106 protein-coding genes and 6 pseudogenes (2 of these 112 only partly in view) are annotated in these 114,498 nt (G+C 56.0%); 52 read left to right on the top strand and 60 right to left on the bottom strand.

The genetic code is table 11. The features are described from left to right. The 4 genes from H7698_RS22935 to H7698_RS22920 form a co-directional block, all read left to right on the top strand. Positions 1-164, top strand: partial view of a DUF4391 domain-containing protein gene (locus H7698_RS22935; RefSeq protein ID WP_038443681.1) — the 3' end only. The gene continues 517 nt to the left of window position 1, outside the view; the window shows 164 of its 681 coding nt (coding positions 518-681); its start codon lies beyond the left edge, outside the window; the stop codon is at positions 162-164. 43 nt (positions 165-207) lie between these two features. After that, positions 208-2,103 carry a site-specific DNA-methyltransferase gene (locus H7698_RS22930; protein ID WP_038443679.1) on the top strand — a complete coding sequence of 632 codons (1,896 nt, stop codon included), beginning with the start codon at positions 208-210 and terminating at the stop codon, positions 2,101-2,103. A 9-nt stretch (positions 2,104-2,112) separates the two neighbouring features. Beyond that, a complete protein-coding gene (locus tag H7698_RS22925; RefSeq protein WP_038443677.1) occupies positions 2,113-3,771 on the top strand; it encodes an RNA-binding domain-containing protein in 1,659 nt (552 codons plus the stop codon). Between the two features lie 126 nt (positions 3,772-3,897). Next, a complete protein-coding gene (locus tag H7698_RS22920) occupies positions 3,898-6,951 on the top strand; it encodes a type III restriction-modification system endonuclease (RefSeq protein ID WP_038443675.1) in 3,054 nt (1,017 codons plus the stop codon). 565 nt (positions 6,952-7,516) lie between these two features. Here H7698_RS22920 and H7698_RS22915 read toward each other — a convergent pair. From H7698_RS22915 to H7698_RS22900, 4 genes are read right to left on the bottom strand one after another with little or no spacing between them, the layout of a single operon-like run. Then, on the bottom strand, positions 7,517-8,578 hold the full coding sequence (locus tag H7698_RS22915) for a methyltransferase (RefSeq protein ID WP_038443673.1): 1,062 nt from the start codon (positions 8,576-8,578) through the stop codon (positions 7,517-7,519). Continuing rightward, entirely contained in the window at positions 8,568-9,506 is a 939-nt protein-coding gene (locus H7698_RS22910; protein WP_051903158.1) for a hypothetical protein, read from the bottom strand. The genes H7698_RS22915 and H7698_RS22910 overlap by 11 nt, the downstream gene beginning before the upstream one ends. Beyond that, complete coding sequence (locus H7698_RS22905; RefSeq protein WP_038443670.1) at positions 9,503-11,374, bottom strand: ORC-CDC6 family AAA ATPase; 1,872 nt, start codon at positions 11,372-11,374, stop codon at positions 9,503-9,505. The genes H7698_RS22910 and H7698_RS22905 overlap by 4 nt, the downstream gene beginning before the upstream one ends. Next, a complete protein-coding gene (locus H7698_RS22900; RefSeq protein WP_038443667.1) occupies positions 11,361-12,257 on the bottom strand; it encodes a phosphoribosyltransferase-like protein in 897 nt (298 codons plus the stop codon). The genes H7698_RS22905 and H7698_RS22900 overlap by 14 nt, the downstream gene beginning before the upstream one ends. A gap of 546 nt (positions 12,258-12,803) precedes the next feature. Here H7698_RS22900 and H7698_RS22895 point away from each other — a divergent pair. Then, positions 12,804-12,995, top strand: a pseudogene (locus tag H7698_RS22895) (hypothetical protein); the annotation flags it as partial. A 425-nt stretch (positions 12,996-13,420) separates the two neighbouring features. Next, on the top strand, positions 13,421-13,876 hold the full coding sequence (locus H7698_RS31400) for a hypothetical protein (RefSeq protein ID WP_235205525.1): 456 nt from the start codon (positions 13,421-13,423) through the stop codon (positions 13,874-13,876). 323 nt (positions 13,877-14,199) lie between these two features. On the opposite strand, the gene H7698_RS22885 is transcribed toward H7698_RS31400, so the two are convergent. Beyond that, positions 14,200-15,075: a WYL domain-containing protein gene (locus H7698_RS22885; protein WP_038443663.1), complete on the bottom strand. Its 876-nt coding sequence runs from the start codon at positions 15,073-15,075 to the stop codon at positions 14,200-14,202. A 118-nt stretch (positions 15,076-15,193) separates the two neighbouring features. On the opposite strand from H7698_RS22885, the gene H7698_RS22880 reads away from it, so the two are divergent. Continuing rightward, positions 15,194-15,463 (top strand): hypothetical protein, encoded by a 270-nt coding sequence (locus H7698_RS22880; protein ID WP_038443661.1) that lies wholly within the window; start codon positions 15,194-15,196, stop codon positions 15,461-15,463. After that, positions 15,460-16,512 carry an ADP-ribosylglycohydrolase family protein gene (locus tag H7698_RS22875; RefSeq protein ID WP_038443659.1) on the top strand — a complete coding sequence of 351 codons (1,053 nt, stop codon included), beginning with the start codon at positions 15,460-15,462 and terminating at the stop codon, positions 16,510-16,512. Before H7698_RS22880 ends, H7698_RS22875 begins: the two co-directional genes overlap by 4 nt. Before the next feature lie 475 nt (positions 16,513-16,987). On the opposite strand, the gene H7698_RS22870 is transcribed toward H7698_RS22875, so the two are convergent. Together H7698_RS22870 and H7698_RS22865 are read right to left on the bottom strand one after the other, a co-directional pair. Next, positions 16,988-17,170, bottom strand: a complete 183-nt coding sequence (locus tag H7698_RS22870; RefSeq protein ID WP_038443656.1) for a hypothetical protein — start codon at positions 17,168-17,170, stop codon at positions 16,988-16,990. A gap of 102 nt (positions 17,171-17,272) precedes the next feature. Then, positions 17,273-17,899: an EcsC family protein gene (locus H7698_RS22865; RefSeq protein ID WP_038443654.1), complete on the bottom strand. Its 627-nt coding sequence runs from the start codon at positions 17,897-17,899 to the stop codon at positions 17,273-17,275. A gap of 405 nt (positions 17,900-18,304) precedes the next feature. On the opposite strand from H7698_RS22865, the gene H7698_RS22860 reads away from it, so the two are divergent. The 4 genes and pseudogenes from H7698_RS22860 to H7698_RS31395 form a co-directional block, all read left to right on the top strand. Next, entirely contained in the window at positions 18,305-18,739 is a 435-nt protein-coding gene (locus H7698_RS22860) for a hypothetical protein (RefSeq protein WP_144243179.1), read from the top strand. A gap of 535 nt (positions 18,740-19,274) precedes the next feature. Next, complete coding sequence (locus H7698_RS22855) at positions 19,275-20,783, top strand: Hsp70 family protein (RefSeq protein WP_038443649.1); 1,509 nt, start codon at positions 19,275-19,277, stop codon at positions 20,781-20,783. Positions 20,784-20,816: 33 nt separating this feature from the next. Continuing rightward, the gene (locus H7698_RS22850; protein WP_038443648.1) at positions 20,817-21,479 is read left to right on the top strand and encodes a hypothetical protein; all 663 of its coding nucleotides are present in this window, start codon (positions 20,817-20,819) and stop codon (positions 21,477-21,479) included. A gap of 151 nt (positions 21,480-21,630) precedes the next feature. After that, positions 21,631-21,866: pseudogene (locus H7698_RS31395) on the top strand (type I restriction enzyme subunit R domain-containing protein); the annotation flags it as partial. A 241-nt stretch (positions 21,867-22,107) separates the two neighbouring features. Here H7698_RS31395 and radC read toward each other — a convergent pair. From radC to H7698_RS22820, 5 genes are all read right to left on the bottom strand, one after another. Beyond that, the gene (radC, locus tag H7698_RS22840; protein ID WP_038443646.1) at positions 22,108-22,605 is read right to left on the bottom strand and encodes a RadC family protein; all 498 of its coding nucleotides are present in this window, start codon (positions 22,603-22,605) and stop codon (positions 22,108-22,110) included. A gap of 51 nt (positions 22,606-22,656) precedes the next feature. Continuing rightward, positions 22,657-23,577: a recombination directionality factor gene (locus H7698_RS22835; RefSeq protein ID WP_038443645.1), complete on the bottom strand. Its 921-nt coding sequence runs from the start codon at positions 23,575-23,577 to the stop codon at positions 22,657-22,659. 77 nt (positions 23,578-23,654) lie between these two features. Next, a complete protein-coding gene (locus H7698_RS22830) occupies positions 23,655-24,659 on the bottom strand; it encodes a YqaJ viral recombinase family nuclease (protein WP_032902034.1) in 1,005 nt (334 codons plus the stop codon). A gap of 81 nt (positions 24,660-24,740) precedes the next feature. Then, positions 24,741-25,709, bottom strand: coding sequence for a DUF932 domain-containing protein (locus H7698_RS22825; RefSeq protein WP_032902033.1), 969 nt, complete (start codon positions 25,707-25,709; stop codon positions 24,741-24,743). 71 nt (positions 25,710-25,780) lie between these two features. Then, a complete protein-coding gene (locus H7698_RS22820) occupies positions 25,781-26,110 on the bottom strand; it encodes a hypothetical protein (RefSeq protein WP_038443644.1) in 330 nt (109 codons plus the stop codon). A 355-nt stretch (positions 26,111-26,465) separates the two neighbouring features. On the opposite strand from H7698_RS22820, the gene H7698_RS22815 reads away from it, so the two are divergent. Both H7698_RS22815 and H7698_RS22810 read left to right on the top strand, forming a co-directional pair. Continuing rightward, positions 26,466-27,518 (top strand): HlyD family secretion protein, encoded by a 1,053-nt coding sequence (locus tag H7698_RS22815; protein ID WP_051903157.1) that lies wholly within the window; start codon positions 26,466-26,468, stop codon positions 27,516-27,518. Beyond that, entirely contained in the window at positions 27,515-29,155 is a 1,641-nt protein-coding gene (locus H7698_RS22810; protein ID WP_144243178.1) for an MFS transporter, read from the top strand. The genes H7698_RS22815 and H7698_RS22810 overlap by 4 nt, the downstream gene beginning before the upstream one ends. A 415-nt stretch (positions 29,156-29,570) precedes the next feature. Here H7698_RS22810 and H7698_RS22805 read toward each other — a convergent pair whose 3' ends face one another. Then, positions 29,571-30,434: a TetR/AcrR family transcriptional regulator gene (locus H7698_RS22805; protein WP_233098363.1), complete on the bottom strand. Its 864-nt coding sequence runs from the start codon at positions 30,432-30,434 to the stop codon at positions 29,571-29,573. Between the two features lie 50 nt (positions 30,435-30,484). Between H7698_RS22805 and H7698_RS22800 the strand changes: the two genes are divergently transcribed. After that, a complete protein-coding gene (locus H7698_RS22800) occupies positions 30,485-30,892 on the top strand; it encodes a carboxymuconolactone decarboxylase family protein (RefSeq protein WP_010562376.1) in 408 nt (135 codons plus the stop codon). A 222-nt stretch (positions 30,893-31,114) separates the two neighbouring features. Here the strand turns inward: H7698_RS22800 and H7698_RS31385 are convergent. Both H7698_RS31385 and H7698_RS22795 read right to left on the bottom strand, forming a co-directional pair. Continuing rightward, a pseudogene (locus tag H7698_RS31385) lies at positions 31,115-31,270 on the bottom strand (IS5/IS1182 family transposase); the annotation flags it as partial. Positions 31,271-31,709: 439 nt separating this feature from the next. Then, positions 31,710-32,333 (bottom strand): glutathione S-transferase family protein, encoded by a 624-nt coding sequence (locus tag H7698_RS22795; protein WP_169878815.1) that lies wholly within the window; start codon positions 32,331-32,333, stop codon positions 31,710-31,712. Between the two features lie 403 nt (positions 32,334-32,736). Here H7698_RS22795 and H7698_RS22790 point away from each other — a divergent pair, with 403 nt between their 5' ends. The 8 genes from H7698_RS22790 to H7698_RS22750 all read left to right on the top strand — a co-directional run bounded on the left by H7698_RS22790 (position 32,737) and on the right by H7698_RS22750 (position 41,384). Continuing rightward, complete coding sequence (locus H7698_RS22790; RefSeq protein WP_038443639.1) at positions 32,737-33,330, top strand: TetR/AcrR family transcriptional regulator; 594 nt, start codon at positions 32,737-32,739, stop codon at positions 33,328-33,330. Between the two features lie 119 nt (positions 33,331-33,449). Next, positions 33,450-34,484, top strand: coding sequence for an NADP-dependent oxidoreductase (locus H7698_RS22785; RefSeq protein ID WP_010562380.1), 1,035 nt, complete (start codon positions 33,450-33,452; stop codon positions 34,482-34,484). Between the two features lie 462 nt (positions 34,485-34,946). Continuing rightward, a complete protein-coding gene (locus tag H7698_RS22775; protein WP_010562382.1) occupies positions 34,947-35,408 on the top strand; it encodes a (2Fe-2S)-binding protein in 462 nt (153 codons plus the stop codon). 1 nt (position 35,409) lies between these two features. Then, a complete protein-coding gene (locus H7698_RS22770; RefSeq protein WP_010562383.1) occupies positions 35,410-37,602 on the top strand; it encodes a xanthine dehydrogenase family protein molybdopterin-binding subunit in 2,193 nt (730 codons plus the stop codon). 10 nt (positions 37,603-37,612) lie between these two features. Next, the gene (locus H7698_RS22765) at positions 37,613-38,833 is read left to right on the top strand and encodes a cytochrome c (protein WP_038443637.1); all 1,221 of its coding nucleotides are present in this window, start codon (positions 37,613-37,615) and stop codon (positions 38,831-38,833) included. A gap of 13 nt (positions 38,834-38,846) precedes the next feature. Beyond that, a complete protein-coding gene (locus H7698_RS22760; RefSeq protein ID WP_038443635.1) occupies positions 38,847-40,052 on the top strand; it encodes an XdhC family protein in 1,206 nt (401 codons plus the stop codon). A gap of 28 nt (positions 40,053-40,080) precedes the next feature. Continuing rightward, positions 40,081-40,419 carry a putative quinol monooxygenase gene (locus tag H7698_RS22755; RefSeq protein ID WP_038443633.1) on the top strand — a complete coding sequence of 113 codons (339 nt, stop codon included), beginning with the start codon at positions 40,081-40,083 and terminating at the stop codon, positions 40,417-40,419. Continuing rightward, a complete protein-coding gene (locus H7698_RS22750; RefSeq protein ID WP_194692877.1) occupies positions 40,416-41,384 on the top strand; it encodes a GTP 3',8-cyclase MoaA in 969 nt (322 codons plus the stop codon). Before H7698_RS22755 ends, H7698_RS22750 begins: the two co-directional genes overlap by 4 nt. Here H7698_RS22750 and H7698_RS22745 read toward each other — a convergent pair. From H7698_RS22745 to H7698_RS22690, 12 genes and pseudogenes are all read right to left on the bottom strand, one after another. Then, entirely contained in the window at positions 41,362-41,961 is a 600-nt protein-coding gene (locus tag H7698_RS22745; RefSeq protein ID WP_038443632.1) for a nucleotidyltransferase family protein, read from the bottom strand. The two genes, H7698_RS22750 and H7698_RS22745, sit on opposite strands and share 23 nt — an antisense overlap. A 412-nt stretch (positions 41,962-42,373) precedes the next feature. Then, a complete protein-coding gene (locus H7698_RS22740) occupies positions 42,374-42,679 on the bottom strand; it encodes an ArsR/SmtB family transcription factor (protein ID WP_010562390.1) in 306 nt (101 codons plus the stop codon). A gap of 138 nt (positions 42,680-42,817) precedes the next feature. Then, on the bottom strand, positions 42,818-43,801 hold the full coding sequence (locus tag H7698_RS22735) for an LLM class oxidoreductase (RefSeq protein WP_038443629.1): 984 nt from the start codon (positions 43,799-43,801) through the stop codon (positions 42,818-42,820). 66 nt (positions 43,802-43,867) lie between these two features. Beyond that, complete coding sequence (locus tag H7698_RS22730) at positions 43,868-44,992, bottom strand: alkene reductase (protein WP_038448068.1); 1,125 nt, start codon at positions 44,990-44,992, stop codon at positions 43,868-43,870. A 63-nt stretch (positions 44,993-45,055) separates the two neighbouring features. Beyond that, a complete protein-coding gene (locus H7698_RS22725) occupies positions 45,056-46,555 on the bottom strand; it encodes an aldehyde dehydrogenase family protein (RefSeq protein ID WP_010562393.1) in 1,500 nt (499 codons plus the stop codon). Positions 46,556-46,818: 263 nt separating this feature from the next. Next, positions 46,819-48,209 (bottom strand): annotated as a pseudogene (locus H7698_RS22720) (NAD-dependent succinate-semialdehyde dehydrogenase). A 93-nt stretch (positions 48,210-48,302) separates the two neighbouring features. Beyond that, a complete protein-coding gene (locus H7698_RS22715; RefSeq protein ID WP_010562395.1) occupies positions 48,303-48,596 on the bottom strand; it encodes a DUF1330 domain-containing protein in 294 nt (97 codons plus the stop codon). Positions 48,597-48,606: 10 nt separating this feature from the next. Further along, positions 48,607-49,284, bottom strand: a complete 678-nt coding sequence (locus H7698_RS22710; protein WP_038443625.1) for a type 1 glutamine amidotransferase domain-containing protein — start codon at positions 49,282-49,284, stop codon at positions 48,607-48,609. A gap of 81 nt (positions 49,285-49,365) precedes the next feature. Beyond that, complete coding sequence (locus H7698_RS22705) at positions 49,366-50,523, bottom strand: iron-containing alcohol dehydrogenase (protein ID WP_038443623.1); 1,158 nt, start codon at positions 50,521-50,523, stop codon at positions 49,366-49,368. A 65-nt stretch (positions 50,524-50,588) separates the two neighbouring features. Further along, on the bottom strand, positions 50,589-51,194 hold the full coding sequence (locus H7698_RS22700) for a TetR/AcrR family transcriptional regulator (RefSeq protein ID WP_032902016.1): 606 nt from the start codon (positions 51,192-51,194) through the stop codon (positions 50,589-50,591). A 795-nt stretch (positions 51,195-51,989) separates the two neighbouring features. Next, positions 51,990-53,000, bottom strand: a complete 1,011-nt coding sequence (locus H7698_RS22695) for a zinc-dependent alcohol dehydrogenase family protein (RefSeq protein WP_038443620.1) — start codon at positions 52,998-53,000, stop codon at positions 51,990-51,992. A gap of 55 nt (positions 53,001-53,055) precedes the next feature. After that, positions 53,056-53,352: an ArsR/SmtB family transcription factor gene (locus H7698_RS22690; RefSeq protein WP_038443618.1), complete on the bottom strand. Its 297-nt coding sequence runs from the start codon at positions 53,350-53,352 to the stop codon at positions 53,056-53,058. Positions 53,353-53,446: 94 nt separating this feature from the next. Between H7698_RS22690 and H7698_RS22685 the strand changes: the two are divergent. Beyond that, positions 53,447-53,629, top strand: a pseudogene (locus H7698_RS22685) (transposase); the annotation flags it as partial. Between the two features lie 187 nt (positions 53,630-53,816). Here the strand turns inward: H7698_RS22685 and H7698_RS22680 are convergent. Beyond that, a complete protein-coding gene (locus H7698_RS22680; protein ID WP_127882195.1) occupies positions 53,817-54,476 on the bottom strand; it encodes a hypothetical protein in 660 nt (219 codons plus the stop codon). Between the two features lie 303 nt (positions 54,477-54,779). Here H7698_RS22680 and H7698_RS22675 point away from each other — a divergent pair, with 303 nt between their 5' ends. Then, entirely contained in the window at positions 54,780-55,046 is a 267-nt protein-coding gene (locus H7698_RS22675; protein ID WP_032902013.1) for a helix-turn-helix domain-containing protein, read from the top strand. Positions 55,047-55,075: 29 nt separating this feature from the next. On the opposite strand, the pseudogene H7698_RS22670 reads toward H7698_RS22675, so the two are convergent. Both H7698_RS22670 and H7698_RS22665 read right to left on the bottom strand, forming a co-directional pair. Further along, positions 55,076-56,043 (bottom strand): annotated as a pseudogene (locus H7698_RS22670) (DUF932 domain-containing protein). 71 nt (positions 56,044-56,114) lie between these two features. After that, complete coding sequence (locus tag H7698_RS22665; protein WP_038443616.1) at positions 56,115-56,444, bottom strand: hypothetical protein; 330 nt, start codon at positions 56,442-56,444, stop codon at positions 56,115-56,117. Between the two features lie 703 nt (positions 56,445-57,147). Between H7698_RS22665 and H7698_RS22660 the strand changes: the two genes are divergently transcribed. The 4 genes from H7698_RS22660 (at position 57,148) to H7698_RS22645 (ending at position 60,338) form a co-directional block, all read left to right on the top strand. After that, positions 57,148-57,840: a YagK/YfjJ domain-containing protein gene (locus H7698_RS22660; protein ID WP_038443614.1), complete on the top strand. Its 693-nt coding sequence runs from the start codon at positions 57,148-57,150 to the stop codon at positions 57,838-57,840. Positions 57,841-57,862: 22 nt separating this feature from the next. Beyond that, positions 57,863-58,333, top strand: coding sequence for a helix-turn-helix domain-containing protein (locus tag H7698_RS22655; protein ID WP_327154186.1), 471 nt, complete (start codon positions 57,863-57,865; stop codon positions 58,331-58,333). 178 nt (positions 58,334-58,511) lie between these two features. Continuing rightward, positions 58,512-58,847, top strand: coding sequence for a helix-turn-helix transcriptional regulator (locus H7698_RS31745; protein ID WP_327154184.1), 336 nt, complete (start codon positions 58,512-58,514; stop codon positions 58,845-58,847). A 12-nt stretch (positions 58,848-58,859) separates the two neighbouring features. Then, the gene (locus H7698_RS22645) at positions 58,860-60,338 is read left to right on the top strand and encodes a YfjI family protein (protein WP_038443611.1); all 1,479 of its coding nucleotides are present in this window, start codon (positions 58,860-58,862) and stop codon (positions 60,336-60,338) included. 202 nt (positions 60,339-60,540) lie between these two features. Here H7698_RS22645 and H7698_RS22640 read toward each other — a convergent pair whose 3' ends face one another. The 11 genes from H7698_RS22640 to exaC form a co-directional block, all read right to left on the bottom strand. After that, complete coding sequence (locus H7698_RS22640; protein ID WP_194692876.1) at positions 60,541-61,488, bottom strand: hypothetical protein; 948 nt, start codon at positions 61,486-61,488, stop codon at positions 60,541-60,543. A 229-nt stretch (positions 61,489-61,717) separates the two neighbouring features. Next, entirely contained in the window at positions 61,718-62,959 is a 1,242-nt protein-coding gene (locus H7698_RS22635) for a tyrosine-type recombinase/integrase (protein ID WP_038448067.1), read from the bottom strand. A gap of 481 nt (positions 62,960-63,440) precedes the next feature. Further along, positions 63,441-64,193 carry a S24 family peptidase gene (locus tag H7698_RS22630; RefSeq protein WP_194692875.1) on the bottom strand — a complete coding sequence of 251 codons (753 nt, stop codon included), beginning with the start codon at positions 64,191-64,193 and terminating at the stop codon, positions 63,441-63,443. 227 nt (positions 64,194-64,420) lie between these two features. Then, the gene (gene ppa / locus H7698_RS22625) at positions 64,421-64,948 is read right to left on the bottom strand and encodes an inorganic diphosphatase (RefSeq protein WP_162439598.1); all 528 of its coding nucleotides are present in this window, start codon (positions 64,946-64,948) and stop codon (positions 64,421-64,423) included. Positions 64,949-65,062: 114 nt separating this feature from the next. Then, a complete protein-coding gene (locus tag H7698_RS22620; protein ID WP_194692874.1) occupies positions 65,063-65,875 on the bottom strand; it encodes a zinc-dependent peptidase in 813 nt (270 codons plus the stop codon). A gap of 6 nt (positions 65,876-65,881) precedes the next feature. Continuing rightward, complete coding sequence (locus H7698_RS22615) at positions 65,882-66,538, bottom strand: DedA family protein (protein WP_162439596.1); 657 nt, start codon at positions 66,536-66,538, stop codon at positions 65,882-65,884. A 292-nt stretch (positions 66,539-66,830) separates the two neighbouring features. Then, positions 66,831-67,292, bottom strand: coding sequence for a GNAT family N-acetyltransferase (locus H7698_RS22610; protein WP_162439595.1), 462 nt, complete (start codon positions 67,290-67,292; stop codon positions 66,831-66,833). Between the two features lie 119 nt (positions 67,293-67,411). After that, positions 67,412-68,248, bottom strand: a complete 837-nt coding sequence (gene eutC, locus H7698_RS22605) for an ethanolamine ammonia-lyase subunit EutC (RefSeq protein WP_442966319.1) — start codon at positions 68,246-68,248, stop codon at positions 67,412-67,414. Next, complete coding sequence (locus H7698_RS22600; protein WP_194692872.1) at positions 68,245-69,639, bottom strand: ethanolamine ammonia-lyase subunit EutB; 1,395 nt, start codon at positions 69,637-69,639, stop codon at positions 68,245-68,247. The genes eutC and H7698_RS22600 overlap by 4 nt, the downstream gene beginning before the upstream one ends. Positions 69,640-69,690: 51 nt before the next feature. Next, complete coding sequence (gene eat, locus H7698_RS22595; RefSeq protein ID WP_194692871.1) at positions 69,691-71,139, bottom strand: ethanolamine permease; 1,449 nt, start codon at positions 71,137-71,139, stop codon at positions 69,691-69,693. A 196-nt stretch (positions 71,140-71,335) separates the two neighbouring features. After that, positions 71,336-72,856, bottom strand: a complete 1,521-nt coding sequence (gene exaC, locus H7698_RS22590; protein WP_194692870.1) for an acetaldehyde dehydrogenase ExaC — start codon at positions 72,854-72,856, stop codon at positions 71,336-71,338. A gap of 423 nt (positions 72,857-73,279) precedes the next feature. Here exaC and H7698_RS22585 point away from each other — a divergent pair, with 423 nt between their 5' ends. The 4 genes from H7698_RS22585 (at position 73,280) to H7698_RS22570 (ending at position 77,662) form a co-directional block, all read left to right on the top strand. Further along, positions 73,280-75,199: a sigma-54-dependent Fis family transcriptional regulator gene (locus tag H7698_RS22585; protein ID WP_194692869.1), complete on the top strand. Its 1,920-nt coding sequence runs from the start codon at positions 73,280-73,282 to the stop codon at positions 75,197-75,199. Positions 75,200-75,406: 207 nt separating this feature from the next. Next, positions 75,407-76,756: a UDP-N-acetylmuramate:L-alanyl-gamma-D-glutamyl-meso-diaminopimelate ligase gene (mpl, locus tag H7698_RS22580; RefSeq protein WP_194692868.1), complete on the top strand. Its 1,350-nt coding sequence runs from the start codon at positions 75,407-75,409 to the stop codon at positions 76,754-76,756. Further along, complete coding sequence (gene ubiX / locus H7698_RS22575; protein WP_194692867.1) at positions 76,753-77,385, top strand: flavin prenyltransferase UbiX; 633 nt, start codon at positions 76,753-76,755, stop codon at positions 77,383-77,385. The genes mpl and ubiX overlap by 4 nt, the downstream gene beginning before the upstream one ends. Further along, positions 77,378-77,662, top strand: coding sequence for a YceK/YidQ family lipoprotein (locus tag H7698_RS22570; RefSeq protein ID WP_162439588.1), 285 nt, complete (start codon positions 77,378-77,380; stop codon positions 77,660-77,662). Before ubiX ends, H7698_RS22570 begins: the two co-directional genes overlap by 8 nt. A gap of 116 nt (positions 77,663-77,778) precedes the next feature. Here H7698_RS22570 and H7698_RS22565 read toward each other — a convergent pair whose 3' ends face one another. From H7698_RS22565 to H7698_RS22555, 3 genes are all read right to left on the bottom strand, one after another. Beyond that, positions 77,779-78,420 (bottom strand): oxidoreductase, encoded by a 642-nt coding sequence (locus H7698_RS22565; RefSeq protein ID WP_162439587.1) that lies wholly within the window; start codon positions 78,418-78,420, stop codon positions 77,779-77,781. A gap of 27 nt (positions 78,421-78,447) precedes the next feature. Further along, a complete protein-coding gene (locus H7698_RS22560) occupies positions 78,448-80,166 on the bottom strand; it encodes a C13 family peptidase (protein WP_194692866.1) in 1,719 nt (572 codons plus the stop codon). A gap of 103 nt (positions 80,167-80,269) precedes the next feature. Next, the gene (locus tag H7698_RS22555) at positions 80,270-80,725 is read right to left on the bottom strand and encodes a MaoC family dehydratase (protein WP_162439585.1); all 456 of its coding nucleotides are present in this window, start codon (positions 80,723-80,725) and stop codon (positions 80,270-80,272) included. 197 nt (positions 80,726-80,922) lie between these two features. Here H7698_RS22555 and H7698_RS22550 point away from each other — a divergent pair, with 197 nt between their 5' ends. From H7698_RS22550 to H7698_RS22540, 3 genes are read left to right on the top strand one after another with little or no spacing between them, the layout of a single operon-like run. Further along, the gene (locus tag H7698_RS22550; protein WP_162439584.1) at positions 80,923-81,285 is read left to right on the top strand and encodes a CidA/LrgA family protein; all 363 of its coding nucleotides are present in this window, start codon (positions 80,923-80,925) and stop codon (positions 81,283-81,285) included. Continuing rightward, positions 81,282-81,998 carry an LrgB family protein gene (locus H7698_RS22545; protein WP_194692865.1) on the top strand — a complete coding sequence of 239 codons (717 nt, stop codon included), beginning with the start codon at positions 81,282-81,284 and terminating at the stop codon, positions 81,996-81,998. Before H7698_RS22550 ends, H7698_RS22545 begins: the two co-directional genes overlap by 4 nt. Before the next feature lie 10 nt (positions 81,999-82,008). Beyond that, a complete protein-coding gene (locus H7698_RS22540) occupies positions 82,009-82,599 on the top strand; it encodes an LON peptidase substrate-binding domain-containing protein (protein WP_162441208.1) in 591 nt (196 codons plus the stop codon). Between the two features lie 159 nt (positions 82,600-82,758). Here H7698_RS22540 and H7698_RS22535 read toward each other — a convergent pair whose 3' ends face one another. Together H7698_RS22535 and H7698_RS22530 are read right to left on the bottom strand one after the other, a co-directional pair. Beyond that, entirely contained in the window at positions 82,759-84,075 is a 1,317-nt protein-coding gene (locus H7698_RS22535) for a bifunctional DedA family/phosphatase PAP2 family protein (RefSeq protein ID WP_162441209.1), read from the bottom strand. A gap of 147 nt (positions 84,076-84,222) precedes the next feature. Continuing rightward, entirely contained in the window at positions 84,223-84,921 is a 699-nt protein-coding gene (locus tag H7698_RS22530) for a DNA-3-methyladenine glycosylase (RefSeq protein WP_194692864.1), read from the bottom strand. Positions 84,922-85,110: 189 nt separating this feature from the next. On the opposite strand from H7698_RS22530, the gene H7698_RS22525 reads away from it, so the two are divergent. The 13 genes from H7698_RS22525 (at position 85,111) to H7698_RS22465 (ending at position 97,701) form a co-directional block, all read left to right on the top strand. Beyond that, a complete protein-coding gene (locus tag H7698_RS22525; protein WP_162439925.1) occupies positions 85,111-86,382 on the top strand; it encodes a glutamate-5-semialdehyde dehydrogenase in 1,272 nt (423 codons plus the stop codon). Between the two features lies 1 nt (position 86,383). Next, positions 86,384-87,073 carry a nicotinate-nucleotide adenylyltransferase gene (gene nadD / locus H7698_RS22520; RefSeq protein ID WP_268932914.1) on the top strand — a complete coding sequence of 230 codons (690 nt, stop codon included), beginning with the start codon at positions 86,384-86,386 and terminating at the stop codon, positions 87,071-87,073. Between the two features lie 72 nt (positions 87,074-87,145). Then, the gene (gene rsfS / locus H7698_RS22515; protein ID WP_162439926.1) at positions 87,146-87,640 is read left to right on the top strand and encodes a ribosome silencing factor; all 495 of its coding nucleotides are present in this window, start codon (positions 87,146-87,148) and stop codon (positions 87,638-87,640) included. A gap of 9 nt (positions 87,641-87,649) precedes the next feature. After that, complete coding sequence (gene rlmH, locus H7698_RS22510) at positions 87,650-88,117, top strand: 23S rRNA (pseudouridine(1915)-N(3))-methyltransferase RlmH (protein ID WP_003185785.1); 468 nt, start codon at positions 87,650-87,652, stop codon at positions 88,115-88,117. Between the two features lie 10 nt (positions 88,118-88,127). Next, positions 88,128-90,023: a penicillin-binding protein 2 gene (gene mrdA / locus H7698_RS22505; protein ID WP_162439927.1), complete on the top strand. Its 1,896-nt coding sequence runs from the start codon at positions 88,128-88,130 to the stop codon at positions 90,021-90,023. 31 nt (positions 90,024-90,054) lie between these two features. Next, a complete protein-coding gene (rodA, locus tag H7698_RS22500) occupies positions 90,055-91,158 on the top strand; it encodes a rod shape-determining protein RodA (protein WP_162439957.1) in 1,104 nt (367 codons plus the stop codon). Between the two features lie 17 nt (positions 91,159-91,175). Next, positions 91,176-92,186: a lytic murein transglycosylase B gene (gene mltB / locus H7698_RS22495; RefSeq protein WP_162439928.1), complete on the top strand. Its 1,011-nt coding sequence runs from the start codon at positions 91,176-91,178 to the stop codon at positions 92,184-92,186. After that, the gene (locus H7698_RS22490; protein WP_194692863.1) at positions 92,186-93,199 is read left to right on the top strand and encodes a septal ring lytic transglycosylase RlpA family protein; all 1,014 of its coding nucleotides are present in this window, start codon (positions 92,186-92,188) and stop codon (positions 93,197-93,199) included. The genes mltB and H7698_RS22490 overlap by 1 nt, the downstream gene beginning before the upstream one ends. A 180-nt stretch (positions 93,200-93,379) precedes the next feature. Beyond that, on the top strand, positions 93,380-94,537 hold the full coding sequence (locus H7698_RS22485; protein WP_162439930.1) for a D-alanyl-D-alanine carboxypeptidase family protein: 1,158 nt from the start codon (positions 93,380-93,382) through the stop codon (positions 94,535-94,537). 86 nt (positions 94,538-94,623) lie between these two features. Continuing rightward, positions 94,624-94,899 carry a DUF493 domain-containing protein gene (locus tag H7698_RS22480; protein ID WP_162439931.1) on the top strand — a complete coding sequence of 92 codons (276 nt, stop codon included), beginning with the start codon at positions 94,624-94,626 and terminating at the stop codon, positions 94,897-94,899. Continuing rightward, positions 94,899-95,546 (top strand): lipoyl(octanoyl) transferase LipB, encoded by a 648-nt coding sequence (lipB, locus tag H7698_RS22475; RefSeq protein WP_194692862.1) that lies wholly within the window; start codon positions 94,899-94,901, stop codon positions 95,544-95,546. Before H7698_RS22480 ends, lipB begins: the two co-directional genes overlap by 1 nt. 1 nt (position 95,547) lies before the next feature. Continuing rightward, positions 95,548-96,573, top strand: coding sequence for a lipoyl synthase (gene lipA, locus H7698_RS22470; RefSeq protein ID WP_442966318.1), 1,026 nt, complete (start codon positions 95,548-95,550; stop codon positions 96,571-96,573). A gap of 177 nt (positions 96,574-96,750) precedes the next feature. Beyond that, entirely contained in the window at positions 96,751-97,701 is a 951-nt protein-coding gene (locus H7698_RS22465) for a S66 peptidase family protein (protein ID WP_194692861.1), read from the top strand. Between the two features lie 121 nt (positions 97,702-97,822). Here H7698_RS22465 and H7698_RS22460 read toward each other — a convergent pair whose 3' ends face one another. From H7698_RS22460 to leuS, 5 genes are all read right to left on the bottom strand, one after another. Further along, complete coding sequence (locus H7698_RS22460; protein WP_194692860.1) at positions 97,823-99,145, bottom strand: lytic murein transglycosylase; 1,323 nt, start codon at positions 99,143-99,145, stop codon at positions 97,823-97,825. Positions 99,146-99,207: 62 nt separating this feature from the next. Further along, the gene (gene arfA, locus H7698_RS22455; protein ID WP_094470475.1) at positions 99,208-99,372 is read right to left on the bottom strand and encodes an alternative ribosome rescue factor ArfA; all 165 of its coding nucleotides are present in this window, start codon (positions 99,370-99,372) and stop codon (positions 99,208-99,210) included. Positions 99,373-99,568: 196 nt separating this feature from the next. Continuing rightward, positions 99,569-100,606, bottom strand: coding sequence for a DNA polymerase III subunit delta (gene holA / locus H7698_RS22450; protein WP_162439935.1), 1,038 nt, complete (start codon positions 100,604-100,606; stop codon positions 99,569-99,571). Between the two features lie 38 nt (positions 100,607-100,644). Next, entirely contained in the window at positions 100,645-101,250 is a 606-nt protein-coding gene (locus tag H7698_RS22445) for an LPS-assembly lipoprotein LptE (protein WP_194692859.1), read from the bottom strand. 88 nt (positions 101,251-101,338) lie between these two features. Continuing rightward, positions 101,339-103,945 (bottom strand): leucine--tRNA ligase, encoded by a 2,607-nt coding sequence (gene leuS / locus H7698_RS22440; protein ID WP_194692858.1) that lies wholly within the window; start codon positions 103,943-103,945, stop codon positions 101,339-101,341. 279 nt (positions 103,946-104,224) lie between these two features. On the opposite strand from leuS, the gene H7698_RS22435 reads away from it, so the two are divergent. Together H7698_RS22435 and H7698_RS22430 are read left to right on the top strand one after the other, a co-directional pair. Then, on the top strand, positions 104,225-104,545 hold the full coding sequence (locus H7698_RS22435) for a hypothetical protein (RefSeq protein ID WP_194692857.1): 321 nt from the start codon (positions 104,225-104,227) through the stop codon (positions 104,543-104,545). 119 nt (positions 104,546-104,664) lie between these two features. Further along, a complete protein-coding gene (locus tag H7698_RS22430) occupies positions 104,665-105,426 on the top strand; it encodes a YdcF family protein (protein WP_194692856.1) in 762 nt (253 codons plus the stop codon). A 74-nt stretch (positions 105,427-105,500) separates the two neighbouring features. Here H7698_RS22430 and lnt read toward each other — a convergent pair whose 3' ends face one another. From lnt to miaB, 5 genes are all read right to left on the bottom strand, one after another. Next, a complete protein-coding gene (lnt, locus tag H7698_RS22425) occupies positions 105,501-107,024 on the bottom strand; it encodes an apolipoprotein N-acyltransferase (RefSeq protein WP_194692855.1) in 1,524 nt (507 codons plus the stop codon). An 8-nt stretch (positions 107,025-107,032) separates the two neighbouring features. After that, positions 107,033-107,872, bottom strand: coding sequence for an HlyC/CorC family transporter (locus H7698_RS22420; protein ID WP_045062079.1), 840 nt, complete (start codon positions 107,870-107,872; stop codon positions 107,033-107,035). A 5-nt stretch (positions 107,873-107,877) separates the two neighbouring features. Continuing rightward, positions 107,878-108,372: an rRNA maturation RNase YbeY gene (gene ybeY, locus H7698_RS22415; RefSeq protein WP_194692854.1), complete on the bottom strand. Its 495-nt coding sequence runs from the start codon at positions 108,370-108,372 to the stop codon at positions 107,878-107,880. Then, the gene (locus tag H7698_RS22410) at positions 108,365-109,369 is read right to left on the bottom strand and encodes a PhoH family protein (protein ID WP_162439942.1); all 1,005 of its coding nucleotides are present in this window, start codon (positions 109,367-109,369) and stop codon (positions 108,365-108,367) included. Before H7698_RS22410 ends, ybeY begins: the two co-directional genes overlap by 8 nt. Positions 109,370-109,596: 227 nt before the next feature. Then, positions 109,597-110,925 carry a tRNA (N6-isopentenyl adenosine(37)-C2)-methylthiotransferase MiaB gene (gene miaB, locus H7698_RS22405; protein ID WP_194692853.1) on the bottom strand — a complete coding sequence of 443 codons (1,329 nt, stop codon included), beginning with the start codon at positions 110,923-110,925 and terminating at the stop codon, positions 109,597-109,599. 135 nt (positions 110,926-111,060) lie between these two features. On the opposite strand from miaB, the gene H7698_RS22400 reads away from it, so the two are divergent. Then, positions 111,061-111,390 (top strand): DUF1820 family protein, encoded by a 330-nt coding sequence (locus H7698_RS22400; protein ID WP_007894425.1) that lies wholly within the window; start codon positions 111,061-111,063, stop codon positions 111,388-111,390. A 63-nt stretch (positions 111,391-111,453) separates the two neighbouring features. Here H7698_RS22400 and H7698_RS22395 read toward each other — a convergent pair whose 3' ends face one another. The 4 genes from H7698_RS22395 to H7698_RS22380 all read right to left on the bottom strand — a co-directional run. After that, positions 111,454-112,002, bottom strand: coding sequence for a tetratricopeptide repeat protein (locus H7698_RS22395; protein WP_194692852.1), 549 nt, complete (start codon positions 112,000-112,002; stop codon positions 111,454-111,456). Positions 112,003-112,227: 225 nt separating this feature from the next. Then, the gene (hemL, locus tag H7698_RS22390) at positions 112,228-113,511 is read right to left on the bottom strand and encodes a glutamate-1-semialdehyde 2,1-aminomutase (protein ID WP_194692851.1); all 1,284 of its coding nucleotides are present in this window, start codon (positions 113,509-113,511) and stop codon (positions 112,228-112,230) included. A 17-nt stretch (positions 113,512-113,528) separates the two neighbouring features. Further along, positions 113,529-114,152 (bottom strand): thiamine phosphate synthase, encoded by a 624-nt coding sequence (gene thiE, locus H7698_RS22385; protein ID WP_194692850.1) that lies wholly within the window; start codon positions 114,150-114,152, stop codon positions 113,529-113,531. A 36-nt stretch (positions 114,153-114,188) separates the two neighbouring features. Next, a protein-coding gene (locus H7698_RS22380) for a hydroxymethylpyrimidine/phosphomethylpyrimidine kinase (RefSeq protein WP_194692849.1) crosses the window boundary here: on the bottom strand, positions 114,189-114,498 show its 3' portion. The gene runs 488 nt beyond the window's last position; the window shows 310 of its 798 coding nt (coding positions 489-798); the start codon falls outside the window, past its right edge; its stop codon occupies positions 114,189-114,191.

Genomic DNA, 114,498 nt, shown 5'->3' with positions numbered 1-114,498 from the left:
GCCTGCCAGAACAGCTGCAGCGATTGACCCAGCTGCGCAGACTGCATGGCGAGCAGCGCAAGCTGGAGGCCCGCTTGCACAAAGAAATACAGTTCAACCGCAAAGTAGAGCTCAACGCTCAATTGCGGGAGCTGAATGCCCAAATTGATCAGTTGAGCGCGTAAGCGCCAGTTCGTACCCAAGAATTCAAGAATTACAGGACGTCCCATGGACACGCTGAAGATGCACTCTAAAAACCTGACCGAAGCCAATATCGACAAGCTGGCTGAGCTGTTCCCCAATTGCATCACCGAAGCGTTGGATGCCCAGGGCGATTTGAAGAAGGCCGTCGACTTCGACCTGCTGCGTCAGGAGCTGTCTTCTTCCATTGTTGAGGGACCGCAGGAGCGCTATCAGCTGAATTGGCCGGGGAAGCGTGAGGCGCTGCTGGCAGCGAATGCACCGATTGCCAAGACATTGCGCCCGTGTAGAGAAGAGAGCGTTGACTTTGATACCACGCAAAATCTCTTTGTCGAGGGGGATAATCTCGATGCGCTAAAATTACTCCAAGAGGTTTATCTCAATAAAGTCAAGATGATTTATATAGATCCTCCTTACAATACTGGAAATGACTTCATTTATGACGATGATTTTTCTGAGGACGCGGAATCATATCTCAGGAAGTCAAATCAGAAAGACGAAAGACGGAGTCCGTTAGTTGCGAACTCTGAGTCCAATGGACGATTTCACTCTGCCTGGGTGAGTATGATTTACTCTCGGCTAAAGCTAGCGAGAAATTTATTGCGACATGATGGGGTTATATTTATATCTTTAGATGATGGTGAAATTGCTAACCTTAGAAAGGTTTGCGATGAGATTTTTGGTGAGGCTAATTTCGTAGCGCATATTGTGTGGCAGAAGAAATTTTCTCGCTCTAATGATGCGGCTTACTTTTCTACGATGCATGATAATATTCTCTGTTATGCGAAGAACTCAATTTCAAATGACTTATCTGGTTGGAGGTTAAACCTGCTGCCAAGAACAGATGCCGATAATGACGGTTATACGAATCCAGATAGTGATCCGCGTGGCCCATGGACTTCCGTTGTGTTGTCGGCCAAGTCGGGAAGTGACAAACTCAATTATGTAATTAAAACGCCGAGCGGTCGTGAGTGTAGTCCGCCAGATGGTAGGTATTGGAGTGTTAATAAAGAAAAATTCAATGATTTAGTACTGGATAATCGGATATGGTTTGGTAAAGGGGGGGAGGGGGTGCCTCGGCTTAAGACTTTTTTGTCCGAGGTTCAAGCGGGTTTGCGCCCAAATACAATTTGGTTTCATGAAGAGGTTAGTCATAACCAAGAAGCAAGGCAGAGTTTGAAAAAGCTGTTTGATGGTAAAGCGTTTTTTGATAGCCCAAAACCAATATCTATTTTGAAGCGAATGATATCTATTTCATCGGCCAATAAAGATGAAGTTTACCTTGATTTCTTTTCTGGATCCTCTACGACAGCGCACGCGGTAATGGAGTTAAATGCGGAGGATCAAGGCACTAGACGGCATATTTCAGTTCAAATTCCTGAGGCGTGCGATGCGGGTAGCGAGGCCTTTAAAGCCGGTTATGGAACTATTGCTCAAATAAGTAAGGAAAGAATTCGGCGAGCAGGCAAAAAGATCAAGGTTGAGTGCTCTGGCATGGAAGGTATTGAGCAGCTCGACATTGGCTTTCGGGTGCTGAAAATCGACACCTCCAATATGAAAGAGGTGTACTACACGCCGGATGCAGTGAGCCAGGATCTGCTCTCCGATCAAATCGACAATGTCCGCGAAGACCGCACCTCCGAAGATTTGCTGTTTCAGGTGCTGCTAGACTGGGGCGTGGATCTGGCCCTGCCGATCAACCAGCAAGTTATCGCCGGCAAGACCGTGTTCTTCGTTGACGGTAATGCACTGGCCGCCTGCTTCGATATAGGTATCGACGAAGAGTTCGTCAAACAGCTCGCAGGACATAAGCCGCTACGTGTGGTGTTTCGCGACGCCGGCTTCGCCAGTGATAGCGTGAAAATCAACGTCGAGCAGGTGTTCAAGCTGCTTTCGCCAGCTACCGAAATTAAGACGCTTTAAGGGGCTGATATGGATGCTCAAGCCATGCAGGCACTACTGGACTCCTTGATTGAGTGTTGGGAAAACGAGGTAGTGGAGTTCAAGCGCGCCGGGAACGATTACTCGACCGACGCCATAGGCAAGTACTTCTCTGCCCTGGCCAACGAAGCCAATTTGCGTAATCAAGAACGTGCCTGGCTGGTATTCGGTGTGGATAACCACAGTCGTAAGGCTGTGGGCAGCGATTACCGGCCTAAGGCGGAGAATCTGCACAGCCTGAAAATGCAGATTTCTGCTGCCACCGAGCCGAGCATCACCCTGCGTAATATTCACGAACTGCTACTTACCGAAGGGCGCGTATTGCTGTTCGAGATTCCGGCTGCTCCGTTGGGGATGCCGATTGCGTGGAAGGGGCATTACTACGCACGTGCTGGTGAAAGCCTGACCCATCTGGGTTTAGACAAGCTTGATGAGATTCGCCGCCAGGTAGGCGCGGCCGACTGGTCGGCGCAAGTAGTCGCTGGTGCTACCTTGGCGCATCTAGACGTTGCCGCGCTGTCTAGGGCGCGAGAGTCTTTCGCGAAAAAGTATGCCAACCGCTTTGCGGCGGATGACGTCATGAACTGGTCAGTTGCCACTTTTCTCGACCGCGCCAAACTGACCCGCGACGGCCAGATCACCCGTACAACGCTTCTATTGCTTGGCAAATTGGAGTCGGCGCACTTGTTGTCGCCGCATCCCGCCCAGATGACCTGGAAGCTGGAAGGCTCAGAGCGTGCTTATGAGCACTTCGGGTTACCGTTTCTGCTCAATAGCAGCGGCCTGTATCAGAAAATTCGTAACATCCAGATTCGCATCCTGCCGGAAGACCAGTTGCTGGCTATTGAACTGGCCAAGTACGATCAGAAAATTGTGCTGGAAGCGCTGCACAACTGCATTGCGCACCAGGACTACAGTCGTAATGGCCGAATCATTGTGACGGAGTTTCCTGATCGGCTGGTGCTGGAAAACGACGGATCGTTCTTTGAGGGACAGCCAGCGGACTACATTGCCGGAACCAAAACCCCAAGACGTTACCGTAACCCGTTCTTAGCTCAAGCCATGGCCGAACTGAACATGATCGACACCATGGGTTATGGCATTTATGAGATGCACCTTGGTCAGGCCCGGCGTTTCTTCCCCATGCCGGACTATGACTTATCCGAGCCACAGGCGGTGAGGATGACTATCCATGGCCGCGTTGTAGATCCCGCTTACAGTCGGCTGCTGATCCAGAAGACCGACCTTGCCCTTGTCGACATCCTGGCGTTAGACCGTGTGCAGAAAAGACTGCCGCTGGATGCCGCGATGGTGAAACACTTGCGCAAGGCTGGGCTTATCGAGGGCAAACGGCCCAATCTGTACGTTTCTGCTACGGTCGCCAAAGCAACAGCCAGTAAAGCCGACTACATCCGTACCCGTGGACAGGATGACGCTTTCTACAAGCAGATGATTCTCGATTTGTTGACCAAATTTGGTTCTGCTACCCGCAAGGATATCGACCAGTTGCTCAGCAACAAGCTCAGCGATGCTCTAGATGATGCGCAGAAGGAAACCAAGATCGGTGGTTTACTCACCAGCTTGCGACGTGCCGAGCGCATTAAAAATTACGGCTCGCGCAAGGCGCCAGTCTGGGTGCTTGCAGAATAAATGCAGAATAAATCATCCTGAGTTGCAGGATAAATGCAGAATAAATTAACGGTAAGTAGCTGATCCTAAAGGGCTAGACGCCTTGATTCTTACTTGCAATACCCTTGGGTCAGTCAGGAATTACGCATGAAACTGAAGTTTAAAGTCCAGCCCTACCAGACCCATGCGGTAGACGCCTTTGCCGACTGCTTTGCCGGCCAGCCAAAATCCTCGGGCGTGAGTTATCGCGTCGACCCTGGAGCTAAGCCTTTCGCACCGGCGGCACCGCAACAGATCGACCTGCTCGGTGCGAAGACGATTGAGCCTACTGAGGCTGGCTTCAAGAATGCAGAGCTAGCGTTGAACGTGGCGCAGTTGCTGGGAAACATTCAAGGCGTACAACGCCGGCAGAACCTACCGTTATCGGCGTCGCTGGCTAGCGACAAACATACGGGTTGCACCATCAACCTCGATGTTGAGATGGAGACGGGCACTGGTAAGACCTATTGCTACATCAAGAGCATGTTCGAGCTGAACAAACGCTTTGGCTGGAGCAAGTTTATCGTCGTGGTGCCGAGTATTGCCATCCGCGAGGGTGTGTACAAGTCGCTGCAAATCACTGCTGAGCACTTTCTGGAGAGCTACGGTAAGAAGGCGCGTTTCTTCATTTACAACTCCAAGCAATTGCACAACTTGGAGAGCTTTTCTTCGGATGCCGGCATCAACGTAATGGTCATCAACGTGCAGGCGTTCGCCGCCCGTGGTGCCGATCAGCGCCGTATCTATGAGGAGCTGGATGACTTTCAGTCGCGCCGTCCTATCGATGTGATCAAGGCTAACCGACCAATTCTCCTTCTCGATGAGCCGCAGAAGATGGAAGGGGCCAAAACGCTGGCGTCCTTTAGCGAGTTCAATCCGCTGATGATTGTGCGCTACTCGGCTACGCACAAAACCGAGTACAACAAAATCCACCGCCTTGACGCGCTGGATGCTTACAACCAGAAACTGGTTAAAAAGATCAGCGTGCGCGGTATTACGGTCAAAGGCCTGACCGGGACCAATGCTTATTTGTTCCTGCAGGACATCGAAGTCTCGACCAAATCGCCTGTGGCGCGGGTGGAGATCGAGATCAAGCAGAGCAGTGGTATCAAGCGCGTGATGCGCAAACTCGGCCGCAACGACAATCTGTACGACCTGTCCGGTGGGCTGGATCAGTACAAAGATTACGTGGTTGCCGATATCGACGCCCGTATCGACACGCTGAGCTTTACCAACGGTGTGGAGCTAGTTGCCGGGGAGGTCGTGGGCAACGTGGATGAGGCCGCCATGCGCCGCATCCAAATCCGCGAGGCGGTGAAGGCACATTTTCAGAAAGAGATGATGCTGTTCAGCAAGGGCATCAAGGTGCTGTCGCTGTTCTTCATCGATGAGGTAGCTAAATACCGCCAGTACGACGCAACCGGCGAATTGCCCGGCGAGTACGCTCAGATCTTTGAGGAGGAGTACAACGCCTACCTCACCGACGTGATGACGCTGGAAGACACACCCTACAACCGCTACCTCAAGGGTATTCAGGCTCGCCAGACCCATAATGGCTACTTCTCTATCGACAAGAAAAGCAAGCGACTAGTCGATCCCTCAGTGGGGAAAAAAGCTACTGAGACCGACGACGTGGATGCCTACGACCTGATCCTCAAGGACAAAGAACGCCTGCTGTCGCTCGACGAGCCGGTGCGATTTATCTTCTCCCACTCGGCTTTGCGCGAAGGCTGGGATAACCCCAACGTCTTCGTTATTTGCACCTTAAAGCACAGCGATAACAGCATTTCCCGGCGCCAAGAGGTGGGTCGTGGCATGCGCCTGGCCGTCAACCAGCTGGGTGACCGTATGGATGACCCGGCCACCGTGCACCAAATCAATGAGCTGACGGTGGTGGCCAGCGAAAGCTACAAGGACTTCGTTGGCGCACTGCAGAGGGATATCAGCGAATCGTTGTCGGCCCGGCCACGTGAGGCCAACGAGAATTATTTCAAAGGTAAAGTTTTACAAACTCTAACTGGCGACGTTGAGGTCTCTGCGCAACTGGCCAAGCAGATTTACAAATACCTGCTGAAAAACGACTACACCGACGACAACGATCAGATCACCTTGACCTACCACGAGGCCAAAAAACAAGAGCAGTTGGCAGAGCTACCGGCCGAACTGCAGCCCTATGCAGCCCAGGTGTTCCAGCTGATCGATAGCGTCTTCAGTGCGGCGCAAATGCCTGAGATTGGCGATGACCGCAAGGCCAAGATCAACCCCCTGAACTCGAACTTCGAGAAGAAGGAATTTCAGGCACTGTGGAACAAGATCAATCGCAAGGCTGCTTACACGGTTCACTTTGAAACCGATGAGCTGGTGGGCAAGTGCGTGGCGGCCCTGGATACTGAGCTGCGGGTTAAACCGATGCAGTACATCATCGAGCGCGGCAGCCAGCTGGAGAATGCCAGCTTCGACGATATGAAGAGCGGCACAGCCTTTAAGATCGCCGAAAGCTCGACCGAAAAGTACAACCACTCCGTTCATTCGGCGGTGAAATACGATCTGATCGGCAATCTGGCCGAGGACACCCAGCTAACACGCAGCACCATTGCCAGCATTCTCAAAGACATCAACGTGGCGGTGTTCAGCCAGTACAAAACCAACCCGGAAGACTTCATCGCCAAGGCCGCTATGCTGATCAACGAGCAGAAGGCCACGGCCATCGTCGAGCACATTGCCTACGATCCGGTGGGTGAAACCCATAGTTCGGACATCTTTACTGCCGAGAAGCCCAAGGATGATTTCAGCAAGGCTTTCGAAGCCAAGCACCACGTCTACGACTATGTGTTCACCGACTCCAGCATCGAGCGTAAATTCGTCGAAGAGCTGGACGCAAGCACAGAGGTGGTGGTCTACGCCAAACTGCCGAAGAGCTTCTTCATCCCGACCCCGGTCGGCAATTACAACCCCGACTGGGCCATCGCCTTTCAGGAAGGCAACGTGAAGCACATCTACTTCATCGCCGAGACCAAGGGCTCCATGTCCACGCTGGACCTACGTGCTATCGAAGCTTCAAAAATCGCCTGTGCACGCAAGTTTTTCGCCAAGATCACCTCAGAGCAGGTGAGGTACGACGTGGTGGATGGGTATGGGAAGTTGATGGAGTTGGTGAAATAATGAAAGCAACTGAAGCCAATCTGCTTAAGTTCCTTCGTAAATCGCCACAGCCTGCCCGGCAACATCCTGCAGTATTTTGACGTTAGTGCCCTAACGCGAGAGCGCCAAGGCGACTACCTATATGCCCCAAAAGTTGGGGCATAAGGCTCACACTGTGTGTGACCTCTGGGGCTATCGGGTGTGCGAAAAGTCGATTGATAATATGCGGCGATTGGACGAAAGAGCAGGCCGAGGAAGCCCCGGCCTGCTGGTATTGCGGGTTCAGGCGGAATGGACAATTAGAGGTGATGCCGAGATAAGGTAGAATTAGGACATTTGCGTCGCAAGCGGATGATCTATAAAAGTTTTATAGTAAACCACTCTAGGTTTCACTGATGGATGGGCGCAAACCTCGACCTTTCCTTGCACGCCTGTCGCGTGGTCTCTGGAATTTTCAATTCCGATAAGTAGATGCAGCGGCAGACCAAATGAGTGAATTTTCCCCTTATCTCGGCATACCCCGCTAGACAGGGCACGCCTGGGCTGGGCATCGATACGAAATGCACTGCATGTAAGCGGAGCTAGTCTATGTAGCTGCAGCTATAGCAAGTGAGGGCAACCACATACTTAATCTTGAGATGGTCACATAGCGTGCGCCTGTTCCTCGGTAAATATTTCTGAAATCCATCCACCGCGAGTGGATTCGACGCTCTGCTTTCATAGCATTCGCCTTAGTTTGAAACTCCAGAGCAATAACACAATCAGAAAGCTGGACAGTTGTTTCGAGGTTGATTGCTTTTACGAACTGCATGTCGGGAAGCCCGACTCTAGGAATCAAAATCACCCAACCTTTCGTTCTGCCTTTAGCGACAGTCGAGGTCTTAGAAATATCTACCGTTGAGCCAGCAATTACTACCTTTCGTATATCTGTGGAATGTAGAAAGGGTACTCCAGCCGGATCACTAACGTTCAAATGAACTGGAAGACTTCCGCGTAAGAGCGTCGCGGGGACGACGACGCTGCTAGGCTTCATCTCTTGCAGTGAAGAACGATGACGGCCTGGAGAAATTTGAACGACTGAAGCCTGTACCCTTGCGCCGTGAAATGTACATCGCTTCAGCTCAGCAATTTTTTGAAACTGATAATTCTCCTCCAATGTCTGGCGAGCAAAATGGTCTGTTTCGGAATAGAGCAGAGACTCCGGCGCTATCACAATTGCGCCCAGACTCGGCTGAAACAGCTCAAAGCTTCTTAGCAAATGAGCCATGGCGATGCTTCCCTTCATCTCTTTGCCGGCGAAGCAGATGTCGACAGACTTCTTTTTTCCGTGGCTGAATGGAGGGTTGAGTACTAGCAGGTCGACGGCATTTCGCTTCGATAGGACATCAACGGGGTCATTATGGAGCAAGTCGCCTACCGACAAATGCCATTCAGGCCTTCTTAAGCGCAGCTGGGATATAGCATCGACGTCTCGGTCTATTCCGAAGGATTGGACTGGTCCGAAAACGGCATTCGCGGCATCGAGTAGCCGACCTGACCCACAGGTCGAGTCCGCGCATGTTTTGGGTAAAAAGGGAAAATTCGCCCGCTCCAAAGCGCTCATCGCGACGTTCTCTGGGGTGTAGTACCTATCCATATCAATAGGCATGGAAGTCCTCAAAATCATAAATATGGACGATCCCCACGCCGGAGGTTCGTCCGCTTTTCTTAACCGGGTAGTCGAACATGATTTCCGTCGTCTCAGCGTATTTTATAGCGAAAAGTATGGAGCCGATTGCGTGTGGTTTGGTGCCGACGAGGGCCAAGTATATATAGTGGTCAGGGTAATCTCTACGGATCTTGTTCAATGCATTAAATGCCTCAAAAGGGCAGCTTGCACGAGCGTATCTGACCTCCGAATGAGCTCGATACTCGTCCAGAAACATTCGATTGCAGCCGACCGTGAACGCCGGATATTCGAGCTGAAAGCCGGGGACCCCCACAATTGGGATCACTTTTGGGGTCGGATCCAACTGGGATGCAAGATGTTCGGGTCGATTGCCCTCAAAGCCTAGCATCGCGATGAACAAGCATTTTTCTTCGTCTTCCGGCCCCGCTAACTGCACGAAACCGGGCAAAGGCGACAACCCTTCAAATGTAACGCTTAAATCGAAAATGGCGGATGAGGCTGGGCTCGGGTGAGGCGTGTAGGATTCGGGCTCGGCGTATAAAATGCGTGTCCGAATCTTCTGCGAGTATGCACTCTTCAGAAGCGGAGCCCAGATGTTGTGCGACAGCCCGGTAACGTCTATCAATATCTGCTTCGCGATAAAGATATCATTGATCGCATCTTCGTCCCTGAGGGATACGGTTTTTTCCGTTCCGTCATGAGTAACTAGGATGCTTTCTTTGTCGATGTTTTTGATAAAAATAATGCGCTTTGGATCGGAGGTGTGGATATGTTCCCACAAAGGAAGTCTGTCTCTGTACTCAGCTGAGTCAGCAGCCGATATTATTACTTCGTCAGCATTTATATCTGCTATGGTTATGTTCTGGAAGCGCTTGGTATTTAGCGACGGCGTAGGCATCGTAATCATTTCAATTCCTCGTCGTCATAGAACGCGGAGAATAGTGCGAGCTGCTCGGGAAGCTCCTCCTCAGATGTTTGCGGCCTATCATCTAGGAGTGTAGAGATGGCCCGAGAAGGTCGATTTTCTAACACGCTTATGAGAGTAGATGCCTCAATTGTCATTCGCCTTTTCTTACGATGGGATATCTCGAAAAACGCGCTGAAGATCCGGTGCAGACGATATTCATCATCTCGAAGCTCTGAGCTGCTGGTGGACTTAGTCCTAGGGTCGGACTCGAAAGCTAAGTGGCCAACGCCTTCTTGGAGTAACTCATGAACTCTGCTAGCTTCCGCTGGGCTTCCAGAAAGCACAAATGATGTAACTTCTGGGGTCTTTCCACTTGGTGCTCGAGCTAGTTCAAAAAAGACTTTACCAATTGCGAGAACAAGTCGTTTCAGCTGGACGCCGTGGTCTGCAAGTCCCTCCAGTTGATTGAGTCGTCTCTTTCCGACCTCTCTTGCCGCGAGCGTCTGAGATTTCGGGGATATTGTTAAAGGCGACTGTTTCGACGATTCTTCGTCCAGTTGATAACTGATGGCTGTATCGATCAGCTCCAGAAAATATCTAATATTTCCGGCTGCTAGCGAAAGAAGGGTTCGTTCTCCGCAGTAGTACTTTCTGATTCTTGCTCCTTTACGACCTTTCGACAACCAGAAAAGGCTAGCATAACCATGGTTGCCAAGCCTGGTCTTCCATTCAGTCTCGTTGTTGTACCAGTCTTGAGCGAGATCTTTTAACGACCCCCCCTCGCTTTCCTGCCAATATTTCAAAAAGTAAAGTTCGCCCTTCGACTTTTGTTGAAAGAACTCTATGTTTTTACTACCGTCTAACTCGGACAGAATGGCTGCGGCCACGCGGTCAGCGCCTAGAACTACGGCCTCTTCAGATAGAGATAGTTCTTGCAAGAACTCGCGGAGGTTGCTAGGGACTACAGCTCCGACGCTTTGAGCGTACCTTAATCTTAATTCCGCAACGGCCTTCGCGAAAAACTCGAAGCCCTCATCCGCAATCTCAATCTCGAGACAGTCGTCGGGTACTCTGAGTAAATCTTGGCCATCAAGCGTCTGTCTATTTCGTAGTCCATTTTTCCGGACGCCCATTTTGTAGGAAAGGGGCGGCTCCGCATGTTTTATATATGTATTAAGTATAGCCTGTTGATAATCAAGTAGATTTTCATACTCGTCGATACAGCAAAAAATTACTCTATCACCTAGCAAACCTTCTGCTCTTAATACCTCCGCAAAGGTTCGCAGTGGGGCCTCTGCCATGGATAGCGTTATCCCCATGTCTTTGAGCGGGTTGTTCACTTGCAACTGGAGAGACGATATGGATTTTTTTATTGTGCTCTTGAGTCGGACCAGTGTTTCACAGTCCTCCAAGCCAAGTTCATTAGATATTGTGCTGAGATGTTCTTCAGATAATTTTGAGCCCAGTCTAACTTCTAGCCAGGAGGTGAGAGTAACGAGTTCGCTGCAAACGATGAGATTAAAATAGTGGGCAAAAAGCTTTGACCATCGCTCCTCGTTGATACCACTTCCTGTGAACGCTCGGACACGATTCTTATTCATACGAACAAGAACGCCAAGATATTCTTGATCAGCGAAGGTCTGACCTTCTCCTTCAATTCTTTCCAGCATTGAGTCGTACCGCAGCGACTGGAGTGCAGTGGTTTTTCCTGTTCCGCGACCACCAACGAGAAAACATGGACGCATGACTTCAAGTTTGCCAAGATAGGTCGGTGTTACAAACAAATCCTTGAAATTAGCAGAAGGCCACTCAGCTCGGTTGTCGCCGAATAGCTGCCGTAAGACAGCATTTGGATTAAGCTCGCTCAATTAGTGGCTCCCAGTTGTTCGACCCCGGCGACCAGAATATCGGTAGTGTAGCGTCGGGTATCGAATGTTCAAAACCAAACATCAGTCCCCGCTGTTTATACCCGAACATCAAATAGTTCTGGTTCGTAGCTATATAATGTTCAGCGGGCGTTAAGCGTGTGCAGTATTTAGACAAAAACCTTAGAATTGGCGATCTCATGCTCGTGTTAGAGTCAAAAACACCCTGAAGGGTTGATTTTTGCTCAAGCACATGAGTGGCATATACTGCAACTGTTGGAGCTTGATTGTTTATATTTTTCAAGCCGAAGTCAGTTGTTACCAATGTCACATAAATTGCCGTGAAACCACTGATAGCGTTTGCTTTTTCAAATGACTTACTTGATTTGTCAACAGTCTTCCATGTGGATAAAAACTGATCGCCTGAGCCAACGAAATCATCGATGAAAACAACAGTCTTTCCATCGTAGGCGTGCTGAAGTGCGTCATCTGTATCCAAGATGAAGCTGTCATTCAAGTGAAGCAGCTGACGTGCCTTACGGCAAAGCAAATAGCCTGAATCGGTAGGGTTTGGATGCTCTCCCTTCACGGGCGTAAGGATTGCCGAGCCCAGGGCCGCTACGAGATCGTTTCCCCTTGGTGCTGAAGGGCCCTTAGGCATGCCGTCTCCAATCGAGTTGTAAGAGGCGACTAACAAAGCATCTGTCAATGTTCTGTTATAGAAAGTGAATTTATCCAAGAGAAATGCGGCCACGTGCGCATCTTGCTCATCGAAATTCATCAGCCAGGCGCGCGGGCGCAGCGTAGGCTCCGACGGCCATAGCCCTGCACGCTTGAGGATATCGCACTTAGCTAAAATCTCTTGGACTTGGGTATCTGCACGCAAGGGTGATCTCCATTTATCCTCGCTGCAGTTCGAGGTGCGCCGCTACCAATTCTGACGACTGCATCCATGTCCAGAAACGACGAAATAACACTTGGCGGATTCAGCGCGCGTATGGAAATTCTTAGCTGGAACAACGCTCGCATTTCCAATGCCGCTGGACATTTTAGGCTAGCAAAATGCTATCTAGCCGTCTACAGGCGCCTATGGCTGGTAGGCTGCAATCAACGCATGCTCGGGAATCCGAAGCTAAACAACAGCAAATCATGGGCGCGTTAGCCAGGTGCAGCCCCAACCCATTAGCTGGCGAATACCGACGAACGGTCATAGCCGTTTCTTGTTACGGTCAGGAAAACATTTTTGTAAAGTTTTGACCCCAAAAGCTCAGCTTTGACGAAGAAATTTTACGGAGAATCGTAAATTTCAACTTCATAAATGAGTACGCCAAAGCGCAGGTACGGGCCAAGGTTGAACAACCGATGGGGTCGCGGTGTTGGCGCTGACCGAAAACTGACCCGGTGGGTCAGTTTTCAATCAGCGCCAACAGCCGCCATGCGCCGCATCCAAATCCGCGAGGCGGTGAAGGCACATTTTCAGAAAGAGATGATGCTGTTCAGCAAGGGCATCAAGGTGCTGTCGCTGTTCTTCATCGATGAGGTAGCTAAATACCGCCAGTACGACGCAACCGGCGAATTGCCCGGCGAGTACGCTCAGATCTTTGAGGAGGAGTACAACGCCTACCCGCCTTATTGATCCCAACGCTTCCCTGATTGCTGGTCGTGGCTAATGGCTCATTGATATGCCTGCGGGCCTGCTTCATGCTGGTTGGTGATTTTCGACACCGATGTAGCTGACATGAGCGATGCGCGGCGGTGGGCTTTGTAATTATTCAATGGATGAGAGTCATGATCAAGAAATCGGTAACGGACCTCGCTTTTGTAAGCAGTAAGACGCCTCTGCCTACCGTTGAGGTAAACGTGGACAGTCTCGAGGCGTCAGGGCGCGGTCTCCATTCTACGGTTATGGGTGTGCTGTCCAGGTTGGCCAGGGAAGACCACTCGCTTAGAACAACCGTTTACCTATACGGTTCGGTAAGCGTTAATTTTCATGAACCTTGCTGGTCAGAATTTCTAATTGTGGCGGGGCCGAAAAGAGCTCTCACGGCCATGAGCGACGGCTTTCGATTGCCAGGCGTGAGATCGCGTAACAGCGATTATTTAATGCCTTCGTCAGGCAAGCGTACTTTTCATGTCGAAGATGGCCTGGTGTGGGAACAGGAGGACGGTGCTACCTGGTATACCCATGGTTTGGCAGAAGACGATGGCGCTGATGTCGACGACGGAGATCTTGAACCGTTCGAGGAGGAAGGCGGGCCTTCGTTGATAGCCTCGGACGATGAGGCGCTTGAGGATGACGACGCGGATGAAGATATCGTCGCTACGGGGAGGAAGGCTGCTCGGTTTCGTGCTGCACGATCGGACGCTAAAGTCAGCAGCATTCGGTCGACTATCGAGGAGGTGTTCGGCCTGCCATCGGGTTCGGTTGCGCTGTGTGGGCCTGACGGAAGTCCACTTCGAGGCAATGCATTGATCAAGACGTTGCGTAAGCGGTGGGATGAGTAGTGAATACCGAGAAGCCCGAAATGAACAAGGCGCAACGATGAGAGCGTCAGGACTCAGACCGGCCTTTTACTTTTTCGTCTGAAGTGATAATACATCTGGGATCGCCGCTTTGCCTTGTTCTGTCCTTCGTGCAAAAGCTTCAAGGTGTCTAGGAACCTGCGGGTACGGAAGTAGCAAGCACCTCATTTCCGAGGTGCTCTCATACTCTGAAGTAGAAGGGTGACTGATTGGGGGGAGTATCCCTCGCCCTTGAAGTTTTAGCCTCTGCTGGGGTCAAAGATCCAGCAGGTCTGATCAAAAGTATCCCGCATGGAATACTTCCCTCAGTCATATAACCAAGGCTTCAGCTCTTTCAGGTTCGCCACCACGATCTGCTGCGCCTCCGGCTTAGGATCCAAGTGTTTAGGATCGATCTGGTATCGCTGCAACACATATTTCACCAACGCCCCGCAGCTCGGGATCTCCAGCTGCCCGTCGATCATCCCGAAGTCGATCTGGATGATCAACTTCTGCGCCGGAGTCAGGCCTTCATCTGGCTTGATGATTACGGTAACCGGGGTGTTCCAGGCTTCATCGGCATCTATGCCGTTTTCTGTTTCACCATCCTGAATATCCGGAATCCCCCGTAACCGGCTTAGTACAAAGTCACGGTACTTACGGTTCTTCTCGCAATACGCCCGAACGTGCCAGCGCATACCACTATAGATCAGCGTGTGCGGCGCAATCATGCGGCCCTCCGGGGCCGGACTGTTTAGCGACACATAGTCAACGTCCAGACTCAGATGTTCACGGCAGGCCTTAAGCAAGGGTCGAAGTATCTCCGCTTTGATCGAGCGATCCGGCACCTCCAATACCCTGGTGTGTGCATAGGCTAGGGCCAGACCCTCGATATACGGCGCCCGAGAATTATTCTGATAAAGCAGGTGCAGGTACGCGCTGGCACTGTCGTCAATGAATAGCGGCTTGAACGTCTTGCTGGGCACGTAGCCCTTTATTTTTTTGTCATATGTAAGGTTTTTAGGCGCATGTTCGTTGATGTAGGTGTTGATGTCCTTGGACGCCTGCTGACGACTGATGCCGAAGCTCTGGATCAAGTGCCCCGTGGTCAGGCGGCCTTCCCACCAGGCAACGGTTTCAATCAAACGATAGCGAAGTGCCAGGTCCCAGCGAACCTGTTCAATGGATTGCGTACGTTTCATGTCCCCTCCATGTGCGTGAATACTTTACCTGTATAAGTCTACATTCTAGACCTGTCGTTTAACACTACATATCGTGTCGCTGTCTTCGGGATTTCCCGAACTCACCAAGGAAGCAGACATGAACGCGTTGGACATGGTTTCTACAGGTGCATTGATGTTGCTGGGCATCATCCTGTTGACGCTGGTGCTACAGACCCTGAGGTTGCGTGAAATATGGCAAATGATGCTGGATGGCCATAGGGCGGCACGCAGGACGGACATTGGCAATCTGGAAAATAAAGAACTGCGTTCGGCTCTGCGGGCGGAAAAAGCGCATGTCGATCAGCTACGGCGCAAGTTGGAGCTGCTTCAGCTGCTGATTCCGGCAGTCTCGGGGGAGCAGGCATGAACAGACTTGAACGGATCAAAGGCTGTCTGCTGGGCGGTGCTGTTGGCGATGCGTTGGGCGCCCCGGTGGAGTTTCTCGAGTGGCCTGCAATCGAAGCTAAGTTCGGTCCACAGGGAATCATCTATTTTGCCCCGGCTTACGGTATCACTGGTGCCATCACCGACGACACGCAGATGATGCTCTTCACGGCCGAAGGCTTGCTGCGGGCTTATGTGCGCGGCAGTTCGCGAGGGATTTGCCACGTTCCCAGCATTATCCATCATGCGTTGCTGCGCTGGCTGATGACCCAGGATTACCCTATGGCGATGCCTGTCAGCAGGGACGGGTGGCTGATCAAACAACCGGAACTCTGGTCTCGCCGCGCCCCTGGTACTACCTGCCTAGCTGCACTCAAGGCCAGTTCGCGGCTGGGCGCTGTTGCCGAGAACAACAGCAAAGGTTGTGGCGCCTTGATGCGCGTTGCGCCCTGTGCATTCTTTGCTAATGCCTTTGACTACGCTGCCCAGTCAGGGCGCCTGACCCACGGGCACCCTACGGGCTACCTGGCGGCTGGGCTGTTCGCCGATATTCTCCAGCGCATTGTCGATCGGCAAGACAGCCTGGAGCACGCAGTCACTCAAAGCTTGGCCAATTACGGACAAATGCCCGGTATGGAAGAAACACGGAGTCTCATCGAGCGCGTGCTGTTCTTCTTTTACGAGGGCTACCAACCCACCCCGCAACGCATAGGCGAATTCGGTGGCGGTTGGGTCGCCGAAGAGGCGTTGGCTATTGGGTTGTGGTGCGCCCTGGCCGCGCGCTCGTTCGAGGAGGGCGTGATCACGGCGGTGAATCACGGTGGCGACAGTGACAGCACCGGGTTGATCGCCGGGCACCTGTTGGGTGTTCAGTATGGTGCTACGGCGATTCCTGCTCGATGGTACGGGCAATTGGAGCTGCGCGAAGTGATCGAGCAGATTGCCGAGGATATTGAACGCATTCCGCGTGAGTACTGTGGGGATGGCGGAGAGTTTGATCAGCAGATTGAGCAGATGTATCCCGGCAGGTGAGGGAGCTGATGGGGTCGACTATGGGTAAGTTTTCAGGAGAGCTGCAATGCCAATAAAGCCCAGACCACTTACGTTTGTGTGCCGCGATTGCCAATGGAAAAAAACAGTAGCGCCGCGTAGCGATGCATTGGGGGTGGGTGAGTATTTCACCCAGTGTCCACGTTGCACCAGTAACGCAATCAAAGTTTTCGCGGCGGGATTTCTCGACGGGCTGCTGGCGGAATTAATGGCCAGAAGACGCAGATTCTGACCCGCACTGGGTCGGTTACAAAGGAGAAATGCGAACGTTGATTTTTATCGCAATATTGGTGGCTCTGATTGGCTTCTCAGGCATATCGCGGCCGCTCAAGATCGGTTTTGTGTTGTGCATGGGCTTGTTGATGTATTACATCTTTCTGTATGGAGGTAAGGCCGATCGATGTACTAGGGGGGGGGCTCGCGGAATTCGGAAAAAATCGTAAACTAAACTGAGGGGCTAGCGGCCGGCCTTGTCGAAGGCAGCCATGATGGTCTTGGTCAGCGACTCCATGGCTGACATGCGCTCTTCAACGCGGCCGTCTAGTAGGTCAACAATCTCGTAGGAGAAATGACTACCGCCCTGCGGGTTTTCATTCCTACTGACCACTGTTTGCAGTTGATAGGTGTCGGCAGATATCACTCATAGGAAAGTTCGTTGGCCAAGTATTGAAGAGCAGAAGCCGCCAAAAAGTAGCCATTCGCTAGCGCTCTTGCAAGCGAAGCGAACGACGTAAATAGTTTGTCAGGCTGGTATAAAAGTGTCGCGTGCGATGTTTCCAATCACATTGGTGGCTACAGCATCTACGGTTCCACCGATGATTCCTCCAAGTATTGGAACGGCTTTGCCAAGGTTAACAACACCCTTTTCACCAAACTTGGTTAAAAGCTTGAATCCGACGCTTTTGTTGATGGCGGTTATTGTTTTTCCTGAGATGCTTTTAATTGCGTTAGTTGCTATTTTTGTACCAACCACAATTCCTACATCTTTAAGTATGTCTTTCGCCGCGTCGCCAGCGAGACAGGCATAAACAAGAGTCTTTACCTTGTCATCCTTTAAGTCGTAACCACCCATCTTTGCTATTGCAGCAATCATCCTGATTTGAACATACATTACGGATGCGATATTTGCGGGGATTGTTACAGGCATTGCAATTATTCCGCCTAGGCCGGTTAAAAAGCCGGATGTTCCTGCTTTTGTATTTTGCCAGCGAATAAGAGAGTTTGCATTGTCGATTAGAGTGCCACTGTCTGACGTGTAACTGCTTGCCATTTCAGCCGCCGAATCTAAACCTGGCACGCCGTTAATTGCTTTGTCGTAGGCCCAGTCAAGGGCTTGCATAATCTTATTGTGCGTCAACTCATTTGCCATATGTAGACTCCATTCATGATTCAGCTTAACTAGATATAGGTATTCCAAGTTAATATTAACTTGGGTAGATGGTATTTTGGGTGAGTCAGTGCCTCAGGCCTAAATGACATGAGTGCCAAGGGGGGCGGGTGTAGGTCGATTATAATCCATGGCGGCAAGTCGCTTTGCGTGTGGTTCACTAAGCTCAGAGGGTAGCTCGCGACACAGAGGGAAATCAACCGGCGCATCGACCGCATGCCACTGAATCCTATCGGGGGCGATGATTTGCCTATGGCAACTTGCTCAATAAACGAATCCGGCTAGCGTTTTTTTGTGTTTTGATCGAGTTGGTCTTAAAAATTATTAAAGCTTCCTGGTTTTCGGCCGATATGCTTGAGAGTTATTGATCATCAAATAGGGATGTGTATGGGGTTCTTTGACAAGATTAAAGAGTTGGCTTTGAAAGCCAAGTGCGCTACAGGATTTCATGCTGGCAATTTCGTAAAGGTTGCAAATGGTCCAGCTTGTCACTTTGAAAAAACGTGCCCAGATTGCTATGAACACGTAACAAAGAAAGAACACCGCTATGGAAACGGGGTATATACAGAGTTCAGCTCTTGCGAGAAATCATGGGCTTGCGAGTATTGCGATCACGTGAAGAAAAAAATCGAGCACGAGGGTTATCGCGATGCAGGCATGGATGATAACTGCCGAGTCAAAGAAGAGTGCACTCGTTGCCGCCATACAAAAGTAGAGAAAGAAAACCACAGCTGGCATGAGGCCTCTAGGACGGAGGACACTATTGTTCTGTGGTGCGTGCGCTGCAAAAAAGAGAAGACGCGTCCGAAGAACAGTTTCTAATATTCCTCCCCCTTACTCGTTAAGCGCGTGATAAGAAAGCCCGGCTATCGTGTCGCAATGCTGTTCAGTTAAGGAAAAACGCTGCTTATCCCTCACCGGGAAAGCGGCGTTTTTTCTGGCTCTCACACCATGGCTGGTTGCTGAAAACTGCGTACCTATGGCTTAAGTGATAAGTATTGCGGCCATCGTGTCGACCTTGATTGATTCACAAAAGCCATCCCCGCAGACAGGGCGGCGCTTGGGAAGGCTAGGATTATCGGCGTACTTGGCATCAGCGCCAGGGGCGGGGATTGGTGGGGGTGAACAGACAGGTTTACTGTTCCCTTACGCTGTGCCTTCTGGGCCTATGCACGCAGCGATCTTGATCTCAAGGTCTATGTAGGCGTGTCGTGCGAGATGGCGAGCTGGGGCGTCCATCACATTGCTTACCATTGAACGCCAGAAAAATGGCTACATTTTGCCACTACTCCACTGACAACTTCTTCATTCTTCTATAGATTCCTGTCGTATTGCACCTCCAAGGCAGAAACCGCGCATGAAAATCGGTATTGATTTCGGCACCAGTTACTCCAGCGCTGCAGCTTTCCGCAACGGCCGCATCGAACACATCATGTTCGATGGGCAGCCGCAATTCAGGACGTCGGTATTCTTTCCAGACCGTGCCGTCGATATTTCCGGGTTTGAACTCACGTCGCTTAACGAGCACGAAATCAGCGAGGGAATTCGCTCTGCCAAAGCGTCTTTCGCCAAGCGACGTTCCGAGTACAACAAGGATATCGCCGCGATAGAGATGCGCGCTCGAGCCGCAGCTCGTAACAAAGCACCGATGTCCGAGGAGGAAAAAGCAGAACGCCGCGCCATGATAGCGAAGCCTTTTCTGAGCAGCGATCAGGACCTTCGCGAGTCGGCCATCAATGCAATCAAACGTCGCTGGCTGAGCGATGAGATCGCGAAGGCCAAAGAGGCTGACATTCACTTAGATACCGCGATCTTTGGCGAGGAAGCCATAGATGCCCTGTTCATCTACGAGTCCGGTCGGCTGGTCCAGTCGCCAAAGTCGATGCTAGGCTTTCGCCTGGAGGGGCCCCAGCGTGGCTATATCACCGGGATCGTGACACGCATCCTAAAGCACATCCGGGAACAAGCCAGCTCGCAACTTGAGCAAGAGGTGACGCAAGCGACTTTGGGTAGGCCGGTGCAGTTTCGCAGTTCGATAGGTCCGGACGGAGGTTTGCAGGCCATCGCCATACTGACCGAAGCTGCCGCTGCTGCTGGCTTCGATAAAGTCGATTTTCTGCATGAGCCTTCCGCGGCTGCCGTGGGTTATCACAGGAGTTCAACGACTGTTCACCATGCGTTGATCGTCGATATCGGTGGTGGGACCACCGACATCGCATTGGCTAAAGTCGGCACAGGGGACACGCAGCCTCATATTCTGAACACTTGGGGTGAGCCCAAGGGCGGCACTGATGTTGACCTCGGTCTTTCGCTCCGCTCAGTGATGCCGTTGTTCGGCAAGGGGGAGTGCCCCGAGTTGTTGGCGCCCGTATTTATGGATGCTGCGTCTGTGAGTGACCTTAATCGTCAGAAGTCCTTCCGGGATCGCCGTTTTGCTCATACCCCACTTCCATACGCGTCCCGATTGGCGGAGTTGCAGAAGCCGGGCATCCCCGTGCGCCTGAACCGTGACGTGGAGAAGCTGAAGATCGAACTCAGCGAAACCGCACAGAGCGAACGTTCGCTGGATTACATTGAGCAGAGCCTAGTGGCGCAAGCGACCGATAGCCACTTGGCATTGGCCGCCGAGAGTTTCATGCGCACCTTTCAAGCGCTTCTTGCGCAAGTCGCCAGCGAGATCCAGGACTATACCCCGGTGCTGTTCTTGACCGGCGGCATGTCCCGAGCGCCCTACGTGATTGAAGCGGTAAAGCAGGCCTTCCCGCAATGCGATATAGCACCCAGTGGAGCCTCACTGGGAGTCGTCGATGGACTGTCGGTGCACGCATCATTGACCCAGGATGTTCGGGTTCCCGAGCCCACCTGAACATCCCTTAACTCTAAATGACCAAGGACCGTCATGATTGACTCAGTTGTTTCAATATCCGAACAAGCGTTTTTCAGTATCGTCACTTCAGCACTGGAGGCCTACAAACTGGAGCATGTTTTAACCTGCGGCGACTCTGCGGCGGGCGTAGAAACGTTCGGGCACCTGTGGGGGTACTGCCAGCCACTCATTGGCAGAAACATGATGCACAGGGTGGTATGGGCAGACACATCCACAGCCGTTGAAAGAGACCAGGGCTCAGTCTCCTATACCGATGAAGCGCAAGAGCTGAAACAAGGCTTTATCGACACTTTTTTTCCTGAGGTCTGCTACCTGGGTGACTATCACAGTCACCCATATAGCCACGAAGATGACGAAATCAAAACCGAACTCGAGCTTGAGCGAGGTCACCTTTACCGATTCTCCGAAGGGGATTTCCGCTCGGTTAAATCTTTGCAGGATAAGGCACTGGACTACCGGGTTGGCCTTGTGGCCACCGTGTTCGAGCGTGAGCGGAAAGTGAAGCGATCACTGAAGAAACTGGACGGCGAAAGTTGCATCAGATTTCAGTACCTGAACATGACGATCTGGCTGAAGGCCTATGTCTGGACCTCGGACGACAACGATAACTATCGGCGCAAGGCGGACAAGATGGTACGTCTGGTGTGTCCGAGTTTGAATTTGTTGGCTGAGTGACGCGGTATGGGACGCGTTGGGATCGACAGGTTGGCAGCGTCGAAGTTTAGGGGGCAAAGCCTGGGCGGGGGCTTGAAGGTGCATGGGCTGACGTACTGATTGCGCTAGTGTCCAGTCTCAAAAAAACGTTCCCTTTAGGCAATGATGCCATCGTTTCTCGTGCACGCTGGATCCGCTCAAGCGGGTGATCGTCCGTGATAGAAAGGATTCGATGCGCCCTGCGTGCACACCCTGTACGTGGACAAACCGGTGAAGGCCACAACCTGATACAGGCCATTGCCCCGGGTCAACCGCGTATTCAAGGACAAGCAGGGCGGCCTGGTGGTGGGCTACATCGGTATATCCAATGAACTGAAGTCGGCGCTCAAGGAGTACACCGCGAGCAAGAGCAATCCGTACTATCACCTGCATCGTGACGACCTGGCTCGACAGGCTGATTTCTTTTATAGAGCCAGGTACCTCTGCAAGTCGGCTACCAAGATCTTTGGCAATGGTAGCCATAGCTTTGGCTGCAGCCGAAGCTAAGTACAACCGCAGGATCACGACAAAAAATAAGTGATTGGGTACCGTGCCGATGACCACCCCGGCATCAGCCAAGGGCGGTCATCGGCCGGTGTGAGCCTAAGAGTTACAGGCAACCTCGTTCAGCCAACGATACGCAGCCTTCATGGCCCACGACGACATGATCCAATATTCGGGTGCCGACCATGTTCAGGGCGTTCTTGAGCGTTGTGGTCAGGGTACGATCGGCTTGGCTGGGCTCCGGGTCGCCAGAGGGATGATTGTGAACCATAATTACGGCCGCGGCGTTGTGCTCCAGCGCGATCTTGACCACTTCCCGTGGGTACACGCTCGCACCATCCAGCGTGCCTCTAAACAGCTCTCTGAAGCCTATTACCCGGTGCTTGCTGTCGAGCAGCAGTAGTGCAAAGACTTCGTGCTCGTGGTACTGCAGCAGTGTTTGCAGGTGGCTGAAGACCTGCTTCGGCTCTGTCAGTGCCCGGCCTTTAGACAGGCGACTCATTGCCAGTTGTTGCGCCATACGTAGGATGTCAGCTTCGGTGACAGGGGAGTCCATGACATAGGTGCCGGTCGTTTCACCGGCTTGGAGTTTGTGATATTTCATTTGGGTCTTCCTATACGAGTGCGTGAGAACGAAGGGTTCTGAGAAACCCTGTTACTGGACGGTGGGCTTGCCGTTGTGTCGCGTGGCTTGCGACTCCAATTTTTGGGCGAGTGAGGGTTTGGCAGGCGCTGCCGGTTGGGCTTTTGGCTCTAAAGGGCTGGGCTGATCTTCAATGCTGGGGAAGAACTCCTCGACGATGGCCCCGGTGTCCTCCTCACTGTCTTCAAAGGCCCCATTGTTAAAGCCCTGCCGGGCCGCGTGATCCAAGGCGCTCTGGTCAAAACCCGCGGCTTGTCGGGTTTCCTCCAGCTGCTGGGCTTCCAGTAAGGCGTCTTCTAAGCTCAGGCCGCTGCGCACCGTGATATCGACGTAGAAGATCGGTGTGCCGTGGCTCTGCCGAGTGGACTTACCCCGCAGACGCAGCTCCAGCGGCAGACAGGCCAGGCGATTGCCGGAGATTGCGCTGAAGTACTGCAGGCGTGCCGCCAGGGTACGTATGCTGTTGAACCCAGTGGTACGGAAGACGAAACTGCCCAGCGGATCGTCATCGCCAATTACCACGTTCAGCCGGCCGTAAGGCTTGCAGGCATTGCCTTGAGCCAGTGAACAGCCATCCGGTGAAGGACAGGGCAACGACTGGATGCCGTCCTTGGTCAAACGCTTGCAAGTCTCGCCGTTGCCTACACACAGCGGCCGGCCGCTGTTACGGTCAAATAGGCTGTAGTCCGCCCGAAAGTTCAGGTCAGGCTCGTTGAACAGCAGCCGGATCGGAATACTGCGTAGCTTGCCGTCCTGGCCATTGCGCAGCTCCTCATTGAGTGGATGCAGCAGCCAGCCGTCGCGGCTCTGTACTTGGGAGGTAAGGGTGAATTGATCGTCCTTTTCCGGTAGACGCTTGCCGTTTTTCTCGACGACCTTGCCGATGGAAATGCGCCCGAGTACCGGAGGGGTAATGGCTAAACCTTTGAGCATGGCGGTTCTCCTTAATCCGGAAATAAAAAAGCCACCGGGACCTAAACGGTCCGGGTGGCGTGGGTGAGTGGGATGATTCAGCCGATCAGGAAGCGGCGACTGCCTGTTTTGATCTTGGGGTAGCGGGCCTGCAGGTAGGGTTTGTCCTTGAGCATCTGTTCGACATCCAGACCAAGGCTGTCTTTGGACTTCTTCCAGCTGATGTAGCCTTCCGCAAACTCTGCACGGGTGGCTTCACCCATGGCCTGCTGCAGGACCTGCTTGAGCTGCGCCTCACGCGTCTCTTGCTGAGCAATGCGCTGGCGAACAGCCTTGAGCTCTAGGTAGGTGCTGGCCAACTCCGTTTGTTGGCTGAAGTCCAGGGTCTGCCCGTTATCCTCGGGGTAGAGGCAGCGCAATGCCGCGTCTGCTGAGGCCGTGCCATCGGCCTGTGGTGGGGTGTCACTGACCACGTAATCCCAGAACAACCGCTCCAGGTCGATCAGCCGAGCAATCATCGATTCGTCCCGTTCGATGCGATGGACCTCCAGGTGCTGGCCACCGAGCAGTACCGCCACATCCGCCGCCTGCTTGCCGGTGACGGCGAGCTGATGCATGACCTGCAACTGCACATACTCCGGTACACCTTCTTTCCAGAGGCGAGCCCCGTTGATACCGGCCGTTTTACATTCGAGGATCTGCACCTCTGGCGCGCCGATCACCTCTCGGTCGATGTTGGCCAGCATCCAGGCCAGTTTTGGATCAGGATGCTGCAGCACCGCATTGATGCGGCGGACCCGATGACCGCTGCGCCGGCTGTAATGCGTCGCCACGATAGGCTCCAAAATGTTGCCCCAGTAAGCTGGGCTGTCTTCATCCTGTGGATCGAGTTTGGGCAGTGAGGTGTCACGCCCAGTTTTCTCCAGCCACAGCTCCAACTGGGATTTATATGGGTTAAGTCCGACGGCTGCTGCGGCATCCGAACTGCCGATACCTTGTTTGCGAACTGCCAACCAGTCCTCACGCGGCAGTTGTTTGGTCCCCACCAGGCGTAAGGCGGGACGGGGTTTGTTACTGGGGTGTTGCAGAGTTTGTGTGTGCATGATGTTTTCCTGTGCGGCATAAAAAACGCCCAGCCAGCAGAAGCTGACCAGGCGCTTTAATAGTTGATTAAGTGAGTGGAGCTAGGCGGCGAGTTGCAATGCGGCTTGCAGGGCGCGTTGTTTGATGAGAGCCCCTTGGCCAAACCAAGCCGAGTCCATGCGGTATTCAGTACTTCGGGCACGTCGCTCGTGATCAACGTACTCGGTCACCGCATTGAGCAAGCCCCACGCAGTTCCTTGGGCCGATTCCAGCGTGGCGCCGCGACCTCCGCCTTCGTATAGGCTTTGAACCTTGCGCAATGCGCGCTCGTTCGGCAGGACTTCGGGCAGTTTGCTATTGGGGGGGACGTCACACACAACGCTCATGAAAAAGCCCATCGCTTCATGCCACTGCACCTTGCGTTCAGACAGAGTGCGCATTCGATGCATGAAGGTGTCCCACTGTGAAACGGCGATGCCTAACTGCTTTTTCACCGCCTGCGGATCGAAGCGGGTGTTGTGCGGTACCTTGATCGCGCGGGTGGTGCCATCCAGAGCGATGGTCAGGGTGTTGTTGCAGACCACGCGCACGGTGGTCGGGGTCGCTGTGGTGGCCAGAGTGCCATCACAGGAGGTGGCCAGCAGTAGGTAGCCATTCACCTGGTCGTTACCACGGAGCGTCGTGCCTTGCCCAGTACGGGCCAGCGCCCAGAACTTGCGACCGCCTTTGAGCACTCCAGCGGTTTCCAGCTCGTAGCCCGAGACTTCGGTGAGATCGCGATAAAACTCCAAGACCTCACGCGGCTGCACGACCTGGTAGCGCTGAGAAACCACCGACAGAGGGGCCTTGGTGTCGGAGCGATACAGCACCTTCTGCTCAGGGAAGGTATGAATTGAGCCCAGGTGCCCGATGGCGTCAGACTTAAAATGGACCGGGCTTTCCTGAATCTGCCAGTCCATACCCGCTTCACGCTGCCAGACTTCGAGCGGTTGTTTGGGGGAGAGGCGACTGCCCAGACCATGCCAGGGCGTGGCACCAACGTAAGCCATTTGTTCAACGAGATGAGCCATGGGAATGATTCCTTGCGAATGAAGGGAAAAGCGCGTCGTTTCATTAACCAACGACGCCTGTTCACAACGACTTAACGGTTGACGCTGAAGCTGTAACCGCACGCCAGGCACTGATAGTTGTGAAGGATTTTTTCATCGATCTGCTCGCCCAGCGTGGCCCCGGCAATGCCACCTGCGACCCCACCGAACAGACCACCCAAAATCGCCCCGGCGATGCTGCCGATAGCGATTCCCACCGGCCCGCCGACTACTCCCAGCACCGCGCCGGCTTCTGCGCCTGAAAGGGCGCCGGCGGCACCGCTGGCCACACCGCCTGCCGCACCAATTAATCCACCCGTTTGTTTACCGATATTTTTCGTGACGACGCGTCCAGAGTTACAGCTTGGGCACGGGTTATACATACGCAGATCCTCTCCAGTGATGAGCGTGCTGAGCCAAAAGTGAGCACGCCAAATCCCCGACAGCAGTCGATACCGTGGGGCGTTCACGTAGGTGATATAGATCTGAAATATTTTCGGATGTGATTTCGATCGGTAACAGCTGGTGCTTGCGGTAACTGAACTCGGGTTGACTTGCCGATCTCAAGACCTATAATTACCAAATGGTAATTAATGGTGGTTGTAGATGCTCCGACAATCTGCGGCAAAAAGTGGGGATGCGACGTGCAGATCTCGTCGCAGAATAAAAAGTAGATGGGCGTTAATAGTGGGTTGGCCGCTTGTTACAACCAGAGTGCGAATGTCAAGGCGCTTCGCTATGGCATCGTCCGTGCTGTTCGCTTCTGCGGTGGCAGTCTGGTACCCGATTCCGTACAGGGATAGTGTGACTACTGATGATGCCTACGTCCGGGCCGATCTGACCCCGCTAGTATCACACGTTGAAGGATATCTCGTGGATGTGCCGATCCGCGACAATCAGAGAGTGCGTTCTGGCGATTTGTTGGCATTAGTGCAGGATGCTGATTATCGAGAAAAGGTCGCCGAAGCTCAGGCTAAGTCTGATTTAGCCGCTGCCGCGCTGGTCGAATCTCTCAGCCAAAAGCAATATCAACAGATTCAAGTAGAAGCGGCTGCGGCATCCTTACGGGCTTTACACGCTGAGTTGGATCGCGCAGTTGCTGATCACAGTCGCTATCATGCTTTACTGCCAAGTGGATCGGTGTCTCGCCAGCAGGTTGATGGTATTGATGCAGACGTTAAGCGTTTGAGCGCTAATCTTGCCCAGAGGCGCGCCGAGTGGATGGCGGCGCAACAGCGGGAGAAAATGAGCAATGCGAGTATAAACAAGGCGAGAGCCAATCTTCAGGCTGCACAGTCGAGTCTGAATCTGCGCAATATAGATCTTGGCTGGACACGTATCACGTCTCCGGTTGATGGCGTCATTGGCGAGCGTCATGTGCGTCCTGGTATGTATGTGCGCACCGGAACGCTGATCGCCGATGTAGTTCCGCTGCCACATGTTTGGGTGGTCGCAAATTTTAGGGAAAGCGAGATAACGCATATACGCCCAGGACAGCGCGTTACTATTTTGGTTGACAGTCTGCCTGGTCAAGCATTCGACGGTAAGGTTGACAGTCTTCAGCCTGCCAGCGGGGCGCAGTTTGCTTTGCTTCCAGCCGACAATGCGACAGGTAATTTCACTAAGGTAGTTCAGCGTTTTCCGGTGAAGATCACACTTGACCCGAGTCAGGATTCGCAGTCCTCTCTGCTCCCGGGTATGTCTGTTACTACGACCATTCACACATCAACCGGACTGAGTTCAGGAAATTTTATTGATTGGTTAACCGGCTGGCTGCGAGGGCGGGTGTGAGTGACTCTTTAGGCCCTGCCGTATCAGAAGTGAATAGTCGGCTGAAGTCGCGACTTTTTCCCGGATCTTTGATTCGATGGGATCGTCGGCGTTTTTCGGCCTGCGTGGCCGCTATTGCTGCAGCCTGGATGACCGTGCTCGGTGCCCGATACGTTGTGCTGGGATTTGCCGATGTACGGGGTGGTTTAGGCCTGGGGGTTGACGAAGGTACTTTGCTTTCTTCAGCTTATGCCGCTGGAGATGTAGTCGGCGTGGTGATTGGCTGCTGGTTGGCAACTGCGTTATCACTTCGACGGGTGTTGTTAGGGGCAACGTTGCTCTTTATGGCTACCTCGGTATTAATGGCGTTCAGCCCTCCTTATGCTGCTCAGGTCATCGTTCGCTTTGCACAGGGTATGGCCGGCGGGGTCCTATTACCGATGGCGATAGTTGCGCTATTGCGAACTCTACCGGCTAGGCATCGTGCTCTTGCTTTGGCACTATATACCTCCGCCTCGACTCTGGCCCCGCAGTTGGCCGCTGCAATCACAGGCTGGCTGCTCGACCACTGGGGATGGCGCGCACTGTTTCTCGCAAACCTTCTGCCTGGCATATTCGCATTGATCGCGGGTTTCTATGGTCTGCCGCGCGAAAGACTGCGTTTGCGGCCTTTGCTTCATATGGATCGGTTTGGAATGCTCCTGTTCGTTGGCGGGCTTGGCATGCTCGCCTGTGCTTTCGATCAGGGTAATCGGCTTGATTGGTTACAGGCAACCCCAATTAGAGTGTTGCTATTCGCCGGTACGGTTGCCATATGCGGATTTATATATCACGTGGTCAGAGTGAGGCATGATCGCCTGCTTAATGTAGAACTGCTGTCGAGACGCAATATAGTACTGGGCATTTTGGGAATTTTGCCTTTCAGTGTCGCTGTGACAGGTTGCAGCTATGTGATTCCCCAATTCCTTATACAGATACACAGCTATCATCCGCGCGAATTGGGAGCGGTGCTGTGGGATGCAGGCTGGCCGCAATTGATTAGTTTTGCGGGCGCGGTAGTGTGCTTGGATAGGAAATGGTTGGGAGGTCCCCGTCGTTTACTTGTATTGGGGGGCGTATTGGTCGCCACGGGTGCTCTGCATGACAGCTTGAACATCGACGGCTCATGGGAGGGCGATGAGTTGCGCATTGGGCAGATATTGCAGGGCTTAGGGCTGCCCCTGATCTTGTTGCCACTGCTGTATTTGTATGTTGGTGATCTTTTGCCGCGCGAGGGATTGCATGCTGCTATGGCATTCAATGTTATGCGCAGTATCTGCGGTACGGCGGGTTTGGCTTGGGTTAGCACTTTGGATCGAGTACGTGAGCAAACCCGATCTAATGTACTTATGGATCATGTGAGCACATCCTCGGCCGCTGTTTCAGCGAGGCTGGATGCCCTTATCTCGGCAGTCAGTATGCGGTCCAGCGGCAGTGATCAGGCGACGGAACAGGCATTGCATCTACTAGCTAGTAATGTGCGGCTTCAATCTCAGATTTTGGCGCATGCCGATACCTTGGCAGCGATCGCTGTGGTTACATTAATAGGTGCAGTGTTGGCGGCATTTATGATGCCCTACGGATCGGGACATCCCAGTTCTAATGTCCGCCACGCTTGAGTACCGTGCTTATTAGCACTCTCGCCAGAGTGTATGATATTTAATGGTATCGATACTCAAAGGACTTCATTGATGTTGAGTCTGAATAATGCCCTTTAGTCTATTGCGGCGGCGCAATTTAAGACTGAGCGAATCAATCAGCCGATGAGGATTGCGGTGGAGGACGCTGGAGAGGATTTAATCGCGCATATCCGGATTGGTGAGTTCGGTATTAGCCCTTTAGATCTGGCTCGATATATTCAGTCAGGCGGACCACTCTTCGCTATAAATAGTTCGAACGGGGAGGGGGGGGCAGTTGCGATATATTCTTGGCGAATACAGTTGCTTCGCGACGGTACTGTTATAGGAGCCGTCGGAGTGATTGGCGGTGCGCGTGAGCGGGACGATTTAATCGTGTGAGCTGGCGTCGCAACTTTTAGTTAGCTCCGTCGCGCGTCAATGCCTGCATGGCAGCAGGTGCTCCATGCAGGAAGCGAATGATAGATATTTCGATAAAACGATCCAGATCTTCCGGAACTGTCATGTCATATACCCAGCGACGTTGGGCAAGATAAAATAATTCACCGTGTAATCCCCATGCAACTTCAAGCTCAGCCGACGATAAGGTCTCACCGGGTGGCTTTTCGCAGGAAAGCTCACGTAATTCCATCGCCACTGGTTCGATCACTTTGGTCTGGATTAGGGAAAGATAACGTTGACTGATGCCGACGCCCTTGAGTCCTGCAAAAATAAAAATCCTAACCCAGTCATATCGAAAGATCGCAGGCAAATATGCCTTGTAAAAGTCGATTAATCGCGCTTCCAAGGTCTTTCCAGGCTGCTTTAGCATTGCCTCCCATTCAGGTTGCCAGCGGCTAAGGTAGACCTCTTGGTACACTCTATCTATCAACGCCTCTTTCGTTGCGAAATAACGAAACAGGTTCTGGTGTGTGATTCCAAGGCGTTCGGCTAACTCGCGTAGGGTACCTTCGAATCCGACCTCGGCGAAAAAGCGTACCGCCTCTTCAATAATCTCCCTCTCACGCTCTTGGGGGGGCATGCGTTTGCGTTTGTTTGGCGTTGGCCTCGAGGAGTCGTCGATCGTCTCGGCGGGGGCACATTTGCGTTTCGATTGTGGTGATCTGATCATGCTTTCAGCATAACGATAGACAATCGCTTGGTAAACAAGGTGGGACGCTTTGCAGTGAAATGTCGCACCACGCTCGCTAATTACTGATTGGTAAATAACTATTGATCGGTTGATTTTTTGCCCTATAATTACCATCCGGTAATTATTCACGTTGCGGACAAACTGAAGCGCATTTCAAATCAATTAGGAGGATTTCTGTAATGGCTAAAGCCCCCGAAACTGTATCAGTCAACGATCAGCGTTTCCTTGCTGGCCAGGCGGCGTTTGAGGAGATCACTGGGCTGCGTTCTAGTGAATTCTTGGACGGGCTAAAGGACCTTGCTCCTGCTATAGGCCGATTTGTTATGGAGTGGGAATTTGCCGATGTCTATGGGCAGAGTTCGTTAGATCTGCGTACCAGAGAACTCATTATGGTAGCTGGATGTGTTGCGCTAGGAGCAACTGCTGCTCCCATTCTGAAACTGCGAATTGGCTCAGCCTTGCGTGCCGGTGTTTCGCGTCAGGAAATTATTGACACAATTATCCAAATAGGTATAGCTGCCGGAGTTCCTGCTGCACTAGCGGCGATTCAGTCTGCTGGAGAAGTATTTGCAGTGCTCGATGCTTAAAGTGTTATCTGTTGCTTTTTTAATAGGGAGCTCGAGAATAAAACAAGGCTCTGCGATGTTTGGAAGGCCCGGCTAGGGGTGGTCTGAGGTAGTCATATTTTTTTGTAAAATTCGGCTGCCTTCAATTTTGAAAGTGCCGATTTGATCCAAAACGCTCAGATCACTCACTCATTCCTATCTTTATTAGCCGCCGTGAGAACCTCGCGGTGGCTATTCCCTATATTACAGGCACACCTCTCCTGTATCGCTCGCTAAATGTCGGAATGCCATCCACAGATTCGACATTGCAAATCGCGTCGCCAGATGTGCCGTGTCCTTTGCCAGGCTAGGGAAGCGTGTTTTCACAAAACTGAACTGGCTATTGATCATTGGAAAGGGTGTTAGAACTTATTCAAAATTACTTTACCGCTCGCTTCTGTAGGCTCGTTATATACGTCGCTCTGAATCGCATGCCTACCTGCAGTGGGTGTCGATGCGACTTCAATCGGGATACTACTGCCAAGCTTATCCACTGCCACTGGGACACAAAAACATAAATCTTTCTTGGGTCATTTTTCAATAAGCTCCAACATGTAAGCCTGTGCTTGCTATTGTGTAGCTGCGAAGCGACGCCCGGTCTGGCTCTGACGTAACAGCCGTATTCATCGTTAGCTGAGTAAATTTTTAAGCCTGGTTACTGACAAGCTTTTAAGCAGGTTGATCATCACTCCAGTGTTCCGTCACTTGAAGGATGTCAGCTTTGGTGGTCTTAGCTTCATGATGGTGAGAGCCATGGCAGTTTGAGAGTCTGCCACAGCTATTTGTTAAAAAGCTAAACTCACTTCGCGTCTATATCCAGCGCTAGCTTGTAACTTTTCTGGTTTTCAAGGTTTTTAATGTAGGTTTCAATATGTGGAAATTCGCTCTTGGATTTGAGCAGGTTGAGCGCGCCTTTCACCACAAATCCCAGCATGAAGTCTGCTCCTGTGAGTCTCTCCTCGATTAAAAACTTTTTGTTATTCAAGTGGTTGTTTAGATAGGAAAAAACTTTATTGAATTCAGCTTCGGCGTAGTTGTTAAGGAATTTTAGTTCGGTTCCAGATTGTGTTTCAAACTCATTAAATATTTTCAGTAAGAACGGAAGCATTGCCGAGCTTTCTGAGAAATGGATCCATTGTAAGTAGTCAAGGTATTCTGCAGAGCTTTCTGTTGGTGCTAAATGAGGTGCAAATTTTTTTATCAGGATTTCTGCGATCGCGCCTGACTCCGCAATTATTTTTCCATCAAGCTCGATAACTGGAGATTTGCCTAGGGGGTGAATGCCCCTCAGTGTCTCGGGGGCTAGATGTGTTTTTTTATCACGCTGATACCGAATAATTTCATATGGTTGGCCTATTTCTTCCAGCAGCCACAGAATACGAAACGACCTGGAGTCATTGAGGTGGTGAAGTTTTATCATCATTTTTACGCCTTCTGAGTGATCTCGGTAAGGGAAATGTGCATTGTCTGAGGCTATCGATAGGTAATTTGCGGACTCGCAACGAGTAGGCAAGAAATTGTATCTGTCAATATGCGACCAGTCTACTATTCTGGTGGGCTGAATGCTCCGATAGCACTTACGGTCCGCTCCGAGTCCTTTGAGATCTGCATCTCGATGCTTGTCTTCTAGCGAGAGAGGAGTGCGCCCACAGAAATCCAAGGAGCTTTGGGAGGCTTAGGATTGGTTCTTTGCGTGTACTGCGGCGCTATTAGGATGCCGAGCGTGGGTTGGTGTTTAGACCTGCGGCGGCCATCAACAATTGCTACAATCTCTGAAGCAAAAATCTCACATAGACGACTGGTCTATTTTATGGTAGCTTGCACTGATGAAACCACGTTACGATGATACGCGCCAACATTTGCTCGATACGGGTCACCGAATGATGGTGGTTAAGGGGTTCACGGGTGTTGGGCTTAACGAGATTCTGCAAGCCGCAAGTGTGCCAAAAGGTTCGTTCTATCATTACTTCAAATCCAAGGAGCAGTACGGGCAGTGCTTGCTCGAGGATTACTTTCGCAATTATCTGGCGAACATGGATGAACGATTTGCCGCTACCGGCAATACAGCCCGTGAGCGGCTTATGGAATATTGGCAGAAATGGCTTGAAAGCTATTGTAAGCCCTGCGATGAGCAAAAGTGTCTTGTAGTTAAACTGAGCGCTGAGGTTGCAGATCTTTCGGAGGTTATGCGCCTCACTCTCCGTGACGGAACAGATCAGATAATTGAACGTATTTCTGGCTGTCTTGAGCAGGGTCAACTAGACGGTTCTTTGCCGCAAGGTGATGCTTACCGAACGGCCTTGGCGCTATACCAGCTTTGGCTTGGTGCAAGCCTGCTGAGCAAGCTGCACCGTAACAGTCGGTCGCTAGAAAATGCCATGGCTACTACTCTGATGATGCTGGTCCCTGAGGAGGCGTGATTACGAGATCGCCCACCCTCCCGCCTCGGTAGGGTGGCTTTTTTATGTGAAAAATAGCAGACTGGTCTAATTTTTCCGTTGATGCGGTTGTTTTTCCCCGCCATCCAAGGAGTGTGAAGATGTCTCAATCAAAGCAAATCAATCGAAGCGTTGTTCTGGCATCGCGTCCACATGGTGCGCCTGTCGAAGCGAATTTTCTTATTGAACAAGGTCCAATTCCTGAACCCGCAGAGGGGCAGGTACTTCTGCGTACTATCTATCTATCGCTAGACCCTTACATGCGTGGTCGCATGAGTGATGCGCCGTCCTATGCCCCTCCTGTCGAAGTGGGCGGAGTAATGGTGGGGGGCACTGTATGTCGTGTGGTTGCCTCAAAGCATCATGCCTATAAAGTGAATGACTGGGTGCTGTCTTTTAGTGGTTGGCAGGACTATGCGCTGTCTGATGGCAGCGACCTGACCCCTTTGGGCGATTCGCCAGCGCAGCCGTCTTATGCATTGGGCATATTTGGAATGCCAGGCTTCACCGCATACATGGGCTTACTGGATATTGGTCGGCCGCAGGCGGGTGAAACGCTGGTGGTGGCGGCTGCTACCGGGCCGGTCGGTGCGACTGTCGGGCAAATCGGCAAGATCAAGGGCTGTCACGTGGTCGGTGTGGCCGGAGGGGCGGAAAAGTGCCGGCATGCTGTCGAGGTGCTAGGTTTCGACGCCTGCCTCGATCATCGAGCGCCGGACTTCGCCGAGCAACTGGCCAAGGCCTGCCCGTCGGGTATCGACATTTACTTCGAGAATGTCGGTGGAAAAGTCTTCGATGCTGTGCTGCCGCTGCTCAATGCCAAGGCCCGAGTGCCGGTCTGCGGAATTATTGCGCACTACAACGATACCGCTTTACCCGACGGGCCAGATCGCTCGCCTGCCTTGATGGGGGCTATTCTGCGTAAGCGTATTAAAGTCCAAGGCTTCATTATTTTTGATGATTACGCGCACCGCTACGACGAATTCTTTAACGATATGTCAAGCTGGTTTGCGCAGGGCCGGATTAAGTATCGTGAAGAATTGGTGAGTGGTCTAGAGGAGGCGCCTAAGGCCTTTATCGGCCTGCTAGAGGGGCGTAATTTTGGCAAGCTAGTGGTTCGGGTAAGTGAAGACTGATTGCCTGTTGTTGGAATGACAGTGTTTTTTGCTCTGCCAGCTCAAGCTCCTTGCTGGTAGGGCTTTTTTATTTAAAAAGATCCAGGCCACTAAGTACAAGTAATGCCTGTGGGGGGATTATGCACGCACGCAGTAAGCGCTCGCATCAAATAAACGCCGCGTTCTGGCGTGTACTGGTTGGCTGCTTGGGGCTTTACCCAACGCTTTTGTTGGTGCTGAGTATATTAGCCCCGCTGACCCGTGATTTGAGTTTCCCAGTAATGGTATTGGTGGAGGTGCTGGTATTGGTACCAATCACCCAGCTTGTCTCCTTTCCGCTGGCCGGGTGGTTGGTTGCCCGTTTAAGGCGGATTAATTCGTGAACGTATGAGGCTGTTTTGGCCTGCTTCCCATACCGCACCCACATGATTAAAGCGATAACTAAGGTTGTCAGCATTAAAAATACTAGTCTGAGGAATGAAGATGCAAACGCTAATCATCAATGGACAGTCGCACCAAGTCGACGTGCCGCAGGATATGCCTCTGCTTTGGGTCTTACGCGATGTGCTTGGCCTCACCGGGACAAAATACGGCTGTGGTATTGCTCAGTGTGGCGTTTGCACCGTGCATCTTGATGGTCAGCCGATACGTTCGTGCGTGACCCCTGTTGCTGCTTTGACGGGCCGCTCAATCACCACCATTGAAGCCATCGGTGAGACTGCTGTCGGTCAAGCCGTTCAACAGGCTTGGCTGGCGCATGAGGTGGTGCAATGCGGTTACTGTCAGTCAGGGCAGATCATGGCGGCCACTGCTCTGCTGCAGAGCCAGCCCGCGCCAGACGATCAGGCGATTGATGCTGCAATGGCAGGCAATCTTTGTCGCTGCGCCACCTACACCCGTATTCGCACAGCCATCCACAGTGTTGGCCGTGTAGAGGAGGCGTGAGATGAAGAAGACAATCGAAATGAATGTTGATATGTCCCGTCGCCGTCTCTTGCAAGGCAGCGGTATCGCGGTCGGCGGCTTGGTGTTGAGTACCTGGCTACCGCCGTTGGTGTCCAAAAGCGCTGCCTCCGAGGCTGCTGCCTTAGGCCGGCTGGGTGATCGCTCCGCTGAGGGGTTCGGGGCCTTTGTGCGGGTGGGCCCAGATGGCGTGGTCACGGTGATCTCGCCGAAGATTGAAATGGGTCAGGGCGCGCAAACTGGTATTGCAATGATGGTGGCGGAGGAGCTTGAGGTCGATTTGGATAAGGTAGTAATCCAGGAGGCCCCACCGAACTCCGCACTGTATACCGATACCCTGCTTCAGTTTCAGGCCACTGGTGGCTCGACCTCTACCCGTTACACCTGGGAGCCGCTGCGTCGGGCGGGCGCTACAGCGCGCATTCTGTTGATTCAGGCGGCAGCGCTGCAATGGCGCGTCGCGCCGAGCCTGTGTCATGCGCAGAATGGCCAGGTGTTTGGCCCCAAAGGCCTGCAGGCTGACTACGGCGATTTGGTCGAGGCCGCTGCGACGCTGCCGTTGCCCGACGCGGTGCCGCTGAAAACCCCCGAGCAGTTCAAGCTGTTGGGCACTCCCGCGCAACGCCTGGACACGCCCGCGAAGGTCAACGGCAAGGCGCGCTTTACCATTGACCTGCAAATCCCTGGGATGCTGGTGGCCTCCAGCATCACCTGTCCGGTGTATGGCGGACGGCTGCGTTCGGTTGATGAAACTGAGGCGCGACGGGTGTTAGGGGTGCGCGACATCGTGCGTTTGGACAATGCCGTGGCCGTTACCGCAAGTAACTTTTGGGCCTGCCAGCAGGCCATCAAAGCGTTAAAGATCGAGTGGGAACTTGGGTCGAACGCTACTATCGGATCAAAGCAACTGGACCAGGAGCTGCTAGCCGCAAGTAGCCGTGATGGCGTGGTCGCTAAGCGCACAGGCGATATTGAGCAAGCCAAACAGGGATCTTCCAGCCAGTTCGAGGCCGTTTACGAGCAAGCGCTGTTGTCGCATTCGCCGCTTGAGCCCATGAGCTGCGTGGCCCATGTGCGTAAAGATGCGTGCGAGCTATGGGTGGGCACCCAAGTGCCGGTCTTCGCCCAACAGACGGCCGCCCAAGTCACCGGGCTGCCCTTGGAAAAAATCCAGGTGCACAATCAATTGATCGGTGGGGCATTTGGCCGGCGTCTGGAGTTCGACTTCATCACCCAAGCAGTGGCCATCGCGCGTCAGGTCGATTACCCGATCAAGCTGGTCTGGAGCCGTGAGGAGGACATGACCCACGACCTCTATCGGCCGCTCTATGCCGATCGTATGCAAGCCGCCCTCGATAAGCAGGGGCGTCCGCTGGGCTGGGAACACCGTATCGCTGGTGCCTCGATTCTCGCCCGCTATGCCGGCAGCTTGCCTCCCAGCGGCGTGGATGCCGATGCCGTTGAAGTCGCGGTGGAACCCATCTACCGCCTGCCGCATTTGCAGGTTCGCTATATCCGCCAGGAGCCGAGTGTCGTGCCCGTGTCCTGGTGGCGAGGCGTGGGCCCTCTGCGGGGGACCTATGCCCTTGAGTGTTTTATTGATGAGCTGGCGCACAATGCCAAGGCCGACCCGGTGGTCTACCGTTTGGAGCTGTTGGCGGACCAGCCACGTGCCCAGGCGGTGCTGCGCTTACTTGCTGAGAAGAGTGACTGGTACCAGTCTTTACCTGCTGGGCAGGGTCGGGGTGTGGCAGTAAGTTCGGTGTTTGGCAGCTATGTAGCAACTCTCGTTGAGCTTGAGATGCAGGGTGAATTTGGCTTGCGCATTAAACGCTTGATCAGTGTTGTGGACTGCGGCTTCGCGACTAACCCGACGTCGGTCTTGGCGCAGGTTGAAGGTGGGACATTATTCGGTCTGTCTGCTTCGTTGTTCAACGAAATTCTTATCGAGAACGGTCAGGTTCAGCAGACCAACTTCCACAACTATCGGCAGCTGCGCATAAGTGAGGCGCCAGCAGTTGAGGTGCACCTGCTGCCTAGCCTGGAAGCACCGGGCGGAGTCGGGGAAGCCGGTACTGCGCTGATCGGTCCAGCTTTGGTTAACGCTCTCTACGCTGCTTCCGGTACGCGCATTCGTCGGTTACCACTTAGCCGTGCTGGCTACTATCCGGTTTGAGGAGTTACTCATGAATTTGATAACAAGTTGGCTATTGCTCGCTAGCGGATTCCTGGTGGCGCAGTTTGCGTATGCGCAGGAGGACTTACTTGCCAGGGGCGAGTATCTTGCGCGCGCTGCAAATTGCGTGGCTTGCCATACCGTGCCCGGTGGTAAACCCTTCACCGGTGGTGTCGAATTTAAGCTGCCATTCGGCTCGCTTTTTTCGCCCAATATCACTCCAGATAAGCAAACTGGCATCGGAGCCTGGACTGATGATGAGTTCGTTAGCGCGCTGCGAACCGGCGTGGGGCGCGATGGCAAACACTACTATCCAGCATTCCCTTATACGTCCTACAGCAAGATGTCGCGTGACGACATCCTGGCCATCAAAAGCTATCTCGATAGCCTGGAGCCAATCGAGCAGGTGGCTCAAGAGAACCAGCTGAACTTCCCGTTCAATCAGCGTTGGGGGATGTTTTTCTGGAATATGCTGTTCCTGGACGACAAGCAATTTGAAACCGAGGCCCAGCACTCTACCGAGTGGAATCGAGGCAAATACCTAGTGGAAGGTCCTGGCCACTGTGGTGAGTGCCATTCGCCTCGGAACCTGTTCCAAGCTGTCAGCAAAGACCGTTCGCTTGCCGGTAACCTGATACAGGGTTGGAACGCTTACAACATCAGCTCTGACCCGATACATGGCGTCGGTGCCTGGCCCACGGACGTGCTGGCGCGTTACTTGAAGGACGGCGCGGCGCCAGGATTCGGGTTGTCCACCGGGCCGATGGCGGAGGTGGTGGAGCACAGTCTGAGCCATCTGACCGACGCCGATCGTCACGCGATCGCCGTTTATCTCAAGGACTCACCGGCGCGCAGCGAAGGTGTGGCTCGTCCGCAGCAGGCTAAGCTTGCACCGCAGGGGGGCGACAATGCCCTTGGCAATAAACTGTTCGCCGAAGCCTGTTCTAGTTGTCACCGCTGGGACGGGACCGGAAACCAGAGTCAGACTGCCATGCTACGGGGTCTAAAGACGGTCAACGATCCTGCCGCCAGTAATTTGCTGGGCATCCTGCTAAATGGGCATGGTTCGACCGACACCCGGGTAGATCGACGCATGCCGTCGTTCGGGACCATTTACTCCGACCAGGAATTGGCTGCGCTGAGCAGCTTCGTACTGAAGCGCTTTGGCGAGACTGGTGCGCAGGTATCGGAGCAAGCTGTGGCTAAGCGCCGTACCGAGTCCCTTCATTGAGCCGAGGTGCCTCATGTCTTGTCTGATTCCACTGCTGGATGTACTCCTGGCGGAGCGCAATGCTGGCCGAGAAGCGGTGCTTGCGACCGTGGTAAAAGTCGACGGCTCTGCGTATCGGCGACCAGGAGCGCGGATGCTAGTCTCGCGCTTCGGCAGGCCCGAGGGGACCATCAGTGGTGGCTGCCTGGAGGCGGAAGTCGCCAGAAAAGCCTGGTGGTTAACTGAAGCTGGGCCTGCACTGCGTAGCTACAGCACCTCCGAGGCGGATGAGGGCAGTGAGGAAGCGCTTAGTTTCGGGCTGGGCTGCAACGGTAAGGTTCACGTATTGTTCGAGCGGCTGCCTGCCAGTGGTCCTTGCGCGTTGATTACTGCGTTGCTTGGCGTTCGCGACACCCAGCAACCGGCGGCCATCGCCACGGTGATCGCCAGCTCGGCTGATGGTTCACACCGGTTAGGTGATCGCCTGTTATTAGTGTCAGGACAAAGCGCCGAGGGCGAGTTGCTGCAGTCGGCGCTGGCTGAGCAGATCAGGATTGATCTCCAACAGACCTTGGTGCGTGGAAAGTCATCCCGATATCTTTACCCGAATGGCACCGGCAAGATTGAAGTGCTTATGGAGTACCTGCCGCCCGTGCGGCGTTTGGTAGTGTTTGGTGCGGGCCATGATGCCCAGCCGCTGGTGCGCATGGCCAAGCTCTTGGGCTGGCATGTGACAATCATCGATGGGCGGTCACACTTTGCCCGAGCAGAGCGTTTTCCCGACGCTGACCAGGTGCTGGTTGGCGATGTTGAGCAACCTTTCGCCTACCGTGAACTTGTACGCGGCGCAGCGGTGGCGGTGATGACTCACAGCTTGGTGCAAGACGCGCACTGGCTGCAGGGAGTGTTGCACAGTGAGCCCTGTTATGTAGGGCAGTTGGGCCCGCGTGAGCGCACCGAGCGCCTGCTGGCCGGTATCCACGAGCAGCAGGGCGAGTTGCCAGGGCTGGCGTGTTTGCATTATCCGATTGGCCTGGACCTGGGCGGCGACACTCCGGAAAGCGTGGCTATGGCGATGCTGGCGGAAATTCAGGCGGTGCTCAATGGTCGCAATGGTGGCAGCCTGCGTTTCAGGTCCGCGAGTATCCATGATAGCGACCCAGTGCTGATCGCTAGCGAGACCGAAACCGAAATCGCTTTTGCTGCAGAGGCTTATCGGCGGTTCGCCGTGCAGCCTTGACGACTGATCAACCGAGGAACCTATCAGCGTGAATCAAACCATACGCGTTGTAGCGATACTGACCGCCAAAGGCGGCAAAGAGCAGCAGGTCGAGCAGATTCTGCGAGCTTGCGTGCAGCCCTCGCGGGCCGAAGACGGTTGCCTGTCTTACGTCCTGAGTCGGTGCATTGAACAGGTCGGACGGTTTGTCTTCGTCGAGCGCTGGGCAAGCCATGAGGCGATAGCGCTTCATCGGCAGATGCCCCATTACACGACCATGGCTAATGCCCTTGGCGAGCTGCTGAGCGATCGTCAGGTTTATGTGCTGGAGGCGTTGGCTGAGGATGGCGAGTCAGCCACTGGCTTCGACACGGACATGGCAGGGTGATCGTCGATCGACAGGGTCGGCGTTTCCGCAAACTTCGCCTGAGCCTCACGGCTGCCTGCAATTACGCCTGCACCTACTGTGTGGCCGATGGCCGCCGCTTGGTGGCCGCGCGTGATGAGCTGGCGGCCGCGTCGATGCTGCGCGCCGTCGAACTGCTCAGGGATGTCGCCGGTATCGACGCGCTGCGCATTACCGGCGGTGAGCCGCTGCTGAGTGATCGGCTGGAGCCTTTTCTGCAGGGCATCGGTGCGCTAGCGTTGCAGGACATCAGCCTGACCACTAATGGACAATTGCTGGCCGGCAAGTTGCCGGTATTGCGCAGCGCGGGCATCCAGCGGGTCAATGTGTCCCTCGACACACTTGACCCGCGCGCCTTCCGCAAGATCGCAAAGGGCGGCGATCTGCAGACTGTGCTTAACGGCATTGAGCTGGCGCGTCGATCTGGTATGAGCATCAAAATCAATATGGTGCCGATGCGTGGCAGCAACCTCGACCAGGTCATGCCCATGTTGGCGTTCTGCCTGGAGCAGGGCTACGAATTGCGCTTTATCGAGCTGATGCGCATGGGCCATCTGGCCCAGCATGCAGAGGCTTTTCGTACCCAGTTCGTCGGCCAGCGCGAGCTGCTGGAGCTTATCGGCGAGTGTTATGTCTTCACACAAACCGAGGCAGCGCTAGATGCCACTGCGCTGCGTTATAGCGTGGGCGAGCGCGGGGCGTTCGGTATTATTGCCAACGAAAGCGCGCCCTTTTGCCGGAGCTGCAGTCGTCTGCGGTTGTCGTCTACGGGCTGGTTATACGGATGCCTATCATCCAATCGCGGACATTTTATGGGCGCGCTGTTGGATCTGCCGACTGAGCAGGCGCAGCCGCAACTGAAAGGGTTGCTCAGTCGTGCGCTGCAGGACAAACAAGACGCCACTTTTACCGGCAGTGCCCTGATTATGAAATCGGTGGGTGGCTAAGGTCGGCCGGCTTGTCGACGTCCAGCAGGATGCCCCTATCAGCAAGCGTCACTTCTATCACCTGTTGCGCATGGGTGGCGATTAAAGCCTTGGCCCCATTCTCCCCTTGCAGTTGCATCAGCTCCGGCCAAAAGCGCCGGCCGAACAACACGGGGTGTCCGCGCTGGCCATCGCAGTAAGCGACAACAATATGTTCAGCGTGCGCATGCGCGCGCAACTGCAACAGCGTTGCGAGAGTAATCCACGGCATATCCCCGAGCAGCACCGCCACCGCAGTGGCCTGCGTATTTGCCAGGCTCTGGATGCCGGCGGCCAGGCTTGAGCCCATGCCCTGTTTGGCGTGGGCCGCACGTACCAGATGAATGCCATGCGGAATAGCCAAGGCCTCTGCATCATCCTCAGCCTTTAATACGACTCGAACATCGCTGAAGGCTTCTTTCGCGCGCAACAACGTCGCGCGCAAAAGGCTGTTGCCGTCTGCCAGCTGGGCAAGGCGTTTGTCGCTGCCGAAGCGTTGCCCGGAGCCGGCGGCGAGAACTAGGCCGACATACTCAGGCTTGCGGTGCGGTTCTGTCATGTTGAAAAAATCCTATGCTGCCCCCTGAAGAAGAAGGTCGGCCGTAAAAGACCACTAGGAGGCTTCGCGCTTCTCTCTGGAATGTGCAGTATTTTGCGTATACCGCTCCGGTTTCAGAGTGATTAAGTGACAGTTTGGCGAAACCAAAGTGCGTTTCCACTGGGTAGTGAAGAACGCCGCGCCACAGGTCAAGTTGTTCGATCTGTCGAACCTGCACATGTCCTGGCTGGCCGGTATTTGCTGATCACCCCAGGCGAGATGGGGGCGTAATGCAGAGTATGCCCGCTACCAAATGCTCGCTGCGGCTAAAAACTCATAAATGAACGGGTTAGTTGATCGTTACTTGGTCAGATTGCTGTTTTTGAAATCGGCAAGCACTGAAATCAGCCAGAAATACAAGGTTTCTTCAGCCTTAGATTTTTTCTTGCAGCGCTTTGAAAAAGGCATCGATATTTTCGTCGTGGCGTTTGTAGTAGGTCCAGGGGCCGATCCGCTGCGATGTCACCAATTGCGCGCGCTGCAGAGCTGCGAGATAAAGCGATGTGGTGGACTGCGAGAGGCCCGTGCGCTCTTGGATGATACTGACGCACACGCCTACCGTTTCTGGGTCGACCTCCTGCTCTGGAAAGATTGTCCTGGGATCCTTGAGCCAATTGAGGATGGCAAGGCGCATCGGGTTTGCCAATGCTTTCAGTGCTTCGTTGACGTCAATGGTCATGGAATGTTGATACCTGTTTTTTGCGATATTTAGATATCTTCCGGGTTTGCGCAGAAAAATGGAAGGTATTGACGTGACCTCTGCGCCCGCCGTCTGTTGCAAGGACTGGCCGCTCCTGGCTGAAGTATTGTTGCTCTGTCAGGCAGCACTATCAGAAGCCTGGACGCCGAATTGCGGGACGATATGCTTGCCAAGTTCCTCGATAACCTCTGCTGCGGGGCGTTTACCATACTTGAGGTTCAGGATGACGTGATCTACACCGATTTCCTGAAGTGTATCCAGCAAGGCCCGAAGGTGGTTACGTCCTAGTCGAAATCCTAGATGGATATGCGAGGGCGGCGTGGACGGGTGTTCGTCCAGGTCGATATAAAGCGATTGCAAGAACGGTTTGTAGATAGTGTCACACTGTTTAACTATTTCCTGTCGCCAATCCTCCACGATCAGTCGCTGTATTTTTGGCGGACGTGGATAGTTGATCCATCCATGGCTTTCACGTGCGATCCAATCGAGCGGCTGGCGGCTGTGTCCGGTTACGAATAGCGGTATTTCCCGAGTCGTAGGTTTGGGAACGAGGTCGGCCCCCACTAACTCGCCGCCACTCCAGCGAATGGGCTCGAAGTGTGTTCGATGGGCTTGGCGTATCACATTGAAGTTTTCTTGAAAGGTCTCGCCACGCTTTTCTGGATCAATGCTGAATGCGGGAAACTCCACGGGACGATCGCCAGAGGCTACTCCCAGGAGCAAGCGGCCTCCGCTCAACTGATCAATGCTCGCTGCGGCCTTTGCCGTGTGCAAGGGATTACGCAAAGTAAGGGCGATGGAGGCGGTACCTAGTGCGATTTCTGTTGTATGGGCTGCCATGTAGCCCAGATACACCCAAGGGTCGAAAACCTGGCCGACATCGCCGAAGCTTGGGTCCCTGAGTGGGACGTCGCGAAACCAGAGCGCCGAAAAACCAAGTGCCTCTGCACGTTTGGCCAGCGCGACCTGATCTAGCATGCTCGGTGTATCACCTTCGAAAGCCTCTAGGGGAAAGAACAGCCCAAGGCTTAGATGACCCTGCCTGAAGGTTCGTTTGAATCCCCTATGCTCTTGGTAGGGGATCGTGCTCGGTTGGTACATGCTTAACTTCCTCGGTCAGCAAACGCTGAGCCACGCCCCTGAGTTATGGGGCGTGGCATTGAGCGTTTAGGATTTGTAAGTCGGGTAGTCGGTGTAGCCCTTATCGGTACCGCCGTACATGCTGCTTGGATCAACTGGGTGAAGCGGCCAGTTGTTGGCGATACGAGCGGGCAGGTCGGGGTTCGCAATGAAGGGGCGACCAAAAGCGATCAGGTCGCCCCAGCCAGCTTTTATCACGCGATTTCCTCGTTCAGCGGTGTACTTGCCGGCATAGAGAATCTTGCCGCTGAAGGTCTTACGAACATCTTCCCGGAACGTCTCAGGCAGCTCGGGTGCGTTTTCCCAATCGGCTTCGGCGAGCGACAGGTAGGCAATGCCCACTTCCTCGAGGATCTTCACTGCCTCGATGTAGGTTTGGTGAGGATCTTCTTCGACCAGGCCAAGGTATACGCGGTCTTCGTCTGTGGTCGCGAACAGCGGGGCGAAGCGAACTCCCATGCGCTCCTTGCCGACGACACCAGCAACGGCCAGGGTGATTTCGCGCAGGAAGCGAAGACGGTTCTGCAGCGAACCGCCATATTCATCATCACGCTGGTTGGTATGGGCCGAAATGAACTGGTTTACCAGGTACCCGTTCGCGCAGTGAAGCTCCACCCCGTCAAAACCTGCGTCCAAAGCATTTCGGGCTGCTTGGGCGTAGAGCTCAACCAGTTCCTTTACCTCCTTGGTGGACAGGGCTCGGGGGGGCGATGGGTCGGCCAGTGCACCCGTGCCGGGGCCAGTTTCGATGAACACCTTGACGTTGTCCGCGCGGATGGCTGATGGCGCGACGGGCGCTTCACCACCGGGTTGCAGCGATGTGTGCGACACGCGGCCTACATGCCAAAGTTGAGCAAAGATCACCCCCCCTTCGGCGTGAACAGCGTCGGTGACCTTACGCCAGCCTTGTATCTGTTCTGGGCTATGAATGCCGGGTGTCCAGGCATAACCCTGTCCTCGGGGTTCGATCTGTGTGCCCTCGGTCACCATGAAGCCAGCACCGCTGCGCTGACGGTAATATGTGGCCATTAGGTCGTTCGCAATATTGCCGGGTTGGGAGCTGCGCGAACGCGTCAGTGGCGGCAGAACGATACGGTTCTTGAGGGTGTATGGGCCCAGCTGAGTGGTTTTAAAAAGTTCTGATTGTGTCATTTCGTTTACCTGCATATCTAAAATATTCGATGTTATAGGTCAAAAAAACATGGATCAGCGAGGTCAGAAGAGCCCGAGCGGTGCTTCGTTGAGGCTGACGTAGATGTTCTTCTTCTGGCTGTAGGCTTCCAGCATTGACTTGTGAGTTTCCCGTCCTAGGCCAGATTTCTTATAGCCACCAAAGGGGGCGTGGGCAGGGATCTCATGGTAGGTATTTACCCACATACGTCCGGTTTCCACCGCGCGTGCCACACGTAACGCCCGGTTGATGTCTTGGGTCCAGACTGCGCCCGCTAGGCCGTACTCGGAGTCGTTGGCCATGGCGATGACCTCCGCTTCATCCTTGAAAGGAATGACGCACAGAACAGGGCCGAAAATTTCCTCGTAGGCGACGCGCATATCGTTGCGAACACCGACCAGAATCGTTGGCTGGATGAAGAAGCCGGCATCGTAATCGGCACCTGTAAGGCGACCGCCGCCGATCAGTACCTCGGCACCTTCCTGTTTGGCGATATCAACGTAGCCGAGGATCCGTTCCATCTGGGTCTTGCTGACCTGTGCGCCCATCATGGTGTCTGGGTTCAATGGGTCACCCACACGCACAGCTTCGAACTTATGCTTGAGCTCAGCCAGGAATTGCTCGTAGATGGACTCGTGAACGAACAGCCGTGCGCCGGATTCGCAGACTTGGCCTTGGTTCCACAGGATGGCGAGGACTGCGCCTTCCACGGCCTTGTCCCAGTTCGCATCGGGGAAAACGATGTTGGCTGACTTGCCGCCCAGTTCAAGGGTGGCAGGAATGATTTTCTTCGCTGCCGCATTGGCGACGAGTTCGCCGACACGCGTCGAGCCAGTGAAGGCAAGCTTGCGCAGGTCTGGATGATCCAGTAGGGCCTGGCCAACTGAGGTGCCTAAGCCTGTGACGATGTTGACCACGCCGGCCGGAAGTACCTTGGCGAAGATCTTCGCCAGTTCAAGGATGGTTACCGGGGTTAGCTCAGAAGGTTTGATGACTACGGTGTTACCCGCCGCGATGGCTGGAGCGATCTTCCAGGCGGCCATAAGAAGCGGGAAGTTCCACGGAATCACTTGGCCCACGACGCCGAGGGGTTCACTGAGAGCGATGCTGAGTGTTTGCTCATCCAGCATGACCGCCTCATCCGATTGGCTGCGGATTGCGCCGGCGAAGTAGCGGAAATGATCAATCGCCAGTGGGATGTCGACGGAGCGACTTTCACGAATGGGTTTGCCTACATCAAGGGTTTCCAGAACGGCGAACCGATCGGCATCGGCTTCCAGCAGGTCGGCGATCTTCAACAACGCATTGGCGCGTTCCGCTGGCGAGGTGGTACGCCAGGTCACGAAGGCGCGTTTTGCGGCCTGCACCGCGCGGTCGACGTCGGCAGCTGTGGCGTTTGGGATGTTGGTGAGAATTTTTCCGTTGGCGGGGTTGATAATGTCGAGGGTTTCACCGTTTTCGGCCGCCACCCACTGGTTGTCGATAAACAGGCCGTAGCTGTTGTCGGGAAGGTAGCTCGGATGGGTATCACTGGAATTTTGCATGGGTTACCTCCTGAGGTAAGTGCGATGGGTTTGGTTGAGATTATTTGAGATATTGATATATGTCAATATGTAGTTGTGTATTCGCGCAGGCATTCCTATCGCCGCACTTTTTCAGCCTGCTTCTGGATCGGCGGGGAGCGCGCTGTGCTGCGCGCCAGGCTTGGCTACGTAGTCCAGCCCCCCCCCCCGATCTCTTCATCAAAGAGGGGGGGGCTGCTGCATAAAAGCACTGAGGCCTGTTTGCATTGAGGTGAAGATGTAAGTCAGAACGGCGCGTCGATATCCATGACGTTAATCAGCTTGTGGTTGACGAATTCCTTGATTCCCAAACCAATCAGCTCGCGACCGTAACCAGATCTTTTGATTCCGCCGAAAGGTAGGTCGGCTTTCGATGACGTTGGGTGATTGACGAACACCATGCCTGTCTCGATGCGCTTAGCAACCTCAACACCATGCTGGGTGTCTGCGGTGAATACCGAACCACCGAGCCCGAACGGAGAGTCGTTGGCGATAACTATCGCGTCTTCTTCGTCTTTAGCTCGTAAGATCATCGAGACTGGACCGAAGAACTCCCAGTAGTAGGCAGGGTTATCAGGCGTCAGGTTGGTCAGAATGGTCGGTTGAACAAATGCACCCTTGCTTGGTACCTTGGGCCCAACCTCGGTGGCCGTAGCACCGTAGTTGACTGCTTCACGAATCTTCGCGCGGATTTCGTCGGCGGCAGTTTGAGATGACAGGGGGCTAGATTTGTTTCCGGATCGAACGGGTCGCCGGCCTTCAGTTGTGCTACACCTTCGGCATAAAGGCGCAGGAACTCATCGTAGACTTCTTCCACTACAATCATGCGTTTGGATGATATGCACACCTGTCCAGCATTCCAGTGACGGCCTACAACAGCCCACTTCACGGTCTTTTTCAGTTCAGCGTCGCGCAGAACTATGAAGGCATCTGCCCCCCCCAGTTCCAATGTAGATTTCTTCAGTGCCTTGCCAGCCTGGGAGGCGATGATGGCACCTGCGCCTTCGGAACCGGTCAGTGCCACCCCGTGTACTCGAGAGTCGTTGAGGATTGTCTCGATTTGCTGGCGAGTTGCGTACATGTTGCTGAATGCGCCAGCAGGTAGACCAGCATCAAGCAGTAGTTGTTCGAAAGCTTCGGCACATTGCGGTACGTTTGAAGCATGTTTGAGCAGCACGGTATTACCCGCTGCCAACTGTGGTGCGAGAATGCGAGCAATTTGATAGTAAGGAAAGTTCCATGGTTCAATGGCCAGGATAGTGCCCAACGGCTCATGGACCAAGATTGCTTCACCCTCGGCTGGGTCGGCTACCGGCAGCTTCTGCGGAGTTAACAAAGCTTCTGCATGTTTAACGTAATACTCAAAGATACTTGCTGAGATTTCTACTTCACCTAATGCTTCGGCAGTGATCTTGCCCATTTCCAGTGTTAGCAACCGGGCATAGTCGTTTGCTCGCGCGCGCAGCAGGTCGGCAGCTCGCTGAAGGACGGCCCCACGCTCTGCGATTGAGCAATTCTTCCAGACAAGAAATGCGTTGTGAGACGCCTCAAGAGCCTGTTCAATCTGAATATCTGTTGCATCTGGAAAACTTTTTAGAACTTCACCTGTATAGGGATTAACGGATGCGTATGCCATGCTGTTTCTCCAGTAATTTTAAGTAAATTTGATTTGTTAATGAGGCTGGTAAGTAGACAGGACCTAAACTGCGGGAATATTTTGGTGCATTTACTAATGATTGATGCCATCAATCAGGAATACTCTGTAAACCGCACCTTTAAGACGATGTTGCAGTGCCTCTTGGTAGGCGGGGCTGGAGTACCACTCTCGAGCTGCTGCTATGTCCGGAAATTGAAGAATGACTGCGCCCTCAATCGGTCCGCCTTCGAGCACCTCCAGTTGGCCGTAGAAGGCCAATGGTGTGAGGTTCCGACCCTGGCGTGCCGCCGGTGCTTTACGGGCATAGAGTTTCAACTCAGCCTCGTCTGTGGTGTGTTCACGTGTGAAGACTACGTAGGCGGACATTGACGTAGTCTCAGGCCAACAGTTTGAGCAGCGAGTGAGCCGTAGCTTCAGAGGAAGCTGGGTTCTGGCCAGTTACGAGCAACCCATCGACTTCGACATGAACGCTCCAGTCAGCACCCTTGGTATAGCGCCCACCATTTGCCTTGAGCATATCCTCTACCAGGAAAGGCACGATTTGAGTTAGACCCACCGCAGCCTCCTCGCTATTGCTGAAACCGGTTACTGTCTTGCCTGCAACCAGAGGTTTGCCATCTACACACTTGACATGGCGCAAAACCGCTGGTGCGTGACAAACCGCTCCGACAGGTTTGCCGGATTGGATTGATTGCTCGATCAGAGAGATAGAAAAGGTGTTCTCCGCAAGATCCCACAGTGGGCCATGGCCGCCAGGGTAGAACACCGCATCAAACTCGGAACTGATCACGTCGCTCAGTTTCTCGGTGTTGGCCAGCGCGTGAGTGGCGACTGAATCGGTCTGAAAGCGACGGGTGGCGTCTGTCTGGAAGTCGGGCTCATTGCTCTTTGGGTCGATGGGTGGTTGACCGCCTTTCGGCGATGCTAGGGTCACTTGCACGCCAGCGTCGATGAAGGCGTAGTAAGGCGCGGCCAGCTCTTCGAGCCAGAAACCGGTCTTCTCGCCAGTGTCACCAAGCTGGTCGTGGGAAGTCAGAACGAGGAGAATCTTCATGTCGTATACCTTGCATTTGTGCATGCTTGTGGATGTTTTGTAATGCGCTGCCTGTGTGGATAAGCAGTGCTGGAGGTTGGCTTATAGGCTCGCTTCAAGCACACGGCGGCTGACGTCTAAACTGACGTTGTTGTGTTCGCCGAGTGCGGTGAGGTGGTGTGTGTCGAGCTGGTTTATTAGCGCATGTATAGCGTCAGTGCCGAGCTTGTAGGCGGATAAGTGCGTCGGTAAGCCCAGGCTCTCGAAGAACATCCGGGTCTGTTGTATGGCCATGTCAATCCGTTGTTCTTTGTCCCCTTGGCTGATCTGCCAAACCCGCTCGGCGTACTGCAGCAGCTTCGCGCGCTTGGCTTCACGACGAATCTCTAGGTTCGCAGGAAGTACGATGGCCAGGGTCCGTGCGTGATCGATGCCGTACAGCGCGGTGAGCTCATGGCCGATCATGTGGGTGGACCAGTCCTGTGGTACGCCCGCTCCGATCAGGCCATTGAGCGCCAAAGTGGCCGTCCACATGAGGTTGGCACGCGTGCTGTAGTCCGCGGACTCTTTCAGTACAAGGGGGCCAATTTCGATCAGCGTTTGTAAAAGACCTTCGGCAAAACGATCTTGGACGCGCGCATCGATTGGGTAGGTCAGGTACTGCTCAATGACATGCACGAACGCATCGACAACGCCGTTTGCGAGTTGACGGGTGGGGAGGGTTTGGGTTTTGGTGGGATCGAGAATCGAGAATTGTGGAAACATGTAAGCGCTTCGAAACGGCAGCTTGTCTTGTGTCGCCCGGCGAGTAACCACGCCTCCATTGTTCATTTCCGAGCCAGTTGCCGGTAGGGTCAGAACGGTGCCAAATGGCAGCGCTCGTCGAATACTTGCACCCCGCGTTTCCAGAATGTCCCAAGCATCACCCTCGTAGCCAACAGCAGCGGCAACGAACTTGGTGCCATCGATGACCGAACCTCCACCGACAGCCAGGAGAAAATCCAAGCGATGGGTGCGAACCTGATCAACAGCCTTGATTAGCGTTTCATAGCTGGGGTTTGGTTCTATACCCCCGAATTCTTGCACTTCCCGAGAGCCTAATGCGTCACGGACTTCGCGGAGCGTACCGTTTGCACGAGCGCTCTGGCCACCATAGAGCAGCAGGATGCGGGCCGCAGCCGGAACCAGTTCATCCAGGCGGCTGATGGTTTCGTTGCCGAAGACGATTCGCGTAGGGTTGTAGAAGTCAAAATTAAACATTGCTTTAACTCCGATTAAATAGACCAGTCGTATATTTTTTGAGTAAATTTTTTACATTGAAAATTTCATCGGTCGGATACCTGACTGAGTAACAGAGAAGTAGTCTCGAAGGCCGCCTGCAAAGGCATCTGATCACGCGTGACCTTGGTCCTTAGACTGGCTCCGAGCCAAAGTTGGTACAGCATGGTCGCCAAGCCGCGGGTGTCAGTATCGCCCGGCAGAGAACCATCGTTTACAGCGTCACTCACCACATTGGCGAGACGAGTAATTACTCCTTCCATGCCATCCTGGAGCACCATACGCATTGGCTCCGATAGATCACTGACTTCCGCTGCAAGCTTCACTGCCAAGCATTTCCCCTCGGCGGGATAACAGGCTGATTGGGTTTCAATCCAGGTAGCCCAGTAGGCCAGCAAGCGTTGTGCTGCTGATACACTTGGACGGTTCAATAGCGTTTCCAATTGCACCATGTAGTCACTGAAATAGCTCTCCAAGAGCGCCTCGCCAAATGCTTCCTTGGAATTGAAGTAATGATAGAACGAACCTTTTGGCACATTCGCAGATTTAAGGATTTCGCTCAAACCAACAGCTGTGAATCCTCGCCCGGCAATGATGTTTTGAGCCGTGTCGAGGATGTGTTGCCGTACATCGGTGGTGGTCATCGTATTCATGGACGCACCATACCAACAATTAGACCAGTCGTCTACTTTGGGTTTTGAGCAAGCCCTCCGACGAAATCTTGATAATCGCAGTTCGTGAGCCAGCCATCACTTCATTTGATGCGCAGCATTATGTCGGTCCGATGATCGCCGCCGCGTTAGGAAGAAAGATCTACGATACTCGCCGGAGGGGAGCAAATTGCAGCTCTTCTCGAGTCGAGCTGATTTTGCTACAGCATTGCTTAGGCTGGGAACGAGTTTTGACATCCATCGTAAACCAAGCGGCCCGCCAGAGTTTTGGACAACGAGCTGTACGCGTCAAATTTGACGAAAAACATCGCGCTGCCCGTACTATGGCTTGAGCCGGAGCGGCTGCTGGGCGGATTATCCGGATCTGTGGGCTAGAACGGTGGGTAATTGCACGGGCTTGCCCAGCCATTTGCATTCGACCTGACCAAGCATTTGCATCGGATTTCACCATCACGTTGCGTGACCATGACCAGCAGAGAGCGACCATGGCTCTGTGAGAATGCCTACGATTGTCTATTCTTCAACCCAATAACTGCATGACAAAATCGTTGTAGCCCTAATGATTCTGCTTTGACTAGAGGGGCTAAATCGAATCGTTTTCATGGCACTTAGAATGACTGCTTCTTAGCTGATTGCCTCGGAGCACAGCATGGGTGAGTCGACCCACTGCTGCCGGTTGCGACAGACAGCAATGGGCAAATCCGTCTCGCGCTGCGTCGGCAGCCACCTCGGCACGACTTTGAGGTGGGCATACGGATCATGGCCATTCATGCGCGCTTAGATATCCAGGCAAATTTTGCCGAAATGCTGGTTGGTTTCCTGATACTTGAACGCTTCGACAATCTCGCTCATAGGGAAATGACGATCAATAATCGGGCGCATACCGTTAACGTTGATGGCTCGGACCATATCTTGCTGCTGGCTGCGGCTGCCTACCAACACACCCTGCAGGCGCACTTGCTTGATCAATGCCGGTACAAAATTCATTGCACCGCTTACGCCACTCAGTATCCCGATGACGGAGATGTGACCAGCAACCCGAATTGCAATCATCGATTGCTCAAGCGTCGCAGGGCCGCCGACTTCTATGATGTGATCAACACCGCGGCCCCCCGTTAGAGCGCGTGCAGTTTCGCCCCAGTTAAGATCTTTGCGATAATTGATCACATGATCAGCGCCTAGTGCTTTCAGACGTTCAAGTTTTTCGTCGCTTGAAGAGGTAGCAATGACGGTAGCGCCGGCCATTTTAGCGAACTGCAGGGCAAAAATTGAAACGCCACCAGTGCCTTGAACGAGCACGGTATCGCCCGGCTTGAGTGAGTCATCGGCCATCAGAGCGCGCCATGCAGTAAGGCCGGCAGTGGTGAGCGTCGACGCTTCAGCGTGGCTGTATCCGGTCGGCGCGAGGGTGAACGATGTGGCTTGGGCAGTCATTTGCTCACGAGCGTAGCCGTCAATTCCATCACCTGGCACGCTAACAAAGCCTTCAACTAGTGGCGCGCCGCTGATCCACTCCGGGAAGAAGGTACTGACGACCGAGTCACCCACCTTGAATTCAGTGACATCTGGGCCGACAGCAATGACTTCACCTGCACCATCGGCCATGGGGATGCGTTTTTCGCTAGGGCCCCACATACCGCTGACCACCGCGAAGTCGTGGTAGTTAAGCGAGTTGGCGTGCAGGCGCACGGTGATTTCGCCGTGGGCTGCGGCTCGGGCTTCGCTGCTGCCAACCACAACCTTTTCATAGCCGCCACCGGGTTGGACGAAGATTGTTTTGTTGCTCATCGGGGTTTCCTTGTGTTTTCTAATTACGCGAAATAACGAAATGAAAGGTTAAAAATTACAAATCGATGGTCAGCCTAGCCGCAAAGTCATCAATCGCCACCTCGTTGCGTCGATAGTAAGTCCATTTTCCGATGCGGGTGGTTAGCACGAAGCCTGCACGTTGCAAGATAGCTAAGTGTGCAGACGCGGTAGAAGGTGAAAGCCCTGCCTTGTGCTGCAAATGGGTTACGCACACCCCTATGGCAGGATCGCCATGATCCTGAGGTGGGAAATTACTGAGTGGGTCTTTGAGCCACTCCATCATTTGCATGCGAGTGTCATTCCCCAGGGCTTTGAGCTGTTCGAGTATCATGGCGGGCAATGTTACGGATTTTTACAAAATGTTCAATAAGTAATCTATTGCCCGGCGCAAGGGTTTGAAGTCAAAAAAAACGCATCCAGTTCAGTTTGCAAAACGACTGAAACGCTATTGGCGAAGGATTGTGAGCCGAGTTAGGTGGCCGATGCATACAGGGCAACTGGAAGGGATAAACAATCGAATTAAAGTCATCAAGCGCATGGCGTATGGCTACCGGTACAGCGAGTTCTTTTTCATGAAGATCAAGAGCGTCTTTCCCGGTAATCCGTAAAGAACCAAAAAAAAAGCCCGGCCAACAGAAGCTGGCCAGGCGCTTTAATAGTTGAGTAAATGAGTGTTGCTAGGCCGCGAGTTCCAGCACAGCGCTGCAGGGCGCGTTGTTTGATGACAGCGCCATGGCCCAACCAGAGTGAGTACATTTGATACTCAGGCTCTTGGCGAGCCAGCGGGAATAGGCGTTACTTTTTCCAGAGTGCGTACCCTGGGTTCAAACCAATTACGTCCTGCTTTGAGTTATAGCAAAACTCCATGGAGCAGTTACTGGTATCAGAAGCCATCGGTACGTAAACCGGTAGTCGATCACGGTTGACCATGTCACTACCACCGTCTATGGTTAGATCGCAGCTATTGCCTTGCGGATCGCACCATATGTCATAGGTGCCGGTAGCTGTAGCCGTTGCTTTAACTGTGGAGGTCGCAGGTGCTCCTACGACGTTGCCTGCTGGAGCGCCTCCGAATAGAGGTCCCGTACCATTTTTGTATGCCCAATCTTTGCCGTCACCGCCCGGATAAATATAAAAATCTTTGAACGCCACATATTTGACATCGCGACCCGTTATCGATTTTCCTCGATAGTTTCGATCGTTATCAATGCACTTGTCTAAAATGCGTATACAAGTAATGATTTCAAAAGAGGGCTCTTGTTGCATGGTGACTTTGCCATAGGCATCTTTATATTGGACGACAATGTCGTCAGGTCGGGTAGTGTCGGTGCATACGTTGTTGTTCGGGCCAGTGCAACTTATAGAGTCGGGAGTTGAATATTGGCTATATAGATCAACAGCGTATGCAGAGGACGTCATCAAAGTAAGCGCAAATATTTTGTACACGATTTTCATGTGATTCCCTTTTCAGATTTAAAAGCGCATAGAAAAAACAAAAGCAAGATGCATGTATCCCTGCTTTTTCTGGAAAGCCGTAACCACCGTTGACGATCCGTAGGGTGTGTACTCGTTGAGCCACTTGGTGACGAGAGGGACGAGCTAGCTCTGCGAGATGGCAATCACGTGGTTAGTTGCTTGCATTCGATCCAATCAAAAAATTGTGTAAGGGTTTTTTCGAATTTTAGCTGTATATGCTCAATCGAGTATAGTGCTTTTGCGCTTCCGAAGGCTTCATCGTTGCTTTTGCGAGCAACAGAAATGAACTCAAAGCAAGCCTTCGGGATGGCAGTGAAAATCCTGAGGAGCAGACATGGTATTGCCCAAGAGCAGCTTGCTCCGAGCCAGAGCTACGTCAGCGATGTTGAACGAGGCTTGAAAAGCCCTTCCGTAGAAAAATTAATTGAGCTTTCTGCCCATCTTGGAGTTCATCCCGCAACTGTGCTTATCAAAAGCCAGTTGCTCCAGGATCCGGAAATGTCCAAGGAAATGCTCCTGTCACAAATATCCCAGGAATTGGAAGGTTAGGATAAGCGTGCAGCCGGTTGCCCGCCGCTTTAGCCCACCAATAGAAGTGCGGATTTGAGGGCTTTCTGCTTGAGCGCTGCTCCTTGGCCGAACCAAGCGGAGTCGACCCGATACTCACTGCTCTTGGACCGTCGCTCGTGATCCGTATACTTGGTTACAGCATTGAGTAATCCCCAGGCGGTACCTTGAGCTGATTCTAATGTCGATCCTCGTCCTGACCTTCATGTAGGCTCTGCACCTTGCGTAGCGCCCGTTCATTGGGAAGGACTGGCGGTAGCGGACTATCAGTGCTGGTGTCACGCAGTACGTTCGTGAAGAAGCCCATTGCTTCACGCTACTGAACCTTTCGCTCGGATAAATTTTTCATTTGGTACATGAACTCGTCCCATTGAGAGACAGCAATACCCAACTGCTTTTTCACTGCTTGCGGATCGAAGCGGGTGTTGTGCGGCACCTTGATCGCGCGGGTGGTGCCGTCCAGGGCGATGGTCAGCGTGTTATTGCAGACCACCTGTACCATGGTCGGGGTCGCTGTGGTGGCCAGGGTGCCGTCACAGTAGGTGGCAAGCAGCAGGTAGCCGTTTACCTGGTCGTTACCACGGAGCGTCGTGCCTTGCCCAGTACGGGCCAGCGCCCAGAACTTGCGACCGCCTTTGAGCACTCCAGCGGTTTCCAGTTCGTAGCCCGAGACTTCAGTCAGATCCCGGTAGAACTCCAGCACTTCACGTGGCTGCACCACCTGGTAGCGCTGAGAAACCACCGACAGAGGGGCCTTGGTATCGGATCGGTATAGCACCTTCTGTTCGGAGAAGGTGTGAATTGAGCCCAGAGCACCAATGCTGTCGGACTTGAAGTGCACCGGGCTGTCCTGAATCCGCCAGTCCATGCCTGCTTCGCGCTGCCAGATTTCAAGCGGTTGTTTCGGGGAAAGGCGACTGCCCAGACCATGCCTGGGCGTGGCACCAACGTAAGCCATTTGTTCAACGAGATGAGCCATGGGAATGATTCCTTGCGAATGAGTGGAAAAGAGCGTCGTTTCATCAGCAAGCGACACCTCTTCACAACGGCTTAACGGTGGACGCTGAAGCTGTAACCACACTGCAGGCAATGGTAGTTGTTCAGCACCTTGTCATCCATTTGTGCGCCCAGCGTGGACCCGGCTATCCCGCCAGCCACGCCGCCAAACAGTCCCCCGAGAAGTGCACCAGCAATACTGCCAATGGCGATCCCGACCGGACCGCCGATTACACCCAGCACTGCGCCGGCTTCTGCTCCCGACAGGGCTCCGGCAGCACCACTGGCCGCACCGCCCGCAGCGCCAACCAATCCACCTGCTTGTTTGCCAATATTTTTCGTGACGACGCGTCCAGAGTTACAGCTTGGGCAAGGGGTATACATACACAGATCCTCTCAAGTGATGAGCGTGATGAGCCATATAGCTGGCACGCCAAATCCCTACCGCAGTTAATACGGTGGGCGTTCACAGAGGTGATATAGGTCTGAGATTTTTTTGATTGAACTCGTATCGGCTCACTACGCTACGGCAAAGCCGTGAAAAACCAGCCTTTTGGAGCCCTCAACGACATGAATACGGCAGTGCAGTAAGTTTTTACAGGTCAGCGGTATGGGATGTCTATATGACTAAAAGCGCTGGCGGCACACATCAGTCGACTCATACGTTTTATTCTGAATGAAAAATGGAATCTTTTTAGAGTTGAATAAGTGAATTTTCTTATTGTAGTTCTGGGGGTTAAATTTTTCACTGAGCCTATTTCTCGTGGTTTTTTGCAGGTGCGGCATTGTTGTTGTTACGGTTAAAGTAGTATGCATCTAAAAGAGGCTCTAATAGTAACTGATAGAGACCATAGTTATTATTGATTGCTGAGTAATCGATAGCCCTCTCCAATAGAGGGGTGTCGTACTTATAGAAATCTACGAAACAGATCTGCCATAAACAACGGTCGTAACGTAAAGTCTTGACTGCAAGTCAACGCGTTGAGAGTTTGAAAGAAGCGTATAAGTCGAAGCAAGGTGCCTGAATGCACCTGACTCGGTGTGCCTGCCGGTGAACACTCCATATACAGCCGACAGGAAACTGATCATGTTCCATCATCAACCTAAACGTCATCCCTTCAATACTAAGCTCAAGCTGCACTACAGTAACGAATACCGTGGCTTCGCCGTGCAGCAGCAACTGGCACATGGCCCGTTGATCGAAAACTACCTGGAGCGTGGGATTGAGACTCTACAGCACTGTCTCTCGGCACAGGCTCGAACCTTAGTCTGTCGGGTCGACTTGCGTTACCCCGTCGGCCGTATGCCGTCGGATGCGCTCATCAGCAATGAAGTAATGACTCGTTTCTTCTACCAACTAAGTAAAGAGTTGGTCTGGGCAAATACCAAATACTCGACCGAAATTCGCTACATCTGGTGCCGGGAGCGTAACAGCAGCGAGGCACCCCATTATCACCTCATGCTATTGCTCAACTACGACGCCATTGGGGGCTTAGGTAACTACGGGCCTAGTACAGACGGCACCTACAGCAGAGAGAACTTGTTTCATCGCATCGTGCGTGCTTGGGCCTGGGCAATTGGTTGTGCTGCACACGACATGTCCGGGTTGGTGCATGCCTGCCAGGACAAACTCAGTGGCCAGGTTTACCAACGTCTGGAGCAGCGTTTTCCTGATTCACTCAAACAAGTGGTCTACGCCATGAGCTACTTATGTAAGGAGTACAGCAAGTCACAGGAGCTGAGGCAGGGCTTTGCAGTGTTCACCACCAGTCGGGTCTGAGTCCGGGCTGAGAGTGTTCAATATGCCTATTCTATGGTGCGGCATTGCCGCACTGTTTATCACTAGAAAAGGAGTCTTTCGCATGAGCTACAGCGAGCATTGGCGTCGTGAGTTTCTCACTCGGCACCCTGAGTATGAAAGTCAGTCACAGGTACGTTCGCAAGAGGCAGTGCAGCCGCCTGCGCCTGTAAGCTCCGTATTTCCCTTATCTACTTTTACAACGGCTAACTCTGAATTCTTGAAGCAACTTCCTCAGCAAGGGCCAAGGAGACAACATAATCCCACACAGGACCGCTCGATATCTTCAGACGTCCTCAGGCAAGTATGTTGTTTACGTCAACGACTGAAGCTAACCCAGCAGGCGCTCGCCAAACAGTTGGGGATCAGCTCTCGCACGCTGCAGGACTGGGAGCAGGGTCGACGACAGCCAAGCGGACCTGGTAGGGCCTTACTACTGCAATGGATTGACCAGCAGGCGGCTCATGGCTGCTGAATGATTCACGCGAAGGGTGCAGCCGAAAGGGAGTCTTGAGCGGAGGTAGGGGGGAGTGTGGCTGCTATTTTTGCTACTAATAGCAAAAATAGCAGCTGCAGTAGACCCTGGCAGATTCGACGGGGTGAAATCGACAAGCACAAATGCACGGTGATGTCTATAGATCTGCTTAGGGTGGATGTGGCGTTTAGCACCTTCGACGACTAGGGGTGGCAGGGGCTTTAAAGTCCTTCTCATCGAATCCGTAGCCGAAGAGGGTGTAGAAATGATCAAAGAAAACAGTAATAAACTAATGCTAAGAATTTTGCGCATGCGGCAGTTGCGAGAGCGTCTCGGGCTGAGTACGTCGACCATCTACGATCGCTTAAATCCAATGTCGCCCAGGTACGACTGCAGTTTTCCCAGACCGATTAAGTTGGGGGCGTCAGCTGTAGGTTGGATTGAGGAAGATGTTTGTCGGTGGATTGAGTCCCGAATTGCAGAAAGCCGAAATGTTTACAGCGTGAATTCTTGAGAGGGGTGGTTTATGAGTTTTTCTAATGGTGTGTCAAGTTGGCTTCCTGTTCCAGGTCGAGCATTTCCAAGGTCTATGGCTTTGCCGATTATCGGGGCCGCAGTAGATGAAGCTGAGCGCAATATAATGGCCCCGCGAGCACTTATTTATTCAGCTGCGTTGCCAGCCATGGCGACTGCGGCTCAAGGTTCAATTGATGTCTGTAAACCAAATGGCCAAATCGGTCCGGTATCACTAATGGTGCTCACGGTGGCCAACTCTGGGGAGCGAAAGTCGACCGCAGAGAATGTATTTATGGGAGGAGTTCGGCGCTTTCAGGATGAGATGGATGTGATTTATCAATCAGAGCTCTCTGATTGGCGTGCGAAACAGTCGATCTGGGATGCTCGTCGAAAGGCTATCTTGAAAGAAGCTCTTCTATTGGATCAAGCGGAGGGGGGTGATCCGGATAAACAACTCATGGAGCATCAAGCCTGTACGCCGATCAAACCTAGGCGCTTCAAGTTGCTGTACGAAGATGCTACGTCAGAGGCGTTGTTTCTTGGCTTGCACCAGAACATTCCAGTAGCTGGACTTATCTCCAGTGAGGGCGGTGGCGTGCTGACGGGTAAGGCATTCAATGACCTCTCAAAACAGAATGCGCTATGGAGCGGGGATGCCATAACGGTTGATCGTGTGTCGGCTGAAAGTTATGAAGTCAGAGGGCGGTTGACGGTATCGTTAATGGTTCAAGAAAGTTCATTTTTTAGCTATATGGAGAAAAACGGTGAAAAATCACGTGGGTCTGGCTTGTGGGCGAGGTTTTTGGTTTGCAGTCCAGAGTCTACTCAGGGGACTCGGTTTATTACGGAAGGCGCCGCGCCTTGGGATTGTTGTGACAGGTTTTCTGAGCGCGTCGGCGAGATACTTAAGAACAGTGTTGAGTTTCTAGCTGACCCCAAGAAGCCGAAGTTGGTGGTTAGGTTTTCTCAGGCGGCGATTCACCGGTGGGTCAGTATTTTTAATGGGGTGGAGGCGCAGATTAGACCGGGAGGGCGATATTTTGGTATGGGGGATCATGCGTCCAAGTTGGCAGATAATATCGCCAGAGTCGCTGCTATATTTCATTTCTTCGAAAAAAAAGATGGAGAAATAGCTGTGGAAACCTTGGAGGCAGCTATCGAAGTTTGCTTTTGGTACTCTGACGAGTTTTTACGGATGTTTTCATCGCCGCCTCAAGAAGAGGTCGATGCCCAGGAGTTGGATGCTTGGTTGCAGTTAAAGCGAGAGGCCGGCGAGAGGTTTGTGGTGAAGAACTCAATTCTACAAAGGGGGCCCAGTCAGTTGCGAAAATTAAAGCGGCTGGACCCTGCTATTGAGGTGCTTTGGGCGCAAGGAAAGGTTTTGCTGTCAAAGTCTAAAAATGTCACATACCTTGATATATTTCCTGAGCACTCGATGAGCAAAATGAATACTAGAAGTGTTCTGACTCCTTTGACGACTTCACTTTAGGGGGGGGGGCGGCGCCCAAGAAGTCTTGTGGTGCCGAGATGGCTCCCGGTGGATTGCTCTGATGCCTATTTATCCCGCCTCTCGATCATTAATTAGTAGCCCGTAGGCGTAACTCGTTACAGAGCTAGTGCAAGACTTGCCGTTTCGTGTGCATCGAGAGCACCATCCATCATGGTGGCGTTTTCATTTAGATAAATATCGTTCATTCGCTGTTCTGGATGACGTCATCTATAGACCGGGCCTCTGTTAGCCGCTCCAGGTAGATTTGCAGTTGATCCAGGTCGTCAGTGGTCTCCAGCTTTTCAATTGCTGACCCCTGCAGCGCTCCAAAGCGCTGCTTAAGTTGCAGAGCTAACGCTGTTCTCACTCCTTCAATCCGCCCCCTGGTGCGTGCTGCGTCGACATCCATCTGGCGCGCTTCTTCCGTATCTCGCGTGGGAAATGAATGACGCAGGATATGCCCGAGTCTTTGGCGGTCTGTCTGCCGCCGGTTGCCGCGTTTACCGATGTTGGCAAAGTCGAACAGAAGTTCGCGAACCTCATGCTTCAAATCGTTGATATTAGTGATATCAAGCATTTCAAATTCGCGGTTGGCTTTATAAATGCGCGTGGCCATCGCATCGGCTACTTCGGTCTTATTACTATTCGCGAGGTCAGGTTTGTTGTAGAGCATGCCCTTGACCATGGTGCGAATAAGTTGGGAAGTCATCTTGCTGGAGGGTTGCTGGTTTTTAGCGTGGCCTCCCCGGGCCGCGCGTACACCATAGTGTTTGCCCTCTAGGTTCTTGAGTGCTTCTAGCATCGCCAGGTGACGATTGGCCAGCATCAAGGCCGTGATCATTTCCTGTAAGTGATGCTCATAGGCGGCGGTTGGGCCCGACGTACTCTGTGGTGGCAGGTGTTTGTCGTGGATAAACTGCACATAGACTGCTTGACGAAGGGCAGTGTCGGCATGCTCAATCAACTGTTCTTCAATCGCGACCTGGCCCTGTCGGATAATCAGATCGACTTGTTTGTCCTGGTGAGGCTGGATCTCAAAACTGCCCATCCTTTCATACAGCGCCTGCAATTGTTGATTTCGTGCAGGTGGAGGGGTTCCTAGCTGATTGAACACGCTCTCTACGACATTTTTAGCTTGAGTGAGCAGCATCTTCAAAGTGCCTAAATTAGGCCTTTCTGGGTTTGTCTCGCTGTAATTCCGGAACGACACAATCACATTCCTATCCTGGAAATTGAAGCGACAGGGTAGCAGCGATGCTTAGATTGCGGAGAATCTCCGAGCTGGCGTGGGCATGTGATGCTCTCGTACAAGCGGGTATCTATTTTTATCATGGGCTTTCTCAAAGTTGTGGTAGCTGCGTTGCCCGTAAGCGCCATCATTACACTTTGGCTGCCTGCTGCTCATGAGTGATTGCTTGCGGCGGCTCCTTAGAGGTCAAGTAATTAGCCCATCCGGTCATCAGGGCGCGTCGCTTGTCGAGAAAGTCAGTGCGAGAGTAGGCTCCCTCGGTTTGGTCGCGCTCGTCATGAGCGAGCGCCATCTCGCAGACTTCGCGAGGAAAATTTGTGCACTCACCTGACCAATCTCGAAATGAAGAACGAAAACCGTGCCGAGTGATGTGGTCATATTTCATGCCATGCAGAAGGGTGCGTATAGCATTCGCGTGCATCACTCCTGTCTTGCCTTGACCAGGGAAGAGGAAAGGGCTTTCAGGTGTTCTTGGAATGCTTTGAACCAGCACCATGACTTGATCGGCAAGTGGGATTACAAAGGCCACTCGCATCTTCATGCGCTCATCTGGCAGAGACCAAGTGCCAGCTTCCAGGTCAAACTCATCCCAGCGCGCGAACCTCACCATATGGGCGCGTGCGCTGGTCATGATCAGCAGTTGGGCTGCCAAGGACGCTGGCGTTGTGTTTGTACTGAGTTTGGCCATCAATGCTGGCACGTCCTGCCACCGCAAAGCATCAAAGTGCTCACGCTTTCGAGCCTTTTTCTTTTCAGCACGACTCAACAGATTGTCTAAGTGCCCACGCCAGCGAGCGGGGTTCTCACCCTCTCGCAGGTTGCGTGCCTTGGCAGCGTCCAGAACTTGTTCAATCTGGCCACGTACTTCGTCGGCGGTTCTGGTTTTGGCGGCCCAGATGGGTTGCAACACCTTGAGGACCTGTGGAGTACCGATCTTCTCGGCTGACAACTTGCCGATGTGGTCAAAAGCATACAGCTCCAGTTTCCGTAGCCAGCCTTTACGCCACTTTTCTGACCAGGCGCCCCCATGTGCTTCGCAGTATTCTTTCGCGAGCGTCTCGAACTTCAGCTGCTTCGCCTCGCTGGTTCGTTGTGCTTCGAGCTGGGCAGCGCGCTCAATGTCGCGAGCAGCTAGAGGATCTATACCGTCGCTCAATTGGCTGCGTTTAGCACTGGCTTCTTGCCTGGCTTTCTTGAGGCCTACTTCTGGGAATGAACCCAGGCCCATTTCTCTGCGACGGCCTGCCAGTTGGAAGCGAAGTAGCCAGGATTTACGTCCGGTAGATTTGACGACCAACCTTAGTCCGTCACCATCCTCATAGGTGCCAGGTTCGGTCAGGTTTTCGACTTGTTTCGGATTCAGCTTACCCATTGGATTTCCCCAGTCGTCCTTTTTGTCCCCCCACTTGTCCCCCCACTTCATCGTCGGATGAGGTCAAATGGCGTTGAGCGCCATTGGACAAGGGGATGCCTAAACCCCCTGTATTAGCTAGGCTATCAGGTGGGCTCTTGGATGGGATAGGATTATTTCGGACAATTAAAAAGCCGGCTTGTGGCCGGCTTCTCGGGGACTGGCTTGATTCATTTTTGGTAAACCGCGCCAGCCTTCAAAACGTACACCCGGATCTTGCGTCCGGCTGTGGGACTCGGCGAGAAAATCATCTGCCTGGTCGGTGCGATCTGAGCCTCTGGGAGGGTCGATGCGCAAATGTGGGGCGCAGCATACTGATTTTTTTACGCAATTCCCAGCTTGATGTGGGTGATTGCTCGTTCACGCTAATCTGTAGCAGCTGGCGAAGCCTGCGTTCGGCGATCTACCGGACACAACCTGTACCAGTTGCTACAGAACCCGCTTACAAGAATGGAATGGGCGGTCGTCGTTTGTTCAGGGTCGACCACCAGAACACCCACCCTATGACGCGTATATTTTCATCATCAATTTGCGGTGGGCGAAAGACTTCGTCCGGGTATCGGCTGTTGTTGTGGCTGCGCATGCGTATCGCATTGCCCGGTACCCGATACAGGTAGCGGATCAACAGCATGCCGTCATGCTCTATCGCGTAAATCTCGCCATCGATAATTTGCGTCAGTCCCCGGTCTATGGCGACGATGGAGCCGTCGTCAATTTTTTCGGCCATGCTGTTGCCTGTCATGCGAACGCAGATGGCGTCGATGTGTTTGATTTCCAGGGAATCGAGATCGCTGCGGGGCAGGCGGATGGTTTGGCCGGGATCTTTGATGACATGGGTTTTGGTGGCGCCGGGCGTGATGGGTGCTTCTTTATAGAAATGCAGTTCGACATCGGTTGGCTCGATCACCCGGTAGGAGCCACGGATCGTTTGGGCATCCAGGGCATTGCCGGACTCGTCGGTCAGTCGCAGTTCCTTGGCGTCTTTTTGACCTTCGCCGGTTTTCAGCCACTCGCTTTTAACGGACAGAATTCTGGCGACTTCTTCCATACGGTATTCGGGCACGCCGCGGGTGTACCAGTTGTGAACGTTTTGAGCCTGTTGGATGTTCAAGAAATCGGCAAATGCCGTCGTCGAGATTTTCGCCTCTTTGAGGAGAACCTTGAATCGTTTACCGCAGGTTTTATTCTTTTTCATAAACGCGAGTCTAATGTCGCGGGGCAGGGCTTTGAATCAACGAGCCGTTCAAATATCGAGGGAATTTTACGACCGGATGTAAGACGTAATGTAGGGAAATTAAACAAGAAAAAACCAAAACGGATGCGGGTTAAACGAAACGTTTATGGTGATTTATAGGCGTCTACAAAAAACCCCGGATCAACCGGGGTTTTTCTTGATGCCTGTTGCTAGAAGCCTGGAGCTTCTCAGCCTTTGTAGGCTGCAACCGACTTCATGATCTCGGCGCGGGCAGCTTCAGCGTCGCCCCAACCTTCGATCTTCACCCATTTGCCTTTCTCGAGATCTTTGTAGTTCTCGAAGAAGTGCTTGATCTGTTCCAGCAACAGCGGTGGCAGATCGGTGTATTCCTTCACGTCCACGTACAGCTGAGACAGCTTGTCATGGGGTACTGCGATGACTTTGGCATCGCCGCCGCCGTCGTCGGTCATGTTCAGGATGCCGACTGGACGAGCGCGGATGACCGAACCTGGAGCAACCGGGTAAGGGGTTACAACCAGCACGTCGAGGGGATCACCGTCGTCAGCCAGGGTGTTCGGGATGAAACCGTAGTTGGCCGGGTAGAACATCGGGGTGGCCATGAAACGGTCAACGAACAGGCAATCGCTGTCTTTGTCGATTTCGTATTTGATCGGCGCGTGGTTGGCCGGAATCTCGATCGCGACGTAGATGTCGTTCGGCAGGTCTTTGCCAGCCGGAATCTTGCTGTAGCTCATTGGGCGGTGCCCCCGTTAGTTGACCAAAAACACTTGGCCGGATTGACCAAAAAGTGGCGGCGATTATAGGCATATTCCGCCGCCGATGCCATGCGCGACAGGGTCGTAGAGACCTTAGTCGTGTGCCTGATAGACCGGGTCATTGGCCTGAAGTTGCCGCAGCCTGTCCAAAGGATCCTGCCGATAGAAAAGCTTCAGCTGCTCGTAGACCTGTGGATAAGCCTCGTGCAGCAAATCCGGGGCGCTGAAAAAGTATTCGCTGGTGACGGCGAAGAACTCTGCCGGGTTTTCCGCTGCGTACGGATCAATGGCGGTTTCGGCGTCGGGATTACGCTCCAGTTGCTGATCGAGATCGTCGTAGGCGTCCTGCATGACCTTCGCCCAGTCACTGATCCGCATGTCGGCATGCAGCGGCGGGAGGCCGTTGGCGTCACCGTTGAGCATGTCCAGCTTGTGCGCCAGTTCGTGGATGACCAGGTTATAGCCCTCCCAGCCGCCGCTGGCCATCACGCCGGGCCAGGCGAGGATGATCGGGCCTTGCTGCCAGGCTTCGCCGCTGTGCTCGCCATCCCACTCGTGTTCGACGCCGCTGGCATCTCGATGACGCTGAGGGCTGAGAAAGTCGTCGGGGTAGAGCACGATTTCGTGGAAACCCTGATACCAGTTCAAATCGCCCAGGTTCAGCAGTGGCAATTGCGCCTGGGCCGCCAGCAACAGGCGTTGTTCCTGGTGCAGTTCCACGCCGGGCAGGGCGGTCAGGTGTTTGTCTTCGAGGAACAGTACGCTGGCTTCGCGCAACCACTGGTCTTGGGCAGCGGTGATGCCGTCGAGAAAACTCAGGTGGTGACGCACCCGTTGCCACATGTCGTCGGCAATCGGGTGTCTGGCCAGGATGCGCTGGCGACGCCAGGCGCTAAGGGACCACATCGGTGATCAGCGCGGTTGGGCTTTCGAGTTCGAACCGCCAAAGCGGCTGCGTGCCACACCGATGATCATGGGCACCAAGGACAGGAGAATGATGCCGACGACCAGCAGCGACAGGTTGGTCTTGATGAACGGTACATTGCCGAAGAAGTAACCGAGGGTCACCAGGCCGCCGACCCAGAGGATCGTGCCGAGGACGCTGAAACCGAAGAAACGCGGGTAGGGCATTCTTGCAACGCCGGCGACGAACGGCGCAAAGGTCCGAATGATCGGCAGGAAGCGCGCCAGGGTCACGGTTTTTCCGCCGTGTTTGTCGTAGAAGTCGTGGGTTTGTTGCAGGTAGTCACGGCGAAAGATTTTCGAGTTCGGGTTGCTGAACAAGCGTTCTCCGGCCGTTCGTCCGATCACGTAGTTGGTACTGTCGCCGAGTATCGCGGCCAGCATCAGCAGCCCGCCCAGCAATACCGGATCCATGCCTCCGCCCGCCGCGACGGCGCCCGCAATAAACAGCAGGGAATCACCCGGCAGGAAAGGCATCACGACCAGACCGGTCTCGCAGAAAATCACCAGAAACAGAATGGCGTAGATCCATGGCCCGTAATTGGTGACCAGCATGTCGAGGTAAACATCGAGATGCAAGATGAGGTCAAGCGGGTTGAAATCCATGGAAAGCACCTGTGGTGACGGCCCGACTCTGCAGGCCTGTGCGGTTGACTTCGCGAAAGGCTACAGACGGGTGTAGTTTTTCTTACAAGCCGGAAAGGTCGGCATTATACGGACAGACAACTGAAAAGCGCGTCGAGTTTGTAGCGGGGGATGTCGCGGAGACGGACGGTGCTTTTTGCTTTTTCAGCAGGAGCAAAGCTTGCTCGCGATAGCGGTGTGTCATGTCATTAAGCGTATCCGCTGCTGATACACAGCTATCGCGAGCAAGCTTTGCTCCTACAGGCGATGAGGCTTAAAGCTCGTCGCTGATCGGCAGTACGTAGTTCTTGAACTCGGTGTCTTCCTTGAATCCGATCGATTCGTAGGTTTTCTGCGCGACTTCGTTGTCGCTGCTGGTGGACACGCGCATACGCACGGCATTGGTGTCCTTGGCCATTTTTTTTGCGGTACGAATCAGGTTATCGGCGACCAGTTGACGGCGGGCATCTTCGGCAACGTAGATGTCGTTGAGGATCCACACGCGTTTGAGTGAAAGCGATGAAAAACTCGGGTACAGCTGGCAAAAACCCATCAGCCTGTTGTTGTCCTCATCGGACAGTGCCAGGTAGATCACCGACTCCTTGCGGCGCAGGCGTTTCTCAAGGAACGCCCGGGACGAGTCCGGATACGGCAGGGAGCCATAAAACTCCCGATATTTGACGAACAACGGGGTCAGCAGGTCCAGGTGTTCGAGGGTCGCTTGAATAATCCGCATCGATAGGTCTCGTCTTCAAGTGGCTGTCTTCACGTGCTCTGACGGCGAACGGTTCTCACTCGGGCAGCCGTGCGTCGATCCTGCCTGAAATCCGCATTCAAACGCAATGCGGAAACGGTTCAGGCTTCGGGCGGGCTCAGCAGGAAGTTACTTTTCATCTCCACGCCTGGCTCCGTTTCCAGCATCTGCACTTGGGCTTCGTCCTTCAGATTGACCCCTGACAGCTGCCGCCGACACGCTTCACGCATCAGATACAGCAGACGGTGCGCCGCCATTCCATAGCTCAATCCTTCCAGCCGGACATTGGAGATGCAGTTGCGGTAGGCATCCGTCAGGCCGACCTTTGGGTTGTAGGTGAAATACAGTCCCAGGCTGTCTGGCGAGCTGAGTCCGGGGCGTTCGCCGATCAGGATGACGACCATTTTTGCGCCCAGTCGCTCGCCGATCTCGTCGGCGACGGCCACGCGGCCCTGTTCAACCAGGATCACCGGCGACACGGACCAGCCTTCAGCCGTGATCTGCTCTTCCATGCGCTCCAGAAAGGGCATCGTGTGGCGATGAACCGCCAGTGCCGATAACCCGTCGGCGACGACAATCGCCAGATCCACCCCGCCGGGATGGGCTTGTGCATAATCTCGCAGCGTCTGCGCCGACTCGTCACTGAGCTTCCTGCCCAGATCCGGACGCTGCAAATAGCTGTTGCGATCAGTGGCTGCGCTGTGCAGCAGCACGCTCTCACGCCCGCGTTCGGCCAGCTGTGCGCCAAGACCGGCATGGTCGAACGGCAGGTGCACGGCGTCTCGAGCCTGGGCGTGGGCAAACTGGAAATCCAGCTGCGCACTGGTGGGCATGCTGGTGCCGGTTCGACCGAGTGCAATCCGCGCCGGTGTCAGTCGGCGCAGCTCCAGCCAAGGGTTTTGCGGATCGACGGGTGGTTTATCCATATCAACGATCATCCCAGTTGCGCCAAGGCTTGGCGGAATGCCGGCGGCAGGTTGTTGCCAAACTGAACCTTGCCATCCGCCTGGGTGAAGATGCCCATTTTGGCCAGCCATTGCTCGAACTCCGGCGCCGGTTTCAGACCCAGGGTTTGCCGCGCATAGAGCGCGTCATGGAACGAGGTGGTCTGGTAGTTGAGCATGATGTCGTCGGAGCCGGGGATGCCCATGATGAAGTTGATCCCTGCCACGCCAAGCAGCGTCAGCAGGGTGTCCATGTCGTCCTGGTCCGCTTCGGCGTGATTGGTGTAACAGATATCGCAACCCATGGGCACACCCAGCAACTTGCCGCAGAAGTGGTCTTCAAGGCCGGCGCGGATGATCTGTTTACCGTTGTAGAGGTATTCGGGACCGATAAACCCTACGACGGTATTCACCAGAAACGGTTTGAAATGTCGCGCGACGGCGTAGGCTCGGGTTTCGCAGGTCTGTTGATCAATGCCATGGTGGGCGTTGGCGGACAAAGCGCTGCCCTGGCCCGTCTCGAAATACATCAGGTTCTGGCCCAGGGTGCCGCGATTCAGGCTCAACCCCGCGTCGTAGCCTTCCTGAAGTATGTTCAGGTTGATGCCGAAACTGGCGTTGGCCGCTTCGGTGCCCGCGATGGACTGGAACACCAGGTCCAGTGGCACGCCGCGGTTCACCGCTTCGATGGACGTCGTGACGTGAGTCAGCACGCAAGCCTGTGTAGGAATGTCGTAGCGCTGGATGACGGCATCGAGCATTTCCAGGATTGCGCAGATCGAGGCGATGTTGTCGGTGGCCGGGTTGATGCCGATCATTGCATCGCCGTTGCCATACAACAGACCGTCAAGAATGCTCGCGGCGATGCCGGCGGGCTCATCCGTGGGGTGGTTGGGCTGCAGACGGGTGGATAAGCGGCCGCGCAGGCCCATCGTGCCGCGAAACTTGGTCACCACGCGGATTTTCTGCGCCACCAGCACCAGATCCTGCACGCGCATGATCTTTGAAACGGCGGCCACCATTTCCGGGGTCAGCCCGGGGGCGAGTGCGCGCAGGCTTTGCTCGTCAGCGGCATCGCTGAGCAGCCAGTCGCGAAAACCGCCGACGGTGAGGTGGCTGACCACGACGAAAGCCTGTTTATCGTGGGTGTCGATGATCAGGCGGGTGACTTCATCGTCCTCGTAAGGAATCAGCGCTTCCTGTAGGAAATGACTCAGCGGTATGTCAGCCAGGGCCATCTGCGCGGCCACCCGTTCACCATCGTTGAGGGCGGCGACGCCTGCCAGGAAATCCCCGGACCGCGCAGGGCTGGCCTTGGCCATGACGTCCTTGAGGCTCTCGAAGCGATAGGTCTGGTTGCCGACCGTGTGAGCAAAACTAGCCATACAGATTCTCCGTGACGGCGCAGACCAGGCCTGCGCCGTGATTTGCGGCTGTTAGTGCAAGGCTTTTTCAGCGGCCTGAATCGCCGCGAACTCTTCTTCGGGCGTGCCTGCTACCAAGTGATGCCGACTGTAGAAAGCGAAGTAAGCAATTAACACTCCATAGATGACCGCTGCACCAATCACCACTCGCGGATCCACCAGAAATCCTGCCACGACAGCGATGCACGCCAATACCAACGCTACACCAGAAGTGAAGATGCCGCCCGGTGTACGGTAAGGCCGATCCATTTTGGGGCGACGAATACGCAGCGTAATGTGCGCGGCCATCATCAGGACGTAGGAGATGGTTGCGCCGAACACGGCCACCAGAATAAGCAAGTCGCCCTGACCGGTCAGCGACAACCCGAAACCGATGATCCCGGGAATGATCAACGCCAGCACCGGCGCCTTGCTTTTGTTGGTTTCCGACAGTTTGCGTGGCAGATAGCCGGCGCGGGACAAGGCAAAGATCTGCCGTGAGTAGGCGTAGATGATCGAGAAGAAACTGGCGATCAGGCCCGCCAGGCCCACGAGGTTGACGAAGCTGCCCATCCAGGTCGAGCCGCCATAGGCTTTGCTCAATGCTTCAACCAGCGGGTTACCGGATGTCAGCAGTGCATTGGCGCCAGCCGCACCGGGCCCGATCACCAGAATCAGCAGCGCAAAACTCACCAGCACCAGCATGGCGCCGATCAGGCCGCGAGGCAGGTCGCGTTTCGGGTTTTTGGTTTCTTCCGCGGCCAGTGGCACGCCTTCGACAGCCAGGAAGAACCAGATCGCGTAAGGAATGGCTGCCCACACGCCGACATAGCCAAACGGCAGGAAGCTGCTCGCGCCCTTGGCCTCGGTGACCGGGATGTCCAGCAGGTTGGCGACGCTGAAGTGCGGCACCATCGACACCAGGAAAACGGCCAGTGCCAGGGCGGCTACGGCGGTAATCACGAACATCAGTTTCAGCGCTTCGCCGACACCGAATATGTGGATGCCGATAAAGATGATGTAGAAGGCCAGGTAGATCATCCAGCCACCGATGCCGAACAACGACTCGCAGTAGGCACCGATAAACACGGCAATCGCTGCCGGGGCGATGGCGTATTCGATCAGGATCGCCGTCCCGGTCAGAAATCCGCCCCAGGGGCCGAAGGCGCTCCGGGCAAAACCGTAGCCGCCACCCGCGGTGGGAATCATGGAGGACAACTCAGCAAGGGAAAAACACATGCACAAGTACATGGTCGCCATCAGCAGCGTGGCAAGAAACATCCCGCCCCAGCCACCTTGGGCCAGGCCGAAGTTCCACCCCGCGTAGTCGCCGGAGATGACATAAGCCACCCCCAGGCCCACCAGCAGGACCCAGCCTGCTGCACCTTTTTTCAATTCACGTTGCTGGAAATAATCGGAGCCGACTTTTTCGAAGTCGACAGAGGAGCCGGCCGCCGGAGCGGGCGTAGGTTCGCTGGGCATAAGAGTTCACCTGTTTTTATTGTTTTGGCCGGCCAAGTTGCCGGGTAGTGCGAAGGCTCCCTTACGGGCGCGAACGTGCTCGCGAATGCGGTTTGTCATTCACCTGAGTGTTGAATGGACGAGCGCTATCGCGAGCAAGTCGAATCGTCGCACCGCCGCTCCCCCGTAGGAGAGGAGGCCTGCTCGTGGCAGACGTTTAGAAGAAGCCCAGCGGATTGATGTCGTAGCTCACCAGCAGGTTTTTGGTCTGCTGATAGTGATCGAGCATCATTTTGTGGGTTTCACGACCGACGCCGGACTTCTTGTAACCACCGAATGCGGCGTGCGCCGGGTACAGGTGATAGCAGTTGGTCCAGACGCGACCGGCCTTGATGGCGCGGCCCATGCGGTAGGCGCGGTTGATGTCGCGGGTCCAGAGGCCGGCACCCAGGCCGAACTCGGTGTCGTTGGCGATGGCCAGGGCTTCGGCTTCGTCCTTGAAGGTGGTGATGCTCACCACCGGGCCAAAGATTTCTTCCTGGAACACGCGCATTTTGTTGGTGCCCTTGAGCAGGGTCGGCTGGATGTAATACCCCGTCGACAGGTTGCCCTCGAGTTTCTCGACCTTGCCACCCGTCAGCAGCTCGGCGCCTTCGCCCTTGGCGATTTCCAGGTACGAAAGGATTTTGTCGAATTGCTGCTCGGACGCCTGGGCGCCGACCATGGTGTCGGTGTCCAGCGGGTCGCCACGTTTGATCGACAGGACCTTCTTCATCACCACTTTCATGAAGTCGTCGTAGATCGACTCTTGCACGAGTGCGCGGGAAGGACAGGTGCAAACCTCGCCCTGGTTGAAGAACGCCAATACCAAGCCTTCGGCGGCTTTTTCGATGAAGGTTTCTTCAGCCTGCATGATGTCGGCGAAGAAGATGTTCGGCGACTTGCCACCCAGCTCCACGGTGGACGGGATGATGTTTTCGGCGGCGCATTTCATGATGTGCGAGCCCACCGGAGTGGAACCTGTGAAAGCGATCTTGGCGATGCGTTTGCTGGTGGCCAGCGCCTCGCCGGCCTCTCTGCCATAGCCTTGCACCACGTTGAGCACGCCCGGCGGCAGCAGGTCGCCGATCAGTTCCATCAGCACGGTGATGCCCAGCGGCGTTTGCTCGGCAGGCTTGAGCACCACGCAGTTTCCGGCGGCCAGCGCCGGGGCGAGTTTCCAGGCCGCCATCAGGATCGGGAAGTTCCACGGAATGATCTGACCGACCACGCCCAGCGGTTCATGGATGTGATAGGCCACGGTGTTGCCATCGATCTCGGCGGCACTGCCTTCCTGCGCGCGGATGCAACCGGCGAAGTAGCGGAAGTGGTCGGCAGCCAGCGGGATGTCGGCATTCAGGGTTTCGCGAACGGCTTTGCCGTTGTCCCAGGACTCGGTGATCGCCAGCAGTTCCAGGTTCTGCTCGATACGATCGGCAATCTTCAGCAGCACCAGCGAGCGTGCCTGGACAGAAGTGCTGCCCCAAGCGTCTGCTGCGGCGTGGGCAGCGTCCAGGGCTTTGTCGATGTCTTCGGCCGTGGAGCGTGGGAATTCGGCAATGGGTTGGCCATTCACTGGCGAAGTGTTGGTGAAGTACTGACCTTTAACAGGCGCGACGAACTCGCCGCCGATGTAGTTACCGTATTTGCTTTTAAACGAAACGATAGCGCCTTCAGTACCGGGGTGAGCGTAACGCATAGTGATTTCTCCTTGGCTTTTGTGCTTATAAGGGAGAGCGCATGTGCGCTTGTTATAAGCGTAGAGCAAAGGTCGGGCCACTGCCTTTGAGGTCAGTCAAATCAAGGGATTGCCGGGTTTCAGTCGGACGGGCGGGCGGCGTCTGTGACGGTATCGGTACAGCGCGTGTGACAGTTTGTACCGGTTGTGGCGCAGTGTGTGACCAGGCAGTCTTGCGAGCATTGCAATACTCGCCGGGCTGGAGGATGCTCGGCCACACGCTGTCTGTATCAGCTGCCGAAGGCTGCGTTCGAGTGCGAAGCACTCGCCTCGGTTTGGCATGGAAATATCGAATACGGTTTTACGACTGCACCGCAGCCGAACGCAGCCTTCGGCAGCTGCTACACGGGGCGAACCAGACCCGGCAGGGAGAAGAACAACAAAATGCACGACAACCATTTAAGTCGCCATGCCCAGCAAGTCTTGACCGTGACCCAGGGGAAATCCCGTCTGCGCGGTCCTGGCAGTGACCCGTCCATCGCCCGTTCCTGGCTGCGTTGTCTTGAGGATTATCACCTCGACCCGGCCTTGACGATTGCGCCGACCGTGCTGGAACACGGCCGCGTCCTGGAAAGCCGCGAACGTTTGCAGCAAGTGCTGCAGATCGCCGGCACTGAAATGACCAGTCTCCATCAGCAACTTTCCGGCGCCGGACATGCGGTGCTGCTGACCGACGCTCGCGGCGTCATCCTCAATTGCGTCACGGCCCCCACCGAGCGGAAGATTTTCGAACGCGCCGGCCTGTGGCTGGGCGCCGACTGGAGCGAAGCCTGCGAAGGCACCAATGGTATCGGCACCTGCCTGGTGGAGCGGCAGTCACTGACCATTCACCAGGACGAACACTTTCGTGGTCGCCACACCGGTTTGACCTGTTCGGCCAGCCCGGTCTTCGATCCGCATGGCGAACTGCTGGCCGTGCTGGACGTGTCTTCCGCGCGTCACGACGTCTCGCGCCAGAGCCAGTTCCATACCATGGCCCTGGTCAATCTTTCGGCAAAGATGATCGAAAGCTGCTATTTCCTGCGCTACTTCGACAACCAATGGTTGTTGCGTTTTCACCTGCAGGCCGAATCCGTCGGGCTGTTCAGCGAAGGGTTGCTGGCGTTCGACGGGGAAGGGCGGATCAGCGCCGTCAACCAAAGTGCCTTGAATCTGTTGGGGCATGTACGCGGCGGACTGCTGGGCAAGCCGGTCGAGGCGTTTTTCGACTGCTCGCTGGATGAACTGCTCGGCCGCGCCAGCATCAACGCCAGTGCGAGTTGGCCGTTGCGCACGCGTGACGGGCGGCACTTGTTTGCGTTGCTGCGCGGACAACCCCGCAGCATCCCGACGCCCGTGGTGCAGCGCCCGATCATTGCCGACCGTCCACGCTTGTCCGGCATTTGTCTTGGCGATGCATCGCTGCAGGAAGACTTCCGAAAATCCTTGCGAGTCTTCGAGCGGGACGTGCCGCTGTTGATCAATGGCGAAACCGGCTCCGGCAAGGAAGCGTTCGCCAAGGCCGTGCACAACGCCAGTCAGCGGGCTGAAAAAGCGTTCGTGGCCCTCAACTGCGCGGCCATTCCGGAAAGCCTTATCGAGAGTGAATTGTTCGGTTACCGCGGCGGCAGCTTCACGGGCGCACGCAAGGAAGGCATGCGCGGCAAGTTGCAGCAGGCCGATGGCGGCACGCTGTTCCTCGATGAAATCGGCGACATGCCGCTGGCCATGCAAACGCGGCTGTTACGAGTGCTGGAAGATCGGCAGGTGGTGCCGATCGGTGGTGAGCCGGAGTCGGTTAACGTGCGGATCATCAGCGCCACTCACCGCAATTTGATGGAGCGGGTGCAGGACGGCAGTTTCCGCGAGGATTTGTATTACCGGCTCAATGGGCTGGAGGTCGCGTTGCCGGCGTTGCGCGAGCGAACCGATAAATCAGAATTACTCGACTTTTTGCTGGCGGAAGAAACTGGTGGGGAAACGGTGGTCATCGACGGACTGGCGCGACAGGCGCTGCTGGATTTCGCCTGGCCCGGTAACGTTCGACAGTTACGTAACGTGCTGCGCACGCTGGCTGCGTTGTGTGACGGCGGACGAATCGGTCTGGACGATTTGCCTGTGATGATTCGGCAGGTTCGGCCTGAGGCGGTGTCGGCGGTTGAAGAGTCCTCGGAGTTTCCGCTGGAGGATGCCGAGCGGTTGGCGTTGTTGAATGCGTTGGAGCAACAGCGGTGGCATATGACGCATACCGCTGAGCTGCTGGGTGTTAGTCGCAACACGCTCTATAGAAAGCTGCGTAAACATGGCATTGCCCGTTCCGCGTAACCGATCGTTCCCACGCTCTGCGCGGGAATGCCTCCGCGGGCGCTCCGCGTTCGGCCCGGGATAGGGCGCGGAGCGTCCCGGGCTGCATTCCCACGCGGAGCGTGGGAACGATCATGTGCACGAACCTTTAGGAGCGATCAGCCTGAAACAAAGGTGCGAATTTCCCCACCCTACGCTAACCTGCGGCCATGTTTTACGAGGTCGACTATGCACATTCATATTCTTGGTATCTGCGGCACTTTCATGGGTTCGATGGCGGTTCTGGCCAAAGAGCTGGGCCATCACGTAACGGGTTCCGATGCTAACGTCTATCCGCCGATGAGCACTCAGCTTGAGGCTCAAGGCATTGAGCTGACCCAGGGCTACGACCCATCCCAACTGGATCCGGCACCGGATCTGGTGGTGATTGGCAACGCCATGTCCCGCGGCAACCCGGCCGTAGAGTATGTACTGAACAAAGGCCTGCCTTACGTTTCCGGCCCGCAATGGCTGGCGGATCACGTGCTGCAAGGCCGCTGGGTGCTGGCCGTCGCTGGCACTCATGGCAAGACCACCACCAGCAGCATGCTGGCCTGGGTACTGGAGCACGCTGGCATGAGCCCGGGCTTCCTGATCGGTGGTGTCCCGCAAAATTTCTCGGTGTCGGCGCGACTGGGTGACACACCGTTCTTCGTGATTGAAGCGGATGAATACGACAGTGCCTTCTTCGACAAACGCTCGAAGTTTGTTCACTACCGTCCGCGCACCGCGATCCTGAACAATCTTGAGTTCGATCATGCGGACATCTTCCCGGATCTTCCGGCAATCGAGCGCCAATTCCATCATCTGGTGCGCACCATTCCCAGCGAAGGCCTGGTGATCCATCCGACCACCGAGCCCGCGTTGCAGCGAGTGATCGAAATGGGTTGCTGGACGCCGGTTCAAACCACCGGTGCGGGTGGTCAGTGGCAGGTCAAGTTGCTCAGCGAAGACGGTTCTGCCTTCGAAGTGATGTTCGAAGGTGTGGTTCAAGGCGTGGTCGAGTGGGACATGACCGGTCAGCACAACGTTGCCAACGCGCTGGCGACGTTAGCTGCGGCGCGGCATGTCGGTGTTGTCCCGTCCATGGGGATTGCTGCATTGAGCGCATTCAAAAGCGTGAAGCGTCGGATGGAGAAAGTTGCCGAAGTCCGTGGCATTACTATTTACGACGACTTCGCTCACCACCCGACTGCGATTGCCACGACGCTCGATGGCCTGCGCAAGCGCATCGGTGACGCTCCGCTGATTGCGATCATTGAACCCCGCTCCAACTCCATGAAGCTTGGCGCGCACCGCGATGGCTTGCCGGAAAGTGTGAACGATGCCGATCAGGTGATCTGGTACGCGCCGGCCAACCTCGGTTGGGATCTGGCGGGCACTGCCGCGCTGTGCACCGTGCCCTCGATCGTCAGCGATACGCTGGAAGGCATCATCGAGCGCGTGAAAAGCCAGGCCCAGCCAGGCACTCACGTGGTGATCATGAGCAATGGCGGCTTCGGCGGCCTGCACGGCAAACTCGCCGAGGCCCTGCAATGAACAACGGTCCGGAACGCATCACGCTGGCAATGACCGGCGCTTCGGGCGCCCAGTATGGTTTGCGCCTGCTGGACTGCCTGGTGCGCGAGGACCGCGAGGTGCACTTCCTCATTTCCAAGGCCGCGCAGCTGGTGATGGCCACTGAAACGGACGTTTTGCTGCCACCCAAAACCCAGATGATGCAGGCCTTCCTCACCGAATACACCGGCGCTGCCGCCGGGCAAATTCGCGTGTACGGCAAGGAAGACTGGATGTCACCCGTGGCCTCTGGTTCTGGCGCACCGGCGGCGATGGTGGTCGTGCCCTGTTCGACCGGGACCTTGTCGGCAATCGCGACGGGAGCCTGCAACAACTTGATCGAGCGTGCCGCCGACGTGACGTTGAAGGAGCGCCGCCAGTTGATTCTGGTGCCGCGTGAGGCGCCGTATTCGAGCATTCATCTGGAGCACATGCTCAAGTTGTCGAACATGGGCGTGACGATTTTGCCGGCGTCGCCGGGCTTCTACCATCAGCCACAGACCATCGATGACCTGATCGACTTCGTGGTGGCGCGGATCCTCAATCTGCTGAACATTCCCCAGGACATGTTGCCGCGTTGGGGTGAGCACCATTTGACCAGCGATGAATAGACTGCTGATGATTATCCTGGCGTTGCAATTGGCGGGCTGTGCCACGGCGCGCACGCTGGATGCCGCCAAGCCAGGGGCTCCGGTTGTGTACTCAGGGACTCGACTGGATTTGTATGCCATGAACGGCGGTTGCTGTGCGATGGACCGCTTTGGCGCTGAGGCACCGAGCTATCCGGGTATTGATCTGCCGGCGAGTGCGCTGCTCGATACGCTGTTGTTGCCGTTGTCTGTGTTGACGGTGCTCGGCGTGGGTTTTCAGGCGACGGGTGGGTTGTAGCGCTCGGTTCTAAATCGGTGTCGTGCCTATCGCGGGCAAGCCCGCTCCCACAGGGGGACGCGTTGTCCTTGTGGGAGCGGGCTTGCCCGCGAAGGTGTCCGCCCGGACACCACAGGTTATTTGCCCAGCTTCCTCAGTTCATCCGATTCAACCACCCGCACCCCATCCTGCTCTTCCAATGCCAACCGCCACATTGCGCGGGCCAGCTGACAAGCTTCGATGCCGTGATATTTACCCGGGATCAGTCGAGACAAAGGGCCTGCCACTTTCTCGGCGAAACGCGGTTCCAGACGATCACCCAGCAGCAGTGATGGGCGACAAATGGTCAGTTGCGGCCAGTTTTGCTCACGCAGGGCGTATTCCATTTCGCCTTTAACCCGGTTATAGAAAACCGAGGATCTGCGGTCGGCCCCCAGCGCGCTGATCACGATCAGGTGTCGTGCACCCATCTCTCGGGCACGTTTGGCGAAGGCCACCACCATGTCCAGGTCCACTGCGCGGAACGCCTCTTCCGAGCCGGCCTGTTTGATTGTGGTGCCCAGGCAGCAGTAGGCAATGTCTACGCGGCCGTTGAGTTGTGGCAGGAACACGGCCGGGTCGCCGACGGGGTTTTCCAGATGGGGATGTTTGGCCAATGGTCGGCGTGAAGGGGCCAAAACCCGGGTAATCGTGGGTTCGTTAAGCAGGCGGTCAAGCAGGTGTTCACCGGTTAACCCGGTAGCTCCGGCAAGCAGTACGTGCTGAGGCGTCAAGTACATAGTGTTTCTCCCTTGATACTGTTCAGCTTAGTTGCTCTTTGCATCCTTGCTGCTGATAGAGACACTTTGCAGTGCCTTGCGTGCTTGTTGTTTACGCAACAACTGCCAGTGGGACAGGACCGTCTTCGGCGCCCATATCTGCGGTTCAGAGGCCTCGAAGTTGTCTGCGAGCTCACGCTCGGCCACCGTAGCCTTGGCCAGCTTGAACGCCTGTTCAAGGTCGTCTGTCTGGTTCAGTGCCTGGGCGAACAGGGCGTCACCGAAGTAGGTGAAGTTGGCTTCTTCCGAGCATCCGAACGACACACGGTCGGCGCGGGACGCCGTCATGATCAGGGTGCGTTCATCCTTGAGCATCGGGATGAAACCACCGGAATAGCACGACGAAATGACAATGATCTTGTCGCGGTTTTTCAGCGGGGCCAGCACGGCGGCGAGTTCGTCGGCCGGCAGGTCTGACAGCTCCATGCGTGGCTGGTCGAGCACCAGTTCGTGCTCACTGCTGCCGTGGCTGGTCAGGTAGATGAAGATCAAATCTTCCGGTCCACTGCGTTCGGCCAGTGTCGCGGCGGCGCGGCGCAGGTTTTCCCGGGTGGCCATCGGCCGATCGACGAGATGGTCGCGATGGTTCACCAGGCGAATCTGACCATAAGCACCAAAGCGGCTGCTGAGCATGTTGCTGACATAGTCGGATTCACGCAGGAACACGCTCTGCTTGCCATCACCGCCGAGGGTCAAGGTGTAGAGTTCGATCGCCGGGGTCGAGGCGGGCACGCTGGCCAGCGTTTCTTCGAGCAAGCGGCCTTGGGCCAAAAGACCGAGTTCGAGGCTGTCGGGCAGCAGCTTGCCGTCGGCGTCGCGGACTCGCTGGCCATTGATCCAGGTGCCGCTTTGCACGGTGCCGTCGGTCAATACCAGGGTGCCGCGGCCCGAGTAACTGTCGTTGTCGAACTGGCCAATGTAGAAACTGCCGTCTGGCAGGTTCAGTCGACCTGCGCCGCTAAAGCGCCAGTCGCTGAAGTGGCCGATGTAATGGCTGCCGTCGGCGCCGATCAACTCGCCCTTGCCGTTCAGCGATCCTTCCTTGAATTGCCCAAGCCAGACATCGCCGTCGGCATTTTCGTAGCGACCCTTGCCGTGCAATTGATTGTTTTTGAAGCTGCCGACATAAATGTCGCCGTCAGCACTGTTGAATGTTCCGTTGCCTTCCAGCTGTCCGTCGACGAAATGCCCGGTGAATTGATTGCCGCTGGCGTCGCCGCGCTGACCTTCACCGTTGGGTTTGCCGTGCGCGAACTGACCTTGATACGAACTGCCGTCGTCGAGTTCGAGTCGACCGAGCCCGGAATACTGGTCGGCCTTGAATTCGCCACGGTAGGTCATGCCGTTTTCTTTGAGGGTGCCTTCGCCGTCCCGCCGACCCGCCTTGAACCCGCCGGTGTAGCTGCTGCCGTTGGTGGTCAGCGTGCCCTGGCCGTCGAACAGGCCTTGATTGAATTGCCCGCGATAGACCTCGCCGTTGCTACCGTGCCATTCCCCCTGGCCATGCCATTGCCCTTTGTCGAACTCGCCGGCGTACCAGCTGCTGTTCGGGTAGTCGATGCGACCCTGGCCTTGCAGCAGTCCGTTGACCAGATCGCCGCGATAACGCCCACCGTCCGGGAGACGAGCGTCAGGCGGCAACAGTGATTCACCGTCGCCGCAAGCGGTCAGCATCAGGGTCAAGGCGAGGAGGGCAATCGAGCGCATAGCGGGATCCGGGCAATTAGGCGACCGAGTATGCCGCAGCTCTATCACTTATATATAGAGAGGGGGCGCGAAACAGCATGAGCTGCTTCGCATCCGGGATGGTTTACACGAAGCAGAGTGACAGTGGTTCGGCGATGTACGCCGGCTTGTCCGAGCCTTCAATCTCAAGCGTGGCGGTGGCTTTGAGCAGCCATTGGCCGGGTTTCTTCTCGTTGACTTCGCTCAGTTCGACCTTGAGTCTTACTTTGGAGTTGACCTTGACCGGTTGAATGAACCGCACGCTGTCGAGGCCGTAATTGACCACCATCTTCAGGCCTTCAGGCAGGACGAGGATGTCTTCCATCAGTTTGGGGATCAGTGACAGCGACAGGAAGCCGTGGGCGATAGTGCTGCCGAAAGGCGTTTGCGCGGCTTTGACCGGGTCGACGTGGATGAACTGATAATCCCCGGTGGCTTCGGCGAACAGGTTGATGCGCTCCTGATCGATGGTGAGCCATTCGGAACATCCAAGTTCCTTGCCGACATAATCTTTGAGCTCTGCAACGGGAACATAGGGCATTGAGACTCTCCTTGGGTTCATCGGTTTTATAGTTTTTAGGTGGGGGGATTTGACCTCCCGAATTACCACTTTAGATCAACATGGCAATGGGCCAAGGTCAACTGACCATGCTTTTGGCGAATGCCGATCTATAGCGATGACGTGCTTATAATGCTCGGCCCGCTACCGCGGGGACGGGTTCTGCAGGAGATTTAAGGATGTTGTTACGAGGTTTAACCTGGCTGGTGCTGTTCCAATTGCTCGGCACAGCGATCAATCACCTGTTTTTGCCGGTGCTGCCGGGGCCTATCGTCGGCCTGCTGTTGCTGCTGGTGTTTCTGATATTCCGTGGCCAGGTGGGCGAACCTCTGAACCTGGCAGCCAGCAGTCTGCTGCGTTATCTGCCGCTGCTGCTGGTACCGCCGGCCGTGGGCGTGATGGTGTATGCCAAGGACATTGCCGCTGACTTCTGGGCCATCGTTGGCGCCCTGGTGTTGTCGCTCCTGCTGTCCATGGCGTTTGCCGGCGTGCTGATGCAGCGCATGGTCAAGCGTCACGCCCATCCCGAGGACAGCCAATGATTTTCGATTGGCACGGCGCCTGGGCGTCGGTAATTCACCATCCGTTGTTTGGTATCGGGATCACGCTGGGCGCCTATCAGTTGGTGTTGGCGGCGTTCGAGAAAACCCGCTGGATCTTTTTGCAGCCGGTGCTGGTCTCCATGCTGTTGGTGATCGGTGTATTGATAAGTTGTGGTCTGACCTACGCCGAATACCGCAAAAGCACCGAGATTCTCAGCATCCTGCTAGGGCCGGCGACGGTTGCACTGGCCGTTCCGCTTTACCTGAATCTGCGACGGATTCGGCAGTTGTTCTGGCCGATATTTACTACGCTGGTGATAGGCGGTGTCGTCGCCACGGGGATGGGCGTGTTGCTGGGCTGGTGGTTTGGTGCCGAACACATGATCCTGATGACGATGGCGCCGAAGTCGGTGACGTCGCCGATCGCCATGTTGGTGGCTGAGCAGATTGGTGGTGTCGCAGCGTTGGCGGCGGTGTTTGTGCTGATCACCGGCGTGATCGGGGCGATCTTCGGGCCAAGCCTGCTGACCCGACTGGGTGTGCACAGCGCCGAAGCCCGCGGCATGGCCCTGGGCATGACCGCCCACGCAGTCGGCACGGCGGTGGCGATGCAGGAAAGTGAAGAGTGCGGCGCCTTCGCGGCGTTGGCGATGAGTCTGATGGGCGTGGCCACGGCGGTGTTCCTGCCGTTGGCGGTGTCGATGGTGGTGTAAGGAAATGTCTATGAGCTTGCCGCTTTTTCCGCTGAACACAGTGCTGTTTCCCGGCTGCATTCTTGATTTGCAGATCTTCGAGGCGCGCTACCTGGACATGATCGGCCGCTGCATGAAGCAGGGCGGCGGTTTTGGCGTGGTGTGCATCCTCGACGGCGAAGAGGTCGGTCTAGCCCCCGAGGGCTATGCACTGGTGGGCTGTGAAGCACTGATCACTGACTTCAAGCAGCAGGAAAACGGCTTGCTGGGTATTCGCGTGCAGGGCGGAAGGCGTTTCAATGTGTTGCGCACGGAGGTCCAGCGCGATCAGTTGACGATTGCCGAGGTCGAGTGGCTGGAAGACGAGCCAGAACAACCTTTGCAGGATGAGGATGCCGATCTGGTCGCCTTGCTCAAGGCCCTGGCCGAACATCCGATGGTTGAAGCATTGAACATGGGCACCGAAGCCACCGGTCAGCAGTCTCTGGCGAATCAGCTTGCCTATCTGCTGCCGTTCGCCGAAGTGGACAAGATTGATTTGCTGCAACTTGATGATCCGCAGCAGCGGCTGGATGCCATTCAAGCGCTGCTGGATGAGTTGCAAGGCGAGTTGTTTGCCTGAAATCATCATGCATCGTTAATCGCTGTAGCACGTGTAGCAGCTGCCGAGCCTGCGAGGCTGCGTTCGAGGACGCAGTCCTCGCAGTTTTGCCCGGCGGCGGCTTCGCCACCGAACGCAGCCTCGCAGGCTCGGCAGCTGCTACAGAATCGCGGCTGGGCTTCAGTAGGCATACCTCAACATCGCGTGGGGCAAATGCCTCAGCGCGAAAAAGCCGAATAGTATCGTCAGGGCCGGCAGCACCAGCCACCAGACCCGGGGTGGCATGGCGTTGAGCGGTTCCTTGCGCTGAATCAGCCAAAGGCTCGCAGCACATACGCACGCGGCGAGCATCGCACCAGCCACCACATCGGTCGGCCAATGCGCGCCCAGATACACCCGAGACAGGGCGATCGACAGCGCGGGCAAGCATCCCAACAGCAACCACGTCAGACGCAGCCGCGGCGGTTGTCCGCGCCCGGCCAGCACAGCCAGGGTCAGGAACAACGCGAAAGCGCCAGAGGCGTGCCCGCTGGGCATGCTGTAGCTCACCAGCGGATCACTCAACACCTCAGGACGCACCCGGGCGAAAAATTGCTTCGTCGCGGTATTGGCCAGTGCCGTGAAGAGCAGAGTGCTGCCGGCGAATATCGCTTGTCGCCACTGTCGGGTAAGCAGCAACAGTACCGTCAGCAGGGCGCTGAACATCAGCATGTTGCGGAATTCGCCGATCAGCGTGAACGTGACGGCGACCTCATCGAGCATCGGCTTGCGATGTTCCTGGATGAGCGTCATCACCCCCTGATCAAGGGCTGTCAGGTACGGGTAACCGATGAACAGGCCTGCAAGAATCAAACAGCTCATGCCGGCAATCAGCACCGTTGCTTTGCGGTGGCGGCGCATACTGCTAGTGATACTCAGGCCGACCATTGCCGCAATGCTCCCCGCGACGATACCCGCTTCAGGCCAGAACCCTTCCGGCAGTGGCAAGCGAATTGCCGCGCCCGTGGCCCAGCCGGGCAGAAGATAGGCGACGCTCCAGCCCGCAGCGGCCAGCAAGCTGATGGCAAGAAAGCGCGGGAAGGGCATGTCGAACATCCCGGCGACCATTGGCAGCATGGGGCGTAGAGGGCCGATAAAACGTCCGACTAACAGGCTGGCGATACCGTAGCGCTGGAAATAGGTCTCGGCCCCGGCGATCCATTCTGGATGATGACGCAGCCCTGGAAGGCGCCGGATGTTCTGATGGAAATGACGTCCAATGAAGTAGGAAACGATGTCGCCCAGAACGCCGGCCAAAAAACCCAGCAGCAGCGTTTCGCTCAATGACAGTGCTCCACTGCCCGCCAACACCGCGACGGCAAACAGCAGCACCGTGCCAGGCACGATCAGGCCGGCAATCGCCAGGCATTCCACAAACGCCACGATGAACACCGCCGCAGCCAGCCATTGTGGGTTCACCGTCAACCAACCGGTCACGCTATCGAGCCATGGGCCCATACATACAACTCCATTGAATGTTCAATTGATTTCATCTCCTTGTGGGAGCGCGCCTGCTCGCGATGGCGGAGTGTCGGGTGACATCTGCGTCGACTGTCCGTCTGCTATCGCGAGCAGGCTCGCTCCCACAAGTGGGGCGTCCATCGTTCAAGTCAGCAAAAAATAATCCCGCCCTTCGACCTGTCCGCGTCGCAACGGGTTCCGCGTGCAATAGGGCGCGTAGGCGCCATCAACGAAGCGGTACATCAGGTGTTCGTCACGTCCATGGGGGATGCCCAGTCGTGTGGTTTGAATGATGTGGGTGGGAGCAGGGCCGGCATCTTCCACCAGCAATATCTCATGATCGAAGCGCTTGGCATCCCAGACGGGGACTTTCAGCCCCAGCGCCTTGCACAGCAGGGTCTGGCCGGCACACAGCTTTTGCGAGGGGCGAGGGCGTCCCTGGGCGTCGGGGCTGTTGAGCAGCATCTGCGCCAGGCTTGCCGGTCCACTCAAGTCATCTGTCCATGGGTAGGCGGACTTGATTAGTACGGCGTTGCCGGGACCGTGGGCGCTGAAGTTCAGAGAGTCGCCACCTCGGGCGTAGTACATATAGATGTGGCCGCCATCCAGAAACAAAGCCTTACGCTTTTCTGTGTAGCCGAGTGAGGCGTGGCTGCCTTTTTCGTCGAAATAATAGGCCTCGGTTTCGATGATTCGGGCACTGAGCCATAGATCACCGACCCGATGACGGATAACTTTGCCGAGTAAATCCCGGGCCAGCGTTTGGGCATCGCGGTTGAAAAACGCATCTGGAAGCGCCTTGGGCTGCCGCGTAGCGGATGCTCGAAGAGTCAGATTTGTCATGATCAGTAGCGTTTATCAGCGGTGAATGAGTCGTGATGATAACAATTTGAAGCTTAATCACGTCTGAACGTCGGCAAATTGCCTTCCATTTCGACCATCCGCCCGTCACTGCTGTTAGTCAGGAGACACGACAGCTATAATCTGCCGCTTTACTCTTTATCAAACCTTATCTAAGACCTTGCCAAGACCATGACTGAGTCCGTTCTTGACTACATGACCCGCCTGGGTCGCGCTGCTCGCGAAGCGTCCCGCGTCATCGGCCGTGCCAGCACCGCGCAGAAAAACCGCGCCCTGCAAGCTGCCGCCAATGCGCTGGACGCTGCACGCGCCGAGCTGACCGCTGCCAATGAACTGGATCTGGCTGCTGGCCGCGCCAATGGTCTTGAGCCCGCATTGCTTGAGCGTCTGGCGCTGACGCCGGATCGCATCGACGGCATGATCGTCGGCTTGCGCCAGGTCGCAGCCCTGCCGGACCCGGTGGGTGCCATACGCGACATGAGTTTTCGGCCGTCGGGTATTCAGGTCGGCAAGATGCGCGTACCGCTGGGTGTGATCGGGATCATCTATGAATCCCGCCCCAACGTGACCATCGATGCTGCAAGCCTGTGCCTGAAGTCCGGTAACGCGACCATTCTGCGCGGCGGCTCCGAAGCGATTCATTCCAACCGGGCGATTGCCGCTTGCATCCAGCGCGGTCTGGCCGAGGCAGAACTGCCGGCCGCCGTCGTGCAAGTGGTAGAAACCACCGACCGTGCCGCCGTTGGTGCATTGATCACCATGCCGGAATACGTCGACGTCATCGTGCCCCGTGGCGGCCGTGGCCTGATCGAGCGTGTCAGCCGCGATGCCCGTGTACCCGTGATCAAGCATCTGGACGGCATCTGCCACGTTTATGTCAGTGCTCATGCCGATCTGCCGAAAGCCCAGCGCATCGCTTTCAATGCCAAGACCTACCGTTATGGCATTTGCGGCGCGATGGAAACGCTGCTGGTGGATCAAGCCGTTGCCGGGGATTTCCTGCCGTCCATGGCTGCACAGTTCCGCGAGAAAGGCGTTGAATTGCGCGGTTGTGAGCGCACCCGGGCGATCATCGATGCGGTAGCGGCGACGGAAGAAGACTGGAATACCGAATACCTGGCGCCGGTTCTGTCGATCCGTGTCGTTGATGGCCTGGACCAGGCGATCGAACACATCAATCAGTACGGCTCCCATCACACCGATTCGATCGTCAGTGAAAACGTCGGCGATACCCGGCGTTTTGTGGCGGAAGTCGATTCGGCGTCGGTGATGATCAACACTCCGACGTGCTTCGCAGATGGCTTCGAATACGGATTGGGTGCCGAGATTGGCATTTCTACTGATAAGCTGCACGCCCGTGGCCCGGTGGGTCTCGAAGGTCTGACCTGCGAGAAGTACATCGTGGTCGGTGATGGCCAGTTGCGCGGCCAGGCGTCTGTTTGACTTGGGCGACCTCGATCTGACAACGCCGGTCCCTGCCCGCGAGCCCGCCCCGCGACGCATTGGCATGCTGGGTGGGACGTTCGACCCGGTGCACATCGGCCATTTGCGCGGTGCACTGGAAGTCGCCGAATCGCTGGCGCTGGATGAGTTGCGACTGACGCCGAGTGCCCGGCCGCCTCATCGCGGCACTCCGCAAGTGTCGGCAAAAGACCGTCTGGCAATGGTTGAGTGCGCGGTGGCCGGTGTGGCGCCGTTGGTAGTGGACGCCCGCGAATTGCAGCGGGACAAACCGTCCTACACCATCGATACCCTGGAACTGATGCGTGCCGAGCTGGCCGCTGAAGACCAGGTTTTTCTACTTTTGGGCTGGGACGCTTTTTGCGGCCTGCCCACTTGGCACCGCTGGGAAGAGTTGCTCCAGCATTGCCACATCCTGGTGCTGCAACGCCCGGATGCCGACAGCGAACCGCCGGATGCCTTGCGCAACCTGCTGGCAGCGCGCTCGGTGAGCGACCCGCTGGCCCTCAAAGGGCCGAGCGGACAGATTGCATTCGTCTGGCAGACACCGCTTGCGGTATCCGCCACCCAGATCCGTCAACTGCTGGCCAGCGGTAAGTCGGTACGTTTCCTGGTGCCCGACGCGGTCCTGGCCTACATCGATGCGCACGGACTTTACCGTGCGTCGAACTGAATAGGAGTGCCTCAAGGCACGTGCAACAACGTGTATTGAAGCGCCTGAACATACGAGCAAAACGAGTTTTATATGACTGACAAAGACCAAACCAAAGTAAAGCGCAAAGGCACGTTCAAGAGCGCCCCGCTGCCAGTAGAAGTCCAAACCGGGCCGGAGCTGCGTGGCGAAGAACTGGTCAAGGTTGCCGTAGCAGCCCTGGAAGACGTGAAGGGCCAGGACATCCAGGTCATCGATGTTCGTGAAAAGCAGAGCATCACCGACTTCATGATCATCGCGACCGGTACGTCCAACCGCCAGATCGGCGCGATGCTCGACAAAGTCCGCGAAGCCGTCAAAGCCCAAGGCGTCAAGCCACTGGGTGAAGAAGGCAAGGGCGACAGCGATTGGGTCCTGTTGGACATGGATGATGTCATCGTGCACATGATGACTGCCTCTGCCCGTCAGTTCTATGACCTGGAGCGTCTGTGGGCCGGTGCCGAGCAAAGCCGTTCGGCCAGCGCTGCACACCACAGCCCAGAGAACACCCATGAGCATTTCACCAAGCTCAACAAAGACCAGCAATAAGGGTTCGCTGTGCGACTGCGACTGATCGCCGTCGGTTCACGCATGCCCAAATGGGTGGAAGAAGGCTGGCATGAATATGCCAAGCGTCTTCCTTCCGAGCTGGCGCTGGAACTGGTGGAAATACCGCTCAACACCCGTGGCAAAAACGCCGACGTGGCTCGTTTCATCCGCCAGGAAGGCGAAGCCATGCTGGCCAAGGTCGGGCCGAACGAGCGGATTGTCACACTCGAAGTCCACGGCAAGCCCTGGAGCACCGAGCAACTGGCGGTCGAGCTCGATCGCTGGCGGCTGGACTCGCGCACAGTGAATTTCATGGTCGGTGGCCCGGAAGGGCTGGCGCCGGAAGTGTGTGCGCGGGCGGATCAGCGCTGGTCACTCTCGCCGTTGACGTTGCCGCACCCGCTGGTGCGGATCCTGATCGGCGAACAGCTGTATCGTGCCTGGACAGTGCTGTCCGGCCACCCTTACCACAAGTAGTTCTGCCCTCATGCCTCAGCCGATCCGCATCAAGGACCACGAAAAAGACGCCCGTCTGGTGCGTGGCCGCGTCGTGTTCGGGGCTATTGCGGTGGTGGTGCTGATTTGTGTGCTGATCGCGCGGCTGTATTTCCTCCAGGTGATTCAGTACGAGTACCACTCGACCCTTTCGGAAAACAACCGCGTCCATGTGCAGCCGATTCCGCCTCCCCGTGGGCTGATTTTCGACCGCAATGGTGTGGTCATTGCCGACAACCGGCCCAGCTTCAGCCTGAGCATGACCCGTGAGCGCTCTGGCGATTGGCAGCAAGTGCTCGACGTGATCGTCCAGGTGCTGGAGCTGACGCCTGAGGATCGGGTGATTTTCGAGAAGCGCATGCGGCAGGGGCGTCGGCCGTTCGAGCCGGTGCCGATCCTGTTCGAGTTGACCGAAGAGCAGATAGCACGAATCGCCGTGAACCAGTTCCGCCTGCCAGGGGTTGAAGTGGTCGCGCAACTGGTCCGTCACTACCCGCAGGGTGCGCACTTTGCGCACTCGGTGGGTTACATGGGGCGGATCAACGAGAAAGAGCTGAAGACTCTGGACCCGGTGAGTTACAGCGGCACCCATCAAATTGGCAAAACCGGCATCGAGCGCTTCTACGAGCCCGAGTTGCACGGTCAGGTGGGCTACGAGGAAGTAGAGACCAACGCTCGAGGCCGCGTGTTGCGTGTGCTCAAGCGTACCGATCCGATTCCCGGCAAGGACATCGTCCTGAGCCTGGACATCAAATTGCAGGAAGCCGCAGAAGCGGCGCTGGGCGGTCGGCGTGGCGCCGTTGTGGCGTTGGACCCGGCGACCGGCGAAGTGCTGGCGATGGTCAGCCAGCCGAGTTTCGATCCGAACCTGTTTGTCACAGGCATCAGCTTCAAGGCGTATGCGGAGCTGCGTGACTCCATTGATCGTCCGCTGTTCAACCGTGTCCTGCGAGGCCTGTACCCGCCAGGCTCGACCATCAAGCCCGCCGTGGCCATTGCAGGTCTTGATTCCGGTGTGGTCACCGCGTCGACCCGAGTCTTCGACCCCGGCTATTACCAGCTGCCCAATTACGATCACAAGTACCGTAACTGGAACCGCAGCGGCGACGGCTTCGTGGACCTCGATACGGCAATCATGCGGTCCAACGACACCTACTTCTATGACCTGGCACACAAGTTGGGCATCGATCGACTGTCCGCCTACATGGGCAAGTTCGGCATCGGCCAGAAGGTCTCCCTGGACATGTTCGAGGAGTCACCGGGCTTGATGCCGTCCCGTGAATGGAAGCGTGCAACCCGTCGTCAGGCGTGGTTCCCGGGCGAAACACTGATTCTCGGGATCGGTCAGGGCTACATGCAGTCGACACCGCTGCAATTGGCGCAAGCCACGGCGCTGGTCGCCAACAAAGGCATCTGGAACCGCCCGCACCTGGCCAAGACCGTCGAAGGTGAGAGGCCGAAAGATGAAAACCCGATGCCGAACATCGTCCTGCGTGACCCGTCCGACTGGAACAAGGTCAACCACGGCATGCAGCAGGTGATGCACGGCGCTCGGGGTACCGCGCGCAAGGCTGCTGCTGGTTCCCAGTACCGAATCGCCGGCAAGAGTGGTACGGCCCAGGTGGTCGCCATCAAGCAGGGTGAGAAGTACGACCGCTCGAAGGTGCAGGAACGTCACCGTGACCACGCCTTGTTCGTGGGCTTTGCGCCGGCCGATAACCCGAAAATCGTCGTGTCGGTGATGGTCGAGAACGGCGAGTCCGGTTCTGGCGTCGCCGCACCCGTGGTACGCCAAGTGATGGATGCCTGGCTTCTGGGCCAGGACGGCCGATTGAAAGCCGAGTACGCCAGCCCTATCAGTGCGGAGGCTACGGCCCGTGATGAATAATTTTGATCGCATGCTCTCCAGTGAGGATGTGATGCGTCGCCGGGCGACGCTGTTGCAACGACTGCACATCGATGGCCCGTTGCTGATCCTGTTGCTGACCCTGGCCGCCGGCAGCCTGTTCGTCCTCTATTCAGCCAGTGGCAAGAGCTGGGATCTGCTGGCCAAACAAGCCACATCGTTTGGCATCGGCCTGGTGTCCATGGTTGTCATCGCCCAGTTCGAACCGCGTTTCATGGCTCGCTGGGTGCCAGTCGGTTATGTGGTCGGCGTGCTCTTGCTGGTGGTGGTGGACGTCATGGGCCATAACGCCATGGGGGCGACGCGCTGGATCAACATTCCCGGGGTGATTCGCTTCCAGCCCTCGGAATTCATGAAGATCCTGATGCCGGCGACCATCGCCTGGTACCTGTCCAAGCGCACCTTGCCGCCGCAGCTCAAACATGTGGGCGTCAGTCTGTTCCTGATCGGATTGCCCTTCATCCTGATCGTGCGCCAGCCCGACCTGGGCACCTCGCTGCTGATTCTTGCGGGCGGCGCCTTCGTGCTGTTCATGGGCGGACTGCGCTGGCGCTGGATTATCAGTGTGCTGGCCGCTGCAGTGCCTGTGGCCATCGCCATGTGGTTTTTCATCATGCACGACTACCAGAAGCAGCGAATCCTGACGTTTCTCGACCCTGAGAGCGATCCGCTTGGCACTGGCTGGAACATCATTCAGTCGAAAGCGGCCATCGGTTCCGGCGGTGTATTCGGCAAAGGCTGGTTGCTGGGCACCCAGTCCCACCTGGACTTCCTGCCGGAAAGCCACACCGACTTCATCATCGCGGTAATGGGTGAAGAATTCGGCCTGGTGGGCATTTGTGCGCTGCTACTGATTTACCTTTTATTGATCGGTCGCGGGCTGGTAATTACCGCCCAGGCCCAGACATTGTTCGGCAAATTGCTCGCGGGCAGCCTGACCATGACTTTTTTTGTTTACGTTTTCGTCAACATCGGTATGGTCAGTGGCCTGTTGCCGGTTGTAGGGGTGCCGTTGCCGTTCATTAGCTACGGAGGAACTTCGTTGGTGACGCTGCTGTCAGCGTTTGGGGTTTTGATGTCGATCCATACCCATCGTAAGTGGATCGCACAAGTTTGAATAAGGTGAAGATTTCAATGCAAGTAATGCGTGGCTGGGCGACTCGATACGCGCCGTGGGTCGGCCTGGTAAGCATCCTTGGCACAGCGCAAGACGCGCTGGCCGGCGATTACGAAGGCTCACCCCAGGTGGCTGAATTCGTCGGTGAAATGACCCGCGACTACGGTTTCGCTGGTGAGCAGCTGATGGGCGTGTTCCGCGAAGCCGAGCGCAAGCAGTCGATTCTGGACGCGATCTCGAAACCTGCCGAGCGGGTCAAGCAGTGGAACGAGTACCGGCCAATGTTCATCTCCGATGCGCGTATCGCCCGGGGCGTGGATTTCTGGCGTCAGCACGAGGCCGTGCTGGCCCGCGCGGAGCAGGAATATGGCGTGCCGGCGCAGGTCATCGTGTCCATCATCGGGGTTGAGACCTTTTTCGGACGCAATACCGGAAATTTCCGGGTGATCGACGCGTTGTCGACCCTGGGTTTCGACTATCCTCCTCGTGCCGAATTTTTCCGCAAGGAACTGCGTGAGTTCCTGCTGCTGGCCCGTGAAGAGCAGGTCGATCCGTTGACCCTCAAGGGTTCCTACGCCGGCGCAATGGGCCTCCCGCAGTTCATGCCCAGCAGCTTTCGCGCCTATGCAGTGGACTTTGACGGTGACGGCCACATCAATATCTGGAACAACCCGGATGACGCCATCGGCAGCGTCGCCAGTTATTTCAAGCGTCATGGCTGGGTCGCCGGTGAGCCGGTGGTCAGTCGCGCCGATGTTCGTGGCGATCAGGTAGAGGAAGGTTTGACCACTGGCATTGAACCGACTAAAACCGTCGGGGAGTTGCGAGCGTTGGGGTGGTCAAGTCATGATGCGCTGCGCGATGATATGCCGGTCACCGCTTTCCGCCTGGAAGGTGACAACGGCCCTGAATACTGGATGGGCCTGAAGAATTTTTACGCGATCACGCGTTATAACCGCAGCGTGATGTACGCCATGGCCGTACATCAACTGTCTGAACAGCTGGTCCAAGCACGGGGCGTCAAGTAATGCGGGCATTGCCTATGAATAAACCCCTGAAGCTGATGGCATTCGCCGCGTTGGCAGTGCTGGTCGCCAGTTGTTCGACCAGCCGCGCGCCGGCTCAGAAATCCTCATCCCCTGCCGTGCGCTCGACGCCGGGGCTGGACATCAACCGTGCTCACAAGGACGGCGCGCCATGGTGGGACGTCGACGTATCGCGCATCCCGGATGCCACGCCAACCCTGCATACCGGCCCCTACAAGGCCAACCCGTACACCGTGCTGGGCAAGACTTACTTCCCGCTGCAAGAGTCCAAGACCTATGTGGCTTCGGGCACGGCGTCCTGGTACGGCACCAAGTTCCATGGGCAGAACACCGCCAACGGCGAAGTGTATGACCTGTACGGCATGAGCGCCGCTCACAAGACCCTGCCACTGCCAAGTTACGTTCGGGTGACCAACCTGGACAATAACAAGTCGGTAGTCCTGCGGGTCAATGATCGTGGCCCCTTCTATTCGGACCGGATCATCGACCTGTCCTACGCGGCTGCCAAGAAGCTCGGCTATGCCGAAACCGGCACGGCGCGAGTCAAGGTCGAAGGTATCGATCCGCAGCAGTGGTGGGCCGCCAAGGGGCGTCCGGCGCCGTTGATGCTTAACGAACCGCAGGTTGCACAGAACAAGGCCCCGGTCATAACCGCGTCGGCCGGTACGGTCGAACAATGGACGCCACCGCCGCAGCAGCACGCAGCGGCCGTAGTGCCCGTGCAGATCGATGCAAAAAAAAACGCTTCTGTACCAGCGTCTGGCCAGTATCTGCAGGTGGGCGCGTTCGCCAACCCGGACGCTGCAGAACTCCTGAGATCGAAGCTGAGCGGAATGGTGAGCGCTCCGGTGTTCATCAGTTCGATCGTGCGCAATCAACAGACACTGCATCGGGTTCGCCTGGGGCCAATCGGCTCGCAGGGTGAAATCCAGCAAGTGCAGAACAGCGTGCGGCTGGCCAATCTCGGTTCGCCGAGCCTGGTCACTGCCGAGTAGTACGCAGTACTTGAATGACGGTTCACTTGCTATTTGGGGGGTGGGCCTGGTTGTTGGCTCGTTGAAGAACAAAAGCCCGGCAAGGGCTCTGAGTGAACAACTGAACACGCGACGACCCGTTAGAAGGTTGTCTGATTAGATTTGCCTCTGGGCAGTACCATTAGCGATTTCGAGAGACGGATGAACATCACCACCTTTGCCAAACGACTGTGCCTGCTAGTACCGCTGCTCATCTCGCCTGCCGCGTTCGCGGTTGAGATGATGCCTTCGCCACCCCAACTGGCCGCTAAATCCTATGTGCTCATGGACGCCAGCAGCGGTAACGTGCTGGTAGAGAACAACGGTGACCAGCGTCTGCCTCCGGCCAGCCTGACCAAGCTGATGACAGCCTACATCGCGACCCTGGAAATCCGTCGTGGCCAGATCGGCGAAAACGATCCGGTAACGGTCAGCGAAAACGCCTGGCGTACCGGTGGTTCGCGGATGTTCATCAAGGTTGGCTCGCAGGTGACTGTCAGCGACTTGCTGCACGGCATCATCATTCAGTCGGGTAACGACGCCAGTGTTGCGCTCTCCGAGCACATCGCGGGCAGCGAAGACGCATTCGCCGACATGATGAACAAAACCGCCACCGATCTGGGCCTGACCAACTCCCACTTCATGAACCCGACCGGCCTGCCGAACCCGGAGCATTACTCGTCGGCTCATGACATGGCCGTGCTGGCTCGCGCGATCATCCACGAAGACCCGGCTCATTACGCGATCTACTCGCAGAAAGAGTTCTTCTGGAACGGCATCAAGCAACCGAACCGCAACCTGTTGTTGTGGCGCGACAAGACCGTCGACGGCCTGAAAACCGGTCACACCGATGAAGCCGGCTATTGCATGGTGTCCTCGGCTGTCCGTGATGGCATGCGCCTGATCGCGGTAGTGTTCGGCACCAACAGCGACGTGGCCCGTGCTTCCGAAACCCAGAAGCTGCTGACTTATGGCTTCCGTTTCTTCGAAACACAGACCTTCTATCAGAAAGGCGCCGAGCTGGCTCAGGCTCCTGTCTGGAAAGGCACCACCAATCAAGTCAAGGCCGGCCTGGCTGAAGACCTGACCATGACCCTGCCAAAAGGCCAGCTGAAAAAGCTCGTCGCCAGCATGACCATGAACCCACAGCTGATTGCGCCAATCGCCAAGGGCGACGTGATCGGTAAAGTCGAAGTGAAACTGGACGAAAAGGTTGTGCACAGCGCAGACCTGATTGCTCTGGACGCGGTCGACGAGGGTGGTATCTTCCGTCGCATGTGGGATAGCATCCGTCTATTCTTCTACGGCTTGTTCAACTGATTTAGTGTGGACCTGCATGGCCTCGTTCCAATAAGGAGCGGGGCCATGTTCGTTGCCACGGCTTACGCTCACGAGGCCGTTACGCCATGACCGATACCGAAGTAAAGGCGCCAAAGATCGAATTTCCCTGCGCGGATTACCCAATTAAAGTAATCGGCGACACCGGCGTGGGTTTCAAGGACAAGATCATCGCGATCCTTGAGAAACACGCGACCGTTGACCTCAAGACGTTTGCTGAACGCCAGAGCACCAACGGCAAGTACACGACCATCCAGCTGCACATCATCGCCACCGGTCAAGAACAGCTGTACGACATCAACAGCGAGTTGCGGGCTACCGGTTTCGTGCACATGGTGCTGTGATGTCTGGCACGCTGGGCTTTCGCGAGCTCGGCCAGATGGCTTACGAGCCGGTCTGGCATGCCATGCAACGCTTCACCAACGAACGCGGCACCGAGGCCGCCGACGAAATCTGGCTGGTCGAGCACCCGCCGGTGTTTACCCAGGGTCAGGCCGGTAAAGCCGAACACTTGTTGCTCCCGGGTGATATTCCGGTGGTGCAGGTTGATCGCGGCGGACAGGTGACCTACCACGGTCCCGGTCAACTGGTAGCCTACCTGTTGCTTGATGTTCGCAAGCTCGGTTTCGGTGTGCGTGACCTGGTCACCCGCATGGAGCACTGCCTGATTGAGCTGCTGGCCAGCTATGGCGTCACGGCAGCGGCCAAGCCGGATGCACCGGGTGTCTACGTCAACGGGGCGAAAATAGCGTCCCTGGGGCTGCGTATTCGCCACGGGTGTTCCTTTCATGGCCTGGCCCTGAATGTGGACATGAACCTGGAACCGTTTCGACGGATTAATCCCTGCGGCTACGCCGGGCTGGCGATGACCCAGCTGAGCGATCACGCAGGATCGATTGAATTTGCCGAGGTAAGTGCCCGGCTGCGCGCGCAGCTCGTCAAACACCTCGACTATGCTGAGCAGACGACCCTAACGGGCGGAATCGACTGATATGACTACTGATGCAGTGCAAACCATGATCCCGACGCTGGATGTCACCGAGCGCCCGGCCCCGCGTGCCAAGGTTGAAGCCGGCGTTAAGCTGCGCGGCGCCGAGAAGGTTGCACGCATCCCGGTAAAGATCATTCCGACGACCGAACTGCCGAAGAAACCTGACTGGATTCGCGTGCGCATCCCGGTATCTCCGGAAGTCGACCGTATCAAGGCCCTGCTGCGCAAACACAAGCTGCACAGCGTGTGCGAAGAAGCGTCCTGCCCGAACCTGGGCGAGTGCTTCTCCGGCGGCACTGCGACGTTCATGATCATGGGTGACATCTGCACCCGTCGCTGCCCGTTCTGCGACGTGGGCCACGGTCGTCCGAAGCCATTGGACGTCAACGAGCCGGAAAGCCTGGCCATCGCCATTGCCGACCTGAAGCTGAAGTATGTGGTGATCACCTCTGTAGACCGCGACGATCTGCGTGACGGCGGTGCCCAGCACTTTGCCGACTGCATCCGCGAGATTCGCAAACTGTCGCCAAACGTACAGCTTGAAACACTGGTTCCCGATTACCGTGGTCGCATGGACGTTGCGCTGGAAATCACCGCTGCCGAGCCACCGGATGTGTTCAACCACAACCTGGAAACCGTACCGCGCCTGTACAAGGCCGCGCGCCCGGGTTCGGACTACCAGTGGTCGCTGACCCTGCTGCAACGCTTCAAGCAGATGATGCCGCACATTCCGACAAAGTCCGGCTTGATGCTGGGTCTGGGCGAGACCGACGACGAAGTCATCGAAGTCATGAAGCGCATGCGCGAACACGACATCGACATGCTGACCCTGGGCCAATACCTGCAACCGTCCCGCAGCCACTTGCCGGTCGAGCGCTTCGTGCACCCGGACACCTTCGCCTGGTTCGCCGAGGAAGGTTACAAGATGGGCTTCAAGAACGTCGCTTCCGGCCCGCTGGTGCGTTCTTCGTACCATGCCGACGAGCAGGCGAAACTGGTTAAGGCCGAGTTGATAGCCGCCTTGTAATGTGCCGGTGCAAGAAATAAAACGCCCGCATGGCTTATCCGGCCTTGCGGGCTTTTTTTGCCTGTCTCACAGTGACCGCTGCCTTTTCCCGCAACCCTCGGGGCAACCGAACCTCTTCTGTTTGTCCCCGTTCCTGACTACTGTGTGTTTGATGTGTTCACGCAGGGAGATTCAAGGATGACCGCTAGACCGCACCACACTCTCTTTCCTCACACGCCTGTCCCGGCGCTGCCAGCGCAAGGGTTGATTGGCGTTATTGCACCCGCCGGCCCTGCGAGGCTGGATACGGATAAAGCCATCGGCTGGATGCGCGCTCGCGGTTATTCGCTGCGGGTGTTTGCAGGGGTGTATGAAACGGATGGCTACCTGGCTGGCACCGACGATGTGCGGCTCAATGATTTGCATGCGGCGTTCGCTGACAGCGAAGTCGATGCCATCGTTTGTCTTCGTGGTGGATACGGTACGCCACGCTTACTCGACCGGATTGATTTCGAGTTGCTACGCAATAACGCCAAGCCATTCATAGGCTACAGCGATATCACCGCCCTGCATTTGGCGATCAGTCGGTACGCCGGGTTTGTGACGTTTCATGGGCCGCTGCTGAATGCCGATTTGTTGGGTGACAAGCAAAAGCCGACCGAGTCTTCGTTTTTCAACATGCTCAGAGGGCAGGTAAAGGCTGGCAGCGTGCTCGCGCACCCGGTGGCTAACCCATTGACAACCATTGAGCCGGGCATCGCCCACGGGCGTTTGCTGGGGGGCAATCTGTCGATGATTGCCGCGACCATGGGCACGCCTTACGAGATTGATGCCGAAGGCGTCATCCTGTTCATCGAGGACATCAATGAGCCGCTTTATCGCATCGACCGACTGCTCACCCACCTGCGCCTTGCAGGCACGCTGGGCAAGCTTCGAGGGGTTCTGGTGGGGGATGTGGCGGGTGTGGACGCCGATGCGCTGGCACGCTTGCTCAAGCAGACCTTTGAACCGTTGCGGATTCCGGTATTGGCCGGGTGGCGCAGCGGGCATTGCGATCCGAACCTGACGTTGCCAATGGGGGCTCTGGTGAGGCTCGATGCGGGGAACAAGGAACTGGTGTTGGAGCAGGATGTGGTTGTCAAACGGTAGGTTTTTTCGCCTGACAGTCAGTCATCGCAGGCAAGCCTTGCTCCCACAATAATCTGAAGTGAACACACTGTTTGTGGTCCGCGTAGATCCATTGTGGGAGCAAGGCTTGCCCGCGTTGCTTTTAACGGTTGCGAAGCCCTTCCAGCAACTTGTGCGTCGGATACCCATCCGCCGGCCAGCCAAATGACTGTTGCGCACTGCGAATCGCCTTGCGGGTGTTGGCACCGATAATCCCGTCAGCCGTGCCCGCATCATAGTTCTGCGCGCTCAACAGGCTTTGCAATTCGATCCGCTCAGTGCGGCTCAATGGCAAATCGTCTTTCGGCCAAGTCCCGCTGATCAGGCCCCCACCGCTGAAGCGTTCCGACAACAAGCTCACCGCCAATGCGTAGGACGACGAATTGTTGTACTTGAGGATCGCGCGGAAGTTGTCGAGCACCAGGAACGCCGGGCCACGATAACCGGCCGGTAGCAGCAGGGCGGCAGACAGGTGTTCAGAGCCGGCTGGCGCCTGAGCACCACCAGGTAAAGTCACACCCAGCTGCAGCCATTCGGCGACACTCTTGCGAATCGTGCCATCGGCCAGAACGTAGTCGAAGCCGCTCGCCAGCTGCACTTCAAAACCCCACGGCTGGCCTTTCTGCCAGCCGGAGCTTTGCAAGTAATGTGCGGTCGATGCCAGGGCGTCGGCGGGGCTGCCCCAGATGTCGCGGCGACCATCGCCATCGAAGTCGACGGCGTGGGTGTTGTAGGTCGTCGGGATGAACTGGGTCTGACCCATGGCGCCGGCCCACGAGCCGAGCATCTTGTCTGGCTCGATATCGCCCTGTTGCAGGATCTGCAGCGCAGCAATCAATTGTGCGTGAGCAAAACCTGGACGGCGCCCCTCATAGGCCAGCGTCGCCAGGGAATTGATCACTGACTTGCTGCCCTGGAATTGCCCGAAGTTACTCTCCATGCCCCACACAGCGACCAGTGCCTGGCGATCGACACCGTAACGCTGTTCGATGCTTTGCAAGATGTCGGCGTATTGGCCAACCAGGGCCTGGCCTCTACGTACACGCAATGGCGACAGGGCGCCATCAAGGTATTCCCATACGGGGCGGGAGAATTCGGGCTGGCTGCGATCGGCGCGGATGATGCTGGGGTCCAGGCTGACATTGGCGAACGCGCGGTCGAAAAGATCGGCGCGGATGCCGGCAGCCAGTGCGTCCTTGCGGAAACCTGCTTGCCATTCGGCAAAGGTCTGCGTCGGCTGAATATCAAGGTTTTCGCCGGTCGGCACAACGGGAGGAATCACCGCTGGGGCTGTCGCTACGGGACGGGTTTGAAGCGGTTCGGCGTCGGCGGCGGTCGGTTTTTCCGCGCAGGCGACAAGCAGTACGAGGCTGGAGGCAGCAATCAATTGGCGTAGGTGCCAACGACGGGAAAGACTAGGGGGCATGCACAGGTCCAGGGAATACGAATCAGGTGCAGACCTTAACATGTTGAGCGTGCGCTTGCCTTTCAGGCCGCCAGAAAGTAAGAAGCCTCCCAGCTATTAGACTGGAAGGCTTCGCGGCGGTAGCTGCCTTTGCCCTTGCCGGCGCGTTCCTGACGGCTGCGGAACAGTGGCTGGGCGATGATGGATTTGGCCTTGTTCGGGCCATTTTTTGATGGCTTTTTGCTCATGATGGTTCTCGCAATTGAGTGAGTTTTGCGGGGCGAATCATCGGCCGAAGCCGGTTCAGTGTCTATAGTGCAAATGGATGTGTTTTGTGTAGGAAGAAACGTCAAAAGATCGCAGCCCGCGGCCCCTCCTACAGGAGATTGCATACCCTGTAGGAGCTGCCGCAGGCTCGGGCCGCGTTCGGACGATCTTTTGATCTTATTCAGCAGGCAATGTGAGCCGCTGACCCGCCATCAACAAAGACAACCGACTCAAACTCATCCAGGGCGAACCAGCGGCCTGGCCTTTGATCTGCGCATCGATGCGTTGCGCTTCCAGCAACAGCTGCGCCCAGCGTTGCGCCGAGTAGCGTTGCAGGGCTTTGCTCATCAGTGGCTTGCGCTTGTCCCAGACGGGCGGTCGGGCGGAGCTGAACGCCTTGTCCAAAGGCACGCCCTGACTGTATTGCAGCGACAGGTTGGCCAGCAAACGCAACTCTCGAGCCAAGGCCCAGAGAATCACCGGTGGTTCGACGCCTTCGCCTCGAAGGCCTTCGAGCATGCGCAGAGCGTGGGCGGCTTCGCCATTTAGAATCGCATCAGTCAGGCCGAATACGTCAAAACGCGCACTGTCAGCCACTGCGGCCTGAACGGTTTCAACAGTGATCTGGCCACCTTCGGCCATCAGCTTGAGTTTCTCGATTTCCTGCGCCGCGGCCAACAGGTTGCCCTCGACCCGTGCAGCAATCAGCTCAACGGCGTCCTGGCTGGCAGACAGCCCGGCCTGGGACAACCGTTGACGTATCCAGCTTGGTAGCTGATTGGCATCCACTGGCCAGATCTGCACGAACTGGGTCTGCTGACCTTCGACCAGCGCCTTGCCCCACTTGGTTTTCTGAGCACTGCCATCGAGCTTCGGCAAGCTGATCAGCAATACCGTGTCTTCAGCCGGTCGTGAGCAGTATTCGATAAAGGCAGCAGCCCCTTTGTCGCCAGGCTTGCCGGAGGGCAGGCGCAACTCCAGCAAACGCTTTTCAGCGAACAGCGACATGCTCGCGCCTGCTTGCAGTAGCGTCCCCCAGTCGAAACTGGCGTCGGCGGCAAACACTTGTCGTTCGTCGAAGCCTTGCTGGCGGGCAGCGGCACGGATGGCGTCGGCGGCTTCCTGGCACAACAGCGGGTCATCGCCACTGATGATGTAGACCGGCGCAAGTGCGCCTTGCAGGTGTTTACCGAGTTGGGCGGGGGCGAGTTTCATAGGAAAGGCGAACGGGGCGCCGGAGCGCCCCGTAAGTCTTACTGCTGAGGCAGTTCGAGAGGCGACTGGCGCGGTGTTTGCGCCTCAGCCTTCTGTGCTGCTTCAATGGCCTCGGCTTCAGCCTTGGCTTTGGCGTCGGCGGTCTGTTGCAGCTGATCCAGCTGAGCCGGCGTGAGCTGTTGCAGACGAACCATCATGCGTTGGACCAGGTCGCGGCGCATTTCCACGCGAGCAGTGTCGGCTTCCTGTTCGGAACCCACCAGGTTGTTACCGTCGTGGATGAACACTTTCTGCACTTCGATCTTGTCGTTCAGCAGGTCCACGCCGCCCTGGCCACGGATGTCGTATTTGAGCACCGTGCTCAGCTGATACTCGCCAGTACGGCCGGCACCGGCGTAGCTGAGAATGCGCTGGGTTTCCTGCTCATCGGTCAGCACCAGCTTGTAGGGTGCACCGGTGACGACTTTGACGCCGCTGCCCTCAAGCACCTGACGCAATTGGGTCACGGTTGGGCCGTAAGCGTTACGGGCGCTCAGATCGAGCTCCTTGATCGCCAGTTCAGTGTTGCCAGTGCCGCGCAGCTGGAAACCGCAGGCGCTCAACAGGACTGCCAGGCCCATCACCAGCAAATTGCGTTTGATCATCTTGTTGCTCCCCTTGAAACCAGGTGGGCCGATCATGCGGCCCGAAAGGTTTTACTCGGCGCCAGGCTCACCTGGCGCCTGATCCAATTTAGCTGGCGACGATATTGACCAGTTTCCCGGGCACGACAATCACTTTACGAATGGTCAGGCCGTCGACAAAGCGCAGCACGTTCTCATTCGTACGGGCAGCGGCTTCGACTTCTTCGCGCGTTGCGCTGGCCGGCATTTCGATCTGGCCACGCAGCTTGCCGTTGACCTGGATCACCAGCGTCAGGCTGTCCTGCACCAAAGCGGTCTCGTCCAGCACCGGCCAACCAGCGTCGATCACGGGTTCAGCGTGACCCAGTTGATTCCACAGCTCGTGGCTGATGTGCGGGGTGATCGGAGCCAGCAGCAGCGTCACGGCTTCCAGACCTTCGTGAACCAGAGCGCGATCCTGATCGGTGCTTTGTGCGGCTTTTTCCAGCACGTTCATCAGCGTCATCACCTGGGCGATGGCCGTGTTGAATTTGTGGTTCTGGCCGACGTCGTGGCTGGCTTGCTTGATGGCCAGGTGGATCGAGCGGCGAACGGCTTTCTGTTCGTCGTTCAGGCTGGCAACGTCCAGTTTGCCCGGCAGGCCCTGGGTAACGTGCGCTTGAGCCAGACGCCAGACGCGCTTGAGGAAGCGGTGCGAGCCTTCCACGCCGGAGTCGGACCATTCCGCGCTCATGTCAGGTGGCGAGGCGAACATCATGAACAGGCGGCAGGTGTCTGCGCCGAACTGGTCAATCATCGACTGTGGGTCGACGCCGTTGTTCTTGGACTTGGCCATCTTCTCGGTGCCGCCGATTTCCACCGGCAGACCGTCTGCGATCAGCTTGGCGCTAATCACCTTGGCCTTGCTGTCGCGCTCGAGTTCGACGTCCGCCGGGTTGAACCAGGTGTAAGCACCGTTGGCTTCGCGACGGTAGTAAGTCTCGGCGATCACCATGCCTTGGGTCAGCAGATTCTTGAACGGCTCGTTGGAGCTCACCAGGCCTTCGTCGCGCATCAGCTTGTGGAAGAAGCGCGCGTAGAGCAGGTGAAGAATCGCGTGTTCGATACCGCCGATGTACTGATCCACTGGCAACCAGTGGTCAGCTGCGGACTTCTCCACCAGGCCGCCTTCATAGTGCGGCGAGGCGTAGCGGGCGTAGTACCACGAGGACTCGACGAAGGTGTCCATGGTGTCGGTTTCACGCTTGGCCGGTGCGCCACATTTCGGGCACTGGCACTCGTAGAACTCGGGCATGCGCGCCAGTGGCGAACCGGCGCCGTCCGGAACGACGTCTTCTGGCAGTACGACCGGCAGCTGGTCTTCCGGGACCGGTACATCACCGCAGGTTTTGCAGTGGATGATCGGAATCGGGCAACCCCAGTAGCGCTGGCGGCTGATGCCCCAGTCACGCAGGCGGAACTGGGTGCGCGAGGCGCCGAGTTCTTTCTTGATCAGCGCAACTTCGATGGCGTCGAAAGCGCCTGCGAAGTCGAGGCCGTCGAACTCGCCGGAATTGATCAGCGTGCCGTGCTCACCGTACGCGTCCTGCCAAGGTGCCGGGTTGGTATCGCCGGAGCTGGTGCGAACCACGGATTTGATCGGCAGGTTGTACTTGGTGGCGAACTCGAAATCGCGTTCGTCGTGAGCCGGTACCGCCATTACTGCGCCATCGCCGTAGTGCATCAGCACATAGTTGGCGACCCACACCGGGAGTTTCTCACCGGTCAGCGGGTGCTCGACGAACAGCGAGGTCGGCTGGCCTTTCTTTTCCTGGGTTGCAACGTCGGCCTCGGCCACACTGCCGCCTTTGCATTCAGCGATAAACGCTTGCAGCTCAGGGTTGTTCTGCGCGGCCAGGGTGGCCAACGGGTGTTCGGCGGCCACGGCCACGTAAGTCGCGCCCATCAGGGTGTCTGGACGGGTGGTGAAGACTTTCAGCGTACCGGCTTCGCCGATGGAATCGACGTTGTACGGGAACTGCACTTCCATGCCGCGGGACTTGCCGATCCAGTTGCGCTGCATGGTCTTGACCTGTTCAGGCCAGCCCGGCAGATCGTCGAGGCTCTCCAGCAGCTCATCCGCATACGCGGTGATCTTGAAGTAGTACATCGGAATTTCGCGCTTTTCGATCAGCGCGCCGGAACGCCAGCCGCGACCGTCGATCACTTGCTCGTTGGCCAGAACGGTCTGGTCGACCGGGTCCCAGTTCACGGTGCCGCTTTTCTTGTAGATCACGCCTTTTTCGAACAGGCGGGTGAACAGCCATTGTTCCCAGCGGTAGTAATCCGGCTTGCAGGTGGTCACTTCACGGGACCAGTCCACCGCCAGGCCCAGGCTGCGCAGCTGGGTTTTCATGTAGGCGATGTTTTCGTAGGTCCACTTGGCGGGCGCTACGTTGTTCTTCATGGCGGCGTTTTCTGCCGGCATGCCGAAGGCGTCCCAACCCATGGGTTGCAGGACGTTCTTGCCTTGCATGCGCTGATAGCGGGAGATCACGTCGCCGATGGTGTAGTTGCGCACATGCCCCATGTGTAGCTTGCCGCTGGGGTAAGGGAACATCGACAGGCAATAGAACGTCTCCTTGCCTGGCTGTTCACTGACTTCAAAGGACTTTTGCTCGTCCCAGAACGACTGGGCGGCGGCTTCGATTTCACGGGGCTGATATTGTTCGTGCATGGCTACTTTTGAACTGAATAGGGGTGGCCTAATCCTCTTCAATGCGACGCTGGACGGTGAGCACGCCAAATCGGCGTTTCGGTGTCCAGACGAGCTGGAAGTGGAGTTACAGGAAGCGCCGTAGCATACATGACCGCGCTCTACCGAGGGAAACCCTGATTGCTGCCGCAGGTCTTGCGAAACACGCTGCGAGGGCCGTTGGTCGCAGCACTCAGCTGGTTTGATCATGGAAGCTAAGCTCTAAATGGGGAGCAAGACTTATCTTCAATGAGGTGAGGGATGGTTGAGTCACAGCGGAAAGTCACAAAACCAGAGCTGTATGAAAGACTGATCGATCGTCTGGGGATGGCCCTGGACGCGGCAAAAACTGCTAACCGGCTGCGCGATGAGCGCCCCATGGAGTTGGAACTACGTGGCCTGAGTCCTGCAGAGTTTGCACTGGTCAAAGCGTATCTGGACCGTAGTGAACGTGAAACACAGGGATGCTTGTCAGATGCAGTGAAGCAACTCGACGCACCACGTTCGGCCAAGATCATCTGGCTCAAGGACAAGGCACCTGGCAGGGACGCGGTAAAGGTCCGGTCACTGCAATTCAAATAAGGGCACTTGAGACGATGTCCCGACTGCTTTTTCAACTGTAGTTCAACGCACAGTCCTTTCGAATATGTTGTCGCAAGGCGTCAACGCACTTAGGCTTCGGGCATCTTTGGAGATGCTCGATGCCTTTTCGTTATTTTGTGAAACAACTTCTGCTGCCGCCCGGCATTCTTCTGCTGTTGCTGGCGCTTGCCTGGTGGTTCCGCCGCTCTAGACCGCGCCTTGCCGGCGTGTGTTTTGCACTGGGCCTTGGCGGTTTCTGGTTGATGAGCTTGCCGGTCGTTGTGCAATGGAGCGCGAATGCCCTGGAGCGAGTGCCCCCATTGGCTCGCGATGAATGGGCGACGCTTGGGCAGCGAGCGGACGCCATCGTGGTGCTGGGTTCGGGGCGCGAAAGGGGTGATCCGGCTTGGGGCTCGGATCAACCTACGGGCATTGGGCTGGAGCGTGAGCGTTATGCGGCGCGACTTGCCAAGGCCTCGGGGCTGCCGATTCTGACCAGTGGCGGCTTGCACTACGGCACACCACCCAGTGAAGCCAAAATGATGGCCGATTCGTTATTGGATGATTTCGGCGTGACTGTGCGTTGGCAGGAAGGGCGTAGCCGCACCACTTGGGAGAACGCGCAGCTGAGTGCGCAGGTTTTATTACCGCAGGGCATCAAGCGCGTGGTGGTCGTGACTCAAGCTGCCCACATGCCGCGATCGGTCTGGAGTTTTGAGAAGGCCGGGTTTGAGGTAGTGCCGGCGCCGGTTGGGTTTCTGGGCGGCGACAATGCCCGACCGTTGGGCGGCTGGATGCCGGAGTTCAAGTCGATCTGGCAGAGCGGCCAGTTGATGAACGAGGCGGTGGGGCAGGTGGGGTATTCGTTGTTTTACCGATAGGGTTGCGCAGCAGCCCTGAAATGGGCCTGCTGCACAGCGGGGATAAATCCCCTCGCCACAAATGCTCAGCAGTCTCAGACGGTCTTGGCTATCCGGCTCGCAATCAACGCCCAACCAAACAACAGCACGCAGACGATGACCAGTGGCCACGAGCGCCATTGCAAATACGGCGTCAGGTTGTGCATCGGCACCACTTCGCCGTACAGGATGCCGCGTTCGAATTGCGGGATCTGAGCGGTGATCTGGCCAAACGGATTGATCAAGCCAGTCACGCCGTTGTTCGTCGCACGGATCATCCAGCGGCCGGCTTCCAACGCGCGCATCTGCGCCATCTGCAAGTGTTGCAGCGGGCCGATTGACGTGCCGAACCAGGTGTCGTTGCTGATGGTCAGCAGCAGATCGCTGCGCGCCGAAAGGCTGGCGGCGAAGTCCGGGTACACCACTTCGTAACAAATGAACGGGGCAATCTGATAGCCCTTCGCCTGCAACAGAGCCTGATCAGCCGGGCCTCGGGCGAAGTCGGACATCGGCAGGTCGAAGAAAGCGATCAGGCCGCGCAGCACGTCCTGAAGCGGTACGTATTCGCCAAATGGCACGAGCTTCTGCTTCAGGTACGTACCGTCGCCTTCGCCGATCACGGTAATGCCGTTGAAAAAGCGTTTCTCGTGCCGGACTTCTTCGCGAATAGGTACGCCGGTAATCAACGCCGAATCACGTTCCGCCGCAAACTTGCCCATCATGGTGAGGTAGCCCTCGGCGGACTCCTTGAGCACCGGGACGGCCGTTTCCGGCCAGATCAGCAGGTCCACGCGCTTGGAGCTGAGGCTCATGTCGCGGTACAGGGCCAGTTGCGCGTTCAACTGCGCAGGGTCCCATTTCATGCTTTGTTCGATGTTGCCCTGAATTGCTGCCACGGTCAGCGGCGCGCCCGAGGGGCTGGTCCAGGCGTGTTCCTTGAGCGCCATGCCCGCCACCCAAGGTCCAATCAGCAGCACTGCGCCAGCAGCAATGAAGCCCTTGCGTCCGGTACGAACCAACGGCAACGCGTTGTAGAGGAGCGCGGCGGTGAGTGCCAGAGTGAACGAGATCAGCCACATGCCACCGAGTGGTGCAAGTCCGGACAAGGGGCCGTCCAGCTGGCTGTAACCGGAATAGAGCCACGGGAAACCGGTCAGGAACCAGCCGCGAAAGGCTTCCTGGCCGACCCACAGCGCTGCGAACGCCAGTGCGTCGGCCAGCGGCGCTTCGTTACGCCGCAGCCAGCGCGCCCAGATCCAGGCGGGCAGGGCGAAGAACCAGGCAATGGCCGCCGTGAAAATCAGCATCAGGAAGCCGGCGAGCAGCACAGAAGCACCACCGAAGTGGTGAATGCTGTAGTAGATCCAGCTGGTGCCGGCGCCAAACAGGCCAAAACCGTAACACCAGCCACGACCCAAGGCCTGGCGGGGATTCAGTTCGCGTAACCCGGCATAAAAGAACCCGACCGCCAGCAACGCCAACGGCCAGATATCAAACGGCGCCAGGGCCAGGGTAGTCAGTGCACCGGCCACCACGGCCAGCAGGTTACCGGGCCAGCCGGGGCGGGTTACGCGGGGCATGTCATTCCTTAACGGGCAATGGGCGTCAGGCGAAGCAGATGAATCCGACGGCTGTCGGCATTCAGGATGCGGAAGCGATAAGGGCCGATCTCAGTGATTTCGTTGCGTTTAGGCAAGTGCCCGAACGCGCTCATCACCAAACCGCCGACGGTGTCGAACTCGTCGTCGGAGAATTCGCTGTCGAAGAACTCGTTGAAGTTCTCGATCGGCGTCAGGGCCTTGATCAGGAAATCACCGCTTGGCAGCGGCTTGATGTAGCTGTCTTCTTCGACGTCGTGCTCGTCTTCGATGTCGCCGACGATCTGTTCCAGCACGTCTTCGATGGTCACCAGACCGGCCACGCCGCCGTATTCGTCAATGACGATGGCCATGTGGTTGTGGTTGGCGCGGAACTCACGCAGCAGCACATTCAGGCGCTTGGACTCTGGCACGAACGTGGCCGGGCGCAGCAGGTCCTTGATGTTGAAGCTGTCGCCGTTCTCCTTGAGGATCAGCGGCAGCAAGTCCTTGGCCAGCAACACGCCCATCACGTCATCGTGGCTTTCGCCGATCACCGGGTAGCGGGAGTGGGCCGAATCGACCACGGCAGGCAGGAACTCGCGAGGGGTCTGGGTCGCCTTGATGCTGATCATCTGCGAGCGCGGAACCATGATGTCCCGTACTTGCAGGTCAGCCACCTGAATGGCGCCTTCGACAATGGCCAGCGCTTCGCTGTCCAGCAACTTGTTTTGGTGTGCATCGCGCAGTAGCTCAAGCAGCTCCTGACGGTTTTTCGGCTCGTGGGCAAAAGCCTGGGTGAGCTTACCCAGCCATGACTTCTGCCCGTTGCTCGATCGATCTTCGCTCATAGCGATTACTCTGAATCCTTTGTTGTAACGATAGGGGATGTTTCAATTTCGTCGTCCGCGTATGGGTCCGGATGACCCAGTTCGGCAAGCAACGTTCGTTCCAGTGCTTCCATTTCTTCGGCTTCGTCGTCATCTATATGGTCGTAACCGAGTAGATGCAAGCAGCCATGAATTACCAGATGCGCCCAGTGGGCCTTTAGTTCCTTGCCTTGTTCAGCCGCTTCGCGCTCGACCACCGCCACGCAGATCACCAGATCGCCCAGCAGTGGAATGTCGAGGAATTCGTCTGGCACATCGGCCGGAAACGACAAGACGTTGGTGGCGTAATCCTTTTGCCGCCAGGTGTGGTTGAGCTCCCGCGCTTCTTCTTCATCGACCAGGCGAATGGTCATTTCCGAGTCGGCTGTGCGCAGGCGCAGGGCCAGTTCGCACCATTGGCGGAACTCGGCTTCGCTCGGGGCAGACGCTTGGGTAGCCAGTTGCAGATCAAGCTCAAGCATCGCGGCGGCTGTCCTTGGGGGCTTCGTCGGCCACGCGATTTTCGAAGCGCTCGTAGGCTTCGACGATGCGTTGCACCAATGGATGGCGCACTACGTCTTTGGGCTTGAAATGGGTGAAGCTGATGCCCGGAACGTCTTTCAACACTTCGATGACATGGTGCAGCCCGGACTTGGTGCCTTTCGGCAGGTCGACCTGGGTGATGTCACCGGTAATGACCGCCGTCGAGCCGAAACCGATCCGCGTCAGGAACATCTTCATCTGCTCGACGGTGGTGTTCTGGCTTTCATCGAGAATGATGAAGCTGTTGTTCAGGGTCCGGCCGCGCATGTAAGCCAGCGGTGCAACTTCGATCACCTGGCGCTCGATCAGCTTGGCGACGTGTTCGAAGCCGAGCATTTCGTAGAGTGCGTCGTAGAGCGGGCGCAGGTACGGATCGATTTTCTGCGACAGGTCGCCGGGCAGGAAACCGAGCTTTTCGCCCGCTTCAACCGCCGGACGCACCAGCAAAATGCGGCGGATCTGCTCGCGTTCCAGCGCGTCTACCGCGCAGGCAACGGCCAGATAAGTCTTGCCGGTACCGGCGGGGCCGATGCCGAAATTGATGTCGTTACCGAGAATTTCCTTCACGTAGCGCAGCTGATTCAAGCCGCGAGGGCGAATCATGCCTTTCTTGGTACGCAGGGCGACGGAGGGTTCGGACGGGGAAACGTTGTCCAGCTCTTCGACGGCCGATTCCTGCAGGAACAGGTGAACCATGTCCGGCGACAGCTCGGTACCTTTGGTTTCCCGGTACAGGCGGCGCAGGAGGTTTTCCGCGGAGGTGGTGTGCTTGGGGTCGCCGATCAGTTCGAACTGGTTTCCGCGGTTGCGGATCTCGATGGTCAGGCGCTGTTCGATCAAGCGCAAATGCTCGTCGAATTGCCCGCACAGATTGGCGAAGCGGCGAGCCTCAAAGGGCTCGAGCATGAAACGATGTGGTTCGATGGGTGCGTTCAAGGTCGTATTTAGCCGCCCTGGGGCAATTAAGATGAAATCAAGGATAACGCCAGTGGAGCAGGTGCGAAAGCTCTTAAATAGGCGCCTGATTTTGACGCTTTGACTGTGGCGAGGGGATTTTATCCCCGTTGGGCTGCGTAGCAGTCCTGTTTTTTGGGGCTGCTGCGCAGCCCAACGGGGATAAATCCCCTCGCCACACAAAGTTCGTCCCGCAAATTCGTGCGGTGCTATTGAATCAACGAGCCCCGCAGCGAGTGCGGCTGCGCGGCATCGATGTGCACGTCGGCGAACTGGCCGATCAAGGTTGGATTGTCGCAGCGGAAGTTGACGATCCGGTTATTCTCGGTCCGGCCTTGCAGCTCGCCAGGGTCTTTTTTCGAGTAATCGGTCACCAGGATCCGCTGGATCGAACCGACCATCTGTCGGCTGATCTCGAAACCTTGCTGGTTCAGGCGATGTTGCAGCGCATTCAGGCGTTCTTTCTTCAGCGCTTCCGGGGTCTCGTCCGCCAGATCAGCGGCCGGGGTGCCCGGACGCTGGCTATAGACGAACGAGTAGGAGAAGTCGAAACCGACGTCTTCAATCAGCTTCATGGTCTGTTCGAAGTCTTTTTCGGTCTCGCCCGGGAAACCGACGATAAAGTCCGAACTGATGCAGATTCCCGGCACGGCCGCGCGCAGTTTGCGCAGCTTGGACTTGTACTCCAGCGCCGTGTGGTTGCGCTTCATCGCCGAGAGAATCCGGTCGGAACCCGATTGCACCGGCAAATGCAGGTGTTTCACCAGTTCCGGGACATCGGCGTGGGCCTGGATCAGGCTGTCGGAGAATTCCAGCGGGTGCGAGGTGGTGTAGCGGATGCGATCGATGCCATCGACAGCGGCGACAACCCGAATCAACTCGGCCAGATCAGCCAGGCGACCATCATGGGTGTTGCCACGGTAGCCGTTGACGTTCTGACCCAGCAGGGTCACTTCGCGCACGCCGTTCTCGGCGAGGTGGATGATCTCGGCAATCACGTCGTCGAACGGGCGGCTGACTTCTTCGCCGCGTGTATAAGGCACGACGCAGAACGTGCAGTACTTGCTGCAGCCTTCCATCACCGACACATAAGCGCTCGGGCCATCAATGCGTGGCTCGGGCAAATGGTCGAATTTTTCAATTTCCGGGAACGAGACATCAACTTGCGGGAGCTTGGTGGCGCGCGCGGCGTCGATCATTTCCGGCAAACGGTGCAGTGTTTGCGGGCCGAACACCACGTCGACGTACGGCGCGCGATCGCGGATGGCGGCGCCTTCCTGACTGGCCACGCAACCGCCGACGGCGATCACCATGTCCGGGTTGGCCAGTTTGAGTTCGCGCCAGCGGCCGAGCTGGGAATACACCCGATCCTGGGCGCGTTCGCGAATGGAGCAGGTGTTCAGCAGGATCACGTCGGCATCTTCAGCGCGAGCGGTGACTTCCAGGGCCTGGTGTTCGCCCAGCAAGTCGACCATGCGCGAGCTGTCGTACTCGTTCATCTGGCAACCGTGGGTTTCGATGTAAAGCTTCTTGGCCATGGACAGAGTCATCACGTGATTCAAAGAACCGCGCATTATAGGGAACATGTTCCAAGGTTCCTACCGCTGTGCGTCCGGCGGCTATGCTATAGTTCGCGCCCTCATTTTTATCCCCCGATGTGTTGCTCGCCCGCCATGACCAAACGTGAAGCTCCAATCTACAAGGTGATTTTTCTTAACCAGGGCCAGGTGTACGAAATGTATGCCAAGCAGATCTATCAAAGTGATCTGTGGGGCTTCCTGGAAGTGGAAGAATTCGTCTTTGGCGAGCGCACGCAAGTGGTCGTCGATCCGAGCGAAGAGAAGCTCAAGGCTCAGTTCGAGGGTGTAGTTCGCAGTTTTGTGCCGATGCACTCGATTGTGCGCATCGATGAAGTGGAACGTCTCGGTACGCCGAAAATCAGCGAAGCCCGCGGCGCGGTCGGCAATGTCATGCCGTTCCCGATGCCGATGCCTGAGAAATAACAGAAAGCTGACAGAGCTCTCTTCTGGTCACAGAATCCCCTCAACACAATGGTCGAGTCGGGATCAAGGCAGCGGCGAAAACGGCGTACGCCCGTCCGCGCTTTGCAATTCCATCAGGTATTTACGAAAGATCTGCCCGAGCACCTGAGTGGCAACCTCAAGTTCTTCGCGCGGCATTTTCTCGGCCACTTCATCCGCGGTGTCCAGCGCATCTTCTGCGCCATTGACCGCCGCCATCTTCAGCACGATATACGCCTGAACATTATTGGCCGTCACGCCTTCACCGTGGAAAAACATGGTGCCGAGTTTGAATTGCGCCTGGGCATGGCCTTGCAGCGAGGCTTTTTCGAAATAGCTCAGGGCTTGATTGAGGTCGCGCGGCGCATTTTTGCCGTCGTAGTAGAACTCACCCAACTCGTATTGTGCCTGCGCATCCCCTTCATCCGACGCCTTCTGGCAGGCAGCGAGGGCCTGTGCCAGATCTTGCGGCTGAGTATTGAGGGTGCAACGACCCATCGCTGGGATTAACAACGAGTTGCCGCCTGCTTGTACAAGCAAGGGCTGAAGGAGCAACAGGCAGCCCAATGCAAGGGCGCGGCCGGTGCGGTTCATGGGAATCGACTTACCTCTGAAGGGCACGCGGACCCATCGAGGGGATCCAATAAGCGCGCATTATGAAATAAGCAGGGCCAACCTTACAAAGTCTTTACTCGTTTTTCTGCTGCACGGGGAATATATCGCCCACTTTATGGGTGATTCCTGGCAGATGAGTAGGAAAATGGGCACGGATGTAGGTAAAAGCTGACGCTGGCACTCGCCAACGTCAGCGGCACTGCGTTATTTCAATGCAGCGAATGCGCGTTCGGCGGCATCCAGCGTCAGTTTCAACTCGGCTTCGCCATGAGCGATCGAGGTGAAGCCGGCTTCGAATGCACTCGGCGCCAGGTACACACCACCTTCCAGCATCAGATGGAAGAAGCGTCCGAACAGTTTCGCGTCGCTGGCCATCACATCATCGAAGGTCACGATGTCGTCGGCACCGCTGAAGTACAGACCAAACATGCCACCTGCCTGGGTCGTCACGAACGGAATGCCTGCTGCATCGGCGCGCTGTTGCAGACCATCGAGCAGACGGCTGGTGTAGTCAGTCAATTCTGCGTGGAAACCAGGGCGGCTGATCAGGCGCAGGGTGGTCAAACCGGCCGCCATCGCCAGCGGGTTACCCGACAATGTGCCGGCCTGATACACAGGGCCCAGCGGTGCGATGTGCGACATGATTTCACGCTTGCCGCCAAAGCAGCCCACCGGCATGCCGCCGCCGATGATCTTGCCGAAGGTCGTCAGGTCCGGCGTGACACCGTAGTGCGCCTGCGCGCCGCCGAGGGCCACGCGGAAACCGGTCATCACTTCGTCAAAAATCAGCACCACACCGTGCTTGTCGCACAATGTGCGCAGGCCTTCGAGGAAACCGGGGGCCGGAGGCACGCAGTTCATGTTGCCGGCAACCGGCTCGACGATGATGCACGCTACGTCCTGGCCGACGTCGGCGAGCATCGTCTCGACCGCTTCGATGTCGTTGAACGGCAGGGTGAGTGTGTGTTTGGCAAATGCTGCCGGCACACCGGCCGAGCTCGGCACACCTTGGGTCAGCGCACCGGAGCCGGCTTTTACCAGCAAGCTGTCGGAGTGGCCGTGATAGCAGCCTTCAAACTTGATGATGCTGTCGCGACCGGTGAAACCACGGGCCAGGCGAATCGCGCTCATGGTCGCTTCGGTGCCGGAGCTGACCATGCGCACCATTTCCATCGACGGCACGAGCGAGCACACCAGATCAGCCATCTGGGTTTCCATTTCGGTCGGTGCGCCGTAGGAAAGCCCGTGTTCAAGTTGCTTGCGCACGGCGTCCAGCACGTCAGGGTGGCTGTGGCCGAGAATCATCGGGCCCCAGGAACCGACGTAATCCACATAACGCTTGTCGTCTTCGTCAGTGACGTAGGCGCCTTCAGCGTGTTTGAAAAACAGTGGCGTGCCACCCACGCTCTTGAACGCGCGAACAGGCGAATTCACGCCGCCGGGAATGTGTTTCTGGGCGTTGGCAAACAGGGTTTCGGAACGAGACATGATCGGGCTCTCAAAAATCAGGATTTGAACAATTCGTTAAAGGCGCGGGCGCGGCGGGTCACTTGCGCCGTATTCTCGGCACCAAACAGACCGTGAACGACCGCCAGCAAATCGGCCCCGTGGGCAACCAATGGCGCGGCGTTTTCCAGGGTGATACCGCCGATGACGCAGATCGGCAGGTGCAGTTTGCTGCGGGCCTGGTCGAGCAGTTCGAGATCGCACGCCGGCGCGCCGGGTTTGGTACTGGAGTTGAAAAAGCGGCCGAAGGCGACGTAACTGGCGCCTTCCTTGGCCGCTTGTTCGGCAAGATCGAGCTGGGCATGACACGTCGAACCAATGATCGCCGAACGACCCAGCAGGGCGCGGGCCGGGGTCAGCGGGCCGTCGGTCTGTCCCAGGTGGACGCCGACGTTCAGGCGCGCAGCCAATTCGGCATCGTCATTGATGATCAGCCGGGTCTTGTAGCGATCGCACAGGTCGCGCAGGGCTTCGGCCTCACGCAGACGGCGGGCCTCGTCGCTGCTCTTGTCACGGTACTGCAGCAAGGTGACGCCGCCTTCCAGCGCCGCCTCCACATACGACAGGAATTTCCCGGCCAGCAACTGGCTGTCGGTAATGGCGTAAAGGCCACGTAATTTCATCGGACAAGCCTCACCGCATTACTAACCAATAGGAAGTTACGAGCAGAAATCCAGCGGTAGACGCCGCGGTACGAACTGCCCTTTACCCAACTGCTCTGCATCGCGCAGGGTGCGCCACGTGTAGTTAAGCGCGGTCTGCACAGCGCTGACGAGGTTTTCACCCAGGGCCAGACGACCGGCCAGTGTGCTCGCCAATGTGCAGCCCGAACCGTGGTAGCTACCGGGCAGGCGCTGGCAGGTAAACGTCTTGCGAAGCCCGTCGCGGCTGTACAGACGGTTGTGGATGTCCTGTTCATCGCCGTGACCGCCAGTGATCAACAGGTGTTTGACGAACGGCAGGAGTTTT

This window comes from Pseudomonas sp. p50(2008) (assembly GCF_015351605.1).
Classification (GTDB): domain Bacteria; phylum Pseudomonadota; class Gammaproteobacteria; order Pseudomonadales; family Pseudomonadaceae; genus Aquipseudomonas.
Note: the sequence above shows the minus strand (reverse complement) of the source record. Positions and strands in the feature narration are given on the sequence as shown.

Excerpts from the sequence above, each read along its gene's own strand:
- H7698_RS22790 (WP_038443639.1), top strand. The coding sequence starts at position 32,737 with ATGAAACCACGTTACGATGATACGCGCCAACATTTGCTCGATACGGGT.
- H7698_RS22855 (WP_038443649.1), top strand. The coding sequence starts at position 19,275 with ATGAAAATCGGTATTGATTTCGGCACCAGTTACTCCAGCGCTGCAGCT.
- exaC (WP_194692870.1), bottom strand. The coding sequence starts at position 72,856 with ATGCGTTACGCTCACCCCGGTACTGAAGGCGCTATCGTTTCGTTTAAA.
- arfA (WP_094470475.1), bottom strand. The coding sequence starts at position 99,372 with ATGAGCAAAAAGCCATCAAAAAATGGCCCGAACAAGGCCAAATCCATC.
- H7698_RS22745 (WP_038443632.1), bottom strand. The coding sequence starts at position 41,961 with ATGACAGAACCGCACCGCAAGCCTGAGTATGTCGGCCTAGTTCTCGCC.
- H7698_RS22540 (WP_162441208.1), top strand. The coding sequence starts at position 82,009 with ATGAGCTTGCCGCTTTTTCCGCTGAACACAGTGCTGTTTCCCGGCTGC.
- H7698_RS22615 (WP_162439596.1), bottom strand. The coding sequence starts at position 66,538 with ATGGATTTCAACCCGCTTGACCTCATCTTGCATCTCGATGTTTACCTC.
- H7698_RS22850 (WP_038443648.1), top strand. The coding sequence starts at position 20,817 with ATGATTGACTCAGTTGTTTCAATATCCGAACAAGCGTTTTTCAGTATC.
- lipA (WP_442966318.1), top strand. The coding sequence starts at position 95,548 with ATGACTACTGATGCAGTGCAAACCATGATCCCGACGCTGGATGTCACC.
- H7698_RS22765 (WP_038443637.1), top strand. The coding sequence starts at position 37,613 with ATGAATTTGATAACAAGTTGGCTATTGCTCGCTAGCGGATTCCTGGTG.
- H7698_RS31400 (WP_235205525.1), top strand. The coding sequence starts at position 13,421 with ATGAGCGACGGCTTTCGATTGCCAGGCGTGAGATCGCGTAACAGCGAT.
- H7698_RS22565 (WP_162439587.1), bottom strand. The coding sequence starts at position 78,420 with ATGTACTTGACGCCTCAGCACGTACTGCTTGCCGGAGCTACCGGGTTA.
- ybeY (WP_194692854.1), bottom strand. The coding sequence starts at position 108,372 with ATGCTTGAGCTTGATCTGCAACTGGCTACCCAAGCGTCTGCCCCGAGC.
- H7698_RS22525 (WP_162439925.1), top strand. The coding sequence starts at position 85,111 with ATGACTGAGTCCGTTCTTGACTACATGACCCGCCTGGGTCGCGCTGCT.
- H7698_RS22715 (WP_010562395.1), bottom strand. The coding sequence starts at position 48,596 with ATGTCCGCCTACGTAGTCTTCACACGTGAACACACCACAGACGAGGCT.
- H7698_RS22555 (WP_162439585.1), bottom strand. The coding sequence starts at position 80,725 with ATGCCCTATGTTCCCGTTGCAGAGCTCAAAGATTATGTCGGCAAGGAA.
- H7698_RS22435 (WP_194692857.1), top strand. The coding sequence starts at position 104,225 with ATGGTTGAGTCACAGCGGAAAGTCACAAAACCAGAGCTGTATGAAAGA.
- H7698_RS22910 (WP_051903158.1), bottom strand. The coding sequence starts at position 9,506 with ATGATTACGATGCCTACGCCGTCGCTAAATACCAAGCGCTTCCAGAAC.
- H7698_RS22445 (WP_194692859.1), bottom strand. The coding sequence starts at position 101,250 with ATGATCAAACGCAATTTGCTGGTGATGGGCCTGGCAGTCCTGTTGAGC.
- H7698_RS22830 (WP_032902034.1), bottom strand. The coding sequence starts at position 24,659 with ATGCACACACAAACTCTGCAACACCCCAGTAACAAACCCCGTCCCGCC.
- H7698_RS22480 (WP_162439931.1), top strand. The coding sequence starts at position 94,624 with ATGACCGATACCGAAGTAAAGGCGCCAAAGATCGAATTTCCCTGCGCG.
- radC (WP_038443646.1), bottom strand. The coding sequence starts at position 22,605 with ATGAAATATCACAAACTCCAAGCCGGTGAAACGACCGGCACCTATGTC.
- H7698_RS22875 (WP_038443659.1), top strand. The coding sequence starts at position 15,460 with ATGAACAGACTTGAACGGATCAAAGGCTGTCTGCTGGGCGGTGCTGTT.
- H7698_RS22865 (WP_038443654.1), bottom strand. The coding sequence starts at position 17,899 with ATGGCAAATGAGTTGACGCACAATAAGATTATGCAAGCCCTTGACTGG.
- H7698_RS22585 (WP_194692869.1), top strand. The coding sequence starts at position 73,280 with ATGCACGACAACCATTTAAGTCGCCATGCCCAGCAAGTCTTGACCGTG.
- hemL (WP_194692851.1), bottom strand. The coding sequence starts at position 113,511 with ATGTCTCGTTCCGAAACCCTGTTTGCCAACGCCCAGAAACACATTCCC.
- H7698_RS22395 (WP_194692852.1), bottom strand. The coding sequence starts at position 112,002 with ATGAACCGCACCGGCCGCGCCCTTGCATTGGGCTGCCTGTTGCTCCTT.
- H7698_RS22760 (WP_038443635.1), top strand. The coding sequence starts at position 38,847 with ATGTCTTGTCTGATTCCACTGCTGGATGTACTCCTGGCGGAGCGCAAT.
- lipB (WP_194692862.1), top strand. The coding sequence starts at position 94,899 with ATGTCTGGCACGCTGGGCTTTCGCGAGCTCGGCCAGATGGCTTACGAG.
- ppa (WP_162439598.1), bottom strand. The coding sequence starts at position 64,948 with ATGAGCTACAGCAAGATTCCGGCTGGCAAAGACCTGCCGAACGACATC.
- H7698_RS22860 (WP_144243179.1), top strand. The coding sequence starts at position 18,305 with ATGGGGTTCTTTGACAAGATTAAAGAGTTGGCTTTGAAAGCCAAGTGC.
- H7698_RS22620 (WP_194692874.1), bottom strand. The coding sequence starts at position 65,875 with ATGTGGTCCCTTAGCGCCTGGCGTCGCCAGCGCATCCTGGCCAGACAC.
- H7698_RS22600 (WP_194692872.1), bottom strand. The coding sequence starts at position 69,639 with ATGGCTAGTTTTGCTCACACGGTCGGCAACCAGACCTATCGCTTCGAG.
- mpl (WP_194692868.1), top strand. The coding sequence starts at position 75,407 with ATGCACATTCATATTCTTGGTATCTGCGGCACTTTCATGGGTTCGATG.
- H7698_RS22835 (WP_038443645.1), bottom strand. The coding sequence starts at position 23,577 with ATGCTCAAAGGTTTAGCCATTACCCCTCCGGTACTCGGGCGCATTTCC.
- H7698_RS22485 (WP_162439930.1), top strand. The coding sequence starts at position 93,380 with ATGAACATCACCACCTTTGCCAAACGACTGTGCCTGCTAGTACCGCTG.
- H7698_RS22785 (WP_010562380.1), top strand. The coding sequence starts at position 33,450 with ATGTCTCAATCAAAGCAAATCAATCGAAGCGTTGTTCTGGCATCGCGT.
- H7698_RS22695 (WP_038443620.1), bottom strand. The coding sequence starts at position 53,000 with ATGAGCAACAAAACAATCTTCGTCCAACCCGGTGGCGGCTATGAAAAG.
- H7698_RS22655 (WP_327154186.1), top strand. The coding sequence starts at position 57,863 with ATGCCTATTCTATGGTGCGGCATTGCCGCACTGTTTATCACTAGAAAA.
- mrdA (WP_162439927.1), top strand. The coding sequence starts at position 88,128 with ATGCCTCAGCCGATCCGCATCAAGGACCACGAAAAAGACGCCCGTCTG.
- H7698_RS22465 (WP_194692861.1), top strand. The coding sequence starts at position 96,751 with ATGACCGCTAGACCGCACCACACTCTCTTTCCTCACACGCCTGTCCCG.
- H7698_RS22915 (WP_038443673.1), bottom strand. The coding sequence starts at position 8,578 with ATGCCTATTGATATGGATAGGTACTACACCCCAGAGAACGTCGCGATG.
- H7698_RS22825 (WP_032902033.1), bottom strand. The coding sequence starts at position 25,709 with ATGGCTCATCTCGTTGAACAAATGGCTTACGTTGGTGCCACGCCCTGG.
- H7698_RS22645 (WP_038443611.1), top strand. The coding sequence starts at position 58,860 with ATGAGTTTTTCTAATGGTGTGTCAAGTTGGCTTCCTGTTCCAGGTCGA.
- H7698_RS22925 (WP_038443677.1), top strand. The coding sequence starts at position 2,113 with ATGGATGCTCAAGCCATGCAGGCACTACTGGACTCCTTGATTGAGTGT.
- eat (WP_194692871.1), bottom strand. The coding sequence starts at position 71,139 with ATGCCCAGCGAACCTACGCCCGCTCCGGCGGCCGGCTCCTCTGTCGAC.
- holA (WP_162439935.1), bottom strand. The coding sequence starts at position 100,606 with ATGAAACTCGCCCCCGCCCAACTCGGTAAACACCTGCAAGGCGCACTT.
- H7698_RS22710 (WP_038443625.1), bottom strand. The coding sequence starts at position 49,284 with ATGAAGATTCTCCTCGTTCTGACTTCCCACGACCAGCTTGGTGACACT.
- H7698_RS22705 (WP_038443623.1), bottom strand. The coding sequence starts at position 50,523 with ATGTTTAATTTTGACTTCTACAACCCTACGCGAATCGTCTTCGGCAAC.
- leuS (WP_194692858.1), bottom strand. The coding sequence starts at position 103,945 with ATGCACGAACAATATCAGCCCCGTGAAATCGAAGCCGCCGCCCAGTCG.
- H7698_RS22920 (WP_038443675.1), top strand. The coding sequence starts at position 3,898 with ATGAAACTGAAGTTTAAAGTCCAGCCCTACCAGACCCATGCGGTAGAC.
- H7698_RS22570 (WP_162439588.1), top strand. The coding sequence starts at position 77,378 with ATGAATAGACTGCTGATGATTATCCTGGCGTTGCAATTGGCGGGCTGT.
- H7698_RS22885 (WP_038443663.1), bottom strand. The coding sequence starts at position 15,075 with ATGAAACGTACGCAATCCATTGAACAGGTTCGCTGGGACCTGGCACTT.
- H7698_RS22770 (WP_010562383.1), top strand. The coding sequence starts at position 35,410 with ATGAAGAAGACAATCGAAATGAATGTTGATATGTCCCGTCGCCGTCTC.
- lnt (WP_194692855.1), bottom strand. The coding sequence starts at position 107,024 with ATGCCCCGCGTAACCCGCCCCGGCTGGCCCGGTAACCTGCTGGCCGTG.
- H7698_RS22675 (WP_032902013.1), top strand. The coding sequence starts at position 54,780 with ATGAACTCAAAGCAAGCCTTCGGGATGGCAGTGAAAATCCTGAGGAGC.
- H7698_RS22820 (WP_038443644.1), bottom strand. The coding sequence starts at position 26,110 with ATGTATAACCCGTGCCCAAGCTGTAACTCTGGACGCGTCGTCACGAAA.
- H7698_RS22660 (WP_038443614.1), top strand. The coding sequence starts at position 57,148 with ATGTTCCATCATCAACCTAAACGTCATCCCTTCAATACTAAGCTCAAG.
- H7698_RS22880 (WP_038443661.1), top strand. The coding sequence starts at position 15,194 with ATGAACGCGTTGGACATGGTTTCTACAGGTGCATTGATGTTGCTGGGC.
- H7698_RS22630 (WP_194692875.1), bottom strand. The coding sequence starts at position 64,193 with ATGAAAAAGAATAAAACCTGCGGTAAACGATTCAAGGTTCTCCTCAAA.
- H7698_RS22460 (WP_194692860.1), bottom strand. The coding sequence starts at position 99,145 with ATGCCCCCTAGTCTTTCCCGTCGTTGGCACCTACGCCAATTGATTGCT.
- H7698_RS22690 (WP_038443618.1), bottom strand. The coding sequence starts at position 53,352 with ATGATACTCGAACAGCTCAAAGCCCTGGGGAATGACACTCGCATGCAA.
- H7698_RS22700 (WP_032902016.1), bottom strand. The coding sequence starts at position 51,194 with ATGAATACGATGACCACCACCGATGTACGGCAACACATCCTCGACACG.
- thiE (WP_194692850.1), bottom strand. The coding sequence starts at position 114,152 with ATGAAATTACGTGGCCTTTACGCCATTACCGACAGCCAGTTGCTGGCC.
- rodA (WP_162439957.1), top strand. The coding sequence starts at position 90,055 with ATGCGTCGCCGGGCGACGCTGTTGCAACGACTGCACATCGATGGCCCG.
- H7698_RS31745 (WP_327154184.1), top strand. The coding sequence starts at position 58,512 with ATGTGGCGTTTAGCACCTTCGACGACTAGGGGTGGCAGGGGCTTTAAA.
- H7698_RS22725 (WP_010562393.1), bottom strand. The coding sequence starts at position 46,555 with ATGCAAAATTCCAGTGATACCCATCCGAGCTACCTTCCCGACAACAGC.
- H7698_RS22740 (WP_010562390.1), bottom strand. The coding sequence starts at position 42,679 with ATGACCATTGACGTCAACGAAGCACTGAAAGCATTGGCAAACCCGATG.
- H7698_RS22530 (WP_194692864.1), bottom strand. The coding sequence starts at position 84,921 with ATGACAAATCTGACTCTTCGAGCATCCGCTACGCGGCAGCCCAAGGCG.
- H7698_RS22560 (WP_194692866.1), bottom strand. The coding sequence starts at position 80,166 with ATGCGCTCGATTGCCCTCCTCGCCTTGACCCTGATGCTGACCGCTTGC.
- H7698_RS22640 (WP_194692876.1), bottom strand. The coding sequence starts at position 61,488 with ATGCTGCTCACTCAAGCTAAAAATGTCGTAGAGAGCGTGTTCAATCAG.
- H7698_RS22730 (WP_038448068.1), bottom strand. The coding sequence starts at position 44,992 with ATGACACAATCAGAACTTTTTAAAACCACTCAGCTGGGCCCATACACC.
- H7698_RS22735 (WP_038443629.1), bottom strand. The coding sequence starts at position 43,801 with ATGTACCAACCGAGCACGATCCCCTACCAAGAGCATAGGGGATTCAAA.
- miaB (WP_194692853.1), bottom strand. The coding sequence starts at position 110,925 with ATGGCCAAGAAGCTTTACATCGAAACCCACGGTTGCCAGATGAACGAG.
- ubiX (WP_194692867.1), top strand. The coding sequence starts at position 76,753 with ATGAACAACGGTCCGGAACGCATCACGCTGGCAATGACCGGCGCTTCG.
- H7698_RS22635 (WP_038448067.1), bottom strand. The coding sequence starts at position 62,959 with ATGGGTAAGCTGAATCCGAAACAAGTCGAAAACCTGACCGAACCTGGC.
- H7698_RS22815 (WP_051903157.1), top strand. The coding sequence starts at position 26,466 with ATGGCATCGTCCGTGCTGTTCGCTTCTGCGGTGGCAGTCTGGTACCCG.
- H7698_RS22490 (WP_194692863.1), top strand. The coding sequence starts at position 92,186 with ATGCGGGCATTGCCTATGAATAAACCCCTGAAGCTGATGGCATTCGCC.
- H7698_RS22930 (WP_038443679.1), top strand. The coding sequence starts at position 208 with ATGGACACGCTGAAGATGCACTCTAAAAACCTGACCGAAGCCAATATC.
- H7698_RS22545 (WP_194692865.1), top strand. The coding sequence starts at position 81,282 with ATGATTTTCGATTGGCACGGCGCCTGGGCGTCGGTAATTCACCATCCG.
- H7698_RS22610 (WP_162439595.1), bottom strand. The coding sequence starts at position 67,292 with ATGCGGATTATTCAAGCGACCCTCGAACACCTGGACCTGCTGACCCCG.
- H7698_RS22795 (WP_169878815.1), bottom strand. The coding sequence starts at position 32,333 with ATGATGATAAAACTTCACCACCTCAATGACTCCAGGTCGTTTCGTATT.
- H7698_RS22420 (WP_045062079.1), bottom strand. The coding sequence starts at position 107,872 with ATGAGCGAAGATCGATCGAGCAACGGGCAGAAGTCATGGCTGGGTAAG.
- H7698_RS22400 (WP_007894425.1), top strand. The coding sequence starts at position 111,061 with ATGACCAAACGTGAAGCTCCAATCTACAAGGTGATTTTTCTTAACCAG.
- H7698_RS22535 (WP_162441209.1), bottom strand. The coding sequence starts at position 84,075 with ATGGGCCCATGGCTCGATAGCGTGACCGGTTGGTTGACGGTGAACCCA.
- eutC (WP_442966319.1), bottom strand. The coding sequence starts at position 68,248 with ATGATCGTTGATATGGATAAACCACCCGTCGATCCGCAAAACCCTTGG.
- H7698_RS22430 (WP_194692856.1), top strand. The coding sequence starts at position 104,665 with ATGCCTTTTCGTTATTTTGTGAAACAACTTCTGCTGCCGCCCGGCATT.
- H7698_RS22680 (WP_127882195.1), bottom strand. The coding sequence starts at position 54,476 with ATGAAAATCGTGTACAAAATATTTGCGCTTACTTTGATGACGTCCTCT.
- mltB (WP_162439928.1), top strand. The coding sequence starts at position 91,176 with ATGCAAGTAATGCGTGGCTGGGCGACTCGATACGCGCCGTGGGTCGGC.
- H7698_RS22550 (WP_162439584.1), top strand. The coding sequence starts at position 80,923 with ATGTTGTTACGAGGTTTAACCTGGCTGGTGCTGTTCCAATTGCTCGGC.
- H7698_RS22775 (WP_010562382.1), top strand. The coding sequence starts at position 34,947 with ATGCAAACGCTAATCATCAATGGACAGTCGCACCAAGTCGACGTGCCG.
- rsfS (WP_162439926.1), top strand. The coding sequence starts at position 87,146 with ATGACTGACAAAGACCAAACCAAAGTAAAGCGCAAAGGCACGTTCAAG.
- H7698_RS22800 (WP_010562376.1), top strand. The coding sequence starts at position 30,485 with ATGGCTAAAGCCCCCGAAACTGTATCAGTCAACGATCAGCGTTTCCTT.
- H7698_RS22665 (WP_038443616.1), bottom strand. The coding sequence starts at position 56,444 with ATGTATACCCCTTGCCCAAGCTGTAACTCTGGACGCGTCGTCACGAAA.